Below are 112,961 nucleotides of genomic sequence, written 5' to 3' on the forward strand. Positions count from 1 at the left end.
CCGCCACGCCCGATTCCATAACCGCATCGCAACCTCCTTCGCTTCGGGTGTTGCGACGACCGGTTGAATCCGCCCTGTTCGAGCCGATCAGCCCGAATAGTACATGTCGAACTCGACCGGATGCGGGGTCATCTCGAAGCGGGCGACTTCGGTCATCTTCAGGTCGATGTAGCTGTCGATGAAGTCGTCGTCGAACACGCCGCCGGCCTTGAGGAAGGCGCGGTCCTTGTCGAGGTTTTCAAGCGCCTCGCGCAAGCTGCCGCATACGGTCGGGATCTGCTTCAGCTCTTCCTTGGGCAGGTCGTAAAGGTCCTTGTCCATCGCCGGACCCGGATCGATCTTGTTCTTGATGCCGTCGAGGCCGGCCATCAGCATCGCGGCGAAGCCGAGATAGGGATTGGCGAGCGGATCGGGGAAGCGCACCTCGACACGCTTGGCTTTCGGCGAAGCGGTGTAGGGGATGCGGCAGGAGGCCGAGCGGTTGCGCGCGGAGTAGGCGAGCAGCACCGGGGCTTCATAGCCGGGGACCAGACGCTTGTAGGAGTTGGTCGACGGGTTGGTGAAGGCGTTGATCGCCTTGGCGTGCTTGATGATGCCGCCGATATAGTTGAGGCAGGTCTCGGAGAGGTCGGCATATTTGTTGCCGGCGAACACCGGCTTGCCGTCCTTCCAGATCGACTGATGCACGTGCATGCCCGAGCCGTTGTCGCCAAAGACCGGCTTCGGCATGAAGGTGGCGGTCTTGCCATAGATGTGGGCGACCTGGTGGATGCAGTATTTGTAGATCTGCAGATGGTCGGCCATCAGCGTCAGCGTGTCGAACTTCATGCCGAGCTCGTGCTGCGCGGAAGCGACCTCGTGGTGATGCTTCTCGACCTTGACGCCCATCTTGGCCATGGCGCCCAGCATCTCCGATCGCATGTCCTGGACGGAGTCCTGCGGCGGGACCGGGAAGTAGCCGCCCTTGGTGCGAATGCGATGTCCGAGGTTGCCGCCCTCATATTCGGTGTCGGTGTTGGTCGGGAGCTCCGAGGAGTCGAGCCGGAAGCCGGTGTTGTAGGGGCCGGAGGAGAAGCGCACGTCGTCGAACACGAAGAACTCGGCTTCGGGACCGACGAAGACGGTGTCGCCCACGCCCATCGACTTCACCATGGCTTCGGCCTTCTTGGCGATGCCGCGGGGGTCGCGGTTGTAGGGCTCGCCGGTGGTCGGCTCGAGCACGTCGCAGGTGATAACCATGGTGGTCTCGGCGAAGAACGGATCGATCGTCGCGGTCACCGGATCCGGCATCAGGCACATGTCGGACTCGTTGATCGCCTTCCAGCCGGCGATCGAGGAGCCGTCGAACATCGTCCCTTCGGCGAAGATGTCGTCATCGATCATGCTGACGTCGAACGTCACATGCTGCCACTTGCCGCGCGGATCGGTGAAGCGCAGGTCGACGTATTTGACGTCGTTGTCCTTGATCGATTTCAGGACGTCTTTGGCGGTCTTCATGCATACCCCTTTTGGCTCTGCGGGTCGGTTTCCAGATGAGCAAAATTATTCTCGCTTTCGGCGAGTTTTGCGCGACCGCATAAACGAAATCAGGCCGCCGAAGCAGCCTTATTTCCTGTCAGAGTGTCGCAAAATGCGGGATAGCACCCGGCTCAGATAGCGTCCAGCCCGGATTCGCCGGTCCGGATGCGGATCGCCTCTTCGATATTGGAGACGAAAATCTTGCCGTCGCCGATGCGCCCGGTCTGGGCGGCGCGGCGGATCGCGTCGATGGCGCGCTCGACCAGGTCGTCGCCGATCACGATCTCGATCTTCACCTTGGGCAGGAAGTCGACGATGTATTCTGCGCCGCGGTAGAGCTCGGCATGACCCTTCTGGCGGCCAAACCCCTTGGCTTCGGTCACCGTGATGCCCTGAAGGCCGACTTCCTGAAGCGCTTCCTTCACCTCGTCGAGCTTGAATGGCTTGATGATGGCTTCGATTTTCTTCACTGCGCGCCTCCCGGCCTTTCGAACAAATAGCAACGTCTTCGTCAGGATGCGCTTTTCTCAACGCAAGAGATTCGCTGTGCCGTGATCCCTGACCAGCCCGGCAACGACGGCCGGCCACACCCAGATAATGCCAGTGAGCACGACGAACCGAAGCGACTTCCTCGAAAGCAGGGTCTATGCCAAGTTGCAAATCCCCTGATTGTTGAAGCGTTATCAGCCTTTTAACGAGCATCTCGGATGGGTGGAGCCGACCGGCGCAAAATACCGCAGACTACGAAATAGGCAAACGGTCATTGTGTGTGCAGTCATCTGTTCCTTGTATCGGATCGGCACGGAAGATGCCTGTTGAAGAGGCGTTTGTACCAGAGAAGTGGCATGGAAGTTCTGACCAACGCTGAAATGCAGCGGGCCGACCAGCTCTCGATCGCGGCCGGCACGCCCGGGTTCAAGCTGATGCTGAGCGCCGGCCAGGCGGTCGCGGAAGCTGCGAACGCGCTGGTGGAGCAGGGGCCAATCCTGATCGTGGCCGGTCCCGGCAACAATGGCGGCGACGGCTTTGTCGCAGCCGCCGAACTCGCAGCCCAGGGGCGCGAGGTCTCGGTAATCCTGATGTGCGAGCGCGACCAGCTGCAGGGCGACGCGGCGTCTGCCGCGCGCGGCTGGAAGCATCCGGTGCTGCCGTTCACGCCGCAGGCGATCGGCAAGCCCGCGCTGATCATAGATGCGCTGTTCGGCGCCGGCTTGAGCCGTCCCCTCGACGGCGAGGCGCGTGCGATCATCGAGGCGATCAACTCCAACGGCGCGCCGGTGCTCGCGGTCGACCTGCCGAGCGGTATCAACGGCACCAGCGCGGCCGTGCTCGGCCTGGCGGTGAATGCCAGCGAGACCGTCACGTTCTTCCGCAAGAAGCCGGCGCATCTCCTGCTGCCGGGCCGGGTGCATTGCGGCCGCGTCCGCGTTGCCGATATCGGCATCGAGAGCCAGGTGCTCGACGAGATCGGGCCGCGGATCTTCGAGAATGATCTGGATTTCTGGGGCGCAGCCTTTCCGGTGCCGCGCATCGACGGCCACAAATACGCGCGAGGCCATGTGCTGGCGGTCTCGGGCGATGCTGCAGCAACCGGTGCGGCGCGGCTCGCTGCGCGGGGGTCCTTACGCGCCGGCGCGGGCCTGGTGACGCTGGCGAGCCCACGCGATGCGCTCGCGATCAATGCGGCCGCGCTGACCGCGGTGATGGTCCGCCCGGTCGATACCGCGGTCGAGTTCGGCGAACTGCTCGGCGACAAGCGTTACAACACCTGCATGATCGGACCCGGTGCCGGCATCGGCGACCGCACCTGCGATTTCGTCCACACGGCGCTTAACGCGCAGCGGCATCTCGTGCTCGATGCGGACGCGCTGACGAGCTTTGCCGCGAACCCCGAGCGCTTGTTCGAATCGATCAAGTCGTCGCACGACAATGCGGTGGTGCTGACGCCGCACGAGGGCGAGTTTCCACGGCTGTTCTCCGACCTCAGCAACAAACATCCGGGACGCTCGAAGCTCGAGCGCGTGCGCGCCGCCGCCGAACGCTCCGGGGCAGTGGTGCTGCTGAAGGGCCCCGACACCACGATCGCCGCGCCCGACGGCCGTGCCACCATCGCTGCCAACGCGCCGCCATGGCTGGCCACGGGCGGCGCCGGCGACGTGCTCGCCGGGATCATCGCCGGGCTGCTGGCGCAAGGCGTTCCGGCGTTCGAAGCCGCCAGCATCGGCGTCTGGATGCATGGCGAGGCGGCGAACGAAGCCGGCCCCGGCCTGATCGCGGAAGACCTGACCGAGACGCTGCCCGCCGTGCACCGGCGGATTTATGGTGCGCTGGGGGTGGAGTACTAGCCAGTGCTCAGGCAGCTCGGGCTCACTGATATGCGCGCGGCCGCGCAGGTCCATCGGGTCGCCTTCGACCAGGCGATGCCGTGGCTGGTCGGATTGCACACGCCGGACGAGGACAGCTGGTTCTACCGCGAGCGCGTCTTTCCGGCCTGCCGCGTGTGGGGACGCTTCGACCACGATGTGCTGAGCGGGATCATCGCTTTCCGCGAAGGCTGGATCGAGCAGCTTTACGTGCTTCCCATGGCCCAGGGCCGCGGCATGGGGAGTGAACTGCTCGATGTCGCGAAACAAGCCTGCGATCGGCTGGAGCTTTGGACCTTCCAGCGCAACGCGCGGGCGCGACGCTTCTACGAAGCCCACGGCTTCGCGCTGGTCGAGCAGACCGACGGGACGCGGAATGAGGAAAAGGAGCCTGACGCGCGCTATCTTTGGACACGCGCGGGCTGATGCTCACTCCACCGCGTACCAGCGCACCAGCCGCGGGGCGGCCCAGTCTGTCACCACGGATTCGATCAGCCATCGGCCGGGCGCGGTGGCCGCGAATGCAATGCGCTCGGTCTGGCCGGGCTCGATGGCGAGCGTGTCGAGCCAGTAGGGCTTCCAGCCGTCGTCGAGACGGTCGAGCAGGCGGAAATGGTGGCCGTGCAGGTGGAAGACGTTGGTGACCGGCCCCGGATTCTTGAGGGCCAGCACGACGGTGCGACCGGCCTTGGCGCGGAAGGCGGGGCTCGACGAGGTGGAGAAATTTGCAGGCCGGGTCCAGCCGCCATCGGGTGCGCCGAGCGCGACATCGAATCGCAGGGCGCCGCTTAGATCGAGCTTCTCGGGAAGTTCGTTCGAAGGCAGGGGCTGCGGCTCGAGCAGCGGAGCGCGCCGCTCTGACCAGCCGGTAACCGCGAGAGCGCCGATCTGGTGCGCCTCCTTGCCGTCATGCAGCAGGAATGGAGCCGATTTGGTCGTATCGACAAAGGCGTCGGCGCGCGCGCCGGGAGCCAGCATCAGGGCGCCATTGCGCGCCGGGAAGGGCTCGGCCGGCTGTCCGTCCATGGCCATCACGCGGACGTCGTGGTTTTCCAATTTTATCGCCAGGACAGTGCGTTGCGAGCCATTGATGAAGCGCAGCCGCAGCCGCTGATTGCCCAGCGCCGAGAGTTCGAATGAAGTCTGCCCGTTGATTGTATAGAGCGGGGTCGTGTCCTTCGGGTCGCGGCCCGGGGCAAGCGCGGTCCCGTCCGGCCGCAGCCGCCATTCCTCGATCAGCAGGACCTCGTCGCGATCGACCACGACGGGATTTGTCTCGGAGGCGATGATCGGAAGCGGGCGTGCGGGCTGCTTGAGGCCATCCTCGAAGAGGCGGAAGTCGGCCAGCAGGGTCCCCGCGCTAGGGATTGAAATGATTGATGTTTCGGTCGCGTCGGGCGGGGTTGGCGCACGTCCCCGCAGCGGGTCGCCCGCGGCGGCGCCATCGAGGCCGTACCAGACTGGCGCAAGCGGCACAGGCAAGTCGTTCCGAAAGACCACTTCGCAGCGGTCGCCCCGCTTGAGATGGACATTCCCGATATGGCTTACGGCGGCCAGCTCCCAGGTCGGCGTCGCCGCCTGACCCGGCCGCAGCGCCAGGGTCGCGGGGCGGGCCTGGAGGGCGAGCTGGGCGGTCGCGGGCGCCGTTGCGCCACCGCCAAGCAGCCCTGTCGCCGCAGCTCCCAGGCCAGCCAAAACCTCGCGTCGGGTGGGGGCAAAAATCTGCGCGCTCATGCTGCCGATGCGGACCACGGCGCGCTGGATAAGTCCAGCGGCCATGCCTACTTCAAGCTGGCGTCCACACGGGCATTTTTTTGCTGCGAACAGGCGGGCACATGCTATAAGCCCGCCGCCCGCGGCATCGCGGCCGGTCTTGATGCAAATTTACGCGGGCGTGGCGGAACTGGTAGACGCGCTGGATTTAGGTTCCAGTGACGAAAGTTGTGGGGGTTCGAGTCCCTCCGCCCGCACCAAGCGCTTTCAGCGTTTGCACGGATTACTGACGGGCCTGCTTCTGGCGGATGTTTTTCCGTCTGGGGCCGGGTCCGATGAACCCGCCGGCGCAGGGGCATTTGGCTTCGCGCGCCGGATCGATTGATGACAGCGTCCCGACGCATGCGTGCCGGGACCGAACGAGAAGAAGATTGGACGCCATGCAGGTCACAGAAACGCTCTCGGAAGGATTGAAGCACGAGTTCAAGATCAGCGTTCCCGCGTCTGATCTCGACGCCAAGGCTGGCGCGAAGCTCGTCGACCTCAAGGACAAGGTCCGCATCAACGGCTTCCGTCCCGGCAAGGTGCCGGTGACCCACCTCAAGAAGGTCTATGGCCGCTCGGTGATGGCCGAGACCATCGACCAGACCATCCGCGACACCAATACCCAGCTGTTCTCCGAGCGCGGCTTCCGCCTCGCGACCGAGCCGAAGATCACCATGCCGACCGAGCAGGCCGAGGTCGATGAGCTGCTCTTGGGCAAGTCCGACCTGACCTACACGGTCGCGATCGAGGTGGTGCCGTCGATTGCGCTCGCCGACTTCAAGGCCTTCAAGGTCGAGAAGCCGGTTGCCGACGTCTCCGACACCGATGTCGACGAGGCGATCAAGCGTATCGCCGATTCGAACCGCGGCTACGCGGCGAAGGCCGAGGGCGCGAAGGCCGAATCCGGCGACCGCGTCACCATCAACTTCAAGGGCTCCATCAACGGCGAAGTCTTCGAGGGCGGTACCGGCGAAGGCATCCAGGTCGTGATCGGCTCCAACACCTTCATTCCGGGCTTCGAGGAGCAGCTCACTGGTATTGGCGCCAACGAGACCCGCACGCTGAAGCTGGCGTTCCCCAAGAACTACACGAACGAGAAGCTCGCCGGGCAGCCGGCCGAGTTCGAGACCACCGCGACGCTGATCGAGGCGCCGCAGGACGTCGCGATCGACGACGAGTTTGCCAAGACGCTCGGTCTGGAATCGCTGGACAAGCTCAAGGAAGCCGCACGCGAGCGGCTGGCCGCCGAGTTCGCGGGTGCGACGCGCCAGCGCATCAAGCGCGCGCTGCTCGACCAGCTCGACGAGGCGCATCGCTTCGAGGCGCCGCCCTCGCTCGTCGACGAGGAGTTCAATCTGATGTGGAACTCGGTCAAGGCCGAGATGGACTCAGCCGGCAAGAGCTTCGCCGACGAGGACACCACCGAAGATGCCGCCAAGGAAGAGTACCGCAAGATCGCCGATCGCCGCGTGCGCCTCGGCCTCGTGCTTTCCGAGATCGGCGAGAAGAACAAGATCACCGTGACCGACGACGAGGTCGGCCGCGCCGTGATCGAGCGGGCGCGTTCGATGCCGGGCCGCGAGAAGGAAGTCTGGGATTATTACCGCAACAACGCCCAGGCGTTGGCCCAGCTTCGTGCACCGATCTACGAGGACAAGGTGGTCGACTTCATCCTCGAGCTCGCCGACGTGAGCGAGAAGAAGGTCTCGCGCGAGGAGCTCTACAAGGACGACGAAGCGGAAAAGACCGCCGCCTGAAGGCGTTGAGAAAGCTTTCCGTTAAGGATGATCAGCCAAGGGATCCAGCTAGCCAGGTGGCCGGCTGGGCCTCTTGGCGCGAATCAGTTTCAATCGCCGCTTGGATTAAGCCTTAATTCGTTCGGCACTTGTCTGGCGCGAATTGGGTTATATCTGTCGCTCCACCCTCTACCCAAGTTCCTGCATCACGGGACGTCCATCGGCCTTCCGGCAAATCCAGCCAGGAGACTGGCAGCCGAGACTGCGATGGTCGCGCCCGAAAAACCTAGGTGACTCATGCGCGATCCGGTTGAAACTTACATGAACCTCGTGCCCATGGTGGTCGAGCAGACCAACCGTGGCGAGCGCGCCTACGACATTTTCTCGCGCCTGCTGAAGGAGCGCATCATCTTCCTGACCGGGCCGGTCGAGGACGGCATGTCAACGCTGGTGGTCGCGCAGCTGTTGTTCCTGGAGGCGGAAAATCCGAAGAAGGAAATCTCGATGTACATCAACTCGCCGGGCGGCGTGGTGACGTCGGGGCTCGCCATCTACGATACGATGCAATTCATCCGCCCGCCGGTGTCCACGCTGTGCACGGGGCAGGCGGCCTCGATGGGTTCGTTGCTGCTCGCCGCCGGCGAGAAGGACATGCGCTTCTCGCTGCCGAACGCGCGCATCATGGTGCATCAGCCCTCCGGCGGCTTCCAGGGCCAGGCCACCGACATCATGCTTCACGCGCAGGAAATCCTGAACCTGAAGAAGCGGCTGAACGAGATCTACGTGAAGCACACCGGGCAGACCTACAAGGCGATCGAGGACGCGCTGGAACGCGACAAGTTCCTCACCGCGGCCGACGCCAAGGAGTTCGGCCTGGTCGACAAGGTCATCGACAAGCGCGCGGAAGAACCGGCGGGCGCGAAGAGCCCGTAGCACGACGGGACGCAACATCGATCCCGGGGAACACACGGTGAATTCCTGGGGATCGGGAGTTCGACGTTGACGTTAACGGCGCACTTCACACGGGGCGCAAAACGCGATTTTGCGCCCTGCGGCAGGCAGAAAGTTCCGCTTTCGTGCTTGTTTTTCGTGGTAATCCAGCAACGCCGGGGTGATTTCGATCACTTCGACCGTGCCAAGACCTGAAATCACGGTATTGTCACGGGTAGCCGGCGGCTCCCCGATTAGCGAATTCTTGATAGTCGGGTGACAGCATGGTTGGCTACGATTGATCGGCTATGATCGCGGAGAATCGAGCGACCGTGATTCGCACGGGATGTAACGCGTAGGGTCTTTTTTGGTACGGAATTTGCTCTATTTGAATAACTGTGCCGGCTGTCGTGCCGGAATAGGGCGATCGAGCGGACGGGATCGAACCGCGGACGGAGACATGAATGAGTAAAGTCGGCACGAGCGACTCCAAGAACACGCTGTATTGCTCGTTCTGCGGCAAGAGCCAGCACGAAGTCCGTAAACTGATCGCGGGTCCCACGGTCTTCATTTGCGACGAGTGCGTCGAGCTCTGCATGGACATCATCCGCGAGGAAAACAAATCCTCGCTGGTCAAGTCGCGCGACGGGATTCCGACGCCGAAGGAAATCTGCAAGGTGCTGGACGATTACGTGATCGGTCAGAGCCATGCGAAGAAGGTCCTGTCGGTCGCGGTGCACAATCACTACAAGCGCCTCAACCATCAGACCAAGCACAACGACGTCGAGCTCGCGAAGTCGAACATCCTGCTGATCGGTCCGACCGGCTCGGGCAAGACGCTGCTCGCGCAGACGCTCGCCCGCATCCTGGACGTTCCGTTCACGATGGCGGATGCGACGACGCTGACCGAAGCCGGCTATGTCGGCGAGGACGTCGAGAACATCATCCTGAAGCTGCTCCAGGCCGCCGACTACAACGTCGAGCGCGCCCAGCGCGGCATCGTCTATATCGACGAAATCGACAAGATCAGCCGCAAGTCCGACAACCCCTCGATCACCCGCGACGTGTCGGGCGAGGGCGTGCAGCAGGCGCTGTTGAAGATCATGGAAGGCACGGTGGCCTCGGTCCCGCCGCAGGGCGGCCGCAAGCATCCGCAGCAGGAATTCCTGCAGGTGGATACCACCAACATCCTGTTCATCTGCGGCGGTGCTTTCTCGGGCCTGGAAAAGATCATCTCGGCACGCGGCCGTTCGACCTCGATCGGTTTCGCTGCGCAGGTGCTCGCACCGGAAGATCGCCGCACCGGCGAAATCTTCCGTCATGTCGAGCCCGAGGATCTCCTGAAGTACGGCCTGATCCCCGAGTTCGTCGGCCGTCTGCCGGTCGTGGCGACGCTGGAGGATCTCGACGAGGCTTCGCTGAAGAAGATCCTGGTCGAGCCGAAGAATGCGCTGGTGAAACAGTACCAGCGTCTGTTCGAGATGGAGAACATCGAGCTGACCTTCGCCGACGAGGCGCTTGGCGCGGTCGCCCGCAGGGCGATCGAGCGCAAGACCGGTGCGCGTGGCTTGCGCTCGATCCTCGAAGCGATCCTGCTCGAGACCATGTTCGACCTGCCGGGCTTGGAAGGCGTGGAAGAAGTCGTGATCTCCCGCGAAGTCGTGGAAGGCACGGCGCGTCCGCTCTACATCTACGCCGATCGGTCCGATCGCGCCGTCGAGAACGCCAGCGCCTGAGCGGCGCTGGAACGCTCCAATCGTCCTGCGAATTAAGGCTGCGGAATGTATCTCCGCAGCCGGTGTTGCGTCGCTTATCCGCGTGCGTAAGCGCCTGATGGCGCGCGTCTTTCAATGACTTGACACCCCCCGGGTCGATAGCCACCTAATGTCGGCGGCGAGCGAGAATTCCCTTCAAGATTCGCCTCAGTTCCGATCCGGCAGGCCCGGTCCGCCCACGAATGGTAGACCGGTTTTGCGGATCAATACGGCACCTTGTGGCGGTTGCGCATGAGCAAGCGGACTGCGTGCGAGGGGGCAAAGCAAAAGGAAAAGGCCATGACCAATCCCAAACCCCGGCCAACCATCGTCCATGGCGAAACGCACGCTTATCCCGTGTTGCCGCTGCGCGACATCGTCGTCTTCCCGCATATGATCGTTCCGCTTTTCGTCGGCCGCGAGAAGTCGATCCGCGCGCTCGAAGAGGTGATGAGGAACGATGCGCTGATCATGCTCGCGACGCAGAAGAACGCGTCGGACGATGATCCAGCGCCCGATGCGATTTACGAGACCGGGACGCTTGCCAGCGTGCTCCAGCTCTTGAAGCTTCCCGACGGCACCGTGAAGGTGCTGGTCGAAGGGCTCGAGCGTGCGCGCGTGGAGAAGTACACCGATCGCGCCGAGTATTACGAGGCAACTGCAATTGCGCTCGCCGACACCGATGCGAAGTCGGTCGAGGCGGAAGCGCTGTCGCGCTCGGTCGTGTCGGACTTCGAGAGCTACGTGAAGCTCAACAAGAAGATCTCGGCCGAGGTCGTCGGCGTCGTGCAGGCGATCACCGATTTCGCCAAGCTCGCCGACACCGTTGCGTCCCACCTCGCCGTCAAGATCGCGGATCGCCAGGGCATCCTGGAGACGCTGTCGGTCACGCAGCGCCTGGAGAAGGTGCTGGGCCTGATGGAGAGCGAGATTTCGGTGCTCCAGGTCGAGAAGCGCATCCGCTCCCGCGTCAAGCGGCAGATGGAGAAGACCCAGCGCGAGTACTATCTCAACGAGCAGATGAAGGCGATCCAGAAGGAGCTCGGCGACGACGACGGTCGCGACGAGCTCGCCGATCTCGAAGAGAAGATCTCCAAGACCAAGCTCTCCAAGGAAGCGCGCGAGAAGGCGCAGCATGAATTGAAGAAGCTGCGCCAGATGTCGCCGATGTCCGCGGAAGCGACCGTCGTGCGCAATTATCTGGATTGGCTGCTGTCGATCCCGTGGAACAAAAAGTCCAAGGTGAAGAAGGATCTGGAAGCCGCGCAGGCGGTCCTGGATGCCGATCATTACGGGCTCGAGAAGGTCAAGGACCGCATCGTCGAGTATCTCGCGGTGCAGTCGCGCGCCAACAAGCTGACCGGGCCGATCCTCTGCCTGGTCGGACCTCCCGGCGTCGGCAAGACCTCGCTCGGCAAGTCGATCGCGAAGGCGACCGGACGAGAGTTCGTGCGCGTCTCGCTCGGTGGCGTGCGCGACGAGGCCGAGATCCGCGGTCACCGCCGCACCTATATCGGCTCGATGCCCGGCAAGATCATCCAGTCGATGCGGAAGGCCAAGTCGTCGAATCCGCTGTTCCTGCTGGACGAGATCGACAAGATGGGCGCCGATTTCCGCGGCGATCCGTCTTCGGCGCTGCTTGAGGTCCTCGACCCCGAGCAGAACGCGACCTTCAATGACCACTATCTCGAGGTCGACTACGATCTGTCCAACGTGATGTTCATCACCACCGCGAATACGCTCAACATTCCCGGCCCGCTGATGGACCGCATGGAGATCATCCGGATCGCGGGTTATACCGAGAATGAGAAGGTCGAGATCGCGCGCAAGCACCTGATCCCGAACGCGGTATCCAAGCATGGCCTGGATTCCAAGGAGTTCTCGATCGACGACGAGGCGCTGCTGCTTCTGATCCGCCGCTACACCCGCGAGGCGGGCGTGCGTAATTTGGAGCGTGAGCTTTCGACACTCGCCCGCAAGGCGGTGAAGGAGCTGATGATCTCCAAGAAGAAGTCGGTCAAGGTCACCGAGAAGACTCTGGAAGAGCTCCTGGGCGTGCCGAAGTATCGTTACGGCGAGATCGAGAGCGAGCCGCAGGTCGGCATCGTCACCGGCCTTGCCTGGACCGATGTCGGCGGTGAGTTGCTGACCATCGAAGGCGTCATGATGCCTGGCAAGGGCAAGATGACGGTCACGGGCAATCTGCGCGACGTGATGAAGGAATCGATCTCGGCGGCGGCGTCCTATGTCCGCTCGCGCGCGATCGTCTACGGCATCGAGCCGCCGCTGTTCGACCGCCGCGACATCCACGTGCACGTGCCGGAAGGCGCGACGCCGAAGGACGGTCCGTCCGCGGGCGTGGCGATGGCCACCGCAATCATCTCGGTCATGACCGGGATTCCGGTCCGCCATGATGTCGCGATGACCGGCGAGATCACGCTGCGCGGCCGCGTGCTGCCGATCGGCGGCCTCAAGGAGAAGCTGCTCGCCGCTGCCCGCGGCGGCATCAAGACGGTGCTGATCCCCGAAGACAACGCCAAGGATCTCACGGAGATTTCCGATGCGATCAAGGGCGGCATGGAGATCATCCCGGTCTCGCGCCTCGACGACGTCGTCGCCAAGGCGCTGGTGAAGAAGCCGGTGCCGATCGTCTGGGAAGAGGACACCAAGGTCACCGTGAAGCCGGACGGCGACGAAGCCGCCGGCGGCCTGACCGCTCACTGAGATCGCAGCTCGCAAAAGATGATAAAACGGCGCCTTCGGGCGCCGTTTTTGTTTTGGGCAGTTCTTTCTGGAGAACAGTTCTTTCTGGAGAACAGGGTCATGCAGATCGACGGGCAATGCCATTGCGGGCAGATCAGCTTCGAAGCCGAGATCGACCCCGAGGCGGTTTCGGTGTGCCATTGCACGGATTGCCAGACCCTGACGGGCTCGCCGTTCCGTGTGACCGCCGTCTGTTCCGGCGCCGACGTCAAACTGACCCGCGGTACGCCCACGATCTACGGCAAGCGCGGCGACAATGGCCGGATGCGCTTCCAGCACTTCTGCAGCCATTGCGGTTCTCCGCTGTTCACCAGCGGCGAGGGCGACCAAGCCGACGATTGGGGCATCCGCTGGGGTAGTGTCCGCCAGCGCGACGCCTTGCGGCCAAGCCGCCAGATCTGGTGCCAGTCGGCAGTGGTATGGATTGATGCGGTGCCGGGGCTGCCGAGGAAGCCGGGGGATTGATCCGGGGCCCCTGCAGGGAAGACCGCAGTATCCCGGATGTGCTCAACCTGGAAATTAGGACAGTGTGTTGGAACCTTTGTTCCTCTGGGAACTTGGACAGGTCCGGACCATCTCACTGCCTCCCGTCCGGACTGGAGTGCCGGCCCCAGCGTTCCAGCCCCCGCTGGGGCCGCTTCCACGCCCTTAGCCGATTTGAATTAGGTCAGTGCATCCGACGGTAATTGTCCGGATTCCCTCCATCATCGCAGTACCGCTATCGTGGCCTTCGCCGGGGCTGGCATTTCATCCCGAACAAGATTTCAACCGGCAAGGGGTCGCTGAAACGCGGCCCCTTCTGATTCCGACATGGTGGAGGACGGCTAAACTTCTCGCGCGAATCCGGCGGGACGGATCATCGAAAGCTGCGCCCGCTCTTGATGGACGCGGCCGCCCGTCCCGTCCACGTGCGGCTGCGGCCCCGAAGGTGATTTTGGGGGCTGGCGTGGCAGCATCATGCGCGAGGAATGGTGGGCGGTGCAGGGATCGAACCTGCGACATCTTCGGTGTAAACGAAGCGCTCTACCGCTGAGCTAACCGCCCCGACGGCGCCTCTTTAGCGCTCCGGCGGGGGGAGGGGCAAGGGGGCGATCGGTAGCGCAGACCGCGCCTGATTTTGACCGCTTGAGCGGCTTTCGACATGGTATCACCGCCCGTGAAAGCGAAAGAGGGTTTGATGCAACAGCCAAGCGGACACGAACTCAACGCCGATCAGATCGCCTATTGGAACGGGCCGAGCGGACAGCGCTGGGCCGACCGCCACAAGGTGCAGGAGACGTTGCTCGGACCGATCGCGGACGTCCTGATCGATCGCGCCAGGCCGAAGCCGGGCGAGCGCGTGATCGACGTCGGCTGTGGCTCCGGCGCGACCACGGTCGCGTTCGCGAAGGCTGTCGCGCCTGATGGCTTCGCGCTCGGACTCGATGTCTCCGATCCGATGCTGTCGCAGGCGCGTGCGTTTGCGCCAAAGGGCCTGCCGCTCGATTTCATGCTGGCGGACGCGACAGTGCATCCGTTCGAGCCGGCGAGCTTCGATCTGCTGGCCTCCCGCTTCGGCGTCATGTTCTTCGCCGATCCGATCGCGTCCTTCACGAATCTCCGTCGCGCGCTGAAGTCGACGGGACGGCTTGCCTTTGTCTGCTGGCGCGAGCCGAAGGAAAATCCCTGGATGATGACGCCGCTGATGGCGGTCTACAAACACGTCCCGAAAATGCCGCCGATCGGGCCGGAAGAGCCGGGCCCGTTCGCCTTCGCATCCGAAGAGCGGGTAATGCGCATCCTGAAAGGTGTCGGCTTCGTCGACGTCGCGATGGAGCCGCACAATCTCCCGATGGATATCGCAATCGGCGGCGGGCTCGATGCCGCCGTCGATGGCGCGCTCCAGATCGGCCCGGCCAGCCGCGCGCTGCAAGGCCATCCGCCCGAAACCTACGAGGCCGCCAAGGCATCCATCCGCGAGACGCTCGCGCCGTTCCTCAAAGGGGACTCGGTAGCGTTACCGGGCGCGATCTGGATCGTGACGGCGAGGGTGGCGTAGGCGCGATTGCGGTAGTCGGTGCCTCACACTCAGTGTCGTCCCGGCGAAGGCCGGGACCCATAACCACAAGGAGCAGTTGTCGCACGAAGTTGGCAACTCCGAGTCTTCGCTAAACCACTCCCTGTGGTTATGGGTCCCGGATCTACGCGCGCTTTGTGCGCGCTTGTCCGGGACGACAGCAGAGATTGAGGCTACGGGTGCAAACGAGCCCTCACACCACATCATCCGGCGCGAGCGCGCAGCCATTGTCGGGGTGGGTCTCCACCTGAAGCGTGGTGTGGCCGATGCGGAAGGAGGTCTTCAGCAGCCGCGCCGTCTCGATCAGAAACGCGTCCCCTGTGGTGCCGTCGGGCATCACGAGGTGACAGGTCAGCGCCGTCTCGGTGGTCGAGATCGGCCAGACGTGGAGGTCGTGGATCCCCGAGACGCCGGGGCGCTCGAGCAGAAACGCCTTGATGGCGGCAAGGTCGGTGCCGCGCGGTGCTGCCGCCATCGACATGTCGATGGAGCCGCGGAGCAGGCTGGTCGTGCTCCAGAGGATGGCAGCGCAGATGACGAGGCTGGTGACCGGATCGAGCCAGAGCCAGCCGGTCCAGATGATCAGCGCCGCCGAAACCACCACGCCAAGCGAGACCGCGGCATCGGCCGCCATGTGCAGATAGGCGCCTTCGATGTTGATGTCGTCCTTGCGTCCGCGCGCGAACAGCATGGCGGTGAAGCCGTTGACGAGGATGCCGATGCCGGCGACCACCATCACGGTGACGCCCGCGATCGGCTCCGGCTCGCGCAAGCGCAGGATCGCCTCCCAGCCGATCGCCCCGGTCGCGACCAACAGGAACACGGCGTTCGCCAGCGCCGCCAGGATGGTCGAGGCGCGCAGGCCATAAGTGAAGCGGCCGCTCGGTGCGCGCCGCGCCGCGATCGAGGCGCCCCAGGCCACGATCAGGCCGAGCACGTCGCCGAGATTGTGGCCGGCATCCGCAAGCAGCGCGGTGGAGTTGCCGATATAGCCGTAGACAGCCTCGGCCGCGACCAGCGCTGTGTTGAGCGCAATGCCGATCGCGAACGCTCCGCCGAAACTGGCCGGCGCATGGACATGCGCGTGGCCGGAATCATGACCATGGTCGTGGTGGTGACCATGATCATGCGCGTAGCCGGCATGGTCATGATGACCGTGATGGTCGTGGCTGCCCAATTCGAGCGCTCCCCGGAAGCTGCCAAATCAGGCGCCATTGTAGGCGTTTCGCGCGCCCCGTCACGCGGTGCGATTGCTACGTCTCTGGACCGGTTGCCGCAGCAGCAGCGCCTCGCTTGCGACCGCTGTCATTGTCGCACGATGACGTCCCGTGCGCGGCGAATGTCTGGATCGTCATCTGCGCGCACCGATTCCGGAGCCGCGCAGCTATCGCCGCGCTCGACCGTAATGGCGGCGCGGCAGCCCGCTTCCCTGGCGCGCTCCAGCCATTTGATGGCCTCGTCGATCCATTGGTCGTGGTTCTCGGGATCGGCGAGGGCCTTTTCCCGGAATGCATCCGCCTGTTGCAAGCAGGCCGTTCTGCGATCCACGCGGCTCTCCCGATCTGGAGGATCCGCCCCGATCGCATCTTGGATGATCCCGTCGTCCGCGTCGTTAACATGGGACAAGCCAGGAAACTCCCCCAAGGAACAGGCCAAAGAAATCGTGATGGCGACGCAACGCACGGAAAGGCCCCAGCTCCGGGGCTGACCGGCTGGGGCCTTTTGTGCTCACAATCTTCATCCTTGGGACTTGAGCAGATAATTCGCATCCCGCAGGTTCGTTCCCGCGCGGATGCAGAAATTGGAACGTTCGTCACTCCTCCTGATTAGCCGACCAGGAGTTTCGAGGAGGACGGACTATGGACGGACTGATCTATCTCATCGGCTTGATCGTCGTGATCATGGCGATCTTGTCGTTCTTCGGCCTGCGCTGAGAGAACCGCGATGACAATGGAAACGCTTGTGCGGGAAGATGTCATGGAAGGCGGCATGGCAGCCGCCGGGGAGGGCCGGAGCATTCAGTGGAGCTCTATCTTCGCCGGTGCTCTCGCGGCCGGCGCGATGTCCTTCATTCTGATCGGCTTTGGCGTCGCTATCGGCCTCGGTGTCAGTTCGGCCTCGCCGACCTGGCGCGATGCTTCGGCGGCGCTGGCGCTGTTGTCGGGGCTGTATCTGATCCTTCAGGCGATCATCAGCTTCGGGTTCGGCGGTTATATCGCTGGCCGTACGATGCGACCGGAGCCCGCGCTCGCAACCATCGAGGAGGACGGCGAGCGGCGGGACGGGGTTCATGGGCTGATGTCATGGGCGCTCGCCGTGCTGATCGGCGCGGCGCTGCTGGCGATCCTGGGCGCGTCCGCGATCGACCGTTCACCGGCGCGCAGCTCGACCAGCAACGCGACGTCCCCCGAGCCGCTGTTGAGCTATGAGCTCGACAAGCTGTTCCGCGCGCCGCGGCGGCCGCCCAACACCGACATGCGGGAGGCCCGCGCCGAGGCCGGACGCATCCTGATGACATCGTCCAGCCATAGCGGCCTCGGCAGTGATGACCGAACCTATCTGGTGCAGCAAGTTGCCACGCTGACCGGATTGGCGGCGCCCGATGCAGAGCGGCGGGTCGACACGGTGATTGCGGAGTCCAAGGCGGCAATCGACCGCGCGCGCCGCAATTCGATCATCGTCGCTTTCTCGGTCGCGGTGGCGACCCTGATCGGGGCCGTGGTGGCGTGGGCCGCGGCCGTCGCCGGCGGGCGGCATCGCGACGGCGAGCCGTTGCCGAACTGGATGGCGAGTTCAAATCGCTTCCATCGCAATCCTCGCGTGATGCCGGTGCCGTAACGCCCACGAAATGGCCGGGAGCAAGCCCGGCCATTGCCTCGGTGACACGCGCTACGCCTTCTCCTCCCAGATCATCGCCAGGTGCACGATGGTCTGGACCGCCTTCTCCATGTCCTGCCGGCTGACCCATTCGAGGCGCGAGTGGAAGGCGTGTTCGCCGGCAAAGATGTTGGGGCAGGGCAGACCCATGAAGGACAGGCGCGAGCCGTCGGTGCCGCCGCGGATCGCGGTACGCATCGGGCGGAGACCCGCGCGGCGGATCGCCTCAATGGCATATTCGAGGATGTGCGGGTGACGGTCGATCACCTGCTTCATGTTGCGGTACTGCTCCCTGACCTCGAACTTGTAGCTCGAGCGCGGGTAGTCCTTCATCACGTCCTTGACGATGTCCTCGAGCAGGATCTCCTTCTCCTTCAGCCCTTCCTCGGTGAAGTCGCGGACGATGAAGGAGAGTGTCGCCTGCTCCAGCGCGCCCTCGATGCCGACCGGATGCAGGAAGCCCTGCTTGCCTGAGGTCGTCTCCGGCGAGCAGCCTTCCTTGGGCAGGCGCTCAACGATGGCGGCGGCAATCTTGATCGCGTGCTCCATCTTGCCCTTGGCGTAGCCGGGATGGGCACTGACGCCGTTGATGGTGATGGTGGCGCCATCGGCCGAGAACGTCTCGTCCTCGACGCTGCCCGCGCTCTCGCCGTCCATGGTGTAGCCGAAGTCGGCGCCGAGCTTCTTGATGTCGACATTGTCGACGCCGCGGCCGATCTCTTCGTCGGGCGTGAACAGCATCTTGATGGTGCCGTGCTTGACGTCTGGATTGTTGATGAAGAAATGCGCGGCATCCATGATCTCGGCGACACCGGCCTTGTTGTCGGCGCCCAGCAGCGTGGTGCCGTCCGAGGTGATGATGTCGTTGCCGATCTGGTTCTTCAGCGCGGGATGCTCGGCAAAGCGGATCAACTGGCTGGTGTCGCCCGGCAGTGCGATGTCGCCGCCGCGATAGTTCTGCACGACCTGCGGCTTGACGTCCTTGCCGGTGACGTCGGGCGAGGTGTCCATATGCGAGCAGAAGCAGATCACCGGCACCTTCTTCGTGGTGTTGGCCGGGATCGTTCCGTAGACGTAGCCGTAGTCGTCGAGATGGGCATCCGCGATACCGATGGCCTTGAGCTCGGCCACGAGCACGCGGCCGAGATCCTTCTGCTTCTCGGTCGAGGGCGAGGCCGGCGATTCCGGATCGGACTGGGTGTCGATGGTGACGTAGCGCAGGAAGCGCTCGGTCACCGTATGCGTGAAGGCGAGGGAGGACATTTCTGGTCAAACCGCCGAGGTCAGGGGGAGCAAGCGGTATACCAGAAAAGAGGGCCAGGTTGCGGCCGCAACGACGCCTGATCCGGCTTAAAGAACGCAGCGCTCAGATCGCTTCCTTGAGTTCCTTCACCGGGCGGAACGCGACCTTCTTGCTGGCCTTGATGTGAATCGGCTCGCCGGTGGCCGGATTGCGGCCGGTGCGGGCGGCGCGCCTGCGGACCTGGAGGATGCCGAGCCCCACGATGCGGACGCGGTCGCCCTTCTTGAGATGCTTGGTGATCAGGTCGATCGTCTCGGTCAGGACGGCCTCGGCGCGCTTCTTCGAGAGGTCCTGGCTCTCCGCAATGTCGGCCGCCAGATGCTTGAGCGTGATGGTGGCTGGAGCGGCTGCCTTCTTCGCCATGCTGTCTGGCTCCTCCATGGTCGCAGGGAGCGCGCAAGGCTCCGAATCCGCAAGTCCGGCAGGCCTAGACGATTCGGGCTGGGACTGACTACGCCAGCCCTCCGGCGACGCCGATCGGAGCAGCCGAATCCGGCCGTTCTTGCCGGAGACAGGGAGCGGAAACACCGCGATCTGGCGAGACGCCGCCGATCAGGCTGAGGATATTCCGGTAAGATCTTGGGGTTGCTGCCAAAAATGGCGCGAGAGACGGGGCTCGAACCCGCGACCTCCGGCGTGACAGGCCGGCGCTCTAACCAACTGAGCTACTCCCGCGTGGCTCGCTGAAAGCGCGCGGAACGAGGGGGGACTTAAAGGGGGGACATGGTGAAGTCAAGGACGTTGCGCTTTGCTGGCGCGGCCCGGCTAAGTATGGCTCCGGAAAACGAAAAGGCCGCCCGAGGGCGGCCATCGGTCTTCCCGGAATGGGGCCTTGTCAGCGAACCGCCGAAGTGCCCGCGCTGGTGATCACCACCGGCTTGCCGGCCTTGATCACATGGGTGGACTGGGCGGTCTGGCTGTAATCGGCGTTGGTGCGGGCTGCGATGCCGAAGGCGGCTACTGCGATGCCGGCCACCAGCGCCACAACCACGATCTTCATATGGGTACCACGATCAGCAGAGTGAATTGAGTGGTTCATCTGAGCCTCCCGACGGGCTTTGCCGCCGTCTGTTGGCTCTTTTCTAGAGATCATCTGTTTCGGGATGGTTTCGCGGGTTCCGCAAAATGGTTTCATCTGGCCGTTTGGTTGGTTTCGCCCCGGGGCGGCTGAAAGGCCTTGAGCGATCTTACCTGGCGCGTAATCGCGCAGGTGCCCCCGCCTTGTCATGATCGCTTCCATCGGCCGCGAACGATGGCCCGATCCGGCAAGGGAGAAGCCCCATGAATCGTCCAACCGTCCTCGAAGCCACGTTGTTTGGAGGCGCGCTTGCGGCGTCATCGGCCGCGAACGCCCCGGTGGCAGCGGTCCAGCAGGCTCCGCGGTCGCCCTATGTGACTGCCAGGGATGGCACCAGGCTGTTCGTGCAGGATTGGGGCAGCGGGCGCCCGGTGCTGCTGCTGTCCGCCTGGACCTTCGACGCCAGCACCTGGGGCAACCATATCGCCGCGCTCAATGCCAAAGGCTTCCGTTGCGTTGCGCCCGACAGGCGCGGGCACGGGCGGTCCGAGATGCCGTCCACCGGCTACGACCTCGACACCCTGACCGACGACCTGGCCGCATTGATCGAGGCGCGCGACCTGCGAGACGTGACGCTGGTCGGCTTCTCGATGGGGTCGGTCGAGGCGGTGAACTATCTGGCGCGATACGGATCGGACCGGATCGCAAGGCTCGTGCTGGTCGCGCCGACGACGCCGTTCCTGGTCAAGACCGACGACAACCCGGATGCAATTCCGAGGGCCATGATCGAGGCCGAGCAAGCGACCATCGCGCGCGACTTCGCGAAATGGATTGCGGCGAACGAAGCACCGTTCTTCACCGCGGAGACGCCCGAGATCACACGGACCTGGATCCGCCAGATGATGCTGAGCGTGCCGCTGCCGGTCGCACTGGCGTGCCGCCAGCCCATCTCGTTTTCCGATCTGCGCATGGCGGCCGCCGGGATTGATCGTCCGACGCTGATCCTTCATGGCGACAAAGATGCCAGCGCGCCGCTGCCGCTCACGGGTGCCAAGACCGCCAAACTGATCAAGGGCAGCAAGCTGATCGTTTACGAAGGCGGGCCGCATCCGTTGCCGCTGACGCATGGCGAGCGCCTGCTTGCGGACATGCTCGCCTTCATGAGCGACTGACTTATTGTTTGAGCATGATCTCTTCGGAAAACCGCAGCACACTTTTCCGGATCATGCTCAGCTCGCCCGTGTGATGTCAGCCCGGATGGTTCGCGCCGCCCACACGAAGAGAATGGCGCCGAGCGTCGTCGTGATCGCCGCCGAGAGCAGCGAATAGCGCACGGCGTCGGCGCCAAAACTGCCTTTCAGGGCGTCGTTGACCACGCCGACCGCGAGCGGGCCGACGCCCTGGCCGAAGCAGGTCGCGGTCAGCGCGATCAGCGCGGAGGCCAGCGCCCGCATGCTGGGCTTTGCCACCGTCTGCGCGATCGCGAAGATCGGCCCGAGGTGGAAGCCGACCAGGAACGAGGTCAGCGCCAGCATGGCGACCATCATGGCGAAATCCTGCGTCAGCATGCACACGGCAAACACCGGACCGGCGAGGCCTGATGTGATCGCCGGCGCCCACAGCTTCCAGCGGTCGTCGCGACGGCTGATCCTGGCCACCACGAAGCCGCCGAGCAGGGTGCCGGCCATGCCGGCGAGCCCCTTGAACGTGCCGGCATAGGTGCCGATCTCGGCGCTCGACAGATGGTGCACGCGGGCGAGGAACGGCGGGATCCAGGCTGAGGTCGCGTAATTGGTATACGTCGTCAGGCAGAAGCCGATCAGCACGATGACAAAACTCTGCTGCGAGGCGAGGAAGCGCAGCGTCGGTCCGAGCGGTTCGGGCACGAAATTCTCCCGCATGGCGCCGCGCTTCGGCTCGGAGACCGTCAGCCACAGGATCAGCGCGAGCAGGATGCCGGGCACGCCCGCGACATAGAACGCCATCCGCCAGCCATAGTGCTGGTTGACGTAACCGCCGACGAAATAGCCGAGGAAAACGCCGAGATAAGTGCCGACGGCGTAGATGCCGAGCGCGCGCGGGCGCTCGTTCTTGGCGAAGAGATCGGCGACGATGGATTGCGAGGCGGGGGAGCCGGCGGATTCGCCGATGCCGACGCCGATCCTGGCGAACGCCAGCGCGGTCACGCTCGACGCCATGCCGCATAGCGCCGTCATCGCGCTCCAGAACGCGAACGCCATTGCCACGATGTTGCGCCGATTGAATCGGTCGGCCACGCGCGCGATGGGGATGCCGAGCAGGGAGTAGAACAGCGCGAAGCCGAAGCCTGCGAGCAGGCCCATCATGGTGTCGCTGAGCGCAAACTCCTTCTTGATCGGCTCGATCAGGACATTGAAGATCGTGCGGTCGAGGAAGTTCAGGGCATAGATGATGGTGAGCAGGCCGAGCACGTAGTAGCGCCGCGCCGACGGCTCTGCCGCGGCGGCCGTTTGCACCGGCATTTGTGACGCCACATCGACCATTGCTTCCCCCAACGTGTCCTGTTGTTGTCACTGGTCCAGCCCTTGTGGGGCTTGTCAGCCTTCGCGGATGTAGTTCCCCGCTTCGAACGCGACCGGCGGCGCGCCGGCATCGAACGACACGCCGACGGGGTGGCGGCCGTCGGCGATTGCCTCCAGTTGCTCGCCCAGCATCCGCCGGATCATCAGGATGCCGCGATCGCTCTGGCCAAAATGCTCCTCGGAATGGAGCGTCTGCGCGCCCTGGCCGACCTGGGCCTCGTAGTCGCCGGGGAATTGCTGGTGCTCGGCCTCAGTCATGTCCCACCAGAACTTTCCGTTGAACTTCGAGCGCATGCGGCCGATGTCACCGGAAGTCTTGACGCGGCCGGCGACGTAGATGCGGAACGACGTATCGTCGATCGGCAGCGTCCAGCCGATCGACTCGACCCGGGCGAACTGCGCCACGCGCGGGTTCGGCACGACGCGCAAGGTGGGCAGCGCGGCTTCAGTGACGCGGTAAAACACCTTGCCGTCGTCCTGCTTGCGGATCGAGCGGACGGCGATCCCGCGCGGTGTTTTGTCGAATATCACCTCGGGCATCGAAGCCATCATGTTGGTGAATTGCGGGCCCGAAAACGAGCCGTGCAGGACAGGCACGTGATAGGGATCGACCACGTTTTCGAAATGCTGGAGCCAGTTGCAGGGGATGATCGCAGGGCCGCCGCCGCCGATCGATGAATCATCGGCGTCGACGAACTCGCCGTCGTCCATGGTCTCCAGGCATTCGTAGCGCGGCAGCACCGGGCGTTTCTCGGCCGGGCCCATATAGGCGAAAATCAGGCCGTAGCGCTCTTCGATCGGATACCAGGGCTGGCGCACCTTGTCCTTGAACGGGCCGCCATCGGGCTCGCACGGCTGCTCCAGGCAGTGACCCTCGGTGTCGAACTTCCAGCCGTGATAGCAGCAGCGGATGCCGTCCTCTTCGACCTTGCCGTAATAAAGCGTGGTGCCGCGGTGGCAGCAGCGCGCGTGCAACAGGCCGGCGCGGCCGCGCTTGTCGCGGAACAGGATCAGATCCTCGCCGAGCGCGCGCACCTTTTTCGGCGTGTCGGTGGCGTCGCTCACAAGCCCGACTGGATGCCAGTAGCGGCGGAGCAGCTCGCCCATCGGCGTGCCGCGCACCACCGCAGTGAGCTCGGTGCGCGTATGCGCCGGCTTCATCGCATAGGCGGTGCCGAGATCGAGATCCCGCTGGGTGACGCTCATGCTGATCCTCCCGCCGCAGGCCTTGGATGGCCCGGGTCGCTTATTCATCTGTTGACCCAGTGAAATATAGATCGTTGATAATGTCAACGATGTCGGTATAGCTCTTCATTTGGACGACCGGACGGGCTGCGGCGCGCGGGCTTGGCAGGCCACGGCATTCTTGGCAGAGGTGGGCCATGAGCGAGACACAGAGCAGGGATGGGCGCACGTCGCCCGAGGCCGACGACAGCGGGTCGCCCGCGCCGATCACCCTGATGCTGTCGTCGCGGCTGATGGTGCTTGCCAATCTGCTCAAGCGCGGCGCCATCCTGCGCTACAAACGTCTCGCCGGATTGTCCTCGGTCGAGTTCGGTCTGGTCGCTTCGCTCGGCCGCCGACCGCCGATGAGCGTGGCGCGGCTCGCCGAAGCCGTCGGCCAGGACAAGGGACAGATCAGCCGCGCGCTGGCTGGGCTGGTCTCGCGCAAGCTGATTGCGAAGTCAGAGAACCCAAGGGACTGCCGCGAGGTGCTGGTGTCGCTGACACAGGCCGGGCTCGCCGCGCATGATGCGATCGTCGAAGGTGCGCAGGAGCGCAATCGGTTGCTGCTGGAACAACTGAGCGATGACGAGTTGGATAGATTGCTTGCGCAGATCGAGCGTCTCACCGCGACGGCAGAGGCGATGCTCGAAGCGGAGAAAGCTCCGCGCTGATCTGTTGGCAATCTGCGGAAAGGTGGATCGAGCTTCCGATCGACAGCGGTTTATATTCGGGCAGGCTTCGACGGAAGCGAGCCAGCACTGACGCATTCGCCACACGAGCCCCGGTGCCGTCCTGATGCATGGCTGGTCCGATCCATCGCGCCTGTGGATAGATGTCTGTGCTGCACCTGTCCTGCCGGCGGCTGCGTGACGGTGGGCGCGCCTGTCATCATTGTAATCTGGACTTTGCTGCGTCGCGGCCTAGATAAAGTGAGCTTCTCAAAACGTGGATATTGCGGCCAAGCGCGCCTGGACTGATCGGGGTCGCCCTTGCTGGGGCGATCGATCTGCTCCATACCAGCCGCGGGGCGATTCCGGGATTTCTACCGTTCTGGGGGCGGCAAGGGCCTGAAAATAGCGTGTCTTGCGCCCATTGGTGCACTGCGCTAAGGCTCAGAACAATTCCAAACTGGACGAATCCGTGGCTGTCCCGAGGTCGCGGGAAAAAGGGCTCGCCAATGAGCGGCATTCTGCAGAACTATCTTCCTCTCGTGGTCTTTATAGGGGTGGCAGGGCTCATCGGCCTCGTGCTGCTGATCGCGCCCTTCGTCGTCGCCTTCCAGCAGCCGGACCCGGAAAAACTGTCGGCGTATGAGTGCGGTTTCAACGCCTTCGACGACGCCCGCATGAAGTTCGACGTTCGCTTCTACCTGGTCGCTATTCTCTTCATCATCTTCGACCTCGAAGTGGCGTTCCTGTTTCCGTGGGCGGTGGCGTTCGGCAAGCTTGGTGCGACCGGGTTCTGGTCCATGGTGGTGTTCCTCGCCGTGCTGACGGTCGGGTTCGCCTATGAATGGAAGAAAGGGGCACTCGAATGGGATTGAACCCAGCGCCGTCCGCCGGTCCGGTTCTCGCGCCGGCTCCCAAAGGCATCCTCGATCCGTCGACCGGCAAGCCGGTCGGGGCCAATGACCCGTTCTTCCTCGAGGTCAACTCCGAGCTGTCCGACAAGGGCTTCTTCGTGGCCGCGACCGACGACCTCATCACCTGGGCGCGCACCGGTTCCCTGATGTGGATGACCTTCGGCCTGGCCTGCTGCGCGGTCGAGATGATGCAGATGTCGATGCCGCGCTACGACGTCGAGCGCTTCGGCTTCGCGCCGCGCGCCTCGCCGCGCCAGTCCGACGTGATGATCGTCGCGGGCACGCTGACCAACAAGATGGCGCCGGCGCTGCGCAAGGTCTACGACCAGATGCCGGAGCCGCGCTACGTCATCTCGATGGGCTCCTGCGCCAATGGCGGCGGCTACTACCACTATTCCTACTCGGTCGTGCGCGGCTGCGACCGCATCGTTCCGATCGACATCTATGTGCCGGGCTGCCCGCCCACCGCGGAAGCGCTGCTCTACGGCGTGCTGCTGCTTCAGAAGAAGATCCGGCGCACCGGCACCATCGAACGCTAAGGTTTTACGTCATGGACGATGGCAAGCTCGACGCCTTGGGGCAAACGATCGTGAGCGCGCTTCCGGGCGCCGCCACCGGTCACAGCGTGGCCTTCAACCAGCTCACGGTCGATGTCGAGGCCAGCAAGATCGTCGAGGTGGTCAAGTACCTGCGCGACGATGCGAATTGCCGCTTCATCAGCTTCACCGACATCACGGCGGTGGATTATCCGGACCGCGAGAAGCGTTTCGACGTGATCTATCATTTTCTGTCGCCGACGCTGAACACGCGGATCCGGCTCAGGGCCCAGGCCGACGAGACCACGCAGGTGCCGTCGCTGATCGAGGTGTTTCCCGGCGCCGACTGGTTCGAGCGCGAGGCCTATGACCTCTACGGCGTGATCTTCGTCGGTCATCCCGACATGCGCCGCATCCTCACCGATTACGGCTTCGAGGGTCATCCGCTGCGCAAGGACTTTCCGCTCACCGGCTTCGTCGAGGTCCGCTACGACGACCAGGAGAAGCGCGTCGTGTACGAGCCGGTCCGGCTCAACCAGGAATTCCGCAAGTTCGATTTCCTCTCGCCATGGGAAGGCGCTGACTATCCGCTCCCCGGTGACGAGAAGGCGGGGCCGAAGGTCTGACCATGAACGAGCAACCCGAAAACCTTCGCAACTTCACCATCAATTTTGGTCCGCAGCATCCGGCGGCGCACGGCGTGCTGCGCCTGGTGCTGGAGCTCGACGGCGAAGTGGTCGCGCGCGTCGATCCCCATATCGGCCTGCTTCATCGTGGCACCGAGAAGCTGATCGAGGCGAAAACGTACCTGCAGGCGGTGCCGTATTTCGATCGGCTGGACTACGTTGCGCCCCTAACCCAGGAGCACGCGTTCTGTCTCGCGATCGAGAAGCTGCTCGGCATCGAAGTGCCGCGCCGGGGACAGCTGATCCGCGTGCTCTACCATGAGATCAGCCGCATTCTCTCGCACCTCCTCAACGTCACCACGCAGGCGATGGACGTCGGCGCGCTGACCCCGCCGCTGTGGGGTTTCGAGGAACGCGAGAAGCTGATGGTGTTCTACGAGCGCGCCTCCGGCAGCCGCATGCATGCGAATTATTACCGGCCCGGCGGCGTGCATCAGGATCTGCCGCCGAAGCTGATCGACGACATCGAGGCCTGGTGCGATCCGTTCCTGAAGGTGGTCGACGATCTCGACCGGCTGCTCACGAACAACCGCATCTTCAAGCAGCGCAATGTCGATATCGGCGTGGTGCCGCTGAGCGAAGCCTGGGCGTGGGGTTTTTCGGGCGTGATGGTGCGCGGCTCCGGCGCCGCCTGGGACCTGCGCAAGGCGCAGCCCTACGATTGCTACGCCGAAATGGACTTCGATATTCCCATCGGCAAGAACGGCGACTGCTACGATCGGTACCTGATCCGCATGGAAGAGATGCGTCAGTCCGTCCGCATCATGAAGCAGTGCATCCAGAAGCTGAAATCGGCCGACGGGCAGGGCCCGGTGCTGGTCCAGGACAACAAGATATCGCCACCCCGGCGCGGCGAGATGAAGCGCTCGATGGAAGCGTTGATCCATCACTTCAAGCTCTACACCGAAGGCTTCCACGTCCCGGCCGGCGAAGTCTATGCCGCGGTCGAAGCGCCCAAGGGCGAGTTCGGCGTCTATCTCGTCTCCGACGGCACCAACAAACCCTACAAATGCAAGATCCGCTCGCCCGGCTTTGCCCATCTCCAGGCGATGGACCACATCTGCAAGGGCCATCTGCTCGCCGACGTCTCCGCGATCCTGGGTTCGCTCGACATCGTATTCGGAGAGGTCGATCGGTGATGGCGCAGGCGCCGATCCAGTTTGACCGTGCCTCGGGGGCCCTCGAAGGGGCCAACCTGTGGGAGCGGACGGCTGCCTTGGCGCTGGTGACGGGATCGAAGATCTCGTCGCACTTCTCGCATATGGGCTACATCGCCTGCGCCAATCTGCTGCGCAAGACGCTTCCCGAGCGCAACATCGCGATCAAGCTCAATCCCGACGCCGTGTTCGAATTCCCCTACGGCGACGGTTATTGGAGCAAGCTGCTCAACCGCGCCTATCATTACGAAGACGAGCTGGAGCTGCTGTTCGCAGACTCCATCGACGTCGATTACACGCTGCTCGATTGCGGCGCCAATTACGGCTACTGGTCGGTGCTGATCTCGAGCAAGCCGTTCGGCTCGCACAAGGCGATCGCGATCGAGCCGTCGGGGCAGAACTACCCGAAGCTTGCCAACAATGCGCGCGTCAACGGCAACCGCTTCGAGGCCCTGAAATGCGCGATCGGCGCGGCCCGCGGCACCGCGCGGCTGTCCGGCACCAAGCACGAGGCCTTCAGCATCGCCGGCAATCCGTCTGATGGCGGCGAGGACGTGACGGTCATCGCGCTCGATAATCTCATCGACGACGGCAAGGTCGCCGCCAACGGCAAATATCTGATCAAGCTCGACGTCGAGGGCGTCGAGATCGAGGCGATCAAGGGCGGCGCCCGGCTGCTTCAGGCCGACAGCGTCATCATGTGCGAGGAGCATGGCAGCGACCGCTCGCACGCGGTGTCGCGCTACATCCTCGAGCAGACCCCGCTGAAGCTGATCGTGCTCGATCCGCTCACCAACCGGCTCGAGACCGTGAGCGATCTGTCGATCCTCGACCGCATCAAGGTTTCGACCCACGTCGGCTACAACGTCTTCGGCACCGCAAGCGCATTCTGGCAGGACAGGATCAATGCCCTGAATGCGAAAACCGCGCGCCGTATGCAGTGAGAGAATAAGCGATGTCCGTCCGCCGATTAGCACCGAAGGAAGTCCAGCCCGCGAGCTTTGCGTTCACGGACGAGAACCTTGCGTTCGCGAAACAGCAGATCGCGAAATATCCGGCGGGGCGCCAGGCCTCCGCGGTCATCGCGATCCTCTGGCGCGCGCAGGAGCAGCACGAGGGCTGGGTGTCCGAAGCCGCGATCCGCGTCGTCGCCGACATGCTCGACATGCCCTATATCCGCGTGCTCGAGGTCGCGACCTTCTACACGATGTTCCAGCTCGCACCCGTCGGCAAGAAGGCCCATGTGCAGGTCTGCGGCACCACGCCGTGCCGGCTGCGCGGCGCCGAGGATTTGATCCATGTCTGCGAGAGCCGGATCCATCACGATCCCTTCCATCTCTCCAAGGACGGCAATTTCAGCTGGGAAGAGGTGGAGTGCCTTGGCGCCTGCGTGAACGCGCCGATGGTGCTGATCGGCAAGGACACCTATGAGGACCTGACCAAGGAAACCTTTGGCAAGGTGCTCGACGGCTTTGCCTCCGGCAATCCGCCCAAGCCCGGTCCGCAGAACGGCCGCCAGTTCTCGGCGCCGATCAACGGGCCGACGACGCTGAAGGAGGTTTCCTGATGCGTGATCTCGCGACGCCGGCAAGGGGAGGGAACGAGGCCGTGAACAAATGGGGCTTCGTCGCCATGCACGCCGCGGGGGCGGCTGCTTTCATGTTTCTGATTCAGCGCTTCATGATGAGCGCGTCGCAGGAAACCAGTCTGCTCTGGGCGCTGACCTTCGCCGTCTGCGCCGCCGGGCTTGCCTACAAGCAAGCCAACCGTTGATGGGAAAGCACTGATATGCTCGAGGACAAGGACCGCATCTTCAAGAACCTCTACGGCCTCCACGATTGGGGCCTCGAGGGTGCGCGGCGCCGCGGCGCCTGGGATGGCACCAAGGGTATCATCGAGAAGGGTCGCGACTGGATCATCAACGAGATGAAGGCGTCGGGCCTGCGCGGCCGCGGCGGCGCCGGATTCCCGACCGGCCTGAAATGGTCGTTCATGCCGAAGGAATCGACCGACGGCCGCCCGAGCTATCTCGTGGTCAACGCCGACGAGTCCGAGCCCGGGACCTGCAAGGATCGCGAGATCATGCGGCACGATCCGCATCTGCTGATCGAGGGCTGCCTGATCGCGAGCTGCGCGATGAACGCGCATGCCTGCTACATCTATGTCCGCGGCGAGTTCATCCGCGAGCGCGAACATCTCCAGGCCGCGATCGACCAGGCCTATGAGGCCAAGCTGGTCGGCAAGGACAACGTCAACGGCTGGCCGTTCGACATCTATGTCGCGCACGGCGCCGGCGCCTATATCTGCGGCGAGGAGACCGCGCTGCTCGAAAGCCTCGAAGGCAAGAAGGGCCAGCCGCGGCTGAAGCCGCCGTTCCCGGCCAATGTCGGCCTGTACGGCTGCCCGACCACCGTCAACAACGTCGAGTCGATCGCGGTCGCGCCGGACATCCTGCGCCGTGGCGCGGCCTGGTTCGCCGGCATCGGCCGTCCCAACAATGTCGGTACCAAGCTGTTCTGCATCTCCGGCCATGTCGAGCGCCCCTGCAACGTCGAAGAAGCCATGGGCATCCCGTTCCGTGAGCTGATCGAGAAGCATTGCGGCGGCGTCCGCGGCGGCTGGGATAATCTGAAGGCCGTGATCCCCGGCGGCTCCTCGGTGCGCATGGTGCCGGCCGAGCAGATCATCGACACCCCGATGGATTTTGACAGCCTGAGCAAGCTGCGCTCGGGTCTCGGCACCGCGGCCGTGATCGTGATGGACAAGTCGACCGACCTGATCCGCGCCATCGCCCGCATTTCCTATTTCTACAAGCACGAGAGCTGCGGCCAGTGCACGCCGTGCCGCGAGGGCACGGGGTGGATGTGGCGCGTCCTGACCCGCATGGCGGAAGGCCGCGCTCACAAGCGCGAAATCGACATGCTGCTCGAGGTGACAAAGCAGGTCGAAGGCCACACCATCTGCGCGCTGGGCGACGCTGCCGCCTGGCCGATCCAGGGCCTGATCGCGCATTTCCGTCACGAGATCGAAGCGCGCATCGACGAATATTCGCACAAGGCAGACATCGACGATGCCGGCGTCCGCGATCCCGTGAACATGGCCGCGGCGGAGTGATAGCGATGTCGCAGCCGAGCTCCTGGTGGCAGAGATACGGAACGCTGGCGCAGATGGCGCAGGCGAGCGTCGCGCTGCTCGGCTTCGTTGCGATCCTGTTCCAGATCAACGAGATACGCACCGGCAACCGCGCCGCCAGCGCGCGGCAAGCGTTTCTCAGCTACACCGACCTGGCGTTCAAGAATCCGAAGTTTGCGCAGCCGGATTACGAGAAGATCAAGGCGAGCAGCCGCGACGAGCAGGTTCAGTACGAGAGCTTCGTCACCTATTTGCTCTACGCCTGCGAGGAAGCGATCAGCGCGTTCTCGGGAAAGCGCGAGTGGCTGGCGTCCTGCGACTATGACCTGAAGCCGCATCTGCCGTTCCTGTGCGAGATGAGCGCTGCGCAGCCGGCCTACCTGTCCACCTACGGCACCGAGACCCAGCAATGGATCAAGGCCTCGCTGAAGACCGCCAGCATTACACCGCCAGATTGCAAGCTGGGAAAGACTTGAGACCGCAATGACCAAACTCATCATCGACGGCAAAGAGATCGATGTCCCCGCGGAGTACACGCTGCTGCAGGCGTGCGAAGCCGCCGGCGCCGAGATTCCGCGCTTCTGCTACCACGAGCGGCTGTCGATCGCCGGCAATTGCCGGATGTGCCTGGTCGAAGTGAAGGGCGGGCCGAAGCCGGTCGCGAGCTGCGCCTGGGGCGTGCGCGATTGCCGTCCGGGCCCCAAGGGCGAGCCGCCGGAGATCTCCACGCGTTCGCCGATGGTGAAGAAGGCGCGCGAAGGCGTGATGGAATTCCTTCTGATCAACCATCCGCTGGATTGCCCGATTTGCGACCAGGGCGGCGAGTGCGACCTGCAGGACCAGGCGATGGGCTATGGTGTCGACACCAGCCGCTTCGCCGAGAACAAGCGCGCGGTCGAGGACAAATATCTCGGCGCGCTGGTCAAGACCTCGATGAACCGCTGCATCCAGTGCACGCGCTGCGTCCGCTTCTCGGCGGAAGTCGCCGGTGCCCCCGAGATGGGTGCGACCGGCCGCGGCGAGGACATGGAGATCACGACCTATCTCGAACACGCGCTGACCTCGGAATTGCAGGGCAATCTGGTCGACATCTGCCCGGTCGGTGCGCTGACCTCGAAGCCCTATGCCTTCGCGGCGCGGCCCTGGGAGCTCGGCAAGACCCAGTCGATCGACGTCATGGACGGCGTCGGATCCGCGATCCGCGTCGACACCCGCGGCCGCGAGGTGATGCGCGTCCTGCCGCGCATCAACGAGGCAGTGAACGAGGAGTGGATCTCGGACAAGACCCGCCACGTCGTCGACGGCTTGCGCACTCAACGGCTCGACCGGCCCTATATCCGCGAAGCCGGCAAGCTGCGCGCGGCGAGCTGGCCCGAGGCCTTTGCCGCGATCGCCGCCAAGGCGGCACGCACCGACGGCAAGCGGATCGGCGCGATCGCCGGTGATCTCGCCGGCGTCGAAGAGATGTTCGCGCTGAAGGATCTGCTCGCGAAGTTCGGCTCGGCCAATCTAGCGGTGCAGGGCGGCGACGCCTTCGATCCCGCGCTTGGCCGCGGTTCCTACATCTTCAATCCGACGCTTGTGGGCGTCGAGCAGGCGGATGCGCTGCTCATCATTGGCGCCAATCCGCGCAAGGAAGCGGCGGTGTTCAACGCCCGCATCCGCAAGCGCTGGCGCACCGGCGGCTTCAAGGTCGGCGTGATCGGCGCCAAGCCCGATTTGACCTATGACTACGATCATCTCGGCGCGGGCACCGAAACGCTCGGTGAGCTCGCGGCCGGCAAGCACTCCTTCATGGACGTGCTCAAGAACGCCAAGAATCCGATCATCCTGGTCGGCGCGGGCGCGGCCTCGCGTCACGACGGCGCCGCCGTTTTGGCTGCCGCCGCCAAGCTCGCGCTCGATGTCGGCGCGGTGAAGGACGGCTGGAACGGCTTTGGCGTGCTGCACGAGACCGCCTCGCGCGTCGGCGCGCTCGATATCGGCTTTGTCGCGGGGCCCGGCGGGCTGAATGCCGCGCAGATGACGACGTTTGGCACGCTGGATTTGCTGTTCCTGCTCGGCGCCGACGAGATCAAGGCGCCGGACGGCACCTTCGTGGTCTATATCGGCACCCATGGCGATCGCGGCGCCCATCGCGCCGACGTGATCCTGCCGGCGGCGGCCTACACCGAGAAGTCCGCGATCTATGTCAACACCGAGGGCCGCGTGCAGATGACCGGTCGCGCCGCGTTCCCGCCCGGCGAAGCCCGCGAGGACTGGGCGATCATTCGCGCGCTGTCGGAGGCGGTGGGCAAGAAGCTCGGCTATGACTCGCTCGCCGCGCTGCGCCAGGCCATCTTCAAGGCGGTGCCGCATCTGATCCGTCTCGACCAGATCGAGGCCGGCTCCGCCGATCAGATCAAGAAGCTGGCGGGCAAGGGCGGCGCAACGGAGAAGGCGCCGTTCATGCCTCTGATCGAGGACTTCTATTTGACCAACCCAATCGCGCGCGCGTCCGCCGTGATGGCGGAATGCTCGCGGCTTGCCTCCGGGCAGATGCTGACCGCAGCGGAGTGAGGTAATGGAATTCTTCGCAAGCGCATTCTGGACCGGCTTCCTCTGGCCGCTGATCATCATGATCGCGGAGAGCGTGCTGGTGCTCGTCGTCCTCCTGGTCGCGATCGCCTACATCCTGCTCGCCGACCGCAAGATCTGGGCGGCCGTGCAGATCCGCCGCGGCCCGAACGTGGTCGGGCCCTGGGGCCTGTTCCAGTCCTTCGCCGATTTGCTCAAGTTCGTGCTGAAGGAGCCGATCATCCCGTCCGGCGCCAACAAGGGCGTCTTCCTGCTGGCTCCCCTGGTATCCTGCGTGCTCGCTCTGGCCGCCTGGGCAGTGATCCCGACCAATCTCGGCTGGGTGATCTCCGACATCAATGTCGGCATCCTCTTCATCTTCGCGATCTCGTCGCTGTCGATCTACGGCATCATCATGGCCGGCTGGTCGTCGAACTCGAAATACCCGTTCCTGGCGGCGCTGCGCTCGGCGGCGCAGATGGTGTCCTACGAGGTCTCGATCGGCTTCGTCATCATCACGGTGCTGCTCTGCGCCGGCACGCTGAACCTCTCGGCGGTGGTCGAGGCCCAGCATATCCGCGGCCTTGCCAGCCTGATCGGGCTGCCGCAGCTCACGATCCTGAACTGGTACGTCTGGCCGCTGTTTCCGATGTTCGTGGTGTTCTACGTCTCGGCGCTGGCGGAGACCAACCGTCCGCCGTTCGATCTCGTCGAAGCGGAATCCGAGCTCGTCGCCGGCTTCATGGTCGAATACGGCTCGACGCCGTATCTGCTGTTCATGCTCGGCGAGTATGTCGCGATCGTCACGATGTGCGCGATGGCGACCATCCTGTTCCTCGGAGGCTGGCTGCCGCCGGTGGATCTGCCGCCCTTCAACTGGGTGCCGGGAATCATCTGGTTCTCGCTGAAAGTGTTCTTCATGTTCTTCCTGTTCGCGATGGCAAAGGCGATTGTGCCGCGCTACCGCTACGACCAATTGATGCGCCTCGGCTGGAAGGTGTTCCTGCCGCTGTCGCTGGCGATGGTGGTCGTGGTGGCAGGCGTGCTGCAATTCGCCGGCATCGCGCCGAAGTGAGGACCGTCATGGGTATCAACATCAACGCCACTGCACGCTCGCTTCTGCTGTCGGAGTTCGTCTCGGCGTTCTTCCTCGCCATGCGCTATTTCTTCCAGCCGAAGCCGACGCTGAACTATCCCTTCGAGAAGGGGCCGATCTCGCCGCGCTTCCGCGGCGAGCACGCGCTGCGCCGCTATCCGAACGGCGAAGAGCGCTGCATCGCCTGCAAGCTGTGCGAAGCGGTGTGCCCGGCCCAGGCCATCACCATCGAGGCCGGCCCGCGCCGCAACGACGGCACCCGCCGCACGGTGCGCTACGACATCGACATGGTGAAGTGCATCTATTGCGGCCTGTGCCAGGAGGCCTGTCCGGTCGACGCCATCGTCGAAGGTCCGAACTTCGAGTTTGCGACCGAGACCCGCGAGGAACTGTTCTATGACAAGGCCAAGCTGCTCGCCAACGGCGATCGCTGGGAACGCGAGATCGCAAAAGCGATCGAGCTCGACGCGCCGTACCGGTGAGATGAGAGCATGATCCTTACAACCATTTCCTCGTCATTCCGGGGCGCGCGAAGCGCGAACCCGGAATCTCGCGCCACAATCTCTAGATTCCCCAATGCGCAATTGCGCATTGTGGTTCGCGGGCTTTGCCCGCGCCCCCGAATGACGGGGAATGCCCAATGATCCTTCCCGCGCTGTTCTTCTATCTGTTCGCCGCCGTCTGCGTCGCATCGGCGGTGATGGTGATTGTCTCGCGCAATCCCGTTCACTCCGTGCTGTTCCTGATCCTGGCCTTCGTCAACGCCTCCGGCCTGTTCGTGCTGATGGGCGCCGAATTCCTCGCGATGATCCTGATTGTGGTCTATGTCGGCGCGGTCGCGGTGCTGTTCCTGTTCGTGATCATGATGCTCGACGTCGACTTCCTCGAGCTGCGCGAGGGCTTCATCGAGTACCTGCCGGTCGGCCTCGTGATCGGCGGCATCTTCCTGTTCGAGCTGCTGCTCACCGTCGGCTTCTGGGTCATCAACCCCACCGTGAGCAAGACGATCACGGCGGCGATCCCGACCAACGTCTCCAACACCGAGGCGCTCGGGCTCGTGCTCTATACCAAGTACATCCACTACTTCCAGCTTTCGGGCATGGTGCTGCTGGTCGCGATGATCGGCGCCATCGTGCTGACGCTGCGTCATAAGGCGAGCGTGAAGCGGCAGGACATCAACATTCAGAACGCGCGCACGCCGGAGATGGCGATGGCGATGCGCAAGGTGGCACCGGGGCAGGGGCTTTCGGACGCCGATGCGGCGGAGTGGGTGAAATGACGGTCGGGCTCGGGCACTATCTGGCGGTCGGCGCGATCCTGTTCACGCTCGGGATCCTCGGCATCTTCCTGAACCGCAAGAACATCATCGTTATCCTGATGTCGATCGAGCTGATCTTGCTCTCGGTCAACATCAATCTGGTGGCGTTCTCGACCTTCCTCGGCGACATCGTCGGCCAGGTCTTCGCACTGCTGGTGCTGACCGTCGCTGCCGCCGAAGCCGCGATCGGTCTCGCTATCCTGGTGGTCTATTTCCGCAACCGCGGCTCGATCGCGGTTGAGGACGTCAATCTGATGAAGGGCTGAGCTCAGTTATGGTCCAGGCAATTGTCTTTCTGCCTCTGCTGGGCGCCATTCTCGCCGGCCTGATCGCCATTTTCGGCGCGCATGCCCGCAATCCGAGTGGCGACACGGTCGAGCATCACGATGACCACGGTCACGGTGCGCAAGCCCATGCGTCCGATACGATCAACGAGGATGCGTCGGTCGTCCACGAGACCCATCACGAGCCCGGCGATGGGCACGACGACCACCACGTCTCCGAGCCGCCGGCGGCGGGCTCGCGCGGGGCGGAGCTGATCACGACGGCGCTCTTGTTCGTGGCGGCCGCGCTGTCCTGGATGACGCTGGTCGATGTCGGCTTCAATGGCCACGACGCCCGGATCCAGCTTCTGCCCTGGATCTTCTCCGGCGACTTGCAGGTCTATTGGACGCTGCGGGTCGACACGCTGACCGCCGTGATGCTGGTGGTGGTGACGACCGTGTCCTCGCTCGTGCACCTCTATTCCATCGGCTACATGGACGAGGACCCCTACCGGCCGCGCTTCTTCGGCTATCTCTCGCTGTTCACCTTCGCCATGCTGATGCTGGTGACCGCGGATAATCTCGTGCAGCTGTTCTTCGGCTGGGAAGGCGTGGGTCTGGCGAGCTACCTCCTGATCGGCTTCTGGTACCAGAAGCCCTCGGCGAACGCAGCGGCGATCAAGGCCTTCGTGGTCAACCGCGTCGGCGATTTCGGCTTCGCGCTCGGAATTTTCGCGATCTTCTACCTGACCAACTCGACCGATTTCGAGACCATCTTCCACCAGGCGCCCGGCCTCACCGGCAAGACCATCGACTTCCTCGGCTGGCATGCCGATGCGCTGACCCTGACCTGCCTGCTGCTGTTCATGGGCGCGATGGGCAAGTCGGCCCAGTTCCTGCTGCACACCTGGTTGCCGGACGCGATGGAAGGCCCGACCCCGGTGTCGGCGCTGATCCATGCGGCGACCATGGTCACCGCCGGCGTCTTCATGGTGGCGCGGCTGTCGCCGCTGTTCGAGCTCGCGCCGAACGCGCAGGCGGTGGTGATGTTCTTCGGCGCCACCACGGCGTTCTTCGCGGCAACCATCGGTCTGGTCCAGAACGACATCAAGCGCATCGTTGCCTACTCGACCTGTTCGCAGCTCGGCTACATGTTCGTGGCGATGGGGGCAGGGGCCTATTCGGTCGGCATGTTCCATCTGTTCACGCACGCCTTCTTCAAGGCGCTGCTGTTCTTGGGCTCCGGCTCCGTGATCTACGCGATGCATCACGAGCAGGACATCCGCAACATGGGCGGCCTGTGGCGCAAGATCCCGTATACGTTCGGGGTGATGACCGTCGGTACGCTGGCGCTGACCGGTTTCCCGCTGTTCGCCGGCTACTTCTCCAAGGACGCGATCATCGAGTCCGCCTACGCCTCGCATAATCCGTTCTCGATGTACGCCTATCTGCTGACGATCGCGGCCGCCGGCCTGACCTCGTTCTACTCCTGGCGTCTGGTGTTCAAGACCTTCTTTGGCGAACCGCACGACCAGGAGCACTACGAGGCCGCGCACGAAAGCCCGATCTGGATGCTCATTCCGATCGGCGTTCTCGCGATCGGCTCGATCCTGGCCGGCTTCCCGTTCAAGGAGATCTTCACCGGGCCTCACGGCGTGGAAGAGTTCTTCCGTGAGTCCGTGAAAATGAACCCGCATATCCTCGAGGATATGGAGCACATGCCGGCGCTGCTCGGATGGCTGCCCTTCATCATGATGGTGCTGGGCTTCGTGGTGTCCTACACGTTCTACATTCGCAAGCCCTACCTCCCGGTCGAGCTCGCGAACACCCAGCCGATGCTGTACCAGTTCCTGCTCAACAAATGGTACTTCGACGAGCTCTATGACGTCATCTTCGTTCGTCCGGCGAAGTGGATCGGGTACCAGCTCTGGAAGAAGGGCGACGGCTTCATCATCGACGGCTTGGGCCCCGACGGCATCTCGGCCCGCGTGCTGGATGTCACCCGCAACGTCGTGAAGATCCAGACCGGCTATCTCTATCACTACGCTTTCGCCATGCTGATCGGTGCCGCCGGCCTGATCACCTGGTTCATGTTCGGCTTTGGAGGCCAGTAAATGACGACCTGGCCCATCCTATCGGTCACGACCTTCCTGCCGCTGGTTGGCGCGCTGATCGTTTATCTCAGCCGCGGCGATGACGAGGCCGCGCGGCGCAACTCGCGCTGGATCGCGCTGTGGACCACGCTGATCACCTTCGCCGTGTCGGTGCTGCTGGTGCTGCGCTTCGATCCGTCCAACGCCGACTTCCAGTTCGTCGAAAAGGCGAACTGGCTTGCCACCGGCATCACCTACCATATGGGCGTCGACGGCATCTCGCTGCCGCTGGTGATCCTGACCACCGCCATCATGCCGTTCTGCATCATCGCGAGCTGGAAGGCGATCACGAACCGCGTCCGCGAATACATGATGGCGTTCCTGATCCTGGAAACGCTGATGATCGGCACCTTCTCGGCGCTCGATCTCGTGCTGTTCTACCTGTTCTTCGAAGGCGGCCTGATCCCGATGTTCCTGATCATCGGCGTCTGGGGCGGCCCGCGCCGGGTCTACGCGTCGTTCAAGTTCTTCCTCTACACGCTGCTCGGCTCGGTCCTGATGCTGCTCGCCATCATGGCGCTGTACTGGAACGGCGGCACCACCGACATTCCGACCCTGATGCACACCGCCGTGCCGCGGTCGTTGCAGACCTGGGCCTGGCTCGCCTTCTTTGCCTCCTTCGCCGTGAAGATGCCGATGTGGCCGGTGCACACCTGGCTGCCCGACGCGCACGTCGAGGCGCCGACCGCGGGCTCGGTGGTCCTGGCGGCGATCCTACTGAAGATGGGCGGCTACGGCTTCCTGCGCTTCTCGCTGCCGATGTTCCCCCTGGCCTCGCATGACTTCGCGCCGCTGATCTTCACGCTCTCGGCCATCGCCATCATCTACACCTCGCTGGTGGCCTTGATGCAGGAGGACATGAAGAAGCTGATCGCCTATTCCTCCGTGGCGCATATGGGCTTCGTCACCATGGGCATCTTCGCCGGCACCATGCAGGGCGTGGCCGGCGGCGTGTTCCAGATGATCTCGCACGGCATCGTCTCCGGCGCGCTGTTCCTCTGCGTCGGCATCGTTTACGACCGCATGCACACCCGCGAGATCGCGGCCTATGGCGGCCTCGTCAACCGGATGCCGCTCTATGCGCTGACCTTCATGGTCTTCACCATGGCCAATGTCGGTCTGCCCGGCACCTCCGGCTTCGTCGGCGAGTTCATGACGCTGCTTGGCACCTTCAAGGTCTCGATCTCGACCGCGTTCTTCGCCACCTTCGGCGTCATCCTGTCGGCCTGCTATGCGCTGTGGCTCTACCGCAAGGTCGTGTTCGGCGCGCTGGTCAAGCCATCGCTGGCGACCATCAAGGACCTCACCTTCCGCGAGGGCCTGACACTGTTTCCGCTGATCGCGCTGACGATCCTGTTCGGCGTCTATCCGAAGCCGGTGCTCGACATGTCGGCGGCCTCGGTCCAGCAACTCGTCAACAACTACAACACCGCTGTGACGGCCGTGAAGGCCGCCGCACTGCTCCAGTGAGCGGGCAGGTCAGGATAACGCCATGAGCTTTTCGACTGCAGGTTATCAACTGGCGCCGGTGCTGCCCGAGCTCGTGCTCGCGGTCGGCGCCATGGCGCTTCTGATGCTCGGGGCGTATCGCGGGCAGGGCGCCACCAAGATGGTCACGACGCTAGCGGTCCTGCTCCTGATCGTGGTCGGCGTGCTCGAGTACATGGTGCCCGCGGGCAAGCAGGTCACCTTCGGCGGCAGCTTCATCGTGGACGATTTCGCGCGCTTCATGAAGATCCTGGCCCTGATCGGCTCGGCGGTGACGCTGGTGCTCTCGACGGAATTCCTGTCGGATCCGTCGCGCCGCATTTTCGAATATGCAATCCTGGTGCTGCTCTCGACGCTCGGGATGATGGTGCTGATCTCGGCCGGCGATCTGATCTCGCTCTATCTCGGCCTCGAGCTGATGTCGCTCGCGCTTTACGTCGTGGCGGCCTCGAACCGTGACAACGCCAAGTCGACCGAAGCCGGCCTGAAGTATTTCGTGCTGGGCGCGCTGTCCTCGGGCATGCTGCTGTACGGCGCCTCGCTGATCTATGGCTTCACCGGCACGGTCAGCTTCGCCGGCATTGCCGGTGTCGCAACCGTCTCGAATGTCGGCCTGGTGTTCGGCCTGGTCTTCCTGCTGGCCGGCCTCTGTTTCAAGGTTTCGGCCGTGCCGTTCCACATGTGGACGCCTGATGTCTACGAGGGCGCGCCGACGCCGGTGACCGCGTTCTTCGCCTCCGCGCCGAAGGTCGCCGCGCTCGCGGTCTTCACCCGCGTCACGCTGACCGCATTCCCGGGCATCGTCTCGCAGTGGCAGCAGATCCTGGTGTTCGTGGCGATCGCCTCGATGGTGCTCGGCTCGTTCGCAGCGATCGGCCAGAGCAACATCAAGCGCCTGATGGCCTATTCCTCGATCGGCCACATGGGCTTTGCCCTGGTCGGTCTCGCCGCCGGCACGGTGGAAGGCGCGCAGGGCGTGCTGATGTACATCGTGATCTATGTCGCGATGACGCTCGGCTCGTTCTCGATCATCCTTGCGATGCGGCGCAACGGCCAGGCCGTGGAGCAGATCAGCGACTTCGCGGGTCTGTCGCGCACCAACCCGCTGCTGGCCTTCATGTTCGCGATGCTGCTGTTCTCGCTCGCCGGCATTCCGCCGCTCGCCGGCTTCTTCGCCAAATGGTACGTGTTCGTCGCGGCCATCAAGGCCAACCTGTTCACGCTGGCTGTGGTGGGCGTGCTCTCCAGCGTCGTCGGCGCCTACTACTATCTCGCCATCGTCAAAACGATGTATTTCGACGAGCCGGCCGGTCAGGTCGATCCGGTGCGCGTCGAGGTGAAAACGGTGCTGGCGGTCGCGGGCCTGTTCAACATCCTGTTCGCGGTGTTTGCGGGCCCGGTGGTGAGCGTGGCCTCCGCCGCCGCCAAGTCGTTGTTCTAGGATGGGCTTCGCGCTCGGTCCTCGCGCTCTGTCGGCGGGCTACAAGCTCGCAGCCTTGGAGCGGACCGGCTCGACCAACACCGACGCGATCGAGAGAGCGCGCGCGGGCGAACGCGGGCCGGTCTGGTTCGTCACGTCTGAGCAGACCGCCGGCCGCGGCCGGCGCCAGCGTGCCTGGATCGCGCCGCGGGGCAATCTGGCGGCCACCGTCCTCGAATTCGTCAACGTCGCACCAGCGGTTGCCGCCACGATCGGTTTCGCCGCGGGACTGGCGCAAGAGGCCGCGCTGGAAAAGGTCAGCCTCGAGGCTGTGCTGCGGCTCGGTCCTGACCGGCCCCGATACGCCCTGAAATGGCCGAATGACGTCCTCGCGAACGGCAGGAAGCTGGTCGGCATCGGGCTCGAGGCCGAAGCGATCGGCGACCGCCTTGCCGTCGTCGTGGGGATCGGTACCAACGTCGTGGCTGCGCCCGAGGGCACGCCGACGCCGGCGGTATCGCTCGCGGCGCTCGGCGTGCAGATCAGCGCGGAGGAGCTGTTCTCCGCGCTGTCGGACGCCTGGGTGGAATTCCGCGGCATCTGGGACAATGGTCGCGGCTTCGCGGAGATCCGCCGGCTGTGGCTCGAGCGCGCCGCCGGGCTCGGCGAGCGGGTTGCGATCAACACGGGAGCGACGACGCTGGAAGGCATTTTCGACACGATCGACGACACCGGTTGCCTGATCGTCCGCACCGCTGACGGCCGACGCCTGCCGGTGGCGGCCGGCGAGGTGTTCTTCGGCTCGGCCGCCTCCGTGGGAGCTGCGTGATGGCGAAGTCTGACGAACTGGTCTTTGCGCCGCTTGGCGGTGTCGGCGAGATCGGCATGAACCTGTCGATCTACGGCCTCGGCAACCGCCAGCAGCGCGCCTGGCTCGCGATCGACCTCGGCGTCTCCTTCGGCGACGAGGAACATCTGCCGGGGATCGACCTGATCATGCCCGACATCAGCTTCCTGGAGAAGGAGCGCAAGAACCTGATGGGCCTGATGCTGACCCACGCCCATGAGGACCATTTCGGCGCCATCATCGACCTCTGGCCGAAGCTGAAATGCCCGATCTATGCGACGCAGTTCAGCGCCGCGCTGTTCGAGGCCAAATGCGCCGCCGAGCGCAACGCGCCGAAGATCCCGGTGACGGTGGTGCCGTCGGGCGGGCGCATCGATGTCGGTCCGTTCAACGTCGAGTTCATCCCGGTCGCACATTCGATTCCGGAATCGCATGCGCTGGCGATCCACACCGAGATCGGCACGGTGTTGCACACCGGCGACTGGAAGATCGATCCGACGCCGATCATCGGCCGGCCGACCGACGAAAAGCGGCTGCGCGAACTCGGCGACGAGGGCGTGATCGCCCTGATCGGCGATTCCACCAATGCCGTGCGCGACGGCCGCTCGCCGTCCGAAGCCGAGGTCGCCAAGACGATCGCCACCTTGGTCAAGGCCGCCAAGGGCCGTGTCGCCGTGACGACCTTCGCCTCCAACGTGGCGCGCATCAAGGCGGTCGCGGACGCCGCCAGGGCCGCCGACCGCGAAGTCGTCGTGGTCGGACGGGCGATGGAGCGCGTGTCGCAGGTCGCGCGCGAGACCGGTTATCTCGACGGCGTCCAGAGCTTCCGTTCGACCGACGTCTACGGCCATCTGCCTCAGGACAAGGTGCTCGCGCTCTGCACCGGCAGCCAGGGCGAGGCCCGCGCGGCGCTGGCGCGCATCGCCAATGACGACCATCCCGAGATCACGCTCAACCGCGGCGACTGCGTGATCTTCTCCTCGCGCACCATCCCGGGCAACGAGAAGGCGGTCGGCTCGATCATCAACAATCTGATCCTGCAGGGGGTCGAGGTCATCACCGACCGCGACCATCTGGTCCACGTCTCCGGCCATCCGCGCCGCGACGAGTTGCGCGACATGATCGGCTGGGTCAGGCCGCAGCTCCTGATCCCCGTCCATGGCGAGGCGCTGCATCTGCACGAGCATGCCAAGCTCGCGCGGGCGGCCGGCGTGCCGCGCGTGCTGGTGGTCCGCAACGGCGACCTGATCAAGCTCGGCCCCGGCGATCCCGGCATTATCGGCGAACTGCCGTCCGGCCGTCTCTACAAGGACGGCTCGATCCTGGAGGATTCCAAGTCGCGCGCGGTGATCGAGCGGCGCCGGATGGCGTTTTCCGGCTGCGCCTTCGTCGCTGTCGCCATGACCGCGCAGGGCGAGCTCGCCGACGATCCCGAGGTCGATCTGGTCGGAATCCCCGAGAAGAACAGGGCTGGCGAACCCTTCGACGACCTGGTTTTCGATGCGGTGATGTCCACGATCGAGGGTCTGCCAAACGCCCGCCGGCGCGATCCGGATGCGCTGGCGGAGTCGGTCCGGCGCGCGGTGCGGGCCGTCATCAACGAGCATTGGGGCAAAAAGCCCCCCTGTCTGGTCCATGTCCTGACAGTCTAATTTGGGCATGATCTTTTCGGAAAACCGCTTCACACTTTTCCGGATCATGAACTAACGGGAGAGAAACATGCTGGGCCGCCTCAACCATGTCGCGATCGCGACCAAGGACGCCGTCAAGGCGGCCAGGATCTACGGCGCCGCGTTCGGCGCGCAGATCTCGGAGGCGGTCGCACTGCCCGAGCACGGCGTCACCACCGTCTTCGCAACGCTGCCCAACACCAAGATCGAGTTCATCGAGCCGCTCGGCGAGGCCTCGCCGATCGCGAAGTTCCTCGAGCGCAATGCCGACGGCGGCATCCACCACATCTGCTACGAAGTCGTCGACATCATCGCCTCGCGCGACACGCTGGTGAAGGAGGGCGCCCGGGTGCTCGGCGACGGCGTGCCGAAGATCGGCGCCCACGGCAAGCCGGTGCTGTTCCTGCATCCGAAGGATTTTTCGGGCGCGCTGGTCGAAATCGAGCAGGCGTAGGGCCGAACCATGGCCTATCAAATCTCGACCGGTCTCGCGATCTACTTCGTCATCTGGTGGATCGCGCTGTTCCTGACGCTGCCGTTCGGCGTGCGCAGCCTGCACGAGGACGGCGGCGGCGCGCCCGGCACCGATCCCGGCGCCCCGATCCTGACCGGCATGCGGCAGAAGCTGATCTGGACCACGATCATTTCGGCGGTCATCTTCGCGCTCGGCATGGCGGCCTATCAGGCCGGATATCTCCAGATCGAACGCTTGTCGAAATTGATGGGCATGCCGTTCTAGCGGCGTGATCCGACGAGAGACGAGGATTGTTGACCAAGCTCGCGATGACGCCGGAGATGCTTCGCATACCGAATCGAAGTGGGGGGATGCAAATGACCTTTCAGAAAATTGTCGTCGCGCTGCTGGTGCTGATCGTGGCCGGGCTTGGCGGCATCGGCTATTTTGAGTGGCGGATGGCGGCGCAGGTGCGGACGCTGAAGGCGTTCGTCGAGGGCTATGTCTTCAGCGACGCGGTGATGGCCTGCGAGCGGGCGCAGAGCTCGACGCCGTTCAAATGGAACGGCGGCAAGAGCACCTCGGTCATCGGGCTGAACTCGGTCAAGACCGACAAATACACGGTCAGCGCCAGCTACACGCTGGTGGCGGACAACGTCTATTGCGATTACGATCCGATCAAAAGAAAGGCCGAGATCGGCTCGAGCTTCCTGGAGCGGGAGTAGCGATCCGGCCGTACCAAGCATGGGATGGGATCGTCATGACCGAGGGGCGAGGGGACTACCGGATTCTACAAGAGGCCGCCTTGCGGGATTATCTCGCGGGCGTTCCGGAACTGGCGGCGTTGCTCGGCGGTGAGCCGGCGTCCTGGTCGATCACCGAGGTCGGCGACGGCAATCTCAATCTCGTCTTCATCGTGAAGGGCGCAAGCGGCGGCGCTGCCGTCAAGCAGGCGCTGCCTTACGTCCGTCTGGTCGGCGAAAGCTGGCCGCTGCCGCTGTCGCGGGCGCATTACGAGTATCTGGCGCTGTCGCGGCAGGCCCAGCTCGCGCCCTGCCTGGTGCCGGCGCTGCTGCATCACAACGAGCCGCTGGCGCTGACGGTGATGGAGCTGCTCGAACCCCACATCATCATGCGCAGGGGCCTGGTCGCGGGCGCGCACTATCCGCGCTTCGTCGAAGACATCACGACCTTCATGGCGCGGGCGCTGTTCTTCACCTCCGATCTGGCGCTCTCAGCCGCCGAGAAGAAGCAGGCGATCGCGGCCTTCGCCGGCAACCATGCGCTGTGCAAGATCACCGAGGATCTGATCTTCACCGATCCCTACCGCGTCGCCGAGCAGAACCGCTGGACCGCACCGTATCTCGATGCACTCGCTGCCGACTTGCGCGACGACATGGAGCTGCACGTCGCGATCTCCCGGCTGAAGCTGAAGTTTATGGCAAGCCCGGAGGCGCTGCTCCATGGCGATCTCCACACCGGCTCGATCATGGTGACGGAGGACGAGACGCGCGTGATCGATCCCGAATTCGCGTTCTATGGCCCGATGGGCTTCGACGTCGGCGCAGTGCTGGCCAATCTCCTGATGGCCTATTTCGCCTCCGCCGGCCACGAGCGCTCGCCGGGCGAACGGGCCGCGTTCGAAACGTGGTTGCTCGAGACGGTCGAGAAAGTCTGGAGCGAGTTCGCCCGCAAGTTCCTCGATCTCTGGCGTGACGGCGCCGTGGGCGACGCCTATCCGCTCTCGCTCTTTGCCGGCGAGAAGGGCGCTCTGCGGCTGGAAGCCGAGCGGCAGGCCTATGTGCAGCGGCTCTTTGCCGACACCGTCGGCTTCGCCGCCGCAAAAATCATCCGCCGCATCTTCGGCCTCGCCCACAATATCGATTTCGAGCTGATCGAGGACCCGAAGCAGCGCGCTGTCAGCGAAGCCCGCGCGGTGCGGCTGGCACGCGCGATGATGGTGGAGACGGCGGCGTTTCGGACGATCGCCGAGATCACCGCCGCCGCGCGAAAGCTGCGGGACTGGCAGCCGGAATTATCAAACTGAGGTCGTCGCGAGAGCACTCCGTCATTGCGAGCGCAGCGAAGCAATCCAGACTGCCTTTGCGGAACGATTCTGGATTGCTTCGCTGCGCTCGCAATGACGCGGTGAGGGCACGTCAATACAGCCGCAGCGGAAGCAGGGCGCCATCCGGGCCGACCAAGAGACCCCAGGTCTCGTTGGCCGCGACCTCGACCTCCCGATTCTGTGCCGCGCTTCCAGCCACCTCGAGCGTAACCTTGTATTTGCCCGGCGACAGATCGAGCTTCTGTCTATCAGACAGTTCGCCTGCCGCATCGTCGGAGTTTGCCAGTTTCTCTCCGGCGTGCGCCGCCAATCGGATGGTTTGTTCGTTGACGGTGATGACGGCCTCTTCATCGGTCTTGTGCCGAGCATCAGCTTCACTTGCCCGGGCTTCGACAGCAGGCCGGCCGTTGCGACCGCCCGCTTGCGCTGCGACAGCTCGCTGATCGTCTTGTCGTCCCGACGGGAGAGCCGAAGCAGGGCGGGTCCATGGGCCGTTCATAGTTGTCCACGATCGTATCGACAGCGCAAGACGTTCGTCCGCCCGTAGATCGTTGTTTCCTCTCCCGATTCTCTGACCTCAAAAGATCGAGGAGCCCCGCCAAAGCGGGCACCTCGAACATGGTCTGCAAGGAACCGCGCCATCAAGACGAAAGAGAAGCTTGCGTTCGACGTGCGCTGAATGGTCAACTCGCGAACTGGAATACGCCTGCATTGCCGGAGGGACCATGATGTTCAGGATGATGGCGATCGTCGCGGCTTTGGGATTGGCGCTTGCCGGATCAGTGGAGGCCCAGACTCCACGCAGGGGCGGGACCATCCGGATGACGGCGCCTTATGGGTCGAGTTTCACCAGCCTGGACATCCACACCACCCAGCGCGCCCAGGACGAGATCTTCGCCAAGGGTCTGCACCGGTCGCTCTACATCTGGGATTCCGCGGAAGGAAAGCCGGTTCCGGAATTGGCCAAGGAGGTCGTCGTCTCCGGCGGCGGCCTCGTCTACACCTTCAAGCTGCGCGACGACGCCTATTTCCACAATGGCCGCAAGATGACGGCCGACGATATCATCTGGTCCTACAACCGCATCATGGACGGCAGCAAGGCCTATCCCGGCGCGCGTTATGTCCGCGTCATCGAGGGCGCGGCCGACGTGGAGAAGGGCAAAGCCAAGGAAATCTCCGGGTTGAAGAAGATCGACGACTTCACCCTCGAAATGAAGCTGACCGAGAAGGTCGATCCTGGCTTCTACCTCTTCACCGCGCTGACCTCGATCTATCCCGCCGACGAGGCGGTCAAGGACGGCTTCATCCAGCATCCGATCGGGCTTGGACCGTTCAAGTTCGTCGAGCACGTGCCGGGATCGCGCATCGTCCTGGAGCGGTGGGACCGGTTCTACAAGCCCGGCAAGCCCTATGCCGACAAGATGATCGTGTCGGTCATGGGTGAGGCCGCGGCACGCGATGTCGCCTTCCGCAACAAGGAGATCGACACCTCGGTGCTGGGACCTGCGCAATATGTCGCCTATCAGGCCGACCCCAACCTCAAGGGTACCATCGTCGAGGTCGCCGAGGTCTTCACCCGATACATGGGGATGAATCCCGCGTTCAAGCCGTTCGCCGACAAGCGCGTCCGGCAGGCGATCAACTATGCGATCGATACCGATTTGATCATCAACAAACTCGTCAAGGGCAAGGCCTATCGCGCCACCAGCTGGCTGCCGCTGACCTCTCCGCTCTACGACAAGACCATGAAGCCTTACCCGTTCGATCCCGCCAAGGCCAAGCAGCTGCTCGCTGAGGCCGGCTATCCCAAAGGCTTCGAATTCGAATGGACCACCAGCCAGAATGAAAGCTGGGGCCTGCCGATCGTCACGGCGGTCATCCCGATGCTGGACCGGGTTGGCATCAAGGCCAAGGTCAAGCAGGTCGAGGCCGCGGTGCTGTCCGAGGTGGTTCGCACCGGCGACTACCAGGCCTTTATCTATTCCCAGCAGACCGGCCCGGATCCCCAGGCGGCGCTGAAATGCTTCCACTCTTCCACGCCGCCATCGGCCTGCAACTACATGAATTTCAAGAACGCCGAGTTCGACAAGTTGATCGACGAGGCCGGGCAGAGCGACGATTCCGCCAAGCGCGGCCAGCTGCTGCAAAAAGCCAACGCGCTGCTCTACGACGAGGCGCCGGTCTGGTTCTTCAACTACAACAAGGCGGTGATGGCCGTGCAGCCGTGGCTCCACGGTGTTCAGCTGAACGCGACCGAGCTGACCCACCAGAATGTCGAAGACCTCTGGGTCGACGAGACCTCGCCCGCGAAGTGACAGGCGCCCGCGCGCTCCCTCCATCGCGACGTCAGATGGAGGGAGGGAAGAAAAATACCGATGCTCTCCTTCCTGATCCGTCGTCTTCTGCAAACCATTCCGACCGTGCTCGCCGTCGTGCTGCTGGTGTTTGCACTGTTCAGCGTCGTGCCCGGCAGTATCGTCTCGACCATGAGCGACGACAGCGATCCACAGGTCGAGGCGCGCATGAAGAAACAGCTCGGGCTCGACGAACCCGTCTACATCCGCTTCGGCTCCTATATCGCCAAGCTTGCCACCGGTGATTTCGGCACCTCGTTCCGGACGCGCGAGCCGGTCACGAGCATGATCGCCAAACGGGCCTGGCCGACCCTGCAGTTGATCTTCGCATCGATGGCGTTTGCAGTTCTGATCGGCGTGCCGCTCGGCTTCGTCGCGGCATTGCGGCCGGGCGGTTTCGTCGACAGCGCGGCGATGGTCCTGGCGGTGTCGGGCCTGTCACTGGCGAAGTTCTGGCTTGGGCTGCTCCTGATGTACCTGTTCGCGCTGAAACTCGGCTGGCTGCCCAGCTTCGGCTATGGCGATGGCAGCCTCAAATATCTGATCCTGCCCGCCGTGACCCTCGGGGTGTCGCCGATGGCGCTGCTGGCCCGGACGACACGCGCGGCCGTCCTCGAGATCATGACCGCGGATTTCGTCCGCACCGCGCGCTCGAAGGGCATGAGCGAGACCCGGGTGGTCAAGTGGCACGTGATGCGCAACGCGCTCGTCCTCATTCTCACCACCATGGGCCTGCAATTCGGCGCGTTGATGGGGCAGGCGGTCGTCGTCGAGAAATTGTTCTCGTGGCCGGGGATCGGCTCGCTGCTGGTCGACAGCGTTCTGCAGCGCGACATTCCCGCCGTGCAGGGCTCCATTCTCGTGGTGGTGCTGTCCTTTCTCGCGCTCAACCTGCTGATCGACCTGCTCTACGGCGTGATCGATCCCAGGATCAGATACGCATGAAGCTTCGCGCCAATCTCGTCATCGGCGGGGCCTTGTTCGCGCTTGCGATCGTCGTCGGCCTGCTTGCGCCCTGGCTGGCGCACACGGATCCCGTGCTGGACGCCAATTTGATGAACGCGGAGGAGGCCCCGAGCTGGACCTGGTGGTTCGGGACCGACGGGCAGGGCCGCGATATCTATTCCCGCGTCGTCTATGGCGCGCGGATTTCGCTCACGGTCGGCATCGTCTCGCAGCTCATCAACAGCGTCATCGGCGTGGCGCTGGGCCTGAGCGCCGGCTATTTTGGCGGCTGGTGGGACGATGTCGTCAACGGCCTGACCAATCTCATGCTCGCGATTCCCTCGCTGATCTTCGCGTTGGCCATCATGGCGGTGCTCGGGCCCGGCCTGACCAGCCTGCTGATCGCACTCGGCTTGACCAACTGGTCCTTCACCTGCCGGATCGCACGGGCCTCGGCGCTGTCGCTGCGGAGCCAGGGCTATGTGCAGGCCGCAACCGTGCTCGGCTACGGCGATGTCCGCATCATGCTCACGCAGCTGCTGCCGAACATGCTGGGGCCGATCATCGTCATCGGCACTCTCGGCATGGGCAGCGCGGTGTTGTCCGAAGCCGCCTTGTCGTTCCTCGGCCTCGGCGTCCGGCCGCCTTACCCAAGCTGGGGCAGCATGCTGTCGGAGGCCCGCGACCAGATCACGACGGCGCCGTGGCTCTCGGTTTTTCCGGGCCTTGCCATCTTCCTGACGGTGCTCGGCCTCAATCTGCTCGGCGACGGCCTGCGTGACATTCTCGATCCACAATCGCGGAGCCGGCGCACATGACGGGCCCGCCGCTGATCGAAGTCGAGAACTTGCGCATCGATCTCGACGACGGATCGAGGCGCGTTGCCGCGGCCGAGGGCATTTCATTCCGGATCGATCGCGGCGAGACCTTCGGCCTGGTCGGCGAATCCGGCTGCGGCAAGAGCATCACCGCGCTCGCCTTGATCGGCCTCTTGCGGCAGCCACTCTCGATCGGCGGCGGTGTCATCCGGTTTGACGGCCGGGAGATCCAGCACCTTTCGGCGGCCAAGCAGCGCGAGCTGCGCGGCAATCGCATCGCCATGATCTTCCAGGAGCCGATGACGGCGCTCAACCCGGTGTCGCCGGTGGGACGGCAGATCGCCGAGATGTTCGTGCTGCACAAGGGCAAGAGCTGGCGCGAGGCCAACCAGATGGCCGTCGAGGCACTGGCGAATGTCCGCGTGCCCGCGCCCGAGCGGCGAGTGAAGGACTACCCACACCAGCTGTCGGGCGGCATGCGCCAGCGCGTGATGATCGCCATCGCGCTCGCCTGCGGTCCGGATCTGCTGATTGCCGACGAGCCGACCACCGCGCTCGATGTCACCGTGCAGGCGGAAATCATCGAGCTGATGCGGAATTTGTGCGCCGAGCGAGGGACGGCCATTTTGATGATCAGCCACGATCTCGGCCTGGTCGCCAATGTCTGCCGCCGCATTGCCGTGATGTATGCCGGCCGCATCGTCGAGCAGCGCGGCTCGGCCGACATCTTCCGGGCGCCCGCGCATCCCTATACGCAAGGCCTGGTGGACTCGCTGCCGCGGTTGGGCAGCCGCGCTGCGCTCGGCCGCAGCCGGCTCAGGGAGATCGCGGGCGTGGTCCCGGCGATCACGAATTTTCCGGAAGGCTGCAGGTTCAATCCCCGTTGCGCGCAGGCGACCGATATCTGCCGGACGGTCGCGCCGGAGACGGATTCGCTGAGCGCCGGCGGTCTGGTGAGGTGTCACCACCATGCATGAGGGCAGGGCAATCGCCTATGGATTTCACGAGGACCTGGCGGGCTTGCTCCGCCTCTCCCGCTTGCGGGAGAGGCCGACGCGCCCCGGGCGATGCGAAGCATCGTCCCGCGCGCGGCGGGTGAGGGCTCTCACCCCACAGGGATGTTCTCCGCAATTCTCGACAATCCCGACGCGGAGACACCCCCACCCCAGCCCTCCCCCGCAAGCGGGAGAGGGAGCCCCGTGCCGATGCCGCCGCATCGTGCACACCATATGCGATTGCCCTGATGCATAGAGGCAAGCCGGACGACGATCTCATTCTCAGCGTCGAGGATCTCGCGGTTCATTTTCCGCTGGGTGGCGGCTTGCTGGGGCGCGGCCGCCGGCTGCTCCGTGCCGTCGACGGCGTCGATCTCACCCTGAAGCGGGGCGAATGCCTCGGGCTCGTCGGCGAGTCCGGCTCCGGCAAATCGACCGTCGCATTGTCGATCCTTGGCCTCCTGACGCCGACGCGCGGTCGCATCGTGCTGGACGGACAGGTCGTGACGAACCGGCCATCCGGCGATCGGAAGGCGCTGGCTCGCATCGTACAGATCGTGTTTCAGGATCCCTACGCCTCGCTCAATCCGCGCCAGACCGTTCGCCGCACGCTGGAAGATCCCCTGCGCGTGCATGGCGTCACGGCCAAGAGCGAGATCGAGGACCGCGTCGCGAAGATGCTGCGGCATGTGGGCCTGCGGCCTGAGCAGGCCGACCGCTACCCGCACGAATTCTCGGGCGGACAGCGCCAGCGCATCGGCATTGCGCGTGCGCTGATCCTCAATCCCAAGATCGTCATCTGCGACGAACCGGTCTCGGCGCTCGATGTCTCGATCCGCGCCCAGATCATCAATCTGCTGCTGGAACTGAAGGAAACGCTCGGTCTCTCCTACATCATGATCAGCCACGACCTCGGCGTCGTCGAGCACATGAGCGACCGGGTCGCCGTGATGTATCTCGGCCGCATCGTCGAGAATGGCCACTGGCGCGAGATCTTCGAGCGGCCGGCACACCCCTATACGCAGGCCCTGATCGCAGCGATCCCCGATCCGCTGCGCCATGCGCCGTTAGGGACGACCGGTGGCGATCTCCCCAACCCGCTCAATCCGCCCAATGGGTGCGCGTTCAGCCCGAGGTGCCGGTGTGCCGAGGCGGTGTGCCGGAGCGAGCCGGGGCCGATGCTGGAGACGCGAGCGGACGGGCACGCGGTGCGATGCTGGCGAGCGGATGAGATTGCGGGGCAGGCGGCGTTGGTGTCGACCGAGGGCGAACATTTTTAGGAAGGAGTGCGGCGACCGAAGCGGAAAAGTTGGTGAGCCATCCGCTGCGAGGCCAGAAGCGGCAGTTGAGCTGCCCTCAAACACGAGCGACTGAAGGCTATAGAAGGCATAGAAAGCGTCTCACGAATGTCAGCGCCGTCTGCGCCACCTCCCGCCAGCCGCTGCTTATGGGCAGCGAGCGGTCGCGTCGCGGAAGTTGGACGAACTCGGTAACAGGGTGCTTATTGCGCTTCTGCCGTTCGTAGGCGGCGCGGGTGACCGATGGCAGCACGGTGTGGTCGCGCTCGCCGAAGATCGTCAGCAGCGGTCCACGCCCGGCGGCCTCGACGTCGACGGGAGCCTCGGTCCAGACGGGCAGCTCCAGCACCCCGCGAAACGGAGCCGGTTCGATCGCCACCGTCGCAGCCGAAAGCCCGCGCCCGGCCAGGGTCTGCGCGATCAGCCCGCCAAACGAATGGCCGATCAGCGCCGGACGGCGGTCCAGCGCGCCGGCGATGCGGGCGAAATGCGCCGCGACCTCGCCGATGGTTTCCGGTGCCGCGGCGCCGCCCAGCTCCGCCGGCCATCCGGGCGCCAACGGAGCATAGCCGGCGGCCTCGAACATTTCGGCCCATCGGTCCCACGAGCTGGGCTTCGACCACAGGCCATGGATGAAGATGACCGGCGGCTTCTGCGATGCGTTGGTCCGCTCGATCATCGCAGCGTCGACGGTCTCCATGATCAGTGGCCTTCGACCGCGAACAGGATCTCCGAAAAGCCGGTCACTGTTGCCGCGCGGTTCCAGTCCCGCTGCAGTTCGCAGATCAGCTGCACCCAGCTGGTGGGCTGGGCACCGGCTTGGACCAGGCGCAGCAGGCCGGCGTCGTGCGCCTCGTGGGAGGTGCCACCCACCGCGTCGACCACCGGATAGACTTCGAAACCCTCCTGCAGCGCGTCCAGTGCCGGGTGCACAAGACACACCTCGGTCCAGAGCGCCGTCATGATCAGCTTCTTGCGGCCGGTGTTGCGGACTGCGGCGACGAAGTCGGCGTCCTCCCAGGCATTGATCGAGGTCCGGTCTATCGGCACGACATCCGGAAAAACCTCGGAGATCTGGTGGATGGTGGGCTGGTTGCGACCGGTGGCGACGTTCACGGTCGCGATCACCGTCGGCAGGGCGAATAGCTTAGCGGTCCTAGCCACCGCGGTGATGTTGGCGACGAGGGTCCGCTTGGGCATCGATTGGATCGAGCTGACCTGAACCGGTTGGTAGTCGATGATCACCAAAGCCGCATTATGCGGGGTCAAAAGCTGGTCGGTCTTGGGATCGCGGATGGTGGGGAAGGACGTCATCGGAGTTTCCTTTTTGGATTTGGAGTTCTCTGGAGCAGGTCAGTGGGATGCGGGCGTGGGCACGAAAGCCGTGTCGCTGGGGCCGATCCCGGTCAGACGGACGACCGCACCCTCGGCCCGTGTGAAGGCGAAGTGCGCAACGCCGCCGGGCTCGGTGTAGAGGCCGCCTGCCGTCAATGGCTTGACGGCCGCGTCGGAAGCCTTGCTGCCGTAACCGAAGTACCAGGTGCCGGAGATCACCGTGGCGAAGCGATCGTCGCGGTGGGTGTGCGGTGCGATCGCGGTGTTCGGCGGCACGTGAATTTCGAGCACGTACGGGCCGGCCTTGGCGGGGTCGCCGGAGAGCAGCACGGTACGGATGGCAGCAACTCCGGAGGTGCCGGCGCCCGCGCCGGACTGCGGCATCGCCTGCGTCTGCTCCAGCGTCAGAGCCGTCTGCCCCAGATGCCCGTTCTCCGCGGCGACGGGCCGTTCGTTGAGGAAGGCCTCGATCGCGGCCGACGTAGCCGCGGGTTGCTCCTCCATCAGCCAGTGACCGGAGCCTGCGATGACCCACTCCTGCACGTCGACCGCGCCGGCTTGCATCACCGCCGCCATTGCTGGGCCGAAGGATGCGGCGCCCCCGACCGCGAGAACCGGCATGAGCAGCTTGCCGTGCGCCGAGAGCCAGGCGCGGTTGTCGATCGCGTCCTGATCGAAGGCGGCGAACTGGCGGAAGCCGGCATGCATTCGCCCCGGCGCGGCGTAAAGCTGCGCGTAATGGGCTCGGGACGCCTCCGGGAAATTGGCCGGATTGGCCGAGAAGTCGTTCCAGAACCGGTCGAGATAGATCCGCTCGCGGCCGGCCACCAGGCGCTCCATATCCGGCCCGCCGAACCGGAAGTGCCACAGCAACGGGTTCTTCAGGATTTCTTCCCACGGCCCGACGCCCGGCACCGGCGCATCCATCAGCACCAGCTTCGTCACCCGCCCCGCGTGCCGTGAGGCGAGAGCGAACGCGACCATGTTGCCGATGTCGTGCGCCACGATGTCACTGCGCGGCGCGTGCAGCGCGTCCATCACGCCGACGATGTCGTCCGCCTGATTGACCTTCTCGAAACCGGCCTCGGCGCGGGCGGAAAGGCCCATGCCCCGCAGATCGGGCACGATCACCGTGTGATTGCGCGCTAGGTTCGCCGCGAGCGGCGCCCACATGTCTCCGGTCTCGCCATAGCCATGCAGCAGCACGACCGTCGGTCCAGACCCGCCGACCCGGACGTGGAGGGTCGTGCCATTGGTCGCGACCTCTTCGGTGTGGAAGGTATTCGGGAAATCCGTGGGCCCGTCGGCCGCTGACGCGGCGGCGGTGCCGGCCAGGATGGCGAGCGCGGCTCCGGTGAGGGCAAACCGGCGAAGCTGGTCGGGGACGTTCATGGGTGATCTCCTGTGTTGGCCTTTTTCGTAGACGCAAAGCTAGACGAGGAAGATCGTTGGGATTAGCTACTACCCAGGCCAAGCATTTTTGACTGGAGCGCAAAGGTGGCAGCAGATACCGCGGACCGTGCCCGAGAACTGGAAGTGTTCTGCGCGGTCATCGACGGCGGCAGCTTCTCGGCTGCGGGCCGCACGTTTGGACTGACGCCGTCGGCCGTGAGCCGCACTCTGGACCGGGTCGAGCAGCGGCTCGGCGTACGCTTGCTGTTGCGGACGACGCGCGCGTTGACGCCGACCGCGGAAGGCCGCGCCTATCTCAGCGCGGCCCGCCGCATTCTCGCCGATCTCGACGAAGCCGAGCAGGCGATCTCCGACCAGGGTTCGCCGCGCGGCCGCATCCGGGTCAGCGCTGCGGTCTCCCACGGGCGTCTTTGCATCGTGCCTTTGCTTGGCGAGTTCGTGCGCCGCTATCCGAACATCGTGGTCGATATCAATCTTGGCGACGGGATTGTTGACGTCGCTGCGGGGCAGGCGGATGTGGCGGTTCGCGGCGGTCCGCTGACTGACAGCGCGCTGACGGCGCGGCGCCTCAGCGAGAACGGCCGAACCGTCGTCGCCTCGCCGGACTACCTGGCGCGCTGGGGCGTGCCCGAAACGCCGGAAGACCTCTACAACCACAATTGCCTGAATTTCAGTTTTCGCCGGGCCGAGCCGGTTTGGCCGTTCCGCCGGGACGGAGTCGACTTCGCCCTGAAGGTGCGAGGCGCCATTGAGGCGAACAGTGGCGAGACACTGGGCCAGCTGGCGCTCGACGGCGTCGGCATCGCCCGTGTCGGCAATTTCAGTCTCGGGGACGCGATTGCGGAGGGGCGCCTGGTCCCGCTTCTCGAACCGTTCAATCCTGGTGACAAGGAGATCTTCCACGCCGTCTTCGTCGGCGGGCCGAACATGCCTGCTCGCGTCCGAGTATTCGTGGACTATCTTGTGGAGTGCATGGGCGGCAGTCGTGTTGAGGGAAAATCTGGTTGGCACGCGAGGCGTGGAACGGAATCGGTTTCGACCTGACGCGACGGAGGCGGTCGACGGTTTCGGCTCTCCAGAACCTATGATGTCTGGTGCTATCGATATCCGCCAACGACATGTGAAATGGCGTCGCGGCGACGCTATCGATTGTCGGTCGAGCCTATCGTCTGACGCCGACCAAACGAGGGCGGGAATTTGCGAGCGCCTTCCCGACGGGCAGGGCACGCAGCCATTCGCGGACGCTGACGATCTCGGGACAATCCGCGGTACCCTCAGGCGCAATCAGCCAGTCACCCAGACCTGATCCCTCATCGACCCGGTCGCAGCGATAGCCCGGATGGTGGCCAAGACTGCGGGCGATCAGCAGATCGACCTTGCCCTCGACCAATTCGTGCAGGCCAGCCGGCTGCAGCACCCGCAAACCTATCTCCGGGTGCGCGCTGCGAAACTCCGCCAGATCGAGGCGCCGGAGGTCGAAGCTGCCATGGACGCCCAATTGCAGCAGCACCGCACCTGCCGGCCTCAATTGCGAGGTCGCCTCCGCAATGTGGCGAAAGCCTTCGGAGACCCCGGGCAGATAGGCCTGACCGGCGACGGTGAGGATGAGCTGCTGATGCAGCCGCTCGAACAGCTGCACGCCGAGGCGCGCCTCCAGCGCCTTCACCTGCTGCCCCACGGCGGCGGGAGTCACGTGCAGTTCGTGTGCGGCGAGCTTGAAGCTGAGATGCCGGGCGGCGGCTTCGAACGCGCGGAGCGCGTTGAGTGGGGGAAGCGCGTAGGTCATCGGGCTCCATTTTGACACTGATGAGCTGTGGCCTTGCAATAGATTTTCTTGCGCTGAACCGCAGCAATGATGCTTTGCGGAGCGGTGATGGCGCCGGATACGGTCGAGCACAATCCGGAGAAACCCTATGCCGCCAGCGCATATCGTCAGCCACAACCCCGCAACGGTCCATCCTCCCGCCGGCGGCTACTGCATGGGGCTTGAAGTGACCCAGCATAGACGCCTGTTGTTCATCAGCGGTCAGGTGCCGAAGAGACTCGACGGCACCGTTCCCGACGGTTTTGAGGCGCAATGCGAGCAGGCCTGGCGCAACGTGATCGAGGTGCTCGCCGCCGCCGGCCTTGGCGTCGCGCATCTGGTCAAAGTCAACACGTTCCTGACCGACCGCGATCAACTTGTGATCAACCGCTCCATTCGTCGCGCGATGCTGGGCGAACACCAACCCGCGCTGACGGTCGTGATCGTCGAGACTATCGACAGCAAATGGCTGCTGGAGATCGAGGCGATCGCCGCCGAATGAAACCGGATTCGCAGGCCGTGCAATCAGCCAATCATATCAGGTGTCCAACGGCCGAGAACATCCACCCGTTTTACGAAGCGCATCGCGGTGCGATGGAGGCTGCCATGCGCGATCGACTCGACCTTGCCGAGGCGATGTTGCGCGAGCGCGCGCATCTCGCCGGCATCGACGGAATCAAGCGAGAGGTGATGGACGAGTTCGAGATCGTGCTCACCCAAATGCCCTATGTCGGTGGCGCGGCAAGTCGCATGAGCGATTTCTTCATGCGTCTGATGGGCTTTGTGGCGATCAGCCGCGTATTGCGACGACACGGCGTGCCACTGCCTGTGATGGGCGAGATCGAGCGGGAAACCTACAAGGCGCAATTGCTCACCGGTTCAGAAGCGGAACGCCTCGCCTCGGGGCGTCAATTCATGTCACCAGAAAACCAGGCGCTGCTGCGCGAGCAGGCGGCAAAGAGCCGTCAGGACGAGTTTCAGCAGGACTTCGTCTACGACTTCGTCGAGCCGCGCCCGGGTGACAGCTTTGAATTCGGTATCAACTACAAAGCTTGCGGCTTCTGCAAATTCGCGGCTCGCCATGGAGATAAGGAAATCCTGCCGAACATTTGCGGGCTCGATTTCGACGCCTACGCAACGCGAGGCATCCGCCTGGAGAGGACACAAACGTTGGCGGGCGGCGCAAGCCACTGCGACTTCCGATTCTCGCGGCTCCCGTCGGGCGAGAAGGCCGCGAGTTAAGCGTGCCCTCATGCTCCGCGAACGAGGTGGTTCCGGATTACACCCTATTGCCACATCGTCATTGCGAGCGCAGCGAAGCAATCCAGACTACCTCCGCGGAAAGACCCTGGATTGCTTCGCTGCGCTCGCAATGACGGAGCTTGCGGCACGGTCCTGAGCCTATGAAGCTGTCTTCGCGACGCGGTGGTGGGATCGATGCAGACCTCGGGGCGTTGCACCCCGGTCAAGCCGCGATTGAACCGGACATCGGAAATTCGACCATGGCTTCACCGGCCGCGACGTGTTCGCCGTTTTGATTGCGGACCAGCACGTCGATCAGCACCCAACGTGATTTCTGTGTCGACTGCTTGGACTTCAGGATGCCCAGGGGCTGAATGGTGTCCCCGGGCTTGACCGGCTTGAGCCAGCGCGTCTCCAGGCGACGCTGAATGGCGCCGGCAGGATAGGCCCAGTCGGTCAGCATCCGGGTGATCAGCCCGAAATTGTTCATGCCGTGCATGATGATTCCGCCGAAATTGGTCTTGCCGAAACTGTTCTTCATGTAATCGTCGTCGAGATGCAGCGGGTTGTAGTCGAGCGACCCGTCGCAGAACAGGCGGATGGATTCGCGTGAGACGTCGAACGTTGGACCGTCGATCGTGTCGCCGACGCTGAGGTTTTCGAAGCTGGTGCTCATACCGTGTTCCGTTGTCTGTCGTCGCGATCACGCGGGGCGGATGGTCTGGCCGCGGCCGGAACAGATGACCTCGCCGTGCTGGTTGAAGAACACGTTGTCGTGGACGACGAAGAGCCGCTCGCGCTTGATGAATTTGTCCAGTGCGCGAGCCTGCAGCGTGATAGTGTCTCCGGGCCGTGCAGGCTTGTTGTAGCTCCAGGATTGGCCGGCATTGATGGTCCCCGGCGTTCGCATCCAGTCGTCGATGGGGGTGCAGGCGAACATCAGCAGGATGTGGATCGACGGCGGTGCGATCAGCCCGCCATACGGCGTTGTCCTCGCGTAGGCCTCGTCGAAATAGAGCGGGTGATCTTCGCCGACGGAGCGGCAATAGAGCTGGATCGCTTCCAGCGTCAGCTTGTAGGGGATCGTCTTGCGCGGCTCACCCGGGACGATCTCGTCCCAGACCTTGCGCAGATTGGCGTCCTTCCAGAAATCGGTCTCGAATGATGACATCGTGCTCCTGTTTTGCCCGACGAGTCAAATTCCGCCAAGAAGCAGGTTCAAGGTGAGCTCACGCCAAATTCCCCAATGATTTGTACTGTGCATGGGGTTGTTTTCGCGTTTTTTATTTCGAGGGTCGTCTACTCCGCCGCCTTTTCCCGCAGCCGCTGCGCGTAGACGTTGATGACCAGCGCTGCCAGCAGGATCAGGCCGCGGATCAGGATCTTCAGGAAACTGTCGATGTTGACGTGGTCGAGGCCGTTATTGAGAACACCGAGGACGAAGAGCCCGACGATGGTGTTGCCGATGCCGCCGCGGCCGCCGAACAGGCTGGTGCCGCCGACCACGACGGCGGCAATGGAATCCAGCAGATAGGTGTCGAACTCGTTCTGCTGCGCGCTGCCGAAATGGGCGACGCCCAGCATGCCGCCGATGCCGGAGCACACCGCCGAGATCACCATCACGGCGCCGAGGATAAGCTTGACGTTGAGGCCGGAATATTCGGCCGCCTCGCGATTGCCTCCGACCATGTAGACGTAGCGGCCAAAGCGCGTGTAGGTCAGCACCAGATGGCCGCCGAGCAGCATGATCGCGGCGACGATGACGATCCAGGGGATGCCGCCGGTCGCGCCGGAGCCGAGCGTGGTGATCAGATCAGGCACCTTGTAGGCGATCTGTCCGCGCACCAGCAGCGCCGAGATGCCGGCCGCGATCTGCATCATGGCGAGCGTCATGATGAAGGAGGGGATGCCGATCACGGTCAGCCCCAGCGCGTTGACGAGGCCAAGGGCCGCACAGAGCAGGATCGCGAGCAGGATCGCGGCTGCGCCGGGCAGGGGAATGTTGGGAATGTTGACGTAGGATTCCTGCAGCGTGAAATAGGCGACCGCGATTCCGGTGACGTTGGCGATACTGGCGATCGAGAGGTCGATCTCGGCGCAGAGGATCACGAAAGTGAGGCCGACCGCGATGATGCCGGTCACCGACACCTGCGTCAGGATGTTGCCGAGATTGTCGAGCGTCGCAAAGGAAGGGCTGGCAAGGGCGAAGAAGGCCGACAGGAAGATCAGCGTCAGGAACGGCGCGATGTTGCGCATCTGCGAGCGCAGGAACGGCGCAAGGCCCCGCGCTCGCCGGGCCGCCGCTGGAACCGTCTCACTGCTTGCCATTGGCTTCTCCGTCACGCCGCCTCCAGCAGGCGGTCCTTGCTCACAGTTTCGTTGGCAAATTCCCGCACCAATGCGCCTCGTTTGAGCACGAGGATGCGGTCGGCCAGCGACAGCACCGTTTCCGGCTCGGTCGACAGCACGATGATCGCGAGCCCCTTGGCGCGGAGGTCGCGGACGATGTTGATGACGTCGTTCTTGGCGCCGACATCCATGCCGCGCGTGGGTTCACATAGCACGAGCAGCTTCGGCGGATAGGTCAGCCACTTTGCCAGCGCGACCTTCTGCTGGTTGCCGCCGGAGAGCATGCCGAGATCGAGGCCGACCACCGGCGGCCTGATCTGCAACTGCTCGACCTGTCGCCTGGCGATGTCGCGCTCCTGCGCCGGTTTGAGCAGCAGCGTGGAGATACGATCCAGAATGCTGATCGAGATGTTCTTGTAGACCGGCTCCTGGTGGAACAGCATGGCGCGCCGGCTCTCCGGCACCAGCGCCACGCCGGCCCGCCGCGCGGCCGCCGTGCTGGCAAAGGTTTTGGCCTTGCCGTCGACGGCCAGCGTTCCGCCGTCCGGCTTCAGCTTGCCGAACAGGATTCGCGACAATTCCTGCTGGCCGCATCCCATGAAGCCGTAGATGCCGAGCACTTCGCCGGCGCGCGCCTCGAAAGAGACATCCTGCAGGCTACGAGCCAGCGAGAGCTGGTCGACCTTCAGGACCACCGAGCTGCCGCTCGGGCGCGGCAGCATCAGATCGTCGCTGTAGCTGTGCTCGAGCGCTTCGCCGGCGCGGCCGATCATGGCCTCGATCAGCGCGCCCTTGCTGGTCGCGGCGGCCGCGGTCTCCGCGACTTTCCGGCCATTGCGGAACACCGTCACCGTATCGGACACGCGCAAGATGTCCTCGATGAAATGGGAGATGAAGATGATGCCGGTGCCTTGTTCGCGCAGGCGCCGCAGCGTCGCGAACAGCCGCTCGACTTCGGGCGGAGAGAGGGCGGAGGTCGGCTCGTCCAGGATGACGATGCGGGCGCCGGAGAACAGCACGCGGGCGATCTCGATCAGCTGCTGGAGCCCGATCGGGAGGTCGCCGAGCCGGCTCATCGGATCGACGTCGATGCCGAAGCGGGCGAGCTGCTCGCCGGCCTCGCGCGCCATGCGCCGCCATTGCACCAGGCCGAGCCGGTTGGTCGGCTGATTGCCCAGGAATACGTTCTCCGCGACCGTGAGATCGGGCGCGACCGAGAGCTCCTGATGCACCATGGCGATGCCGGCCGCGTGCGCATCGCGGGCCGAGCGGAAATGCGTCTCCTGGCCGTCGATCAGGAAGCGGCCGGAGAATTCAGCATGCACACCGGCGATGATCTTCATCAGCGTGCTTTTGCCGGCGCCGTTCTCGCCGACGAGACCGTGGATCTCGCCGGGTGAGAGCGCAAAATCGACGCCACGAAGCGCTTCGACGCCGCCGAAGCTCTTCGTGATGCCTTTCAGTTCCAGAATGGGCGAACGACCCGTTGTCATGAAGGATCAGATCAGGAAGTGATCTTCCATCCATTGCATGCCGGGGGCGTTCGCCTTGGTCACGACCGGGCCGTCGGTGACGACGTTCTTGGGGATGCCCTGTCCGCTCTTCTCGCCGCCGACCACCGCGGCGACGCCCGCGATGATCGCGCCGCCATGAATGCGGCAGGACGGATTGCGCACCGTTGCGAACATCCGGCCTTCGCTCACCGCCTGGATGGCCGGCGGCATGGCATCGACGCCGCCGATCAGGATGTTGGTGCGGTTGTGCGCCTTCATGATGTTGGCGGCGGCGAGCGCCATGTCGTCATTGTGGAAGAACGCCGCGTCGATCTGCGGATATTTGGTGAGATAGGTTTCCCAGAGCCGCGCGGTCTTCGACACGTCCCAATCGGCCGGCTGGGTGTCGAGTACCTCGATGTTGGGGAACTGCTTGATCACCGAGTTGAACCCTTTGGCGCGGCCCTGCGCGCCGGTGTGGCCGAGCGCGCCCTGCGTCATGATGATCTTGCCCTTGCCGCCCATGGCGGTGCACAGCGCCTGCGTCACCGACGCGCCCATGAACTCGTTGTCGGGGGCGAGGAAGGAGTGGACGTTAATTTGATCGAGCGGAGCAATCAGCGTGTCCATGTCGATCACGGGCGTGCCTGCGTCGATCATCTTCTGCACCGGCTGGGTCAGGGTGCCGATGCCGAACGCCTGGATCGCGACGAAGTCCCATTTCTGCGAGGCCATGTTGTCGATCGCGGCGCGCTGCTTGACCGCATCGAGCTGGCCGTCGAACCATGTGACTTCGACATTGAACAGCTTGCCCCAGAATTCCGCGGCCTGCTTGCCCTGCGCGCACCAGGTGGCCTGGAGGCCGGCATTGGAGAAGGCCGCCTTCAGCGGCTTCTCGGACCGTCCGACTTCGGCAGCAAGGGCGGGGTTTGTGCCCATGCTGCCGAGGATGGCAGTTGCGGCGCCGGCGGTCGCTGCCGCCTGTAGAAGATCGCGCCTCGTCGTCGAAAAATCTTTCGTGCCGGACATCGCTCGCTCCCATATATCTTGTCGTCGGCGCGTCATTGATTGCGCGACCGATGTCCGAAAGTGTCTCACAATCGCTGGGTTCGCGCCACCCAATCTGCAACACGCGAAGAGCAAGCCGGGCCGCGTTGGTGCAGCGCAAAGCGTTACGCTGCGACGCCGGCAAAGGCGTCGAGATCGGCGAGCAGTTGGTCCCATGCAAGCGCAATCTCCGGCGACCATTCATGGCCGAGGAGATCTCGCAGCGTATCCCTGATGACGGCGAAGAAGGCGATGAACAGCTCGCGCGGCGTGCCATAGGCATCATGCGAGGCGACTTCGCAGGCGATCAAGCGGAAATGCCCGCGGCGCTCGCCCGCGAAGTCGAGGATCGCCTCGATCGTCAGCGCGAGCATCGATCCCTTCACGAGCTCACTGCCTTGCGTGCGGAACATCGCCTGCGTTTCGGGATGCTCGCAGAACAGCCGTCGGTAAACCAGCGGGGTGAGATCCGCGCAGCGCATCGCTGCCAGTTCGAAGCTCCGTTCAATCGGGTTGGAAGGGAGGTCCATCGGGCGCATCAGCCCCGCAGACAAAAAAAGAGCGGGGCCCTAGCCCCGCTCAAAAATTGTGTCGACCCTATTATCCCCGATTCTAAGATTTGATCTTGATTGGCGGGGCGACGCTGCGTTTTGCGCGCCAGGGGCTCCTCCCGAGACTTGGACCACCAGACTTCGACCTCACGGCCAGTCTGAGCAAGAGGGATGCTAGATCAACTTTTCTCACTTGTCATCATTTTCGGCAACGATTGTTCAAAATTCGAGCAATTGACGAAATGATCGGGCTGATCACCCGATAAGCAATTGAAAAACATGCGAAAATTTCGGCTTTATGGGGTGCTGCCGCTGCCTCTCCGGCCGCCGGCCGGGCAGTTGGAACACGGTTCGCGAGAAACTTGCGCCAGCCCAAGGAGACAGGCGAAGCGATCTCGACTCGGAACGGGTGTGGTGTTTAGTTAAGAGGCGAACGAATGGTTCGGCGGATGCGTGCAGGCCTGCAAAAATTCCTACCGGTTGTCCTGCTCGCTCTGGTGATGCAGGTGCTGGCGCCGATTGCCGCCTGCTGGGCGGCGGGTCAGGCTGTTGCCGATCCGCTTGCGACTGGCCTCATCTGCCACAGCGTCAGCGAGCAGGGCGGTCTGAACGACCCGACCGGAACGCCGACCGCACATGGCGCTGCGTGTGCGCTGTGTTGCCTGGCGCAGGCCAATGCGTCGCTCGATTCGCCGCCGCAGGCTGTGCTCCCCATTCCCTTCCGCCACGCCAAGCGTGTGGTGTGGCATGCGGCGGACGTATCCGTGGACGCCGCCCGCAAGGGCTCCAGCGCCCAGGCGCGCGGGCCTCCGCAGTTTTCCTGACGACCCTCGGTGTCGCCGCGGTCCGTCCGCTGGCGATTGATGTTGTCAATTGGCCGGCGATCTCTGCCGGTGTCAGGAATGCACCATGTTTCCCGGTCATGCCCGCCGCGGCGTGAGCGTCGTCGCCGTCCAGGTGGCGCTGCTGGTCTCGTCGAGCGGAGTTTTTGCACAGACTGCCGAAAGCGCGCTGCCAGCGGTGACCGTCGATGCACCAGCGACGGTGAAACCGAAGCCGCGCAAGCCCGTGGCTCAGTCGGCTGGAGTCAGGAGATCATCGGCAAAGCCGGTTACGGCGCAGCCTGCCCCGGTCGCCGCAACCAATGACCAGGGCGCTGGCAGCCCCGGAGCCGCGCTGGATCAACCGGCGGCTGTGGCGCGCTATCAATTGCCCCAGCGATCCTTCAGCGTCACGGCGAAGCAAATCGACGAGACCATCAACCTCAAGGACCCCGAAGACGCGGTCAAATACATGCCGAGCCTTTTCGTGCGAAAGCGCAACGACGGCGACAACCAGGCGGTGCTGGCGACGCGAAGCTGGGGACTGAATTCGAGCGCACGTACGCTGATCTACTACGACGACCTGCTGATCTCGGCCCTGATCGGCAACAACAACTCCGGCGCCTCTCCGAAATGGAACCTGATCTCGCCCGAGGCAATCGGACGGATCGATTTCCTCAACGGTCCGTTTGCCGCGGCCTATCCCGGCAATTCGATCGGTGGCGTCCTGCTGATCACGTCCAAGATGCCGGACAAGCCGTTTGCCGTGGCCAAGGAAACGGTCTCCGTGATGCCGTGGAATCAAACCGGTACCAAGGACACCTACGTCACCAGCCAGACCAGCGCCGCCGCCGGTAATCGGGACGGCAAGTTGTCGTGGCTCGTGAGCGCAAACTATCTCGACAGCTACCAGCAACCGCTGACCTACACGACTTTCGGCAGCATCCCCGCAGGCGCCACCGGCGCTTTCGCGGCAAGGAACAAGGTCGGGCAGGAAGCCGATGTCGTGGGTACCGGCATTCTCGCGCATTCGCAGCAGACGTCCGGAAATCTGCGGCTTGCCTACGATCTGTCGCCACTCGTGCAGGCAACCTACTCGTTGGGCATCTGGAATAATCACCAGGTTTCCGACCCGCAGACCTACTTGCGTTCGACAGTGACGGGGGCACCGACCTTTGCCGGTATCAGCACGTTTGCGAACGGGAAGTACATCTGGGACGAGACCCACTTGAGCAACGCAGTCGCCCTCAAGAGCGACAGCAAAGGTATGTTCGATTTCGATCTCTCTGCGTCCAGCTACAATTATCTTGAGGATACTCAGCTCAATCCGTTCACGGTAACCAGCGGTGTCGGGTTCTCGCAGAACGGCAAGATCACGCGCATGGACGGAACCAACTGGCAGAATGCAGACGCCAAAGGCATCTGGCGTCCGTTCGGGTATGACGGCCCTCACGAGATTAGTTTTGGCCTGCATGGTGATCGCTACCGCCTGGAGAATCCCACTTATGCCTCGACGGTCTGGTACCAGACCTCTTCCACCGGCACCGGGCAGCTCTATGCAAGCGGCGAGGGGGAGACACGGGCCGGCGCACTGTGGCTTCAGGACGCTTGGAAGATCCAACCGAACCTGAAGCTCACCTTGGGAGGGCGGCTGGAGAGCTGGAAAGCGTTCGATGGCTTTAACGTCGTGACCGCGACCACGGCGGCGGGCGCGATTGCCTCCACCTTCGCGACGAACCAGCCGGGACTTGCATCGGCGAACTTCTCGCCCAAGGCTTCGTTGTCGTACGATCCGAATAAGGATTGGAACGTCACCGCCAATTTTGGCGAGGCTTACCGCTATCCGACAGTTCTGGAACTCTACCAAAACGTGACGGTCGGCAGCACCATCACGGTTGCCAATCCTTTCCTGAAGCCTGAGCAGGATTTTACGGGTGAGCTCAACATCGAGCGTCACTGGAGCGACGGCCGGGTGCGCCTGACGCTGTTCAGGGAGCGGACCAACAATGCGATCATCTCACAAACCAACGCGATCAACGCAACGCAGACGGCCACGACGTTCAGCAATGTCGACGCGGTCAGGATGCAAGGTGCGGAGTTGTCCGCCGAGAAGGATAACGTCTTTATCCAGGGCCTTCAGCTTTTCGGGAGTCTGACCTATGTCGACTCGCGCATCCTCGCCGATGCAAGCTGGGCTGGCAAGGATCCCTTGACGGGTGTTCCGACAACGGCAGCCGGCAAGCGTGTGCCCAATGTGCCCGATTGGCGCGCCAAGTTCGGCGTGACCTATCGACCTAACGAGAGCTGGGCTTATACGGTCGCGGCGCGCTACAGCGGCAAGCAATATTCGACGTTGGACAACACCGACAGCGTTTCGCACGTCTACGGCGCCTTCGATAATTTTTTCGTTGTCGATATGAAAATCCACTACAACGCGACGAAGAATTTTGCGTTCGATTTCGGCATCGATAATCTCTTCAACGCGCAGTACTTCCTGTTCCATCCGTTCCCGGGACGAACTTTCGTTCTCGCCGGCAAGTACACGTTCTGACGGGTAGGACAATCTCAACGGCGACAAGAAAGGCAAACGACATGAACAACCTCTCACGCATCCTCGCTCTTGCAACGCTCTCGACCATCGTGATCGCCGCGCCGATCCGGGCCGAGGAGGTCAAGGCCGGCGATCTCGTGATCTCGCAAGCCTGGAGCCGGGCAACCCCGAGCGGAGCAAAGGTCGCCGGCGGCTATCTCACGATAGAGAACAAGGGGACGGCGCCGGATAAGCTCCTCAGCGTCTCGGCCGAGATCGCGGGCAAGGCAGATATCCACGAGATGACGACGGAGAACGGCGTGATGAAGATGCGCCCGCTGGACAAGGGCCTCGTGATCGAACCGGGCAAGACCGTGAAGTTTGCACCGGGCGGCTATCATTTGATGCTCCAGGAGCTCAAAGCGCCGCTCAAGCAGGGCGACAAGGTGCCGGTCACGTTGGAGTTCGAGAGGGCGGGCAAGGTCGCGGTATCACTCGACGTCCAGGGCGTCGGCGCGCAGGCGCCCGGCGGAGGCGGAAGCATGATGATGAAGAAAATGCCCGATCATTCGGGAATGAAAATGTGACGAGCGTGATCCAGCTCTCCGGGAGACCAAACATGTCGAAGACATCCTGGCTGGTCCTGATGGCTGCGCTCGCCGCATCGCCCGCGGCGGCGCACGTCTATCTGGAAGGCAAGCAGGCTACGGTCGGCGCGTCCTATAAGGCCGTCTTCGCCGTGCCGCATGGCTGTTCGGGCTCGCCCACGATCAAGATTCGTGTGCAGATCCCCGAGGGCGTTATCGCAGTGAAGCCGATGCCGAAGGCTGGCTGGAGCGTCGATGTGGTCGAGGGCCAATATGCCGGCGATTATGATTATCACGGCAAGAAGCTGTCCTCGGGAGCAAAGGAAGTGGTTTGGTCCGACGGCAAGCTGCCGGACCAGAACTATGACGAGTTCGTCATGAGCAGCTTTCTCACTGACGGTTTGAAGCCGAACACCACGCTGTACTTTCCTGTGGTGCAGGAATGCGAGAAAGGAATCAGCCGCTGGATCGAAATCCCTGCGGAAGGAGCAGGGCACTCACATGAAGAGAAGTCCCCGGCGCCAGGCGTGAAATTGCTGCCAAAGCCCTAATGCGCCTGATCGCTGCGCTCACGACACTGCTGGTCCTTGTCGGTTGTTCGACCGGCGCGTTCGCGCATGCGGCGCTGATCGCAGTCGAGCCGGCTAGCGGCAGCATCCTAGCGAGTGCGCCGAAGGCGGTGGAGCTGCGTTTCAACGAGGCGGTGACGCCCGGCGCAATCCAGTTGATCGACGGGACGGGCAGGGCACGTGACGACGTGCGGGCGACCATTTCGGGCGAGAGCATCTCTGTCGCGATGCCGCCGGACCTGCCGCAGGGCACGGCGGTCGTGAGCTACCGCGTGATCTCGCAGGACGGTCATCCCGTCGCCGGGTCCGTGCTTTTCTCGGTTGGCGCTCCGACCGCGACGAAGCCGCCGGCCAATGCGCAGGGCCGGCTGAACGCACTGATCTGGCTGGCGCGAGTCGGTCTCTATCTCGGGCTTTTTGTCGGCGTTGGCGGCGTGTTCTTTGCCCGCTGGTTTGCGGGCTCGACGACGGGCATGACCGTGCCGCGCGTCGCGCTCCTTGTTGGTCTCGCGAGCGCTGTTGCCTCTGTTGGCCTACTTGGCCTCGATCTCCTCGGTCTGCCGCCGGCAGCGGTTGTGACGGCGCGCCCGTGGATGATCGCATTTGCGACCAGCGCCGGTCCCGCGTTGCTGGTTGCCATCGCCGCGATGCTGCTCGCGCTGATGGCGCTGCGCAGCGCGTGGTACGCCCGTGCTGTTGCCGTCGTCGCGTTCGTCGGCGTTGGCCTGTCGCTCGCCATGACCGGGCACGCTGCAACGGCGCCCCCCGAAATGCTGACGCGCCCTGCGATGTTCCTCCACGGCCTCGGCGTCGCCTTCTGGATTGGCGCACTCGCGCCGCTGACAGCACTGGTATCAAAGCCAACCGCCGCAACCTTGCCAGTCCTGGACCGCTTCTCGCGCATCGCAATGCCGGTTGTGGCAGCGCTGGCGCTGACCGGCCTGTTGCTCGCGATCATTCAGCTCGAAAAGCTGTCGGCGCTGGTGGAGACCAATTATGGCCTCATCCTCGCGATCAAGCTGGCGCTGGTCTTCTTCCTTGTGGCACTCGCCGCGCTCAATCGATTCCGGCTGACGCCGGCGCTGGCGTGCGATCGGAAGGCTGCGTCAGCGCTCAGACGTTCAATCCTGTTCGAATGCGGGGCCGCGGTCGGCATCTTCGCCGTCGTTGCCGGCTGGCGCTTCACACCGCCGCCGCGGACGATCGTTCCCGAGACGCCGCTGGCGATCCACATCCACACCGACAAGGCGATGTTCCAGGTGCTGGTGTCGCCGGGCAAGCCGGGTGTGGACGATTTCGTGCTCCAGCTCATGACCGGCGAGGCGACGCCGCTTCAGGCCAAGGAGGCGACGCTGACCTTGAGCCTGCCCGAGCGCGGTATCGAGCCGATGGAGCGCGACGCCAAGCTCGGACCCGATGGCTACTGGCACGTGCGCAACGTGGAGTTGCCCTTCGCGGGCCGTTGGCATCTGCGTATCGATGCGCTGGTGACCGATTTCGAGAAGATCACGCTCGAGGACGAGCTCGAGGTCACGCCGCTCTGAGGTCGCGCGGTTCAAGCTGAACCTGAACTCGACAGAAAAATGACAAGGAATTCCGCTGCGTTAGCGGCTTTTCCTCATTCGTGGTCTTGTATTTTGGCTCCCAATCCGGTTTCACTGCAAGCCGTCGCTGATTCTTCGAGTGTTGCCATGCGGTTGTCGCGGTTCTTCCTGCCCATCCTGAAGGAAAATCCGAAAGAGGCGGAAATCGTCTCGCATCGCCTGATGCTGCGCGCTGGCATGATCCGTCAGGAGGCAGCCGGCATCTATGCCTGGCTGCCGCTCGGCTTTCGCGTGCTGAAGAAGATCGAGCAGATCGTGCGCGAGGAGCAGGACCGCTCCGGCGCGCTGGAACTCCTGATGCCGACGCTCCAGCTCGCCGACCTCTGGCGCGAGAGCGGCCGCTACGACGCCTATGGCCCGGAGATGCTGCGCATAGCCGATCGCCACAAGCGCGAGCTGCTGTATGGACCGACCAACGAGGAAATGATCACCGAGATCTTCCGTGCCTATGTGAAGTCCTACAAGAACCTGCCGCTCAATCTCTATCATATCCAATGGAAATTCCGCGACGAGCAGCGTCCGCGCTTCGGCGTGATGCGCGGCCGGGAATTCCTGATGAAGGACGCTTATTCGTTCGATCTCAACGAGACGGCGGCACGTGTCGCCTACAACAAGATGTTCGTGGCCTATTTGCGCACGTTCGCGCGGATGGGGCTGAAGGCGATTCCGATGCGGGCCGAGACCGGGCCGATTGGCGGCGATCTCAGCCACGAGTTCATCGTGCTCGCCGAGACCGGCGAATCCGGCGTTTTCATCAATCGCGATGTGCTGGATTTGCCGGTGCCGGGCGAGGACGTGGATTATGAAGGCGATCTGACCCCGATCATCAAGCAGTGGACGTCGGTCTATGCCGCCACAGAGGACGTTCACGATGCCGCGCGCTTCGAACAGGAAGTCCCCGAGGACAAGCGGCTGAACACCCGCGGCATCGAGGTCGGCCAGATCTTCTATTTCGGCACCAAATATTCCGAGCCGATGAAGGCGATGGTGGCCGGCCCCGATGGCGTCGACGTGCCGATCCATGGCGGCTCCTACGGTGTCGGCGTCTCCCGCCTGCTCGGCGCCATCATCGAGGCCTGCCATGACGATTCCGGCATCAAATGGCCGGAGGCCGTGGCGCCGTTCCGAGCCGTGGTGCTCAACCTCAAGCAGGGTGACGCGGCGGTCGATGCGGCCTGCGAAAAACTCTATGCCGAGCTCTCAGCCAAGGGCGTCGACGTGCTCTATGACGACACCGACCAGCGCGCCGGCGCCAAATTCGCCGCCGCCGATCTGATCGGGATCCCCTGGCAGATCATGATCGGGCCGAAGGGCCTCGCCGACGGCAAGGTCGAAATCAAGCGCCGCAGTGACGGCGCCCGCGAAACGATGTCGCCGGCGGACGCAGTCGCTCGCCTGGTCGGCTGAATAGTGTTCATCGCGCGATAATGGGCCGGCAATCCGGCCACAATTGACCCCGAATCATGGGATTATCAAGCGATGGATGAGACCATGACCGAGACTGCCCACACCGCGCCTTTCGCCCCCTTCGAGTGGATGCTGTCGGCGCGCTATCTGCGCGCGCGGCGCAAGGAGGGATTCATCTCGGTCATCGCCGGGTTCTCGTTCCTTGGCATCATGCTGGGCGTGGCGACCCTGATCATCGTCATGGCCGTGATGAACGGCTTCCGCAAAGAGCTGCTCGATAAGATATTGGGCCTTAACGGGCACATCCTGGTGCAGCCGCTGGAATCGCCGCTGACCGACTGGAAGGACGTGGCCGAGCGCATCAGCCAGGTTCAGGGCGTCCGGCTCGCAGCCCCGGTGGTCGATGGTCAGGCGCTGGCGTCCTCGCCCTGGAACGCCTCGGGCGTCCTGGTGCGCGGCATCCGTTCCGACGACCTCAACAATCTCACCTCGATCGCCAAGAACATCAAGCAGGGTTCGCTCGAGGGATTTGACGACGGGCAGGGCGTCGCGATCGGCCGGCGCCTCGCCGATCAATTGTCGCTGCATGCCGGCGACAGCGTGACGCTGGTGGCGCCGAAGGGCGCGGTCACCCCGATGGGCACGACGCCGCGCATAAAACCCTACAAGATCGTCGCGGTGTTCGAGATCGGCATGTCCGAATATGATCTCGGCTTCGTGTTCATGCCGCTGGCGGAAGCGCAGGCCTATTTCAACCGCAGCAGCGACGTGACCTCGATCGAGGTGTTCACCACCAATCCTGATCGCATCGACGCATACCGCAAGGCGGTATCGGAGGCTGCCGGGCGTCCGGTTTTCCTGGTCGACTGGCGGCAGCGCAACTCGACCTTCTTCAATGCGCTCCAGGTCGAACGCAATGTGATGTTCCTGATCCTGACCATGATCGTGCTGGTCGCCGCGCTCAACATCGTGTCCGGCCTGATCATGCTGGTGAAGGACAAGGGCAGCGACATCGCGATCCTCCGCACGATGGGGGCCTCCCAGGGTTCGATCATGCGGATATTCCTGATCACGGGCGCCTCGATCGGCGTGGTCGGCACGCTGGTCGGGTTCGTTGTCGGGCTGGTGATCTGCCTCAACATCGAATCCATCCGCCAATTCCTGTCCTGGCTGACCAGCACGGAGCTGTTCTCGCCGGAGCTGTACTTCCTTTCGAAGCTGCCTGCCGAGATCGACGTCGGCGAGACCACGGCCGTCGTCGTCATGGCGCTGACGCTGTCGTTCCTTGCGACACTGTACCCGTCGTGGCGCGCCGCGCGCCTCGATCCCGTCGAAGCGCTGCGGTACGAGTGAGGGGCTGATGGAGCGGGAGCAGGGGGCGGAAGATGTACCGGTCATTTATCTCCACGAGATAAAGCGGCAGTACTTGCAGGGCGAGGCGGCGCTGACGATCCTCGACGGCGCCAAGCTTGCGCTGTGGGCGGGCCAGTCGGTCGCGCTGGTGGCGCCATCGGGCTCCGGCAAGTCGACGCTGCTGCATATCGCGGGCCTGCTCGAAGCGCCCGATTCCGGCGAGGTCTACGTCAATGGCGCGCCGACCTCGCAATTGCCCGACATCGAGCGAACCCAGCTTCGCCGCACCGATATCGGCTTCGTCTACCAGTCGCATCGACTATTGCCGGAATTCTCGGCACTCGAAAACGTCATGATGCCGCAAATGATCCGCGGCCTGAAGAAGTCCGAGAGCGTCAAGCGCGCCAAGGAGATCCTCGGCTATCTCGGGCTCGGCGACCGCATCACGCATCGCCCGGCCGAGCTGTCGGGCGGCGAGCAGCAGCGGGTGGCGATCGCACGCGCGGTGGCCAATGCGCCGCGGGTGCTGTTCGCGGACGAGCCGACCGGCAATCTCGATCCGCACACCGCCGACCACGTGTTCCAGGCCCTGATGCAGCTGGTCAAGGCGACCCAGGTCTCGATGCTGATCGCGACCCACAACATGGAACTGGCCGGCCGCATGGACCGGCGCGTCTCGCTGGCGAACGGCCAGGTGGTCGAGCTCGAGTAAAAAAGTCGAAAACAACCCCATGCACAGTAGCCGGCCGTTGCCGGCGACGATCGGGGTGGCGCCTGCCAGCCATTTGACGCGCCTGGCAAAAGTGCGGCGACGGCGCACCGCCGCCGCGTCAGGCGGGTCGTGGCCGGATCACCGTCATGTTGAACGGGCCCGACTTGGCGGCCGCATAGGCCACGGCCTCGTTGGCATGGTCGAGGTCGAAGGCCGTCGTCTCGTAGTCATCAAGGCGCAAGAGCCCTGCGCGGACCAGTGCGATCAGCCGGACGGCCGCGTCGGGCGGGTACATCCAGACGCCGTGAATGGTAATGCATTCACGCATGATCCAGTTATAGGGCAGCTCCAGGCCCGGGCCTCCCAGCATGTTGACGCCGCCCATCAGCACCACACGCCCGTAGGGCCGCACCGTCATGATCGCGGCGCGCACCACCGTCGTCGAGACCGAAGGCGGCATGATGTCGAATACGCAATCGATCGGGCCCGGCGCGGCGCGCGTCATGCGCTCGCGGTCGTCGGCCTCGTTGCCCGAGAGCTTCACCGGCCTCACGCGGTCACCGAAACGACGCACGAGCTCGGCGAGCACGCTCTCATTACGGCCCGGCGCCACGACGCAAGCAGCCCCCATCGCCAGCGCCACCGCCACGGCGGCGCTACCGAAATTGCCGGTGGCGCCGCTCACCAGCACCGTCTCGCCGGGCCGGAGGTTGGCGGCCAGGAATCCGCCATAGGGCACGAGCATGTTGCCCAGCGCGCACCACTGTGTCGCTTCCGCCGCGTTGATGTGGCCCAGCCGTTTCACGTTCTCGGTCGGCACCCTCATCTGCTCGGCAAAGGAGCCGTCGCGAAAATACTTCTGCAGCCGCATGCCGCCTTCGCCGCGCGCGCTCGCGCCCTGCAGTGTGATGTCGGGCGCTATCGCATCGTCGCGGGAACGCACCGTCGGATCGCAAATCACCCAGTCGCCGACGGCAAGTTTGGTCGCGTCCGGTCCGATCGTGCGCACGCGCCCGACGCAGCCGGCGCCGGGGATCACCGGCAGGTCGAGCAGATATTTGCGCTCGCCGCTCAAAACCTCGTTCGTATAGGACAGCACGCGAGTTGAAACGACATCAACGACAACCTCGCCGGTGCCGATGACAGGCTCCGGGACGTTCTCTATGACCAGCGGGGATCCAAACGATTTGAGCACGGCAGCTTTCATGACATTCACCTCGGAGGCTTCTGGTGCACGGCATATGCCGGCATCTTGCGCTCCCAGGAAGCCCTGGTATTATCCTAGTATTGTTCAGACCCTCTCTGGCGAGGTGAGCTCTTGTCCGATCCGCGCCGCGTCGAATTCGGCGACTTCCTGCGCTCGCGCCGCGAAAAGCTGTCGCCGAAGACCGTAGGCCTTCCCGCAGGCCAAAGGCGGCGCACCATGGGCCTGCGCCGCGAGGAAGTCGCGCAGCTCGCCGGGATCGGGGTCGACTGGTACATCCGGCTTGAGCAGGGCCGCACCGTCAGCCCGTCGGTCACGACCGTCGATGCGCTGGCGCGCGCGTTGCGCCTCAGCAAGGCCGAGCATACCCATCTCAAGGCGCTTGCGCGTGACGGCGACCGGCGTCCGTTCGTGCGCGAGATCGTGCCGCCGCCGATCCTGAGGCTGATCGAGAGCCTGACCCAGCCGGCCTACATCACCGGGCGGCGCTGGGACGTGCTGGCCTGGAACGCCGCCGCAGAAGAGGTCTTCGCATTCGGGCGATTGCCGGAGGAGGACCGCAACACGCTGCTGCTGATGATGACCAACAAGCAGACGCGAAGGGCTTACGGTGCCGGCTGGGCCGAGGTCGCCAAGCGCATGGTCGCGATGTTTCGCGCCACCTACGACGTCTGGGCGGGCGATCCTGCTTTCGTGGACTTGATAGCGCGGCTGCGGCAGGGCAGCCCGGAATTCGTCAAATGGTGGGGCGCGCACGAGGTCCACAGCACCCTGTCGGGCCGCAAGACCATGTCCCATCCCACCAAGGGCGTGCTGCATTTCGAGCACACCAGCTTCCAGGCCAATGATGATCCGGCGCTGAAGCTCGTGATCTATGCGCCGGTGAAGGGAGAGGGGAGCGCCGCGCACGTTGTTGGATCCTCGATCAAACAGCGCTCCGAAAGATCAGATTGAGGCAGACTCCTGCGATAGATTGGTTGGCTGCGACGCTCTAGATGCGCTCGAAGGTGTCGACATTGGTTGTCACGGCGCGCCACCAGTTCAAGGGCTTGAGCTTTGCGGGATCGCCTTCTCGGGCGGCGCTCAGCGCTTGATCGGCGACCACGAACCAGACGGTCTCCATTTTCCCGTGACGCAGCAGTCCCGTGTACGAAACCACTCGGTCGCCCGCGGCAGACGAGCCCACGGCGACAAAGCCAATACAATAGCCCTTGTGAAACCCGATGATCGGAACTGTTTGCCCGTAAAAGCCGCTGTCTTCGAGCGCGGTTTCGAAATTGCCGTCGATGCGGCCCTCTGCATCGCCGGTGATGCGCAAGATCGAACCGAATTGATTTTGCCAATTGCCGACCCACGTCATGATGGTCTCCCAAGGTCACTTGTTCGGCTGAACACCCAGGCGGCGCAATCGGTGCAGATCCTTTGATGCGTGCTCGATCAAGTCCTGAGCGGCTTCACGTTCCTGCCCAATGATGAATCCTGCCGCGAATGCCTGGGCGCGCCGATTTGCGGGAGGCGCCGCCAGCGCTGCCTCGATCGCCAACTCGCGATGCGCCATGAAATCGTTCAACGATCCCAAGGCGGACTGAATCCGTTTCAGCCGGGCGGAAAAGCCGGCGAGCTCGTTTCGGTCGCTATCCCGGTAGAGGCTTTCGAAGAAGTCGACGGCATACCGGATCTTCTTGATCCTGATCCGCAATTTGTGGCGCTGTCGCGGATCGAGATCGCTCAGCTGCTTGCCTTGCTTTCGCGCCTTCTTGACCCGCCGGTCGAGCACTTCGGCGGCGTAGGCAGCGATCGTTCGATCGTCAGCGGTGCGGGGGCGTTCGGTTTCTATCCACTCGGCCGCATCGATCAAAAGTCGGCGGTAGCGGCCCGAATCGACCGCGTCGCGGGCGTGCCGGAAGGCAGCCATGCGCTGCTCCGAGAACGTCTTGCGGATCGCGCGAGACCCACGTTTCGGGACGTCCTGCTCGGTGATCGGCTGAATACTTTCCTTGAGAAAAACGTCGATCTCCCGCGCCGGCGCAAGCTCGTCCGTGAGCCATTTGAGTTCAGCTTTGATCCGGCCGGTGCTCGCTCGCGGCAGGATGTCGTCGAAGAGGGAGATGGCCGCCCGCAAGCGGCGCAGGCCGACGCGCATCTGATGGACGCCCTCGGAATCCATGTTGCGCACCGGATCGGCATTGGTGGTGATGTGCCGAAGTGTCGAACGGGCGATGACACGGAATGCATCTTGCGGAGAAAGCTCGGGCTTCAGCCGGATCGGTTCGGCGTGCTGCGCGCCTTCGCCCTCCCGCGCCAGGAGCCGGTAACCTCGCTCGGATTTCGAGCGCAGGTCGAGCTCCGCGTTCGTCTTGCGTTCGATGTCGCGCGCCAAGCGAAACAGATCTGCGACTTGCCCGGACTTCAGCTCAAGTTCAATCTCGGCGATAGGTCGCGAGCGGCGGCCGGCCCCGATCCGGCCGCGGTCGACCGCGAGCTCGATCTGGCTCCTCCGGACCCGCCGTACCTCGGCCGTCCGATGCACGTCGGTCTGGAAGACCGGTTTGAGCTTATGCGAGAGTTTCTTGGTGGCCACGCCCTCGAGCGCTGTATCGCTCGCTTGCTTGAGGTCAGGCTTTGGGCCGCTGACCTCGTGCTCCCATTCGCCACGCGTCAGGCTCCCCGACGAGCCGTTCGCTTTCACGGTTTGGACGTAGCGGCCTTCGACCTTGCGGACCCGAAGCGAGAGGCCATTTCGTTTGAGCTTGTGCTTGCTCGTATCATAGTAACTTGACACGAGCGCCTGCTCCGATAAATCGCGCCCTCTGCTGCCGCTGCGCAAGATGGAGGCCAGCTTTCGTGGCGCAACCTGGAATTTGAGTTCCGTTTCTGCGTTCATGGCGCGCGCTTTCCGTCACTCGATCTCAAAGTGGCGCGACGGAAAGAAGTTCCGCGTTAGGCCACCGGATCCTTGTGATGATGCGAACGGGCCCGGTCGTCCGGTGCCAGCGGCGGCGCCGCGCGCGAGGGTGGGGTCTCCACCGCCGCGGCGTCGCGTCCCGTGGACTCCTTGAGCGGAGCGGCTCTGACGTCCCGGGAGGCGATCAGCCAGATCAGGAAGCCCGCAAGCGCCAGCGCGGCGCCGACTGGACCGGTCGAGGTCCAGCCCAGCCCCTGGCGAATGGCAATGCCGCCGAGATAAGGGCCGAGTGCATTGGCGGTGTTGAAGGCCGAATGGTTGAGTGCGGCAGCGAGCGCCTGCGCGTCCCCTGCGACGTCCATGAGCCGTGTCTGGAGGATGGCTCCGAGCGACACGCCGGCGCCGATCGCGAAGACATCTGCCGCGAGCAGCCACGGATTGCCGGCGACAAGCGGGAACACCAGCAGCGCGCCGGCCGAGAACAGCAGGATGACGCCCGCCGTCGGCATCAGCGCGCGGTCGGCGAAGCGCGGCACGAACAGGTTGCCGAGTGTGGCTCCGATCCCGAACACCGCGAAAAAAAGCGGGATGACCGCGGGGCTGACCCTGGTGACCTCCATCAGTGTCGTCGCAAGATAAGTGTAGACGGCGAACATGCCGCCGAAACCGATGGCACTGATCGCCAGCGTGATCCAGACGCGGCCGCTCTTTAACGCGCCGAGCTCTCGCAGCGGATCCGACCCGCCGGCCCGGTCGCGCGGCGCGAACAGGGCGCACAGCAGCACGGTGAGCAAGGCCAGCAACGACACCAGGCCGAAGCTTGCGCGCCAGCCCATTGTCTGACCAATCAGGTTGGCGAGCGGCACGCCAATGATGGTGGCGCAGGTCAGGCCCAGCATCACCTGGCCGACCGCCCGAGAACGGCGATGTTGAGGAACGAGCGAGGCTGCGACCAGCGCGGCGATACCGAAATAGGCGCCATGCGGCAATCCCGAGAGGAAGCGGGCCACGATCATCCAGCCATAGCTCGGCGCAAGCGCGGTGAACGCATTGCCGAGCGCAAACACGATCATCAGAACCAGCAACTGCGTGCGCCGGGCTAACTGTGCACCAAGCACGGCGATCAGCGGCGCGCCCAGCACCACGCCGAGCGCATAGGCGCTGATCACGTGCCCGGCGGTGGGTTCGTCGATCTTGAGGTCGGCCGCAAAAAACGGCAGCAAGCTCATCGATGCGAATTCGGTGGTTCCGATCGCAAAGCCGCCCATCGCGAGCGAGAAGAGGATGATACCGAGGTGAGGGGACACCGAGGCCGTAGTCGCGGAGGGCGATGTCGTCATGTGTCCTGCATTGGTGGCGTCAACGGGAACCAGCCCAGCGAACGTTGCCACCCTGCATTATTTGTCTACGGTACTTAGACCGGGATCAGCTCGCGTCAACAACAGAAGCTCGGCGAAGGCAGATTGCATATCTGCGTCCCGATTGCGTGTGGCCAGCGCTCGAGCAGCGCGCCGCCGTGTCACACAATGCAGGGCGCCGCGACAGGTTTGTCGGCCTACGGTGTGGCCGAAGGAGTTGCGCTGACGCTCGGCGACAGCGTTGCCGGCCCAGGAGCTGTCGGCCTCGGACTCGCCGGCCAAGGACTCTTCGCGCTGATCGTGGTCGATGCGCAAGATGCCGCGAGCTGCGGCCATACTGGCGCCAGGCTCGTCACCTCGATCTCGAATGTTGTCGTGTTGGGCTTTCCGTCCGGCATCGGCGTGGTTTCACGGACCTGGAGGGTGCGCGAAGCCAGCATCGCCTTGACCATGTCGGAGCCGAGGGCGCCGCTCCAGACCTCGTACTTGCCGACGCGCAGCGGAAATCCTCCGGATTCCTGCTTGGTGTCGGCACTTGCGGCCATCAGGATCGTGCTTTTGCCGACAGCGGTCTCGTCGATCTCGGCCGCGAATCGCAGCGGCACGCGATCCTTGTTTTCGCAGGACAGGCGCCACTCCATCATCCGGAACGAGGCGCCGTTCTCCTTCTTCAGCATCGCGAACTTGCTGATGGAGGGCCGCGCTCCCTTCTCCAGCGTCCACATCGTCTCGGCCAGTGTTCGCGTATCGATGCCGAAGCGATGGAGCTCGCCTCGCGTCAGCGTATGCGGGCTCTCGAACTTCACTGTCCGGATCAAATCATCAAGCTCGTGGCTGATGCCCATCGCCGCCACGAACGCAGTGCGCGCGCGGTTTGACGTCTCGATTTGACGCTGCCTGGCATCCGCGACCAATTTCGCCGGCGGATGCCCGTGGATGACGAGCATCAGCCTGGAGTTATGGACCGCCATCGCCGCGTCCGGCGCCACCTCGCGAGATGTCGCCCCGAGAAACAGGTAACCGCAGGCCGAGTTGCACATCGCATTGCGGGTGGTGAGTTCAGCCTCGACCTCGCCGCCTGCGTTCTTGATCTTGAGGCATGCGGCGTCCAGCTGCGTGCCCGCGGCGCAGGCCGTCGCAATCGTGCGGCCGACGCGCGCGACCGCCTTGCGACTGCGCAGCAACCGCCCGATGACATAGGACTGCTCCACGTTGCCGCCCGGCGAATGCAGGTAGATCGGACGCTGCATGTCCTTGACGCCGGCGAGGAAGCGTCGAATGCGCGGGCCTGCGTCCTGGTCGACCTCGCCCTCGATGGCAATCCAGCGGTCGCAGCCCGGCCCGCATGCGTCAGGGGCCCCCTTCGCAAGGTAGATCGTCAGCCTGGACTCAAATCCGGCCTTCTCGGCCGGGAGTCCTTCTGCATGCAATGCACCGGGGATGGACAGCGAGGCCACGAGAAGAAAAATGCGGGCAAGCATGCAGTGACGGGACCACGCGCGGTGAAGGATACATGCTGACGTTATACGGTGATCGGCGTGACCACAACTTCCGGTGGCGTATTGGGCTCCGTCATTCGGCGACGCCCCACCGTCCATCACCGCGTGAAGCGGGCAGGGCGGTTGATTCTCGCGCGCATGTGGCAAGCGTTGCGCATGTTATCGCGCGATCGCAAATGTGGCGAACGCGAGCGAAACTGTGGCGACAATGGGGAGAGAAAATATTATGCGCACCGCCAATTTCAAATCACAGGATTGTGCGCGCGACGTTGTTACGCGCGCTCGCGCTGAACGTGGTCCAGTGAACATTGGAACTGCGGAAAACTCTTGTTTCAAAGGGTTTCCGCGCACGCGTCGCTAAACCTTCGTTAATGAAGCGCGGCCCTTTGGGGCGAAGTGTTGCGTCGAGGTTACAGCAATTCCGTCGATCGCTGATATGACGACGCCACGGCCCGGGGGCCTAACGACGAAACTGGAACGGGATTAAAATGAACAAGAATTTGTTGCTTGCCGCTGTCAGCCTTGTCGCGCTCAGCGCGGCTGCGCCGGCGGTGGCTGCTGATCTCGCGGCACGGCCTTACACCAAGGCGCCTGCGATGGTCGCCACGCTCTATGACTGGAGCGGCTTCTACATCGGCGTCAACGGCGGCGGCGGTTCGGCGCATTCGACCTGGGATCTGGTCGGTGGCGGCCGCGAGGGTTCGCATGATGCGACCGGCGGCACCGTCGGTGGTCAGATCGGCTACCGCTGGCAGTCCGGCCAGTGGGTGTTCGGCGTGGAAGGCCAGGGCAACTGGGCCGACTTCTCCGGCGACAACGTCAGCGCGCTGTTCGCGACCCGCAACCGCTCGAAGATCGATTCGTTCGGTCTGATCACCGGTCAGATCGGCTACGCCTGGAACAACGTCCTGCTCTACGTCAAGGGCGGTGCGGCTGTGACCGGCGGCAAGTACGAGGTGTTCAGCACGGCCACCGGCGCGCTGCTGGCCTCGAACGACCAGACCCGCTGGGGCGGCACCGTCGGCGCCGGCATCGAGTATGGTTTTGCCCCGAATTGGTCGGTTGGCATCGAGTACAACCACATCTTCCTGCAGGACAAGGACGTCACCTTCGCGCTGGTGCCGTCGACCGACCGCATCCGTCAGGACGTCGACATGGGCCTCGTTCGCCTGAACTACAAGTTCGGCGGCCCGGTCCTTGCGAAGTACTGAGACCAGTCGCTCCGTTTGAGCGATCGTCGAAGCCCCGGCCTGATGGCCGGGGCTTTTCTATGTCTGAATTCATCGAGTTAACCATCCCATTTCGAGATGGCTGAGAGATGCTTGACTCCAGAGAACAAAATGAGAACAATGTTCTTCATACGTTCTCAATATGGAGTGAGCCATGTTCAGGATTTTCGTGGAAGAAGCCGCCGCACTGACCTCGATCGCGCTGTTCGTCGGGATGATCGCGATCTGGGCCCAGGTGCTGCCGCAACTCTGACTCGTGCTCGGCGCAAAACACTTGCCTGGGAACTCGCGGATGCGAGCTTTGGGGAAAACCGGGACGACGCGGCCGATCGGCCGCTCCGGCGTGGACTCCGGCGTGGCGAGCCCTCACCATTGCGAGGCGAGTCGGCCGGGCGAGTGCATGATGCCTTGAGGAGCCGGTAACCGCTCCATCTCATCTGCAAGAGGCCGTCACGCGACCATGCCGAGCGCCGGATTTGTCCACCTTCACGTTCACTCGGCCTATTCGCTGCTCAAGGGCTCGATCAAGATCGCCAAGCTCGCCGAGCTTGCCAAGAAAGATCACCAGCCGGCCCTGGCGCTGACCGACACCGACAACATGTTCGGAGCGCTGGAGTTCTCCGACAAGATGGCGGGCTCCGGCATCCAGCCGATCGTCGGCTGCGAACTCGCGATCGATTTCGGCGATCAGGATCCGAATGCCCGCAACGCGCTGCTGCCGTCGCGCATCGTGCTGCTGGCGGCGCAAGAGCGCGGCTATCGCAGCCTGATGCGGCTGAATTCGCGGGCGTTCCTGGAGACGCCCGACACCCACGCCTGCCACATCAAATTCGACTGGCTCGAGGGCGAGACCGAGGGCCTGATCGCGCTGACGGGCGGTCCGGACGGGCCGATTTCGCTGGCGCTGGGCGCCGGCCATCCCGAGCTTGCCGCCGCGCGCTGCGAGCGTCTCGCCAGCCTGTTCGGCGATCGCCTCTATATGGAGTTGCAGCGTCATGGCCTGGACAAGGAACGGCGGGTCGAGAGCGGCCTGATCGACATCGCGTTCGCAAAAGGCCTGCCGCTGGTTGCGACCAACGAGCCGTATTTCGCCGCGACGGACGACTACGAAGCGCATGACGCGCTGCTTTGCATCGCCGGCGGCCGGCTAATCGCGGAGACCGAACGCGAGCAGCTCACGCCCGATCACCGCTTCAAGACGCGGGCCGAGATGGCGGTGCTGTTTGCCGATGTTCCGGAGGCGCTGGCCTCCACCGTCGAGATCGCCGAACGCTGCTCGTTCCGGCCGATGACGCGCAAGCCGATCCTGCCGTTCTTCACCGTCGGCGCCGCGTCGAGCTCGGATGCGGCCGCGGTCGAGGCGGCGGAATTGAAGCGGCAGGCGGAGGAGGGGCTCGCCAATCGGCTGCGCGTGCACGGCCTGTCGCAGGGCACCACCGAGGAGGACTACAGCCAGCGGCTGGCGTTCGAGCTCGACGTCATCATGCGCATGAAGTACGCGGGCTACTTCCTGATCGTGTCCGATTTCATCAAATGGGCCAAGGGCCAGGGCATACCGGTCGGACCGGGCCGCGGTTCAGGCGCGGGCTCGCTGGTGGCCTGGGCGCTGACCATCACCGATCTCGACCCGATCAAGTTCGGGCTGCTGTTCGAGCGCTTCCTCAATCCGGAACGCGTCTCGATGCCGGACTTCGACATCGACTTCTGCCAGGACCGCCGCGGCGAGGTGATCCAGTACGTCCAGCAGCGCTATGGCCGCGACCAGGTGGCGCAGATCATCACCTTCGGGACGCTGCAGGCGCGCGGCGTGCTGCGCGACGTCGGCCGCGTGCTGCAAATGCCTTATGGCCAGGTCGACAAGCTCACAAAACTGGTGCCGCAGAATCCGGCCGCGCCGGTGACGCTGGCGGCCGCGATCGAGAGCGAGCCGAAGCTGCAGGCGTTTCGCGACGAGGACCCGGTGGTGGCGCGCGCCTTCGACATCGCGCAGCGCCTCGAAGGCCTGACCCGCCATGCCTCGACCCACGCGGCCGGTATCGTCATCGGCGATCGCCCCCTTAGCGAACTGGTGCCGCTCTACCGCGATCCCAAATCCGACATGCCGGTGACCCAGTTCAACATGAAATGGGTCGAGCCGGCCGGCCTCGTCAAATTCGACTTCCTCGGCCTGAAGACGCTGACCGTGCTCGACGTCGCGATCAAGCTGCTCAAGCCGCGCGACATCCACGTCGATCTCGCCACGTTGCCGATCGACGATGCCGAGAGTTATCAGATGCTGGCGCGCGGCGACGTGGTCGGCGTGTTCCAGGTTGAAAGCCAGGGCATGCGGCGCGCGCTGATCGACATGCGCCCCGACCGTTTCGAGGACATCATCGCGCTGGTGGCGCTGTATCGCCCGGGTCCGATGGCGAACATCCCGACCTATTGCATGCGCAAGCACGGCGACGAGGAGCCGGAATATCTGCATCCCGTGCTGGAGCCGATCCTGAAGGAGACCTTCGGCGTCATCATCTACCAGGAACAGGTGATGCAGATCGCGCAGGTGATGTCGGGCTATTCGCTCGGCGACGCCGACCTGCTGCGCCGCGCCATGGGCAAGAAGATCCGCTCCGAGATGGAGAAGCAGCGCGAGATCTTCGTCGCGGGCGCGGTGAAGAACGGCGTGCCGAAGGGGCAGGCCGACACGATTTTCGAGCTGTTGGCGAAGTTCGCCGACTACGGCTTCAACAAGAGCCACGCAGCGGCCTATGCGCTGGTGTCCTACCACACCGCCTACATGAAGGCGCATTACCCGGTGGAGTTCATCGCGGCGTCGATGACGCTCGATCTCAACAACACCGACAAGCTCTCCGAATTCCGCTCGGAGGCGCAGCGCCTCGGGATCAAGGTCGAGCCGCCGAACATCAACCGTTCCGGCGCGACCTTCGAGGTCGGCGACAAGACCATCTATTACGCGCTCGCCGCGCTGAAGGGCGTCGGCATTGCCGCGGTCGAGCAGATCATCGCGGAGCGGACCAGGAACGGCCTGTTCACCTCGCTGGCCGACTTCGCCGCACGCGTCAATCCGCGATCGGTCAACAAGCGCATCATCGAAAGCCTCGCGGCCGCCGGGGCCTTCGACACGCTCGAGCCGAACCGCGCCCGCGTCTTCGCCGGTGCGGACTCGATCCTGGCCGCCTGCCAGCGCGCGCACCAGGCCGAGACCATCGGCCAGAACGACATGTTCGGCATGTCGGCGGACGCGCCGACCATCATGCTGCCGCAGGTCGAGCCCTGGCTGCCGGCCGAGAGGCTGCGCCGCGAATATGATGCGATCGGCTTCTTCCTGTCGGGCCATCCGCTCGACGATTACGCGACGGTGCTGAAGCGGCTGCGGGTGCAGAGCTGGGCGGAGTTTTCACGCGCGGTGAAAACCGGCGCCACCGCCGGCAAGGTCGCGGCCACCGTGGTGTCGCGCATGGAGCGACGCACCAAGACCGGCAACAAGATGGGCATCATGGGGCTGTCTGATCCCACGGGCCACTTCGAGGCGGTGCTGTTCTCGGAAGGGCTCGCCCAATATCGCGACGTGCTGGAGCCTGGCGCAGCCGTGCTGCTCCAACTCGGCGCCGAGCTCCAGGGCGAGGACGTTCGCGCCCGCGTGCTGCACGCCGAACCGCTGGATGAGGCCGCCGCCAAGACGCAGAAGGGCCTGCGCATCTTCCTGCGCGATACCAAGCCGCTGGACTCGATCGCCAAGCGTTTGGCCGGCCCCGAGATGGCCGGCGCGAATGGCGCCGCACCGAGGGTCGGCAGTCCCGGCCTCGCCCCGCGCTCCAACGGCGACGGCGAGGTCTCGCTGGTGATCATGCTCGACCTCGAGACCGAGGTGGAAATGAAGCTGCCAGGCCGCTTCAAGGTCTCGCCGCAGATCGCCGGCGCCATCAAGGCGGTCGCGGGCGTGGTGGACGTGCAGCAGCTGTAGCGACACGCACGACGGTGCGGCCGATTGCATGTTTTGCGCCGGATCCGTGCCGCTCCTGTTGCAACCAGGCGGTGTTTTTGGCTAGCATGCCCTCGGGAATGAATTGGGGGCGTGATGTTACTGCGTGGGCTGGTGCTGCTTACGGCGGCCGTTTTGCTGTGTGCTTGTGAGACCGCGAGAAGTGGGCTCGACTATTCCGAGACGGTGCGAAAGATAGGTCCGCCGAAAGCCGAGCAGACGCGCGTCGTGGTGTTTCGCGAGAAAGGTTATGGCGGCATCGGCGATTCGGACTGGGTGTTCTCTCTCGACGGCGCCCCGATCAAGGGACTGAAGACCGGGACGTATGTCTATGTCGATCGCCCGGCGGGCCAGCACCAGTTCGTGGCAGAAGAGGCGGCCCTCGGAACCACGCGCGTGGACTTCTCGGCTCAATCCGGCCAGACCGTGTTCTTCGTGACGCGCATGAGCGAGCGCAAGAGCGCCATGATCGCAAATGCAAGCACGGGCTTGCTGGGCTGGGGTCTCACGCTCGCGATGACCTCCGGTTACAAGAATCAGGGACCGCTCGATTTCCTGCCGCTGGAGGAACAGGCGGCAAGGACGACGATCGCGGAGCTTAAGCTGGCGGAATAGGTCTGGCGCCGGCGCCAGATGGCTGGCGCGCGGCGCGGTCGAGCTTGTGGTTTCGTCGCATCGGGTATGATCGTTCCAATGCGGCGCGCCTGCGAGGACGCGTTCGTTACGCCGGGAGGGATCGCGATGTGTGACAGGTGCTCTGAATCTGCGCAGAACAGAATCGCGCCATCGCGGCGATCCGCGATGCTGCTTGCCGCCTCCGCCCTGAGCCTCGCCTTCGCCGGTCGAGTGCTCGCCAAGGAAACCAGGGCGCCGCCCAAACCGCAGAACGTGCTGTCGCCGGACGCCGCGTTGAAGCGGCTGATGGCGGGCAATGCGCGCTATGTCGACGGCGTGTCGCGGCGCCACGATTTCAAGCATGAGCGTGAGGTGCTTGTCGGCGGGCAGAATCCGTTCGCGGCGGTGCTAAGCTGCGCGGACTCGCGCATCGCGCCGGAATACGCCTTCGACACCGGCCGCGGCGATCTCTTCGTCTGCCGCGTCGCCGGTAATTTTGCCGGCGTCGAGACCATTGCCAGCATGGAATATACGGTGGCCGTGCTGGGCTCACCGCTGATCCTCGTGCTCGGCCACGACAATTGCGGCGCGGTCGATGCGACGCTGAAAGCGCTCAAGGACAACAAGCCGCCGCCGGGACACATTCCCTCGCTGGTCGATGCGATCGCGCCCGCGGCCAAGACTGCGATGCAGCAGGGCGGGGATGTGCTCGAAAACGCGATTAGGCAGAACGTAATCGACAACGTCGCGAATCTGAAATCGGCCGCGCCGATCCTCAACGCGGCCGTGGATCAGGGCAAGCTGAAAATAGTGGGCGGCATCTATCGGCTCACGACGGGAACGGTAGACCTGATCGCACAGGGCTGAAACTAAAAGGCTGACCCTGACGTACAAAAAGCCGAAGCTGACGTGACACGCTGCGGCTGGCCGGGTGCCATGCCGCCGCCTTAATCCCAGCCTTTCGTTCAAGTGCCGTTCATCCGGCCGTGCGCCTCATGCGTGGCGATGACTCAACAAGCAATAGCGGGCAAGCAAGCCATGCGTGGGACACACAAGGTCTTCATCTGCTTCCTTCTGCCGATTCTGCTGCTTGCTGCGGGCACGCCCGATGCGGCACGCGCGCAGCAGCAGGAAAAGCGCATCGCGCTCGTGGTCGGCAACGGTGCCTATGCCAAGTCGCCGCTGGCAACCACCGCGAACGACGCCGGCCTGATCGCGCAGACGCTGCAAGCAGCGGGCTTCGACGTGGTTGGCGCGCGCGATCTCGACGGCGACACGCTGCGCAAGAGCTTTCGCGATTTCATCCAGAAGGCGCAGGCCTCCGGTCCCGGCACCGTCGCGATGATCTATCTGGCCGGTTACGGCGTGCAGCTTGCCGGCGAGAACTATTTCATCCCGGTCGATTCCAACATCACGCGCGACACCGACATTCCGACCGAAGGCTTGCGCATCAGCGACTATCTCCGCCAGCTCGCTTCGATTCCGCTCAAGGCTGACATCGTTGTGCTCGATGCGGCGCGCGCGCAGCCCTTCATCGAGGGCGGCCAGCCGATCGCGAGCGGACTGGCATTGGTCGAACCGGATCCGAACATGCTGATCGCCTTCAACGCCGCGCCCGGCACGGTCGCGCCCGAGGAGCCTGGACCTTACGGCGCCTACGCGCAGTCGCTGGCCGAAATGATCCGCACCGGCGGCCTGTCGCTTACCGAGGTGTTCGACCGCGTTCGCCTTCGCGTCAATGACGCCTCCAAAGGCGCGCAGGTGCCCTGGGACGACCAGAAGATCAGCGCGCAATTCTCGTTCTTCGAGCGCGGGCCCGATGCGCCGCCGCCGCAGTCCACGCCGGATCAGGTCGCTGCGACCCGCAACAAGCCGATCCGCGATCTCGGCGTCCAGGATGCCTATGCGGCCGCGCTCGAGCGCGACACGCTGCCGGCCTATGAGGAGTTTCTCGCGGCCTATCCCGGCGACCCGCTCTCCAAGCGCGTGATGGCGATCGTGGCGGCGCGACGCGAAGCCATCACGTGGCGGCGGACCTATCGGACCGACACGCCGGAGGCCTATTGGTCGTATCTGCGCCGCTATTCGCGTGGGCCGCATGCGGGCGATGCACGCCGCCGCCTGGCGATCCTGACGGCACCGGTCGAGCCGCCGCCGAGCTTTGCGATGATCGACTATGACGTGCCGCCACCGCCGCCGGACGAGATCGTCTATGTCGATCGTCCGGTGCTGCTGTTCGGCGATCCCTTGTTCGGCTTCGCACCGCCACCGCCGCCGCCGGTCTACTATCTGCCGCCGCCGCCGCCGGACTTCGTCGTGCTGGCGCCGCCGCTCGCCGTCGTCGGCCTGTTCGTGCTGCCGCAGCCGGTATTCGTGCCGATCCCGGTGTTCGTCAGGCCGCCCGTCTATGTCGCGCCGCCGCCGAACAACATCATCTACCAGAACATCCACAACACCACGGTCATCAACACGGTGATCAACCGGCCACCGCCGACCGGGGCAGGCGGGCTTGCGGCAGGGAGCCTTGCACCTGCCGTCGCCGGCCGCGCGACACCCGCCGGACCGGCCGTGCCGCAGGCGGTTGCCCAACGCGCCGCCCTGATCCAGCAGGGCAAGGCGCCGATGCCGCCAAGCGCGGCCATCCATGCGACCGCGCGGCCGGGCACGCCTCCGGTAACGCCTGCGAATGTCGCTCCGACGGCCCCGCCGCAGACCCGGCTGCCCGAGGCCAACACGCTGCCGGTCCCGGGCGGCCACGGCGGCCCGCCGGCGCCGGTCGGGGCAGGGCCCAACGCTCGGCCCGCGCCAGCGACCGCGACTGCGCCGAACACGACGTTGCCGACCCATACGGGGGCACCGGCCGCTGCCGCGCCGGCCACCGCTACGCCTGCCGCGGGCACCGCGGCGACCGCACCCGGCCAGCCGCCGAAGGTCCCGGTGGCGCAGACCCCGGCCGCGGCCGGCCCTGCCGAACGGGCCAACGAACGCGCCAATGAACGGGCGAAGGCCGCAACACACCAGCCGGCCGGCTCGCCATCTCCGGGAGTCCCGGTTGGGAAGCCTTCGGCCAGCGCCGCAAAGCCGGTGACGTCGCCGGCATCGGCTGCGCACGAGCGGATCAAGCCGCAGAATCAGCCCGTGCAGGCGGCAAGGCCTCCGGCGGCACCCCCGCGGCCTCAGGCCGTGGCGAGGCCCACGCCTCCGCCGCCGCGTGCGGTTGCGCCGCCGCCCCGGCCTCCTGTCGCCGCCGCGCGACCCGCGCCGCCGGCAGCTCGGGCGGCCCCGCCACCACCGCCGCCGCCACGGGTGGCCGCAGCCCCGCCGCGTCCGGCCGCTCCGCCACCGCGCCCCGCTGCGCCGAAGAAATGCCCACCCAACCAGCCCAGGTGCTAGGCTTGGTGTCTGGCCAACCGCCAAGTGGGCGGGCGGTATTCGGGAACGGGCCTTTCGCGGGCGACAAACGCCCTTGAAAGGCCCTTATTTCCTTGCTTCTGGCCGAAATCGCGGTATACAGCGCGCCATCTCACACGGAAGCATGGCTCACAAGGCCGTCCGGTGGCAGCCGGGGCGACAACGCTCCGTTTTGCTCACACGCTTCCGGAGGAACCAACCGGAGAATTAGAACGATGGCACTACCCGATTTCACTATGCGTCAGCTGCTCGAGGCTGGCGTGCACTTTGGTCACCAGTCCCACCGCTGGAATCCGAAAATGGCGCCGTTCATTTTCGGCGCCCGCAACAACATCCACATCGTCGACCTCGCGCAGACCGTGCCGTTGCTGCATCACGCATTGCAGGCGGTCAGCGACACCGTCGCCAAGGGCGGCCGCATCCTGTTCGTCGGCACCAAGCGCCAGGCGCAGGACGGCGTTGCCGATGCGGCCAAGCGTTGCGCGCAGTACTTCGTCAATTCGCGCTGGCTCGGCGGCACGCTGACCAACTGGAAGACGATCTCCGGCTCGATCAAGCGCCTGCGTCACCTCGACGAAGTGCTGGCCGGCGGCGATGCCAGCTCCTACACCAAGAAGGAGCGTCTGACGCTTCAGCGCGAGCGCGACAAGCTCGACCGCTCGCTCGGCGGCATCAAGGACATGGGCGGTCTGCCCGACCTGATCTTCGTGATCGACACCAACAAGGAAGACATCGCGATCCAGGAAGCCCAGCGGCTGAACATCCCGGTCGCCGCGATCGTCGACACCAATTCGGACCCCAAGGGCATCACCTATGTGGTGCCGGGCAATGACGACGCTGGCCGCGCGATCGCGCTCTATTGCGACCTGGTCGCGCGCGCAGCAATCGACGGCATCGGACGTGCCCAGGGCGATTCCGGCATCGACGTCGGCGCGTCGGCCCAGCCGGTCGTCGCCGAAGAGCTGCCGCCCACGACTGGCGGCTTCCAGGGCCTCGCCGGCCCGCGCGGCACCGCCGACGACCTCAAGAAGCTCCCGGGCGTCTCGGGCGCGATCGAGAAGAAGTTCAACGACCTCGGCATCTTCCACTTCTGGCAGCTCGCCGAGCTCGATCACGACACCGCGCACAAGATCGGCGAAGAAGTCGGTCTGCCCAGCCGCGCGGATGCCTGGGTGGCCAAGGCCAAGGCGCTGACCGCGGAAGCGGAATAGTCAAAAAAGAGCGATGGGTTGGCCGGATAAGCTCCGGCCACCATTTCAGTTGACGCGAATTCCTGAAATGGACCGCGGCGGGGCAATTGGATGCCACGCCGCGGCAAACCGGCAGGCAAAAAGGATTTTCAACGATGGCAACGATCACAGCAGCGATGGTCAAGGAGCTGCGCGAGTCGACCGGCGCGGGCATGATGGACTGCAAGGCCGCGCTCACCGAGACCAACGGTGATTTGGAAGCGGCGCAGGACTGGCTGCGCAAGAAGGGTCTCTCGAAGGCCGCCAAGAAGTCGGGCCGCGTCGCGGCCGAGGGCCTGATCGGCGCGCTCACCAAGGGTAGCAAGGGCGTCGTGGTCGAGGTCAACTCCGAGACCGACTTCGTCGCGCGCAACGGTCAGTTCCAGGGCCTGGTCAAGATGATCGCCCAGGTCGCATTCGACGTCGGCGCCGATGTCGAGAAGATCAAGGCCGCAAAGGTCGGCGACGTCACGATCGAAGCCGCGATCAATGACGCGATCGCGACCATCGGCGAGAACATGTCGCTGCGTCGCGCTGCTTCGCTCGAAGTGAGCCAGGGGGTGGTGTCGAGCTACGTCCACGGTGCCGTCATCGACGGCGCCGGCAAGATGGGCGTGATCGTGGCGCTCGAATCGCCCGGCAAGAGCGACGAGCTCGCGACGCTGGGCCGCCAGATCGCGATGCATGTCGCTGCCGCCAACCCGCTCGCGCTCGATCCGTCCGGTCTCGATCCGGCGGTCGTGAAACGCGAGAAGGACGTGCTCGCCGACAAATATCGCCAGCAGGGCAAACCGGAGAACGTGATCGAGAAGATCGTCGAGTCCGGCCTGAAGACCTACTACAAGGAAGTTTGCCTGCTCGAGCAGGCCTTCATCCACGACACCGGCAAGTCGGTGGCGCAGGCGGTGAAGGAGGCCGAGGGCAAGGTCGGCGGCCCCGTGAAGATCGCGGGCTTTGTGCGCTATGCTCTCGGTGAGGGAATCGAGAAGCAGGAATCGGACTTCGCGGCCGAGGTCGCGGCGGCCAGCGGCAAGAAGTAAGCGCCGGAACGTTCCTTCCGGCGTGCCGCCGGAAGCGGCGCCCGGACGAGGAAAGTGCTCATGACTGATCCGGTCTATCGTCGCGTCGTGATCAAGTTGTCCGGCGAATACCTCGCGGGGCAGCAGGGCTTTGGCATCGATCAGCCGACCATCGACCGGGTTGCGGACGATCTGATCGCGGCCCGGCATCTCGGCACCGAGGTCGCCGTCGTGATCGGGGGCGGCAATATCTTTCGCGGCGTCGAAGTCTCCTCCCGTGGCGTGTCACGCCCGACCGGCGACACCATGGGCATGCTCGCCACCATGATGAACTGCCTGGCGCTCGAAGCCACAATCGAGCGCAAGGGCACTCCGGCGCGCACGCTGTCGGCCTTCGTCATGCCCGAGATTTCCGAGCTGTTCACCCGCACCGCAGCACACAAATACCTCGCGGAGGGGCGGATCGTGCTGCTCGGCGGTGGAACCGGTAATCCGTTCTTCACCACCGACACGACGGCGGTGCTGCGCGCCGCCGAGATCGGCGCCGAGGCGGTGCTGAAGGCGACCAATGTCGACGGCGTCTACTCGGCCGACCCGAAGAAGGATCCGACTGCCACGCGATTCGACCGGCTGACGCATTCGCAGGCCGTCGAGGGCGGCTATAAGGTGATGGACGCGACCGCCTTCGCGCTTGCCCGCGAGACGTCGCTGCCTATCATCGTGTTTTCGATCGCGGAGCCCGGTTCGATCGGCGCCATTCTGCGCGGCGCCGGCCACGGGACGATCGTCGCCGGCTGACGGCTCACGGCGCCCGGAAAAGAGGGCGAGGGGCGTGCCGCCGGTTTTTTGAAGGAGAAGCGAGATGGTCACGGGAAATTTCGATATCAACGAAGTGAAGCGCCGCATGCAGGGCGCCGTCCAGTCTCTCAAGCACGAACTCGGCGGCTTGCGCACCGGCCGCGCGTCCGCGTCGATGCTGGATCCGGTCCAGGTCGAAGCCTATGGCAGCCACATGCCACTCAACCAGCTTGCCACCGTCAGCGTGCCCGAGCCGCGGTTGATCTCGGTCCAGGTCTGGGACAAGTCGATGGTCAAGGCGGTCGAGAAAGCGATCGTCGATTCCAATCTCGGCCTGTCGCCGGCGACCGAAGGGCAGGTGTTGCGGCTGCGCATTCCGGAGCTCAACGAGGAGCGGCGCAAGGAACTGGTCAAGGTCGCGCACAAATACGCCGAAGCCGCCAAGGTCGCGGCGCGTCATGTCCGCCGCGACGGTCTCGATGTTCTGAAGAAGCTCGAGAAGAACCACGAGATGTCAGAGGACGACCAGGAGCGTCTGGCCGGCGACGTGCAGAAGGCGACCGACAGCACGATCACCGAGATCGACCAGTTGCTGGCTGCCAAGGAAAAAGAAATCCTCACAGTCTAGAGCGCGACCAATCGCGCTTTAGGTTATTGTTCGCGCATGATCTTTTCGGAGAACCGCTTCGCACTTTGCGCTAGTGCGGCGCTTCGGGTCCGGATCACGCTTTAGGGCCGCCTTCATGTCCAACGCCGCCGCGCCCGTCACGGAAGGACCCGACAGGTCCGAGGCGCCCGCGCATGTTGCCATCATCATGGATGGCAACGGACGCTGGGCCGCGGCGCGCGGATTGCCGCGGGCCGAAGGCCATCGCCGCGGCGTAGAGGCGTTGCGCCGCGTGGTTCGCGCCTCGCACGAGCTCGGCATCCGCTATCTCACCATCTTCTCCTTCAGCTCGGAGAACTGGTCGCGGCCGGCGAGCGAGATCGGCGATCTCTTCGGCCTGCTCCGCCGCTTCATCCGCAACGATCTCGCCAGCCTGCATCGCGACGGCGTCAAGGTGCGCATCATCGGCGAACGGGACGGGCTGGAAGGCGACATCTGTGCACTTCTCAACGAGGCCGAGGAACTGACGCGCGACAACACGCGCCTGACGCTGGTCGTCGCCTTCAATTACGGCTCGCGGCAGGAGATTGCGAAGGCGGCGCAAGTGCTCGCGCGCGAGGTTGCGGAAGGCCGGCGCGATCCGGCCTCGATCGATGCCGAGACACTTGGTGCCCATCTCGACGCGCCGGACATTCCCGATCCCGATCTCATCATCCGCACCAGCGGTGAGCAGCGCCTGTCCAATTTCCTGATGTGGCAGGCCGCCTATAGCGAGCTCGTGTTCGTGCCGATCCACTGGCCCGATTTCGACAAGGCGGCGCTCGAAGGTGCGATCGCCGAATTCGCCAGACGCGAGCGCCGTTTCGGCGGCCTCGTCGCGAAAACCGCCTCGTGAGCGAACCCGACGCCGCGCCGGCCGGCTCCGCGCCCGCCTCGAGCAATCTCGTGATGCGAGTCCTCGCAGCGCTGGTGCTGGCGCCGCTCGCGCTTGTGCTCGCTTATGCCGGTGGCTGGCTCTGGGCGCTTCTCGTCACGCTGGCCTCGATCGGATTGTTCGCGGAATGGCTGACGGTGGTGGGCGCGGGCTCGGTGGTTCTGACCGCGTCCGGGACGGCCGTCCTCGCCATCATGGGCTTCTGCGTTGCCTTCGGCGCGCTCAAGACCGCCGTCATCGCCGGCCTCGTTGGCGGCGCGATCGTGACCCTGCTTGCGCGGGGCATGTTGGTCTGGGCCGCCACTGGTTTCGCCTACGCATCGGCCGCGCTGCTGGCCTCGATCCTGGTGCGGCAGGATCCCGTGAACGGCTTCGCCGCGCTGATGTTCGTGCTGCTCGTGGTGTGGGCGACCGATATCGGCGGCTATTTCGCGGGCCGCGGCATTGGCGGACCGAAGCTGTGGCCGCGGGTCAGCCCCAAGAAGACCTGGGCCGGCGCGTTCGGCAGCTTTGCCGCGAGCCTTGGGGTTGCCGGCGGCTTTGCCGCCTGCGGGATAGGGAAGGCTATTCCGCTGCTGCTCGTGAGCGCTGTCCTGACCGTGGTCTCGCAGCTCGGCGATCTCTTTGAATCCGCCGTGAAGCGGCGCTTTGGGGTCAAGGATTCCAGTCACTTAATTCCCGGTCATGGCGGGCTTCTGGACCGTCTGGACGGCTTTGTCGCTGCCGTCCTGGTGGCATGGATTATCGGCTTCCTCCGCCATGGTGTGCATAGCGCCGGAAGCGGTCTTATGGTTTGGTGAGGATATGAGCGCGGTCCCATTGCGTAACAACAAGGCTGCGGCGACGAGCGTCCGCAGTGTCACGGTCCTTGGTGCCACCGGCTCGATCGGCGACAGCACCATGGACCTGATCCGCGCAGCGCCCGAACGCTACCGGGTTGAGGCGCTGACTGCGAACAGCAATGTCGAGGCGCTGGCAAAGCTCGGCAGAGAATTTTCCGCGCGCTTCGTCGCGATCGCCGACGCCTCCAAGCTTGCTGAGCTCAAAGCCGCGCTGGCAGGAACCAGCACGGAATGCGGCGCCGGCGAAAGCGCGGTGATCGAGGCCGGTGCGCGTCCGGCCGATTGGGTCATGGCGGCGGTCAGCGGTGCGGCCGGACTGAAGCCGGCTTTGGCGGCGGTCGATCGCGGCGCCCATGTTGCGCTCGCCAACAAGGAATGCCTCGTTTGCGCCGGCGACTTTTTCATGCAGCGCGCCGCGAAAGCGGGCGCCTGCATCTTGCCGGCGGATTCCGAGCACAATGCGCTGTTTCAGGCGCTCAGCTCAGGCAATCGCGATGAACTCGTCCGTGTCATCATCACCGCCTCGGGCGGTCCGTTCCGGACCTGGAAGAGCGCCGATATCGAGCAGGCCACGCTGGCCCAGGCGCTGAAGCATCCGAACTGGAGCATGGGCCAGAAGATCACGATCGATTCCGCCTCGATGATGAACAAGGGGCTCGAGGTGATCGAGGCGTCCTATCTGTTCGCGCTGTCACCCGACGAGATCGACGTGCTGGTTCATCCGCAATCGATCATCCACGGCATGGTCGAATTCTCCGATCGCTCGGTCGTGGCCCAGCTCGGCTCGCCCGACATGCGCACGCCGATTGCGCATTGTCTCGGCTGGCCCGACCGCATCAAGGGACCGGCGGCCAAGCTCGATCTGGCCAAGATCGGCCAGTTGACCTTCGAGGCGCCGGATTACGAGCGCTTCCCAGGCCTTCGCCTGGCCTTCGATTCGCTCCGGACCGGGAAAGGGGCGACCACCGTCTACAACGCCGCCAACGAGGTCGCGGTCGCCGCGTTCATTGCCGGCAAAATCCGGTTCGGCGCCATCGCGCGGCTGGTCGAAGCGACGCTCGAGGACTGGGTCCGGAGCGGAAACCAGGCGCCCATGACCTCGGCGGATGACGCAATATCCGTTGACCATGTTTCGCGAAATAGGGCCGCCGCCCTATTGCCTCAAATTGCCTTAAAGGCATCCTAGGTAGTTCGGGGCCAGGGCCTTGCGGCGCTGGATGAGGGAATTCGATGATCGACTTTTTCGTCCACAGTTTCAATACGTTGAGCCATGGGCTCCTCGGTTACGCCGTTCCCTTCCTGTTCGTCCTGACCATCGTCGTGTTCTTCCACGAGCTTGGCCATTTTCTGGTCGCGCGCTGGGCTGGGGTTCGGGTGTTAACCTTTTCGCTCGGTTTCGGGCCTGAGCTGGTTGGCTTCAACGACCGCCACGGCACGCGCTGGAAGATCTCGGCGATCCCGCTCGGCGGCTATGTCAAATTCTTCGGCGACGAGAGCGAGGCCTCGACCCCGTCCGCCCAAACGCTCGCGGCCATGACCGCCGAGGAGCGCGCCGGCAGCTTCCATCACAAGAAGGTCGGCCCGCGCGCCGCCATCGTCGCGGCCGGACCGATCGCCAATTTCATCCTCGGCGCGCTGATTTTCGCGGGCATGGCCTTGTACTATGGCAAGCCGAGCACGATCGCGCGTGTCGACGGCATCGTGGCGGACGGCGCCGCGGCTTCTGCCGGCTTCAAGGTCGGGGATGTCGTCGTGCAGATCGACGGCAAGCCGATCGAGAGCTTTGCGGACATGCAGCGAATCGTGGCGACCAACGCGGGTTCCGCGCTCGTCTTCGAGGTGAAGCGAGACGGCGCACTCGTGTCATTGACCGCGACACCGGCGCTGCTGGAGCGCAAGGATCCGTTCGGCAACAGCCACCGCCTCGGCGTGCTGGGTGTGGAGCACAAATCTCAGGCCGGTGAAACGTCGACCTCGCCGGTCGGTGTGGGCGAGGCGCTGAAGATCGGGGTGGACCAGGTCTGGTTCATCATCAGCAGCACGTTCAAGTTCCTGGGCTCGCTGTTCGTCGGAAACGGCAATCCGAACGAGGTCAGCGGCGTCCTCGGAATCGCGAAAATGTCGGGGCAGGCGGCCAGCGCCGGGTTCCAGTTCGTGATCAATCTCTGCGCCGTGTTGTCGGTCTCGATCGGTCTGTTGAACCTGTTCCCGATCCCGCTGCTCGATGGCGGTCACCTTCTGTTCTACACAGCTGAGGTGGTCCGCGGTCGTCCGCTGTCCGAGCGGACCCAGGAGATGGGGTTCCGGATCGGGCTGGGTCTGGTGCTGATGCTGATGGTGTTCGCGACCTACAACGACATCCTTCGGATGGCCTCGTCCTGATAGGGGCTTTTTTGTGACGTTGCTCTTGGGCAACGTCTTGGATTGAAATTGAAATTGGGGCGCGCTCGGCCGTTTGCGGCGTCGGTGAAATTGGCTACAAGCGGCTTGAACTTGGGGATTCTCCAGACCGGCGTTGGGGTTGGGTCTGGAGCGGAATGATGAGGGCGCGTTGCGCATGATGTTTGGACTGCGACTCCGGGGCGGCTTGCTTGCCACCCTGATCATGTTCGGCGCGGCGGTGGTTGCCCCGGTCGGGGCTGTGTTTGTGTCCTCGTCTGCGCTTGCGCAGACCGTGCAGTCGATTTCCGTCGAGGGAAATCGCCGCGTCGAGGTGGAGACGATCCGCTCCTATTTCAAGCCGGGACCCGGGGGCCGCCTTGATCAAGGCGCCATCGACGACGGCCTCAAGGCGCTGATCGAGACAGGCCTGTTCCAGGACGTGAAGATCAACCGCGGCCCGGGCGGCCAGATCATCGTTTCCGTGGTCGAAAACCCGGTGATCGGTCGCGTCGCCTTCGAGGGCAACAAGAAGATCAAGGACGAGCAGCTCACCGCGGAAATCCAGTCCAAGGCCCGCGGCACGTTCTCTCGTGCCATGGTGCAGTCGGACACGCTGCGTATCGCCGAAATTTACCGTCACTCCGGCCGCTATGACGTGCGTGTCACGCCGGAAATCATCGAGCAGCCGAACAACCGCGTCGACCTCGTCTTCACGGTCGAGGAGGGCGTCAAGACGGGCGTCAAGTCGATCGAGTTCGTCGGCAACAACGCGTTCTCGTCCTACCGCCTCCGGGACATCATCAAGACGCATGAATCGAATCTGCTGAGCTTCCTCGGCAGCAACGACGTCTACGATCCCGATCGGGTCGAGGCCGACCGCGACTTGATTCGCCGCTTCTATCTCAAGAACGGCTTCGCCGACGTCCAGGTCGTGGCCGCGCTCACCGAATATGATCCGGACAAGAAGGGCTTCAACGTCACCTTCAAGATCGAGGAAGGCCAGCAATACCGCGTCGGTGCGGTCGATTTCCGCACCAGCATTGCCAATTTCGACCCGACTACGCTGCGCTCCTTTTCGCGCGTCAATGTCGGCTCGCTCTACAACGTCGAATCGGTCGAGAAGTCGGTCGAGGACATGCAGATCGAGGCCTCACGGCGCGGCTTCGCCTTCGCCGTCGTGCGTCCCGGCGGCGACCGCAATTTCGATGCGCACACCGTGTCGGTGGTGTTCAACATCGACGAGGGTCCGCGTACCTACATCGAGCGCATCAACATCCGCGGCAACACCCGCACGCGCGATTACGTGATCCGTCGCGAGTTCGACCTCTCGGAGGGCGACGCCTACAACCGCGCGCTGGTCGACCGGGCCGAGCGACGCCTGAAGAATCTCGACTATTTCAAGAGCGTGAAGATCACGACGGAACCTGGCTCCTCCAGCGACCGCGTGGTGCTGATCGTCGATCTCGAAGAGAAGTCGACCGGCGATTTCTCGGTGTCGGGCGGTTACTCCACGACCGACGGTGCGCTGGCCGAAGTCTCGATCGCCGAGCGCAACCTGCTCGGCCGCGGCCTGTTCGCCAAGGCGTCAGTGACGTACGGACAGTATGCGCGCGGCTATTCGCTGTCGTTCGTCGAGCCGTACCTGCTCGACTACCGCATCGCGCTGGGCCTCGACTTGTATCAGCGCACCCAGCTCTCCAACAGCTACATCTCCTATGGCACCAAGACGCTGGGCTTCTCGCCGCGCCTCGGCTTCTCCTTGCGTGAAGATCTGGCGCTGCAGCTGCGCTACTCGGTCTACCAGCAGCAAATCACGCTGCCGTCCTACCTGGCGAACTGTAACAACATCGTTGGTTCAGGGGCGTTTAACCCGTCGCCTGCATACGCCAACACGCCGCAAGGTGCCGCGGACATCGCCTCCAGCGGCTACAACTTCGCTGCAACCAACGGCCTAGGCTGCTACAGCGACGGTGAAGCCTCGCTGCCGGTGCGCAAGGAGCTCGCGAATGGCAAGACGCTGACCTCGGCGCTCGGCTACTCGCTGACCTACAACACGCTCGACAACAACAAGAACCCGACCGACGGTTTGATCGTCGACTTCAAGCAGGACTTCGCCGGCGTCGGTGGCGACGTCTCCTATCTGAAGACCGCGGCCGATGCGAAGTACTACCAGTCGCTGGTGTCGGACCTGGTCGGCCTCGTCCATCTCCAGGGCGGCGTCCTGACCAAAGTCGGCAGCGACCTGCGCATGCTCGATCACTTCCAAATGGGTCCGAACCTCGTCCGCGGCTTTGCCCCGAACGGCATCGGCCCGCGCGACCTCAATCCCTACGGCACGCAGGACGCGCTCGGCGGCACCAAGTACTGGGGCGCTTCGCTCGAATTGCAGATGCCGTTCTGGTTCCTGCCCAAGGAAGTGGGCCTGAAGGGTGCGGTCTATGCCGACGCCGGCGGTCTCTACGACTACCAAGGCCCGACGACGTGGGCACTCACTGGCGAAACGACTCGCCCGCCGTCCTGTACGCCTTCGACGATCAATCCAGCGACGCCCGGCACCTGTACCGGCCTGGTCTACGATGACAGCAAGGTGGTGCGATCGTCGGTTGGTGTCGGCTTGATCTGGGCCTCGCCGTTCGGTCCGCTGCGCTTCGACTACGCGGTGCCGCTGACCAAGGGCAAGTATGACCGCACGCAGGAGTTCCGGTTCGGCGGCGGCACGACGTTCTAGCTCGATCAGCAGGGCATGACCCGGCCCTTCGGGAGTTTCTCCGGAATTCCTTTGGGGGCGGGTCTCCAAAAAGATCGTTCTCAATCCACGAGATGAGGCATGATGCGGCCTGGCCGCTTCATGCCGAAGCCGGACCGCGACGGGGTGGAATGGCGCAGCCGACCTTCTTCACAAAACCGCCGGCCTCAGCGCTGGCTGACATCGCCGCGCTCGCCAAGGCGCAACTGGTCGATCCTGCCAAAGGCGACCACGTCATCACAGGCGTCGCTTCGCTCGACGAAGCCGGCCCGATGCATCTGGCATTCTTCGACAACCTGAAATACGCCGACGAGCTCAAGGCCACCAAAGCCGGCGCCTGCTTGGTGAGCCCGCGCTTTGAGGCCCAGGTGCCGGCGCATGTGGCTGTGCTGCGGGTGGCGCAGCCGTTCCGCGCCTTTGTCAGGATCGCGCGCGAATGGCACGGCGACGCGCTCAGGCCGCAATCCTGGGTCGGCCATGACGGCATCGCGCCGTCGGCCATCATCGATCCCTCGGCGCGGCTCGAGGACGGCGTGGTCGTCGATCCTCTGGCCGTGATCGGTCCGGGCGTCGAGATCGGCAGCGGCACGGTGATCGGCGTCGGCGCTGTGATCGGCCCGAGTGTTAAGATCGGCCGGGACTGCAATGTCGGCGCCCGCACCGCGATCCAGTGCGCCCTGATCGGCAACAATGTCCTGATCCATCCCGGCTGCTCGATCGGCCAGGACGGCTACGGCTTCATCTTTTTCGGCCCCGAGGGCCATCTGAAAGTGCCGCAGACCGGACGGGTGCTGATCCAGAACGACGTCGAGGTCGGCGCCAACACCACCATCGACCGCGGCAGCTTGCGCGACACGGTGATCGGCGAGGGCACCAAAATCGACAATCAGGTCCAGATCGGCCACAATGTGACGATCGGCCGGCACTGCCTGCTGGCGGCCCAGATCGGGCTCGCGGGCAGCCTGACCCTCGGCGACAACGTGGCGCTGGGAGCGAAGGTTGGCATCAACAACCACGTCAAGATCGGCGACGGGGCTCAGGTGACGGCCATGAGCGGCGTCAAGGACGACATTCCCGCGGGCGGGCGCTGGGGCGGCTTTTTTGCCAAGCCGACCAGGCAGTGGTTCAAAGAGATTTTGGCGGTGGAGCGCCTGGCGCGCGACGGCAAGGCCGATTCGAAGGATGAGGGACGGGAATGACGGAGGAAGCACCGGTCAGGTTCGCGCTTGTGGACATCAACATGATCCTGCAAACGCTCCCGCACCGCTTTCCGATGCTGCTGATCGACCGCGTGATCAACATCCGCGCCGATTACAGCGGTATCGGCATCAAGAACGTGACCTTCAACGAGCCGCCGTTCCAGGGCCATTTCCCCGATCGTCCGGTCTATCCCGGTGTGATGATGATCGAGGCGATGGCGCAGACGGCGGGCGTGATCGGCATCAAGTCGGTCGAGGGCACTGAGAAGCCGCGGGCGGTCTATTTCCTCACCATCGACAAGTGCAAGTTCCGCAAGCCCGTGATGCCCGGCGATACCATCGAGTACCACATGCGCTCGATCGGCCGCCGCAAGGCCATGTGGTGGTTTCACGGCGACGCCAAGGTCAACGGCGTGGTCGTCGCGGAGGCCGATGTCGGGGCCATGCTGACGGACTGAGGACGACTGGCGAACGGCGAGTAGAGAGTGGCGAATAAGCTGCTCTATTCCGCTCTATTCGCCCATTCGCCGTTCGCTTTGAAACGAGCCGAGATCATACGTCACTGGACAGATCGGCCGAAGTCGCGCTAACCACCGGAAAATCGAGCAACTTCAACATAGTCAGATCTTTTTGATGAGTAAGATTGATCCCGCCGCGCGGGTGGAAGACGGCGCATTGATCGGCGAGGGCACCGAGATCGGGCCCTATTGCATCATCGGCCGCAACGCCAGGATCGGGGCGAACTGCAAGCTGATCGGACAGGTTACCGTCATCGGCCACACGTCGATCGGTGATGGCTGCGTGATCTCCCCGTTCGCGGTGCTGGGCGGCGCGCCGCAGGATCTCAGCTACAAGGGCGAGCCGACCACGCTCGAGATCGGTTCCGGCAACATCATCCGCGAAGGCGCGACGATGAACGTCGGCACCGTCAAGGGCGGCGGCAAGACGCGCGTCGGCAACGACGGCTATTTCATGAACAACAGCCATGTCGGCCATGACTGCATGGTCGGCAACAACGCGATCTTCGCGACTTCGGCGACGCTCGGCGGCCATTGCGAGATCGGCGACGCCGTCTATGTCGGCGGGCTATCGGCGGTGCACCAGTTCACCCGCATCGGGTCCTATGTGATGGTCGGCGGCCTCTCGGGCGTGCGCGACGACATCATCCCGTACGGGCTCGCCAACGGCCAATATGCGGTGCTGGAGAGTCTCAACCTGATCGGCATGAAGCGGCGCAAGTTCACCAAGGAACGCCTCGCCACCGTGCGCGCGTTCTATCAGAAGCTTTTCCACGGTCCCGGCATATTCGCCGAGCGGCTGGAGGCGGTACGGCCGCTTGCGAGCGACGATCCGGCCATCGCCGAGATCATCGACTTCATCGGCAAGGGCAAGCGCCCGCTGTGTCTTCCCGCCGTCGAAAAGTGACCCTGGGATGGCCGCGGACATGACATCGGCGGCTTCGGAGATTTCATCGCCGGTCGGCGTGGTCGCAGGCGGCGGCGCCATGCCGTTCGCGGTCGCCTCGTCGCTCGCCGCGCGCGGCATTACTCCGGTGCTGTTTCCGCTGCGCGGCGCGTGCGATCCCGCGCAGCTGGAAAAATTCCGCCATCGCTGGATTTCGGTCGGCCAGCTCGGCCGCGCGATGCGGCTGTTTCGTGAGGAAGGCTGCCGCGACCTGATCTTCATCGGCACGCTGGTGCGGCCTTCGCTGTCAGAGATCCGGTTCGACTTCACGACCTTGCGGCTGCTCGGCAACGTCATCCGCGCCTTCCGCGGCGGCGACGATCATCTGCTGTCCGGCGTCGGTCGCATTCTCGAGCAAGGCGGCTTCCGCATGGTCGGCATCAAGGATGTCGCGCCCGACCTCCTGATGCCCGAAGGCTGCATCACCCGCGCCTGGCCGAACGACAACGGCAAGAGCGATATCGAGCGCGGGCGTGCGGTGCTGACTGCGCTGGGGCCGTTCGACATCGGGCAGGCTGCTGTCGTGATCGACGGCCACGTGGTGGCGGTCGAGGATATCGAGGGCACTGATGCGCTGCTTGCGCGCGTGGCGCGCCTGCGCGAGGAGGGGCGCATCCGCGCCGCCACAGGACGCGGCGTGCTGGTGAAGGCGCCGAAGAGCAGCCAGGACTTGCGCTTCGACCTGCCGACGATTGGGGCACGCACCATCGAGGGCGTTGCAGCCGCCGGCCTCGCCGGGATCGCCGTGATCGCCGGCAACACCATTGCCGCCGAGCCGCAGGCGATGATCGCGCTCGCCGACGCAAAGTACCTGTTCGTCATTGGCCTGCCGGCGTGATGCAGAGCCGCGATCCCAAGCGGAAGATCTTTCTCATCGCGACGGAGGAATCCGGCGATCGGCTCGGTTCGGCGCTGATGAAGGTGCTGCGCCAGCGGCTCGGAGACGGCGTGCGGTTCGAAGGCGTCGGCGGCAGCACCATGGCGCGGGAAGGGCTGGTCTCGCTGTTCCCGATCGATGAACTGTCGATCGTCGGCTTCGCCGCGGTGGTGCAGCAACTGCCGAAGATCCTGCGCCTGATCCGCGAGACCGCGGCTGCGGTGACCGAGGCCGCGCCTGACGCGCTCGTCATCATCGACAGCCCCGATTTCACCCATCGCGTCGCCCGCCGCGTGCGGGCGCGCAATCCGGCGATCCCGGTGGTCGATTACGTCTCGCCGTCGGTCTGGGCGTGGCGGCCGGGCCGGGCGCGCGCCATGCTCGCCTATGTCGATCACGTGCTAGCTCTGTTGCCGTTCGAGCCGGAGGAATATCGCAAGCTGAGGGGCCCGCCTTGCAGCTATGTCGGCCATCCCCTGATCGAGCAATTGCCGTTGCTGCGGCCGAACGCCGAAGAGCAGTTACGCCGCGACGCGGAGCCGCCGGTTCTGCTCGTGCTGCCCGGCAGCCGCCGCAGCGAGATCAGACATCACCTCGAGGTGTTCGGCGCGACGCTCGGCCGATTGCGCGCCGAGGGCCGCGCGTTCGAGCTGTTGCTGCCGACCATGCCGCATCTCGAATCCACCGTCCGAGAGGGCGTCGCCAGTTGGCCGGTCAAGCCGCGGATCGTGGTCGGCGAAACCGAGAAGCGCGCCGCCTTCCGCGTAGCGCGCGCGGCGTTGGCGAAATCCGGGACGGTGACGCTGGAGCTCGCGCTATCAGGCATTCCGATGGTGACGGCCTATCGGGTCGGCGCGATCGAGGCCTTCATCCTGCGCCGCGCCGTCAAGGTCTCGTCTGTGATCCTCGCCAATCTCGTGATCGGCAAGGACGTGATCCCCGAGTTCCTGCAAGAGGACTGTACGCCGGAGAAGCTCGCGCCCGCGCTGTCCGAGGTGCTGACGGATTCGCCGTTGCGCCGGCAGCAAGTCGAAGCGTTTGCCCAGCTCGACGCCATCATGTCGACCGGCAACACATCGCCGAGCGTGCTCGCCGCCGACATCGTGCTCGCGACGATGCGCAAGGTGCTGCGATAGACGATGATCTTGTCGGGTGGGCACGCTGCGTTTTGTCCACCCTGCATATTAGCCGAGACCGCCGTCGACCTGAAAGCATTGACGCGTGATGCGCTGGCTCGCGTCGGAAGCCAAAAACAGCGCCATGTTCGCGATATCGTCGGGCGTTACCGCATCGGGAACGGCTTGGCGCGTGCGCAGCTCGGCGATCGCCTGCTCGTCCGGATACCACAGCCGGCGCTGGCGCTCCGTGATCACCATGCCCGGCGCAATCGCGTTGACGCGGATGCGGTCGGGGCCGACCAGCCGCGCCAGCGAATTGGTGAAGCCGACGATCGCCGCCTTGGCCGCCGCGTACACCGGAAGTGCCGGCGCTCCGCGCATCCAGGCAATCGACGACATGTTGATGATCGAGCCGCCGCCGCGCGCCCGCATCTGCGGCACCACCGTCTGTGCGGCAAAGAAGACGTGCTTGAGGTTGACGCCGATCATCCAGTCGAATTCGGATGGCGTGACGTCCGTAAGCACCTGGCGCTGATCATTGGCGGCGTTGTTGACGAGGACCGCGGCATCGCCAAGCGATCCCTGGATTTGGGCCATGGCGGCGCGCAAGGCGTCGATGTCCAGGAGGTCGCAGGGCACGAACAGCGGCGCGGCGCCGGAGGTGCCGGCCAGCTCCTGAACCAGCGCCTTGCCGGCGTCCGCATCGACGTCGAGGAAAGCGACACGTGCGCCCTGCGCTGCGAATGCGCGCACGAAGGCAGCGCCGATGCCGCTGGCGCCCCCGGTGATCAGCACCACGCGCTCCGCGAGGCCGGCATAGCTCGTCTTGGTCATGCGATCAGTCGCTCCGTCTCGGGGTCGAACAGGCAAATGCGGCGGGTGTCGAGCGCGAAGGGAGCAGGCGCGCCCGGCGTGGGGCGGATATCCGGCGTGATGCGCGCCAGCGCCGGCTCGCCGCCGAGCCGCAGCAGGACAATGGTCTCCGCGCCAGTGGGCTCGACCATCTCGACAGGCGCGGAGACGATAACGGGCGCGCCCACGGCACCGGAGAACACGCGGTCTCCCTCGGCGATGCATTCCGGCCGGATTCCGAGCACGACCTCGCGGCCGACGTAAGGCGCCGCGGCATCGTAGCCTTGCAGACGAAGGCGCACCTCATCCGGCCGTCCCGCACCGATCACGATCATTGGCCCGCCGGCATCGGCCTCGAGCCGGGCCGGCATCGTGTTCATGGGTGGAGAGCCCATGAAGCGGGCGACGAACAGATTGGCGGGATAGCGGTAAACCGTGTCCGGATCGGCGAATTGCTGCACCACGCCCCGGTGCATCACGGCGATGCGCGTTGCCATCGTCATCGCCTCGATCTGGTCGTGGGTGACATAGACGATGGTGGCGCCAATGCGCTGATGCAGCCGCTTGATCTCCATCCGCATCTCGACCCGCAGCTTGGCATCGAGATTGGAGAGTGGCTCGTCGAACAGGAAAAGCAGGGGATCGCGTACCAGCGCCCGGCCCATCGCCACGCGCTGGCGCTGGCCGCCGGACAATTGCGACGGCTTGCGGCCGAGCAGGGGCTCGATCTGGAGCAGCCGGGCCACATTCGCCACGGCCTTCTCCTGCTCCGCCTTGGCGACGCGTCGGCATTCCATGCCGAAGGTGATGTTCTGGCGCACCGTCATCGAGGGATAGAGCGCATAGGACTGGAACACCATGGCGATGTCGCGGTCCTTGGGCGGGACGTCGTTGACGACGCGCCCGCCGATTTCCACCGTCCCTTCGCTCGGACGATCGAGCCCAGCGATGATGTTGAGCAGAGTGGACTTACCGCAGCCGGATGGCCCGACCAGCACGGTGAATTCGCCGCTCTCGATGTCGAGGTCGATGCTCTTCAGAACCTCCAGATTGGCGTAGCGCTTCGACAGGGCGCGAATGCTCAGTGCTGCCATGACGATCCCATCATTTGACGGCCCCGGCGGTGAGGCCGCGTACGAAATACCTGCCGCCGAAGAGATAGATCAGCAAGGTGGGCAGGGCCGCGATGATCACCGCAGCGCTCTGCACGCCATGCTGCGGGATATCCGCCACCGCGGCAGATAGCGCGATGAGAGCGGCCGTGACGGGCTGCTGCTGCCCGGTCGTGAATGTCACGCCATAGAGGAACTCGTTCCAGATGTGGGTGAACTGCCAGATCACGGTGACGATCAGGATGGGAGACGAGAGTGGCAGAATGATGCGCCAGAAAATGCGGAAGAACCCGGCGCCGTCGATGCGCGCGGCCCTGATCAGTTCATGTGGAATGGCGATATAGTAATTTCGGCAGAACAGCACTGTAAAGGAGAGCCCCTGGATCGTGTGGATCAGCACGAGGCCCGACAGGGTGTTGATGAGGCCGATGTCCCGCAGCACGATGGTCCAGGGCAGCAGGCGCATCTGCTGGGGAAGGAACAGGCCGAGGGTGACGATGCCATAGATCCAGTTGTCGCCGCGAAAACGCCAGAGCGAGACGGCGTAACCCGCGACAGCACCGAGCAGGGTCGAGAAGATCGTCGCGGGAATCGTGATGAGCGCGGAGTTCAGCATGTACGGCCGGATGCCGGCGCAGGTCTCGGCGACGCAGAAGCCGCTCCAGGCCAGGGCATAATTGCCCCAGGCCAAATGTTGCGGCCAGCCGATCATCGAGCCCTGCGCAATCTCCTCATTGGTCCGGAGCGAGTTCAGCACGACGACGACCAGCGGCGCGAGATAAGCGGCTGCGAAGAATGTCACGACGAGATAGATGACAATCCGGCTCGGGGCGAAGCTGCGGTCAGGCATGGGTAGCCTGCCGTCGCTGGACGTAACGCCACGCTGCATAGGGCAGCAGCACGGCGAGAAGGATGAGCAACATGAGCACCGCCGCAGCCGCACCCCGGCCGAGCTGGCCGCGCTGGAACATGAGGTCGTAGACAACAAGGGCCGGCAGCTGGGTCGCTATGCCGGGCCCGCCATTGGTGAGCGCGCGGACGAGGTCGAAGGCCGAAATGGCGAACTGCAGCTGGACGACGACGACGGTGATGGTGATCGGCCAGAGCGTCGGCAAGATCACACGCCAATAGGTCCGGATCGGTCCTGCGCCGTCGATCTGCGCGGCCTTGATGATGTCGGCATCGACGGACCGAAGCCCGGCAAGGAAGAGCGCCATCCCGAAGCCCGAGGATTGCCAGATCGCGGCGATGACGATGGTCCAGATCGCCATGTCGCGGTTGACCAGCCAGTCGAAATGGAAGGAGATCCAGCCGAGGTCGTGGGCAAGCTTCTCGATCCCGATACCGGGATTGAGCAGCCAGCTCCACACCGTGCCGGTCACGACGAACGAGACCGCCAGGGGGTACAGGAAGATGGTACGCAGCACGTTCTCGCCACGAATGCGCTGATCGAGCAAGATCGCGAGCACGAGACCGGTGATCAAGCTCAGCAGCACGAAGGCGATGCCGAACAGCAGCAGATTGTCGAAGGCGATTTGCCAGTTGCGCGACGCAAGGACCGAATTGTAGTTGCGCAATCCCACCCAGCCCGTGACCGGCACAAGCGTGGACGGCGTAAACGACATCCAGATCGTCCAGATCGAGAACGAAATGAGGTGCGCCGCGGACAGCAGCAGCGGCACCCAGATCATCAGATATTCGGGCAGCCGGCCGACCACGGCTGGTATTGCCGGGCGGCCGGGCTGCGTCGCTGTGGAGACGATGTCGGTCAACGGGCGCCCTCGACAGCCTCGGCAAGGCGGGTGACCGCCTGATCCGGCGTAATCGTCTTGTTCTTTGCGTATTCGGTGAACACGTCGATCATCGCAGCGGTCAGGCCATTTTCCTGCGCCATGTTGTGCGCGAGGCTCAGGACGGCCTGATTGCTGGCGACAGCCTCCTTGAGTGCGGCTGCGGTTCGCCTTTGACCATCGGACCAGCCTTCACCGGACAGATCGACGTCGGTGCGCACCGGGATCGATCCCGTGATTTGCGAGTACATGGTCTGGATCGCCGGATCCATCACGAGCTGGGCCATCAACGTCTGTCCGGCCTGCAGATCGGGCTCCTTGCGCTGCCAGAAGATGAAGGCGTCGGCATTGAGCAGGAACACCGGCTTGCCATTGTCGCTGGGACCCGGCGCGATGGTAAAGTCGTCCAACTTGAAACCGGCGTTGCGCAACACGCCCTGCGCCCATCCGCCCATGATCAACATGCCCATGTCGCCATCGATGAAGCGCTTCAAATTGGTGGCATAGGGTTGGGCGCCGACATTGGGGTCCATCCAGTTGGTGATCTTGCGCATCTGTGCGAAGGCCGCCTTGATCTCGGGACCCTCCAGGGCCTTCTTGTCGAGATTCATGGCGGCTGCGCGATATGCGGTCGGACTGATGCCGGCGAGCGAGGCCTCGAATTTTTGCCCATCGTCGGCGCGGGTGCCACCGTTGGCGACGGGAAAGGTGACCCCGGCGGCTTTCATCTTCTCGGCAAGATCGTTGAAGTCAGCCCAGGTGACGGGGGGCTTGTCGGCCTTGGCTTTGTCCATCGCGCGCTTGGAGAGAAATAGCATGTTGGTGCTGTAGATTTGCAGCGGCAGGGCAATCCACTTGCCCCCCGGCTTGTGCAATTTTGCAAGGTCCGGCGCGACGACCTTCTCGTAACCGGCGGCCGCAACAAGTGCGTCAAGATCGACGGTTGGCGCAATCTTCGACCAGGCTGCGATCTCGGGGCCCTTGAGTTGCGAACAGGCCGGCGGATCGCCGGCGATAATCTGGGCGCGCAGCTTGTTCATCATCTCGGTGGTGAACCCGGGGACGGGCGAGTGCTGCCACGTCCCGCCCTTCTCCTCGAATTTCTTGCCGAGTGCGGTGATCGCCGCGCCGTCGCTGCCGGCGGACCATTGCGAGATCACGGTCAGGCGCGGCTTGACCGCGCCTTGCGCGCGGGCAAAGGCAGGCAGCGCGAGCGCAGCGGCAGAGCCAGCAAGAAGACGACGCCTCGTTGTGGTGATCGGCATGGCAAGTTCCTCCCGGGTGTGAACTCTTCGGCGCGAGAGCCGCGCAGCATCAGTATCTCAGGCAGCCTCCGTCGACGCGGCGGGCATGCCACCGCATCTCGCCAGGCAGTACGCAGCGAAGGCCAACGCGGCATGCGGATCATTGCCGGTCGAGGGTGGCACGAAAGCGAGCGACACCTGCGCCAATTGCCGTCCGCCGAGCAGAGAGGCGTCGATCCCTTCGATCACGCCCTTGCGATCGTCGTCAGCGAGAAGCGAGGGCCAGCCGCTGATGGCGACGCCGCGGCAGGGTTTCACGTTCAGCGTATTGCCGATCGCCAGGCCAAGCCGGAACAGCCGCTGGCGCAGCTCCTGGCGCACACGCGGTGAGATCGGAATCGTGGTCACCCAGTCGTCGCCGAGCTGGAGCAATTCGGCTTCGCCCACGCCAAGCAGCTCGGCCAGGGCCGGAAGGGACGCATAGGCTTCGACGCAGCCATGATGTCCGCAGCGGCAACGCGGTCCGTCAGGCCCGAACACCATATGGCCGAGCTCGACCGGCTGCAGCGTGTCATCCTCGATCGGATCATCCATCCAGGCGCCGGCAACGCCCTGGCCAACAAAGACGAACAGATGCGGGCTGCTGAATGGATAAGCTTCCGTGCGGCTGCGGTGAAAGGTGGCATGCGCGACCACCGAGTTGGTGAAGTCGACCGGCACGCCGGCAAACATCGCGCCGACCACGTCGCTGACACGATCGATGTCAAAGGGAATGATCGGGTTGCCGAACTCGCTCAACCGGCCGAGGCCCGGAACCGAGACGCCGATGTGTGCGAGCCTGATGCGCCGCCGCCGCGTCCAGTCGCGCAGCAATGTCAGCGCTTCCTGGAACACCCGGCCGACGGACTCGACGGTCAGCTTTGCCGGCAGCGGTACACGCTCGGTGTAACGCAACTCGCCCGACAGGCTGCCGACGCCGACGCTGAGCCACTGAGCGGTCAGCTCGACCGCTGCAAGCGCCACCGAACGATCGAGCGACACCAGAGCCGTTGGCCCGCCGACATACGGGGCAGGGCGCCGCACCTCCTCGATCAGGCCTTCGGCCTTGAGGTCAAACAGGATGCGCGAGAGGCTCGCTTCGGACAGGCGCACGGCCTTGGCCAGCGGCGGCCGAAACGAGCCGCCCGACTGAAGCAGGTGGGTCAAAATGGCAGCGCGCGTCTGCCGCCGACTTCTCGGCTGCTCCGGCATTTCCGTCCCTGTCGTCATTCTTACTTAGTGTAAGGATGCGCGCCAGGCATTGCGGCTGTCAAGCGTCGGCCGACGCGGCGAGCCGACTTGTTGTTGTGCGTGGCAGCAAGGATCTGCACAAACGAAAACGGCGCCATCTTGCGATGGCGCCGTTCCGTTGGACCTTACAGTCCGATGTTACTTCCGGTCCTTGATCGCCACGTAGTCGCGGCGGGTGACGCCGGTGTAGAGCTGGCGCGGACGGCCGATCTTCTGGTGCGGATCTTCGATCATCTCGCTCCACTGGCTGATCCAGCCAACGGTGCGGGCGACCGCGAACAGCACGGTGAACATCGAGACCGGGAAGCCCATCGCCTTCAGCGTGATACCCGAATAGAAATCGACGTTCGGGTAGAGCTTGCGGTCGATGAAGTACTGGTCGCTGAGCGCGATCTTCTCCAGCTCGAGCGCAACCTTGAGCATCGGATCGTCGCCATGGCCGGTCTCCTTGAGCACGGCGTGACACATCTTCTGCATGATCTTGGCGCGGGGATCGTAGTTCTTGTAGACGCGGTGACCGAAGCCCATCAGGCGGACTTCAGAGTTCTTGTCCTTTACCTTGGCGATGAATTCCGGAATCTTGTCGACCGAACCGATCTCGGCGAGCATCGCGAGGGCGGCTTCGTTGGCACCGCCATGCGCCGGGCCCCACAGGCAGGCAATGCCGGCGGCAATGCAAGCGAACGGGTTGGCGCCGGAGGAGCCGGCGATGCGAACCGTCGAGGTGGAAGCATTCTGCTCGTGGTCGGCATGCAGGATGAAGATCTTGTCCAGCGCGTCGGCCAGGACCGGATTGATCTTGTACTCCTCGCACGGCACCGCGAAGCACATGTTGAGGAAGTTCTCGGCGAACTTCAGCGAGTTTTTCGGATAAATGAAGGGCTGGCCGACCGTGTATTTGTAGGCCATCGCCGCCAGCGTCGGGATCTTGGCGATCATCCGCATGGAGGCGATCATGCGCTGCTTCGGATCGTTGATGTCGGTGGAGTCGTGATAGAATGCGGCGAGCGCGCCGACAGCCGCCACCATGATCGCCATCGGATGGGCGTCGCGGCGGAAGCCCTGGAAGAAGCGGGCCATCTGCTCGTGCACCATCGTATGATGGATCACGCGATCGTCGAAGTCCTTCTTCTGCGCGGCGGTCGGCAGGCTGCCGTAGAGCAAGAGGTAGCAGGTCTCGAGGAAGTCGCCGTTTTCGGCGAGCTGCTCGATCGGATAGCCACGGTATTCCAGCACGCCCGCGTCGCCGTCGATATAAGTGATCTTGGACTGGCAGCTCGCCGTCGAGGTGAAGCCGGGATCGTAGGTGAACAGGCCGGACTGGCCGTAGAGCTTGCCGATATCGATGACTTCAGGCCCGACGCTGCCGCCGAGGATCGGGAGATCGTAGTTCTTGTTTCCGACCGTCAGCGTGGCGGTCTTATTGCTTGCTTTTGCGTCCATCAGAGGTCCCCGATGTATGGTGAAACGGGCCGGACCCGGAAGGCCCCGATGAGATCGTGGGCAGGCCGGATATTCCAGAAGCTACGGTCAAGATGGGTATATTATTGCTGTGTGCGCTGCAAGATGGCGCCACGCATGCTCGACTTACGTCGTACCCGGTCCTTGGTGGGCAAAGGCTTGAGCCACCCTGGGCCTAGCCCTTGGCCTGGTCCTTGAGCCGGTGCAAACTTTCCTGGCGTCCAAGCACGTCCAAAACCTCGAAAATCCCCGGCGAGGTCGATCGTCCAGTGAGCGC

The 112,961-nt window shown here is 64.3% G+C and carries 103 protein-coding genes, 3 tRNA genes and 1 pseudogene (1 of these 107 running past the window's edge); 71 read left to right on the top strand and 36 right to left on the bottom strand.

What is annotated here, in order from left to right; genetic code table 11:
* Positions 1 to 87: 87 nt before the first annotated feature.
* Both glnA and AC0L2O_RS09395 read right to left on the bottom strand, forming a co-directional pair.
* Complete coding sequence (gene glnA / locus AC0L2O_RS09390) at positions 88 to 1,497, bottom strand: type I glutamate--ammonia ligase (RefSeq protein WP_473369526.1); 1,410 nt, start codon at positions 1,495 to 1,497, stop codon at positions 88 to 90.
* Between the two features lie 152 nt (positions 1,498 to 1,649).
* Positions 1,650 to 1,988, bottom strand: a complete 339-nt coding sequence (locus AC0L2O_RS09395; RefSeq protein ID WP_007603495.1) for a P-II family nitrogen regulator — start codon at positions 1,986 to 1,988, stop codon at positions 1,650 to 1,652.
* Between the two features lie 375 nt (positions 1,989 to 2,363).
* Here AC0L2O_RS09395 and AC0L2O_RS09400 point away from each other — a divergent pair, with 375 nt between their 5' ends.
* Both AC0L2O_RS09400 and AC0L2O_RS09405 read left to right on the top strand, forming a co-directional pair.
* Positions 2,364 to 3,863 (top strand): NAD(P)H-hydrate dehydratase, encoded by a 1,500-nt coding sequence (locus tag AC0L2O_RS09400; RefSeq protein ID WP_473369527.1) that lies wholly within the window; start codon positions 2,364 to 2,366, stop codon positions 3,861 to 3,863.
* 3 nt (positions 3,864 to 3,866) lie between these two features.
* Positions 3,867 to 4,307, top strand: a complete 441-nt coding sequence (locus AC0L2O_RS09405; protein ID WP_473369528.1) for a GNAT family N-acetyltransferase — start codon at positions 3,867 to 3,869, stop codon at positions 4,305 to 4,307.
* A 3-nt stretch (positions 4,308 to 4,310) separates the two neighbouring features.
* Here AC0L2O_RS09405 and AC0L2O_RS09410 read toward each other — a convergent pair whose 3' ends face one another.
* The gene (locus AC0L2O_RS09410) at positions 4,311 to 5,615 is read right to left on the bottom strand and encodes a multicopper oxidase family protein (RefSeq protein WP_473369714.1); all 1,305 of its coding nucleotides are present in this window, start codon (positions 5,613 to 5,615) and stop codon (positions 4,311 to 4,313) included.
* Between the two features lie 154 nt (positions 5,616 to 5,769).
* On the opposite strand from AC0L2O_RS09410, the gene AC0L2O_RS09415 reads away from it, so the two are divergent.
* From AC0L2O_RS09415 to AC0L2O_RS09440, 6 genes are all read left to right on the top strand, one after another.
* Positions 5,770 to 5,854 (top strand) — tRNA-Leu (locus AC0L2O_RS09415).
* Between the two features lie 180 nt (positions 5,855 to 6,034).
* On the top strand, positions 6,035 to 7,396 hold the full coding sequence (tig, locus tag AC0L2O_RS09420; RefSeq protein WP_473369529.1) for a trigger factor: 1,362 nt from the start codon (positions 6,035 to 6,037) through the stop codon (positions 7,394 to 7,396).
* 276 nt (positions 7,397 to 7,672) lie between these two features.
* Complete coding sequence (locus tag AC0L2O_RS09425) at positions 7,673 to 8,308, top strand: ATP-dependent Clp protease proteolytic subunit (RefSeq protein ID WP_369723359.1); 636 nt, start codon at positions 7,673 to 7,675, stop codon at positions 8,306 to 8,308.
* 461 nt (positions 8,309 to 8,769) lie between these two features.
* Positions 8,770 to 10,041: an ATP-dependent Clp protease ATP-binding subunit ClpX gene (gene clpX, locus AC0L2O_RS09430; RefSeq protein WP_045014137.1), complete on the top strand. Its 1,272-nt coding sequence runs from the start codon at positions 8,770 to 8,772 to the stop codon at positions 10,039 to 10,041.
* 318 nt (positions 10,042 to 10,359) lie between these two features.
* Positions 10,360 to 12,783 carry an endopeptidase La gene (gene lon, locus AC0L2O_RS09435; protein WP_473369530.1) on the top strand — a complete coding sequence of 808 codons (2,424 nt, stop codon included), beginning with the start codon at positions 10,360 to 10,362 and terminating at the stop codon, positions 12,781 to 12,783.
* A gap of 99 nt (positions 12,784 to 12,882) precedes the next feature.
* A complete protein-coding gene (locus AC0L2O_RS09440) occupies positions 12,883 to 13,287 on the top strand; it encodes a GFA family protein (RefSeq protein ID WP_473369531.1) in 405 nt (134 codons plus the stop codon).
* 504 nt (positions 13,288 to 13,791) lie between these two features.
* Here the strand turns inward: AC0L2O_RS09440 and AC0L2O_RS09445 are convergent.
* A tRNA-Val gene (locus tag AC0L2O_RS09445) sits at positions 13,792 to 13,866 on the bottom strand.
* Positions 13,867 to 13,999: 133 nt separating this feature from the next.
* On the opposite strand from AC0L2O_RS09445, the gene AC0L2O_RS09450 reads away from it, so the two are divergent.
* The gene (locus tag AC0L2O_RS09450) at positions 14,000 to 14,860 is read left to right on the top strand and encodes a class I SAM-dependent methyltransferase (protein ID WP_473369532.1); all 861 of its coding nucleotides are present in this window, start codon (positions 14,000 to 14,002) and stop codon (positions 14,858 to 14,860) included.
* A gap of 211 nt (positions 14,861 to 15,071) precedes the next feature.
* Here the strand turns inward: AC0L2O_RS09450 and AC0L2O_RS09455 are convergent, their stop codons facing one another.
* Positions 15,072 to 16,055, bottom strand: a complete 984-nt coding sequence (locus AC0L2O_RS09455) for a cation diffusion facilitator family transporter (protein ID WP_369723363.1) — start codon at positions 16,053 to 16,055, stop codon at positions 15,072 to 15,074.
* A 128-nt stretch (positions 16,056 to 16,183) separates the two neighbouring features.
* Complete coding sequence (locus AC0L2O_RS09460; protein ID WP_473369533.1) at positions 16,184 to 16,426, bottom strand: hypothetical protein; 243 nt, start codon at positions 16,424 to 16,426, stop codon at positions 16,184 to 16,186.
* 396 nt (positions 16,427 to 16,822) lie between these two features.
* On the opposite strand from AC0L2O_RS09460, the gene AC0L2O_RS09465 reads away from it, so the two are divergent.
* Positions 16,823 to 17,716 carry a hypothetical protein gene (locus AC0L2O_RS09465; protein ID WP_473369534.1) on the top strand — a complete coding sequence of 298 codons (894 nt, stop codon included), beginning with the start codon at positions 16,823 to 16,825 and terminating at the stop codon, positions 17,714 to 17,716.
* A 51-nt stretch (positions 17,717 to 17,767) separates the two neighbouring features.
* Here the strand turns inward: AC0L2O_RS09465 and pepT are convergent, their stop codons facing one another.
* The 4 genes from pepT to AC0L2O_RS09485 form a co-directional block, all read right to left on the bottom strand.
* Complete coding sequence (gene pepT / locus AC0L2O_RS09470; RefSeq protein WP_473369535.1) at positions 17,768 to 19,018, bottom strand: peptidase T; 1,251 nt, start codon at positions 19,016 to 19,018, stop codon at positions 17,768 to 17,770.
* A 103-nt stretch (positions 19,019 to 19,121) separates the two neighbouring features.
* Positions 19,122 to 19,439 (bottom strand): HU family DNA-binding protein, encoded by a 318-nt coding sequence (locus AC0L2O_RS09475; RefSeq protein ID WP_369723367.1) that lies wholly within the window; start codon positions 19,437 to 19,439, stop codon positions 19,122 to 19,124.
* A 217-nt stretch (positions 19,440 to 19,656) separates the two neighbouring features.
* Positions 19,657 to 19,733: transfer RNA gene (locus AC0L2O_RS09480), tRNA-Asp, on the bottom strand.
* Between the two features lie 160 nt (positions 19,734 to 19,893).
* Entirely contained in the window at positions 19,894 to 20,097 is a 204-nt protein-coding gene (locus AC0L2O_RS09485; RefSeq protein WP_369726745.1) for a hypothetical protein, read from the bottom strand.
* A 242-nt stretch (positions 20,098 to 20,339) separates the two neighbouring features.
* Between AC0L2O_RS09485 and AC0L2O_RS09490 the strand changes: the two genes are divergently transcribed.
* A complete protein-coding gene (locus tag AC0L2O_RS09490) occupies positions 20,340 to 21,248 on the top strand; it encodes an alpha/beta fold hydrolase (RefSeq protein WP_473369536.1) in 909 nt (302 codons plus the stop codon).
* Between the two features lie 57 nt (positions 21,249 to 21,305).
* On the opposite strand, the gene AC0L2O_RS09495 is transcribed toward AC0L2O_RS09490, so the two are convergent.
* Both AC0L2O_RS09495 and AC0L2O_RS09500 read right to left on the bottom strand, forming a co-directional pair.
* Positions 21,306 to 22,598: a spinster family MFS transporter gene (locus AC0L2O_RS09495; RefSeq protein WP_473369537.1), complete on the bottom strand. Its 1,293-nt coding sequence runs from the start codon at positions 22,596 to 22,598 to the stop codon at positions 21,306 to 21,308.
* 54 nt (positions 22,599 to 22,652) lie between these two features.
* A complete protein-coding gene (locus AC0L2O_RS09500) occupies positions 22,653 to 23,843 on the bottom strand; it encodes a Rieske 2Fe-2S domain-containing protein (RefSeq protein ID WP_473369538.1) in 1,191 nt (396 codons plus the stop codon).
* A gap of 176 nt (positions 23,844 to 24,019) precedes the next feature.
* Here AC0L2O_RS09500 and AC0L2O_RS09505 point away from each other — a divergent pair, with 176 nt between their 5' ends.
* The 24 genes from AC0L2O_RS09505 (at position 24,020) to mtnK (ending at position 46,269) form a co-directional block, all read left to right on the top strand.
* The gene (locus AC0L2O_RS09505) at positions 24,020 to 24,535 is read left to right on the top strand and encodes a MarR family winged helix-turn-helix transcriptional regulator (protein ID WP_473369539.1); all 516 of its coding nucleotides are present in this window, start codon (positions 24,020 to 24,022) and stop codon (positions 24,533 to 24,535) included.
* A gap of 506 nt (positions 24,536 to 25,041) precedes the next feature.
* A complete protein-coding gene (locus tag AC0L2O_RS09510) occupies positions 25,042 to 25,407 on the top strand; it encodes an NADH-quinone oxidoreductase subunit A (RefSeq protein ID WP_018320139.1) in 366 nt (121 codons plus the stop codon).
* Positions 25,404 to 25,985 carry a NuoB/complex I 20 kDa subunit family protein gene (locus tag AC0L2O_RS09515; protein ID WP_369726746.1) on the top strand — a complete coding sequence of 194 codons (582 nt, stop codon included), beginning with the start codon at positions 25,404 to 25,406 and terminating at the stop codon, positions 25,983 to 25,985. The genes AC0L2O_RS09510 and AC0L2O_RS09515 overlap by 4 nt, the downstream gene beginning before the upstream one ends.
* Before the next feature lie 11 nt (positions 25,986 to 25,996).
* A complete protein-coding gene (locus AC0L2O_RS09520) occupies positions 25,997 to 26,608 on the top strand; it encodes an NADH-quinone oxidoreductase subunit C (RefSeq protein WP_369723372.1) in 612 nt (203 codons plus the stop codon).
* A gap of 2 nt (positions 26,609 to 26,610) precedes the next feature.
* On the top strand, positions 26,611 to 27,807 hold the full coding sequence (locus AC0L2O_RS09525) for an NADH-quinone oxidoreductase subunit D (RefSeq protein ID WP_369723373.1): 1,197 nt from the start codon (positions 26,611 to 26,613) through the stop codon (positions 27,805 to 27,807).
* Entirely contained in the window at positions 27,807 to 28,769 is a 963-nt protein-coding gene (locus AC0L2O_RS09530) for an FkbM family methyltransferase (protein ID WP_473369540.1), read from the top strand. Before AC0L2O_RS09525 ends, AC0L2O_RS09530 begins: the two co-directional genes overlap by 1 nt.
* An 11-nt stretch (positions 28,770 to 28,780) precedes the next feature.
* A complete protein-coding gene (gene nuoE / locus AC0L2O_RS09535; RefSeq protein ID WP_369723375.1) occupies positions 28,781 to 29,392 on the top strand; it encodes an NADH-quinone oxidoreductase subunit NuoE in 612 nt (203 codons plus the stop codon).
* Positions 29,392 to 29,598: a hypothetical protein gene (locus AC0L2O_RS09540; protein WP_369723376.1), complete on the top strand. Its 207-nt coding sequence runs from the start codon at positions 29,392 to 29,394 to the stop codon at positions 29,596 to 29,598. Before nuoE ends, AC0L2O_RS09540 begins: the two co-directional genes overlap by 1 nt.
* A gap of 15 nt (positions 29,599 to 29,613) precedes the next feature.
* Positions 29,614 to 30,939, top strand: a complete 1,326-nt coding sequence (gene nuoF, locus AC0L2O_RS09545) for an NADH-quinone oxidoreductase subunit NuoF (RefSeq protein ID WP_369723377.1) — start codon at positions 29,614 to 29,616, stop codon at positions 30,937 to 30,939.
* Positions 30,940 to 30,944: 5 nt separating this feature from the next.
* Positions 30,945 to 31,433, top strand: coding sequence for a hypothetical protein (locus AC0L2O_RS09550; protein WP_473369541.1), 489 nt, complete (start codon positions 30,945 to 30,947; stop codon positions 31,431 to 31,433).
* 7 nt (positions 31,434 to 31,440) lie between these two features.
* Positions 31,441 to 33,516 carry an NADH-quinone oxidoreductase subunit NuoG gene (gene nuoG, locus AC0L2O_RS09555; protein ID WP_473369542.1) on the top strand — a complete coding sequence of 692 codons (2,076 nt, stop codon included), beginning with the start codon at positions 31,441 to 31,443 and terminating at the stop codon, positions 33,514 to 33,516.
* 4 nt (positions 33,517 to 33,520) lie between these two features.
* Positions 33,521 to 34,588 (top strand): NADH-quinone oxidoreductase subunit NuoH, encoded by a 1,068-nt coding sequence (gene nuoH / locus AC0L2O_RS09560; protein ID WP_369723380.1) that lies wholly within the window; start codon positions 33,521 to 33,523, stop codon positions 34,586 to 34,588.
* Between the two features lie 14 nt (positions 34,589 to 34,602).
* Positions 34,603 to 35,091, top strand: a complete 489-nt coding sequence (gene nuoI / locus AC0L2O_RS09565; protein ID WP_026232873.1) for an NADH-quinone oxidoreductase subunit NuoI — start codon at positions 34,603 to 34,605, stop codon at positions 35,089 to 35,091.
* A 158-nt stretch (positions 35,092 to 35,249) separates the two neighbouring features.
* Entirely contained in the window at positions 35,250 to 35,888 is a 639-nt protein-coding gene (locus tag AC0L2O_RS09570; RefSeq protein WP_473369543.1) for an NADH-quinone oxidoreductase subunit J, read from the top strand.
* Positions 35,885 to 36,193, top strand: a complete 309-nt coding sequence (nuoK, locus tag AC0L2O_RS09575; RefSeq protein WP_092028826.1) for an NADH-quinone oxidoreductase subunit NuoK — start codon at positions 35,885 to 35,887, stop codon at positions 36,191 to 36,193. Before AC0L2O_RS09570 ends, nuoK begins: the two co-directional genes overlap by 4 nt.
* Before the next feature lie 8 nt (positions 36,194 to 36,201).
* Positions 36,202 to 38,304, top strand: coding sequence for an NADH-quinone oxidoreductase subunit L (gene nuoL / locus AC0L2O_RS09580; protein ID WP_473369544.1), 2,103 nt, complete (start codon positions 36,202 to 36,204; stop codon positions 38,302 to 38,304).
* On the top strand, positions 38,305 to 39,813 hold the full coding sequence (locus AC0L2O_RS09585; protein ID WP_473369545.1) for an NADH-quinone oxidoreductase subunit M: 1,509 nt from the start codon (positions 38,305 to 38,307) through the stop codon (positions 39,811 to 39,813).
* Positions 39,814 to 39,835: 22 nt separating this feature from the next.
* Entirely contained in the window at positions 39,836 to 41,272 is a 1,437-nt protein-coding gene (nuoN, locus tag AC0L2O_RS09590) for an NADH-quinone oxidoreductase subunit NuoN (protein ID WP_473369546.1), read from the top strand.
* Between the two features lies 1 nt (position 41,273).
* On the top strand, positions 41,274 to 42,080 hold the full coding sequence (locus AC0L2O_RS09595; RefSeq protein ID WP_473369547.1) for a biotin--[acetyl-CoA-carboxylase] ligase: 807 nt from the start codon (positions 41,274 to 41,276) through the stop codon (positions 42,078 to 42,080).
* Positions 42,080 to 43,750: a ribonuclease J gene (locus AC0L2O_RS09600; RefSeq protein WP_473369548.1), complete on the top strand. Its 1,671-nt coding sequence runs from the start codon at positions 42,080 to 42,082 to the stop codon at positions 43,748 to 43,750. The genes AC0L2O_RS09595 and AC0L2O_RS09600 overlap by 1 nt, the downstream gene beginning before the upstream one ends.
* 67 nt (positions 43,751 to 43,817) lie before the next feature.
* Entirely contained in the window at positions 43,818 to 44,222 is a 405-nt protein-coding gene (gene mce / locus AC0L2O_RS09605) for a methylmalonyl-CoA epimerase (protein WP_473369549.1), read from the top strand.
* Positions 44,223 to 44,231: 9 nt separating this feature from the next.
* Entirely contained in the window at positions 44,232 to 44,507 is a 276-nt protein-coding gene (locus AC0L2O_RS09610) for a DUF1467 family protein (RefSeq protein ID WP_369723387.1), read from the top strand.
* Positions 44,508 to 44,599: 92 nt separating this feature from the next.
* Positions 44,600 to 44,947 (top strand): hypothetical protein, encoded by a 348-nt coding sequence (locus AC0L2O_RS09615; RefSeq protein ID WP_473369550.1) that lies wholly within the window; start codon positions 44,600 to 44,602, stop codon positions 44,945 to 44,947.
* A gap of 35 nt (positions 44,948 to 44,982) precedes the next feature.
* Positions 44,983 to 46,269: an S-methyl-5-thioribose kinase gene (gene mtnK, locus AC0L2O_RS09620; RefSeq protein ID WP_473369551.1), complete on the top strand. Its 1,287-nt coding sequence runs from the start codon at positions 44,983 to 44,985 to the stop codon at positions 46,267 to 46,269.
* A 112-nt stretch (positions 46,270 to 46,381) separates the two neighbouring features.
* Here the strand turns inward: mtnK and AC0L2O_RS09625 are convergent, their stop codons facing one another.
* A complete protein-coding gene (locus AC0L2O_RS09625; protein ID WP_473369552.1) occupies positions 46,382 to 46,789 on the bottom strand; it encodes a hypothetical protein in 408 nt (135 codons plus the stop codon).
* 226 nt (positions 46,790 to 47,015) lie between these two features.
* On the opposite strand from AC0L2O_RS09625, the gene AC0L2O_RS09630 reads away from it, so the two are divergent.
* The 5 genes from AC0L2O_RS09630 (at position 47,016) to AC0L2O_RS09650 (ending at position 52,682) form a co-directional block, all read left to right on the top strand.
* Entirely contained in the window at positions 47,016 to 48,605 is a 1,590-nt protein-coding gene (locus AC0L2O_RS09630) for an ABC transporter substrate-binding protein (RefSeq protein WP_473369553.1), read from the top strand.
* Positions 48,606 to 48,665: 60 nt separating this feature from the next.
* The gene (locus AC0L2O_RS09635) at positions 48,666 to 49,589 is read left to right on the top strand and encodes an ABC transporter permease (protein ID WP_473369554.1); all 924 of its coding nucleotides are present in this window, start codon (positions 48,666 to 48,668) and stop codon (positions 49,587 to 49,589) included.
* Positions 49,586 to 50,407 (top strand): ABC transporter permease, encoded by an 822-nt coding sequence (locus AC0L2O_RS09640; protein ID WP_369723392.1) that lies wholly within the window; start codon positions 49,586 to 49,588, stop codon positions 50,405 to 50,407. Before AC0L2O_RS09635 ends, AC0L2O_RS09640 begins: the two co-directional genes overlap by 4 nt.
* Positions 50,404 to 51,384, top strand: a complete 981-nt coding sequence (locus AC0L2O_RS09645; RefSeq protein WP_473369555.1) for an ABC transporter ATP-binding protein — start codon at positions 50,404 to 50,406, stop codon at positions 51,382 to 51,384. The genes AC0L2O_RS09640 and AC0L2O_RS09645 overlap by 4 nt, the downstream gene beginning before the upstream one ends.
* Before the next feature lie 266 nt (positions 51,385 to 51,650).
* The gene (locus tag AC0L2O_RS09650; RefSeq protein ID WP_473369556.1) at positions 51,651 to 52,682 is read left to right on the top strand and encodes an ABC transporter ATP-binding protein; all 1,032 of its coding nucleotides are present in this window, start codon (positions 51,651 to 51,653) and stop codon (positions 52,680 to 52,682) included.
* A gap of 97 nt (positions 52,683 to 52,779) precedes the next feature.
* Here AC0L2O_RS09650 and AC0L2O_RS09655 read toward each other — a convergent pair whose 3' ends face one another.
* The 3 genes and pseudogenes from AC0L2O_RS09655 to AC0L2O_RS09665 all read right to left on the bottom strand — a co-directional run.
* On the bottom strand, positions 52,780 to 53,400 hold the full coding sequence (locus AC0L2O_RS09655; RefSeq protein WP_473369557.1) for an alpha/beta hydrolase: 621 nt from the start codon (positions 53,398 to 53,400) through the stop codon (positions 52,780 to 52,782).
* 2 nt (positions 53,401 to 53,402) lie between these two features.
* Positions 53,403 to 54,014, bottom strand: coding sequence for a hydrolase (locus AC0L2O_RS09660; RefSeq protein WP_473369558.1), 612 nt, complete (start codon positions 54,012 to 54,014; stop codon positions 53,403 to 53,405).
* Between the two features lie 474 nt (positions 54,015 to 54,488).
* Positions 54,489 to 55,427: pseudogene (locus tag AC0L2O_RS09665) on the bottom strand (alpha/beta fold hydrolase); the annotation flags it as partial.
* 105 nt (positions 55,428 to 55,532) lie between these two features.
* On the opposite strand from AC0L2O_RS09665, the gene AC0L2O_RS09670 reads away from it, so the two are divergent.
* Positions 55,533 to 56,492, top strand: coding sequence for a LysR family transcriptional regulator (locus tag AC0L2O_RS09670; protein ID WP_473369559.1), 960 nt, complete (start codon positions 55,533 to 55,535; stop codon positions 56,490 to 56,492).
* A gap of 118 nt (positions 56,493 to 56,610) precedes the next feature.
* Here the strand turns inward: AC0L2O_RS09670 and AC0L2O_RS09675 are convergent, their stop codons facing one another.
* Entirely contained in the window at positions 56,611 to 57,234 is a 624-nt protein-coding gene (locus AC0L2O_RS09675; RefSeq protein WP_473369560.1) for a LysR family transcriptional regulator, read from the bottom strand.
* Positions 57,235 to 57,361: 127 nt separating this feature from the next.
* Between AC0L2O_RS09675 and AC0L2O_RS09680 the strand changes: the two genes are divergently transcribed.
* Positions 57,362 to 57,754 carry a RidA family protein gene (locus tag AC0L2O_RS09680; RefSeq protein WP_473369561.1) on the top strand — a complete coding sequence of 131 codons (393 nt, stop codon included), beginning with the start codon at positions 57,362 to 57,364 and terminating at the stop codon, positions 57,752 to 57,754.
* Complete coding sequence (locus AC0L2O_RS09685; RefSeq protein ID WP_473369562.1) at positions 57,751 to 58,494, top strand: L-2-amino-thiazoline-4-carboxylic acid hydrolase; 744 nt, start codon at positions 57,751 to 57,753, stop codon at positions 58,492 to 58,494. Before AC0L2O_RS09680 ends, AC0L2O_RS09685 begins: the two co-directional genes overlap by 4 nt.
* 223 nt (positions 58,495 to 58,717) lie before the next feature.
* Here the strand turns inward: AC0L2O_RS09685 and AC0L2O_RS09690 are convergent, their stop codons facing one another.
* From AC0L2O_RS09690 to AC0L2O_RS09715, 6 genes are all read right to left on the bottom strand, one after another.
* A complete protein-coding gene (locus AC0L2O_RS09690) occupies positions 58,718 to 59,170 on the bottom strand; it encodes a MaoC family dehydratase (RefSeq protein ID WP_473369563.1) in 453 nt (150 codons plus the stop codon).
* Positions 59,171 to 59,197: 27 nt separating this feature from the next.
* Positions 59,198 to 59,665, bottom strand: a complete 468-nt coding sequence (locus AC0L2O_RS09695; protein ID WP_473369564.1) for a MaoC family dehydratase — start codon at positions 59,663 to 59,665, stop codon at positions 59,198 to 59,200.
* A 128-nt stretch (positions 59,666 to 59,793) separates the two neighbouring features.
* Positions 59,794 to 60,822 carry an ABC transporter permease gene (locus AC0L2O_RS09700; protein WP_473369565.1) on the bottom strand — a complete coding sequence of 343 codons (1,029 nt, stop codon included), beginning with the start codon at positions 60,820 to 60,822 and terminating at the stop codon, positions 59,794 to 59,796.
* Positions 60,823 to 60,833: 11 nt separating this feature from the next.
* The gene (locus AC0L2O_RS09705) at positions 60,834 to 62,336 is read right to left on the bottom strand and encodes a sugar ABC transporter ATP-binding protein (RefSeq protein ID WP_473369566.1); all 1,503 of its coding nucleotides are present in this window, start codon (positions 62,334 to 62,336) and stop codon (positions 60,834 to 60,836) included.
* A gap of 6 nt (positions 62,337 to 62,342) precedes the next feature.
* Positions 62,343 to 63,365 (bottom strand): sugar ABC transporter substrate-binding protein, encoded by a 1,023-nt coding sequence (locus AC0L2O_RS09710; RefSeq protein WP_473369567.1) that lies wholly within the window; start codon positions 63,363 to 63,365, stop codon positions 62,343 to 62,345.
* Positions 63,366 to 63,508: 143 nt separating this feature from the next.
* Positions 63,509 to 63,913 carry a globin gene (locus AC0L2O_RS09715; protein ID WP_473369568.1) on the bottom strand — a complete coding sequence of 135 codons (405 nt, stop codon included), beginning with the start codon at positions 63,911 to 63,913 and terminating at the stop codon, positions 63,509 to 63,511.
* Positions 63,914 to 64,371: 458 nt separating this feature from the next.
* On the opposite strand from AC0L2O_RS09715, the gene AC0L2O_RS09720 reads away from it, so the two are divergent.
* From AC0L2O_RS09720 to AC0L2O_RS09755, 8 genes are all read left to right on the top strand, one after another.
* Positions 64,372 to 64,758, top strand: coding sequence for a DUF2946 domain-containing protein (locus tag AC0L2O_RS09720; protein WP_473369569.1), 387 nt, complete (start codon positions 64,372 to 64,374; stop codon positions 64,756 to 64,758).
* Between the two features lie 85 nt (positions 64,759 to 64,843).
* Positions 64,844 to 67,306, top strand: a complete 2,463-nt coding sequence (locus AC0L2O_RS09725) for a TonB-dependent receptor (RefSeq protein WP_473369570.1) — start codon at positions 64,844 to 64,846, stop codon at positions 67,304 to 67,306.
* Between the two features lie 41 nt (positions 67,307 to 67,347).
* Complete coding sequence (locus AC0L2O_RS09730) at positions 67,348 to 67,872, top strand: copper chaperone PCu(A)C (protein ID WP_473369571.1); 525 nt, start codon at positions 67,348 to 67,350, stop codon at positions 67,870 to 67,872.
* Positions 67,873 to 67,904: 32 nt separating this feature from the next.
* A complete protein-coding gene (locus tag AC0L2O_RS09735) occupies positions 67,905 to 68,423 on the top strand; it encodes a YcnI family copper-binding membrane protein (RefSeq protein WP_369723406.1) in 519 nt (172 codons plus the stop codon).
* Positions 68,423 to 69,985 (top strand): copper resistance CopC/CopD family protein, encoded by a 1,563-nt coding sequence (locus AC0L2O_RS09740; protein ID WP_473369572.1) that lies wholly within the window; start codon positions 68,423 to 68,425, stop codon positions 69,983 to 69,985. Before AC0L2O_RS09735 ends, AC0L2O_RS09740 begins: the two co-directional genes overlap by 1 nt.
* Positions 69,986 to 70,132: 147 nt before the next feature.
* Positions 70,133 to 71,452: a proline--tRNA ligase gene (gene proS, locus AC0L2O_RS09745; protein ID WP_473369573.1), complete on the top strand. Its 1,320-nt coding sequence runs from the start codon at positions 70,133 to 70,135 to the stop codon at positions 71,450 to 71,452.
* 72 nt (positions 71,453 to 71,524) lie between these two features.
* On the top strand, positions 71,525 to 72,805 hold the full coding sequence (locus AC0L2O_RS09750) for a lipoprotein-releasing ABC transporter permease subunit (protein WP_473369574.1): 1,281 nt from the start codon (positions 71,525 to 71,527) through the stop codon (positions 72,803 to 72,805).
* Positions 72,806 to 72,812: 7 nt separating this feature from the next.
* Positions 72,813 to 73,517 (top strand): ABC transporter ATP-binding protein, encoded by a 705-nt coding sequence (locus AC0L2O_RS09755; RefSeq protein WP_473369575.1) that lies wholly within the window; start codon positions 72,813 to 72,815, stop codon positions 73,515 to 73,517.
* Between the two features lie 118 nt (positions 73,518 to 73,635).
* On the opposite strand, the gene AC0L2O_RS09760 is transcribed toward AC0L2O_RS09755, so the two are convergent.
* Positions 73,636 to 74,724 (bottom strand): zinc-binding dehydrogenase, encoded by a 1,089-nt coding sequence (locus tag AC0L2O_RS09760; protein ID WP_473369576.1) that lies wholly within the window; start codon positions 74,722 to 74,724, stop codon positions 73,636 to 73,638.
* 111 nt (positions 74,725 to 74,835) lie between these two features.
* On the opposite strand from AC0L2O_RS09760, the gene AC0L2O_RS09765 reads away from it, so the two are divergent.
* Complete coding sequence (locus AC0L2O_RS09765) at positions 74,836 to 75,675, top strand: helix-turn-helix transcriptional regulator (protein WP_473369577.1); 840 nt, start codon at positions 74,836 to 74,838, stop codon at positions 75,673 to 75,675.
* 37 nt (positions 75,676 to 75,712) lie between these two features.
* Here AC0L2O_RS09765 and AC0L2O_RS09770 read toward each other — a convergent pair whose 3' ends face one another.
* The 4 genes from AC0L2O_RS09770 to AC0L2O_RS09785 all read right to left on the bottom strand — a co-directional run bounded on the left by AC0L2O_RS09770 (position 75,713) and on the right by AC0L2O_RS09785 (position 80,465).
* The gene (locus tag AC0L2O_RS09770; protein ID WP_473369578.1) at positions 75,713 to 76,081 is read right to left on the bottom strand and encodes an avidin/streptavidin family protein; all 369 of its coding nucleotides are present in this window, start codon (positions 76,079 to 76,081) and stop codon (positions 75,713 to 75,715) included.
* A 15-nt stretch (positions 76,082 to 76,096) separates the two neighbouring features.
* Positions 76,097 to 77,605, bottom strand: coding sequence for a CYTH and CHAD domain-containing protein (locus tag AC0L2O_RS09775; RefSeq protein WP_473369579.1), 1,509 nt, complete (start codon positions 77,603 to 77,605; stop codon positions 76,097 to 76,099).
* Positions 77,606 to 77,661: 56 nt separating this feature from the next.
* Positions 77,662 to 78,966: an MFS transporter gene (locus tag AC0L2O_RS09780; RefSeq protein WP_473369580.1), complete on the bottom strand. Its 1,305-nt coding sequence runs from the start codon at positions 78,964 to 78,966 to the stop codon at positions 77,662 to 77,664.
* Between the two features lie 215 nt (positions 78,967 to 79,181).
* On the bottom strand, positions 79,182 to 80,465 hold the full coding sequence (locus AC0L2O_RS09785) for a hypothetical protein (protein ID WP_473369581.1): 1,284 nt from the start codon (positions 80,463 to 80,465) through the stop codon (positions 79,182 to 79,184).
* Between the two features lie 506 nt (positions 80,466 to 80,971).
* On the opposite strand from AC0L2O_RS09785, the gene AC0L2O_RS09790 reads away from it, so the two are divergent.
* From AC0L2O_RS09790 to lpxB, 19 genes are all read left to right on the top strand, one after another.
* Positions 80,972 to 81,694, top strand: a complete 723-nt coding sequence (locus AC0L2O_RS09790) for an outer membrane protein (protein WP_369723416.1) — start codon at positions 80,972 to 80,974, stop codon at positions 81,692 to 81,694.
* Between the two features lie 478 nt (positions 81,695 to 82,172).
* Positions 82,173 to 85,676 carry a DNA polymerase III subunit alpha gene (gene dnaE, locus AC0L2O_RS09795; protein ID WP_473369582.1) on the top strand — a complete coding sequence of 1,168 codons (3,504 nt, stop codon included), beginning with the start codon at positions 82,173 to 82,175 and terminating at the stop codon, positions 85,674 to 85,676.
* A 114-nt stretch (positions 85,677 to 85,790) separates the two neighbouring features.
* The gene (locus tag AC0L2O_RS09800; protein WP_473369715.1) at positions 85,791 to 86,309 is read left to right on the top strand and encodes a hypothetical protein; all 519 of its coding nucleotides are present in this window, start codon (positions 85,791 to 85,793) and stop codon (positions 86,307 to 86,309) included.
* A 126-nt stretch (positions 86,310 to 86,435) separates the two neighbouring features.
* A complete protein-coding gene (locus AC0L2O_RS09805) occupies positions 86,436 to 87,176 on the top strand; it encodes a carbonic anhydrase (protein WP_473369583.1) in 741 nt (246 codons plus the stop codon).
* Between the two features lie 171 nt (positions 87,177 to 87,347).
* Positions 87,348 to 89,702 carry a caspase family protein gene (locus AC0L2O_RS09810; protein ID WP_473369584.1) on the top strand — a complete coding sequence of 785 codons (2,355 nt, stop codon included), beginning with the start codon at positions 87,348 to 87,350 and terminating at the stop codon, positions 89,700 to 89,702.
* A gap of 233 nt (positions 89,703 to 89,935) precedes the next feature.
* Complete coding sequence (locus AC0L2O_RS09815) at positions 89,936 to 90,931, top strand: 30S ribosomal protein S2 (protein ID WP_369723419.1); 996 nt, start codon at positions 89,936 to 89,938, stop codon at positions 90,929 to 90,931.
* A gap of 134 nt (positions 90,932 to 91,065) precedes the next feature.
* Positions 91,066 to 91,989, top strand: a complete 924-nt coding sequence (gene tsf, locus AC0L2O_RS09820; RefSeq protein ID WP_409188573.1) for a translation elongation factor Ts — start codon at positions 91,066 to 91,068, stop codon at positions 91,987 to 91,989.
* 60 nt (positions 91,990 to 92,049) lie between these two features.
* Positions 92,050 to 92,766 carry a UMP kinase gene (pyrH, locus tag AC0L2O_RS09825; protein WP_409188574.1) on the top strand — a complete coding sequence of 239 codons (717 nt, stop codon included), beginning with the start codon at positions 92,050 to 92,052 and terminating at the stop codon, positions 92,764 to 92,766.
* A 64-nt stretch (positions 92,767 to 92,830) separates the two neighbouring features.
* Positions 92,831 to 93,394, top strand: coding sequence for a ribosome recycling factor (gene frr / locus AC0L2O_RS09830; protein WP_369723421.1), 564 nt, complete (start codon positions 92,831 to 92,833; stop codon positions 93,392 to 93,394).
* A 115-nt stretch (positions 93,395 to 93,509) separates the two neighbouring features.
* Positions 93,510 to 94,268: an isoprenyl transferase gene (locus AC0L2O_RS09835; protein ID WP_369723422.1), complete on the top strand. Its 759-nt coding sequence runs from the start codon at positions 93,510 to 93,512 to the stop codon at positions 94,266 to 94,268.
* Positions 94,265 to 95,107: a phosphatidate cytidylyltransferase gene (locus AC0L2O_RS09840; RefSeq protein ID WP_473369585.1), complete on the top strand. Its 843-nt coding sequence runs from the start codon at positions 94,265 to 94,267 to the stop codon at positions 95,105 to 95,107. The genes AC0L2O_RS09835 and AC0L2O_RS09840 overlap by 4 nt, the downstream gene beginning before the upstream one ends.
* Positions 95,108 to 95,111: 4 nt before the next feature.
* A complete protein-coding gene (dxr, locus tag AC0L2O_RS09845; RefSeq protein WP_473369586.1) occupies positions 95,112 to 96,335 on the top strand; it encodes a 1-deoxy-D-xylulose-5-phosphate reductoisomerase in 1,224 nt (407 codons plus the stop codon).
* Positions 96,336 to 96,379: 44 nt separating this feature from the next.
* On the top strand, positions 96,380 to 97,531 hold the full coding sequence (rseP, locus tag AC0L2O_RS09850; RefSeq protein ID WP_473369587.1) for an RIP metalloprotease RseP: 1,152 nt from the start codon (positions 96,380 to 96,382) through the stop codon (positions 97,529 to 97,531).
* Between the two features lie 175 nt (positions 97,532 to 97,706).
* Positions 97,707 to 100,259, top strand: a complete 2,553-nt coding sequence (gene bamA, locus AC0L2O_RS09855; protein WP_473369588.1) for an outer membrane protein assembly factor BamA — start codon at positions 97,707 to 97,709, stop codon at positions 100,257 to 100,259.
* 149 nt (positions 100,260 to 100,408) lie between these two features.
* Positions 100,409 to 101,476 (top strand): UDP-3-O-(3-hydroxymyristoyl)glucosamine N-acyltransferase, encoded by a 1,068-nt coding sequence (gene lpxD / locus AC0L2O_RS09860; RefSeq protein ID WP_473369589.1) that lies wholly within the window; start codon positions 100,409 to 100,411, stop codon positions 101,474 to 101,476.
* Positions 101,473 to 101,934 carry a 3-hydroxyacyl-ACP dehydratase FabZ gene (gene fabZ / locus AC0L2O_RS09865; RefSeq protein ID WP_409188580.1) on the top strand — a complete coding sequence of 154 codons (462 nt, stop codon included), beginning with the start codon at positions 101,473 to 101,475 and terminating at the stop codon, positions 101,932 to 101,934. Before lpxD ends, fabZ begins: the two co-directional genes overlap by 4 nt.
* A gap of 175 nt (positions 101,935 to 102,109) precedes the next feature.
* Entirely contained in the window at positions 102,110 to 102,901 is a 792-nt protein-coding gene (gene lpxA / locus AC0L2O_RS09870; RefSeq protein ID WP_369723425.1) for an acyl-ACP--UDP-N-acetylglucosamine O-acyltransferase, read from the top strand.
* A gap of 19 nt (positions 102,902 to 102,920) precedes the next feature.
* On the top strand, positions 102,921 to 103,778 hold the full coding sequence (locus AC0L2O_RS09875; protein WP_473369590.1) for an LpxI family protein: 858 nt from the start codon (positions 102,921 to 102,923) through the stop codon (positions 103,776 to 103,778).
* Positions 103,775 to 104,953 carry a lipid-A-disaccharide synthase gene (gene lpxB, locus AC0L2O_RS09880; RefSeq protein WP_473369591.1) on the top strand — a complete coding sequence of 393 codons (1,179 nt, stop codon included), beginning with the start codon at positions 103,775 to 103,777 and terminating at the stop codon, positions 104,951 to 104,953. The genes AC0L2O_RS09875 and lpxB overlap by 4 nt, the downstream gene beginning before the upstream one ends.
* A gap of 48 nt (positions 104,954 to 105,001) precedes the next feature.
* Here the strand turns inward: lpxB and AC0L2O_RS09885 are convergent, their stop codons facing one another.
* From AC0L2O_RS09885 to gltX, 8 genes are all read right to left on the bottom strand, one after another.
* Positions 105,002 to 105,769: an SDR family NAD(P)-dependent oxidoreductase gene (locus tag AC0L2O_RS09885; protein WP_473369592.1), complete on the bottom strand. Its 768-nt coding sequence runs from the start codon at positions 105,767 to 105,769 to the stop codon at positions 105,002 to 105,004.
* Positions 105,766 to 106,881 carry an ABC transporter ATP-binding protein gene (locus AC0L2O_RS09890; protein WP_473369593.1) on the bottom strand — a complete coding sequence of 372 codons (1,116 nt, stop codon included), beginning with the start codon at positions 106,879 to 106,881 and terminating at the stop codon, positions 105,766 to 105,768. Before AC0L2O_RS09890 ends, AC0L2O_RS09885 begins: the two co-directional genes overlap by 4 nt.
* 10 nt (positions 106,882 to 106,891) lie before the next feature.
* A complete protein-coding gene (locus AC0L2O_RS09895; RefSeq protein WP_473369594.1) occupies positions 106,892 to 107,749 on the bottom strand; it encodes a carbohydrate ABC transporter permease in 858 nt (285 codons plus the stop codon).
* Positions 107,742 to 108,590 (bottom strand): carbohydrate ABC transporter permease, encoded by an 849-nt coding sequence (locus AC0L2O_RS09900; RefSeq protein ID WP_473369716.1) that lies wholly within the window; start codon positions 108,588 to 108,590, stop codon positions 107,742 to 107,744. Before AC0L2O_RS09900 ends, AC0L2O_RS09895 begins: the two co-directional genes overlap by 8 nt.
* A gap of 77 nt (positions 108,591 to 108,667) precedes the next feature.
* Positions 108,668 to 109,954 carry an ABC transporter substrate-binding protein gene (locus AC0L2O_RS09905; protein WP_369723431.1) on the bottom strand — a complete coding sequence of 429 codons (1,287 nt, stop codon included), beginning with the start codon at positions 109,952 to 109,954 and terminating at the stop codon, positions 108,668 to 108,670.
* Between the two features lie 57 nt (positions 109,955 to 110,011).
* Positions 110,012 to 111,184, bottom strand: coding sequence for an ROK family transcriptional regulator (locus AC0L2O_RS09910; protein WP_473369717.1), 1,173 nt, complete (start codon positions 111,182 to 111,184; stop codon positions 110,012 to 110,014).
* Between the two features lie 177 nt (positions 111,185 to 111,361).
* Entirely contained in the window at positions 111,362 to 112,666 is a 1,305-nt protein-coding gene (gene gltA, locus AC0L2O_RS09915) for a citrate synthase (protein WP_473369595.1), read from the bottom strand.
* Positions 112,667 to 112,859: 193 nt separating this feature from the next.
* Positions 112,860 to 112,961, bottom strand: the end of a protein-coding gene (gene gltX / locus AC0L2O_RS09920) for a glutamate--tRNA ligase (RefSeq protein ID WP_473369596.1). The gene runs 1,326 nt beyond the window's last position; the window shows 102 of its 1,428 coding nt (coding positions 1,327–1,428); its start codon lies beyond the right edge, outside the window; its stop codon occupies positions 112,860 to 112,862.

The organism is Bradyrhizobium sp. Kon10 (assembly GCF_055807395.1).

What these genes read in the sequence shown, in the direction of transcription:
- pyrH (WP_409188574.1), top strand. Translation starts at nt 92,050, where the DNA reads ATGACTGATCCGGTCTATCGTCGCGTCGTGATCAAGTTGTCCGGCGAA.
- AC0L2O_RS09550 (WP_473369541.1), top strand. Translation starts at nt 30,945, where the DNA reads ATGTCGCAGCCGAGCTCCTGGTGGCAGAGATACGGAACGCTGGCGCAG.
- AC0L2O_RS09650 (WP_473369556.1), top strand. Translation starts at nt 51,651, where the DNA reads ATGCATAGAGGCAAGCCGGACGACGATCTCATTCTCAGCGTCGAGGAT.
- AC0L2O_RS09440 (WP_473369531.1), top strand. Translation starts at nt 12,883, where the DNA reads ATGCAGATCGACGGGCAATGCCATTGCGGGCAGATCAGCTTCGAAGCC.
- AC0L2O_RS09720 (WP_473369569.1), top strand. Translation starts at nt 64,372, where the DNA reads ATGGTTCGGCGGATGCGTGCAGGCCTGCAAAAATTCCTACCGGTTGTC.
- AC0L2O_RS09910 (WP_473369717.1), bottom strand. Translation starts at nt 111,184, where the DNA reads ATGCCGGAGCAGCCGAGAAGTCGGCGGCAGACGCGCGCTGCCATTTTG.
- fabZ (WP_409188580.1), top strand. Translation starts at nt 101,473, where the DNA reads ATGACGGAGGAAGCACCGGTCAGGTTCGCGCTTGTGGACATCAACATG.
- AC0L2O_RS09685 (WP_473369562.1), top strand. Translation starts at nt 57,751, where the DNA reads ATGAAACCGGATTCGCAGGCCGTGCAATCAGCCAATCATATCAGGTGT.
- mce (WP_473369549.1), top strand. Translation starts at nt 43,818, where the DNA reads ATGCTGGGCCGCCTCAACCATGTCGCGATCGCGACCAAGGACGCCGTC.
- AC0L2O_RS09645 (WP_473369555.1), top strand. Translation starts at nt 50,404, where the DNA reads ATGACGGGCCCGCCGCTGATCGAAGTCGAGAACTTGCGCATCGATCTC.
- nuoG (WP_473369542.1), top strand. Translation starts at nt 31,441, where the DNA reads ATGACCAAACTCATCATCGACGGCAAAGAGATCGATGTCCCCGCGGAG.
- AC0L2O_RS09485 (WP_369726745.1), bottom strand. Translation starts at nt 20,097, where the DNA reads ATGAACCACTCAATTCACTCTGCTGATCGTGGTACCCATATGAAGATC.
- AC0L2O_RS09690 (WP_473369563.1), bottom strand. Translation starts at nt 59,170, where the DNA reads ATGAGCACCAGCTTCGAAAACCTCAGCGTCGGCGACACGATCGACGGT.
- AC0L2O_RS09695 (WP_473369564.1), bottom strand. Translation starts at nt 59,665, where the DNA reads ATGTCATCATTCGAGACCGATTTCTGGAAGGACGCCAATCTGCGCAAG.
- AC0L2O_RS09905 (WP_369723431.1), bottom strand. Translation starts at nt 109,954, where the DNA reads ATGCCGATCACCACAACGAGGCGTCGTCTTCTTGCTGGCTCTGCCGCT.
- AC0L2O_RS09490 (WP_473369536.1), top strand. Translation starts at nt 20,340, where the DNA reads ATGAATCGTCCAACCGTCCTCGAAGCCACGTTGTTTGGAGGCGCGCTT.
- AC0L2O_RS09615 (WP_473369550.1), top strand. Translation starts at nt 44,600, where the DNA reads ATGACCTTTCAGAAAATTGTCGTCGCGCTGCTGGTGCTGATCGTGGCC.
- AC0L2O_RS09610 (WP_369723387.1), top strand. Translation starts at nt 44,232, where the DNA reads ATGGCCTATCAAATCTCGACCGGTCTCGCGATCTACTTCGTCATCTGG.
- AC0L2O_RS09725 (WP_473369570.1), top strand. Translation starts at nt 64,844, where the DNA reads ATGTTTCCCGGTCATGCCCGCCGCGGCGTGAGCGTCGTCGCCGTCCAG.
- AC0L2O_RS09505 (WP_473369539.1), top strand. Translation starts at nt 24,020, where the DNA reads ATGAGCGAGACACAGAGCAGGGATGGGCGCACGTCGCCCGAGGCCGAC.
- AC0L2O_RS09805 (WP_473369583.1), top strand. Translation starts at nt 86,436, where the DNA reads ATGTGTGACAGGTGCTCTGAATCTGCGCAGAACAGAATCGCGCCATCG.
- AC0L2O_RS09500 (WP_473369538.1), bottom strand. Translation starts at nt 23,843, where the DNA reads ATGAGCGTCACCCAGCGGGATCTCGATCTCGGCACCGCCTATGCGATG.
- AC0L2O_RS09750 (WP_473369574.1), top strand. Translation starts at nt 71,525, where the DNA reads ATGGATGAGACCATGACCGAGACTGCCCACACCGCGCCTTTCGCCCCC.
- AC0L2O_RS09760 (WP_473369576.1), bottom strand. Translation starts at nt 74,724, where the DNA reads ATGAAAGCTGCCGTGCTCAAATCGTTTGGATCCCCGCTGGTCATAGAG.
- rseP (WP_473369587.1), top strand. Translation starts at nt 96,380, where the DNA reads ATGATCGACTTTTTCGTCCACAGTTTCAATACGTTGAGCCATGGGCTC.
- nuoL (WP_473369544.1), top strand. Translation starts at nt 36,202, where the DNA reads ATGGTCCAGGCAATTGTCTTTCTGCCTCTGCTGGGCGCCATTCTCGCC.
- AC0L2O_RS09450 (WP_473369532.1), top strand. Translation starts at nt 14,000, where the DNA reads ATGCAACAGCCAAGCGGACACGAACTCAACGCCGATCAGATCGCCTAT.
- nuoN (WP_473369546.1), top strand. Translation starts at nt 39,836, where the DNA reads ATGAGCTTTTCGACTGCAGGTTATCAACTGGCGCCGGTGCTGCCCGAG.
- AC0L2O_RS09710 (WP_473369567.1), bottom strand. Translation starts at nt 63,365, where the DNA reads ATGTCCGGCACGAAAGATTTTTCGACGACGAGGCGCGATCTTCTACAG.
- pepT (WP_473369535.1), bottom strand. Translation starts at nt 19,018, where the DNA reads ATGTCCTCCCTCGCCTTCACGCATACGGTGACCGAGCGCTTCCTGCGC.
- AC0L2O_RS09755 (WP_473369575.1), top strand. Translation starts at nt 72,813, where the DNA reads ATGGAGCGGGAGCAGGGGGCGGAAGATGTACCGGTCATTTATCTCCAC.
- clpX (WP_045014137.1), top strand. Translation starts at nt 8,770, where the DNA reads ATGAGTAAAGTCGGCACGAGCGACTCCAAGAACACGCTGTATTGCTCG.
- frr (WP_369723421.1), top strand. Translation starts at nt 92,831, where the DNA reads ATGGTCACGGGAAATTTCGATATCAACGAAGTGAAGCGCCGCATGCAG.
- AC0L2O_RS09585 (WP_473369545.1), top strand. Translation starts at nt 38,305, where the DNA reads ATGACGACCTGGCCCATCCTATCGGTCACGACCTTCCTGCCGCTGGTT.
- AC0L2O_RS09790 (WP_369723416.1), top strand. Translation starts at nt 80,972, where the DNA reads ATGAACAAGAATTTGTTGCTTGCCGCTGTCAGCCTTGTCGCGCTCAGC.
- bamA (WP_473369588.1), top strand. Translation starts at nt 97,707, where the DNA reads ATGATGTTTGGACTGCGACTCCGGGGCGGCTTGCTTGCCACCCTGATC.
- tsf (WP_409188573.1), top strand. Translation starts at nt 91,066, where the DNA reads ATGGCAACGATCACAGCAGCGATGGTCAAGGAGCTGCGCGAGTCGACC.
- AC0L2O_RS09400 (WP_473369527.1), top strand. Translation starts at nt 2,364, where the DNA reads ATGGAAGTTCTGACCAACGCTGAAATGCAGCGGGCCGACCAGCTCTCG.
- AC0L2O_RS09520 (WP_369723372.1), top strand. Translation starts at nt 25,997, where the DNA reads ATGGACGATGGCAAGCTCGACGCCTTGGGGCAAACGATCGTGAGCGCG.
- AC0L2O_RS09425 (WP_369723359.1), top strand. Translation starts at nt 7,673, where the DNA reads ATGCGCGATCCGGTTGAAACTTACATGAACCTCGTGCCCATGGTGGTC.
- AC0L2O_RS09785 (WP_473369581.1), bottom strand. Translation starts at nt 80,465, where the DNA reads ATGCTTGCCCGCATTTTTCTTCTCGTGGCCTCGCTGTCCATCCCCGGT.
- gltA (WP_473369595.1), bottom strand. Translation starts at nt 112,666, where the DNA reads ATGGACGCAAAAGCAAGCAATAAGACCGCCACGCTGACGGTCGGAAAC.
- AC0L2O_RS09885 (WP_473369592.1), bottom strand. Translation starts at nt 105,769, where the DNA reads ATGACCAAGACGAGCTATGCCGGCCTCGCGGAGCGCGTGGTGCTGATC.
- AC0L2O_RS09810 (WP_473369584.1), top strand. Translation starts at nt 87,348, where the DNA reads ATGCGTGGGACACACAAGGTCTTCATCTGCTTCCTTCTGCCGATTCTG.
- AC0L2O_RS09640 (WP_369723392.1), top strand. Translation starts at nt 49,586, where the DNA reads ATGAAGCTTCGCGCCAATCTCGTCATCGGCGGGGCCTTGTTCGCGCTT.
- AC0L2O_RS09495 (WP_473369537.1), bottom strand. Translation starts at nt 22,598, where the DNA reads ATGGTCGATGTGGCGTCACAAATGCCGGTGCAAACGGCCGCCGCGGCA.
- AC0L2O_RS09530 (WP_473369540.1), top strand. Translation starts at nt 27,807, where the DNA reads ATGGCGCAGGCGCCGATCCAGTTTGACCGTGCCTCGGGGGCCCTCGAA.
- AC0L2O_RS09595 (WP_473369547.1), top strand. Translation starts at nt 41,274, where the DNA reads ATGGGCTTCGCGCTCGGTCCTCGCGCTCTGTCGGCGGGCTACAAGCTC.
- nuoH (WP_369723380.1), top strand. Translation starts at nt 33,521, where the DNA reads ATGGAATTCTTCGCAAGCGCATTCTGGACCGGCTTCCTCTGGCCGCTG.
- nuoF (WP_369723377.1), top strand. Translation starts at nt 29,614, where the DNA reads ATGCTCGAGGACAAGGACCGCATCTTCAAGAACCTCTACGGCCTCCAC.
- glnA (WP_473369526.1), bottom strand. Translation starts at nt 1,497, where the DNA reads ATGAAGACCGCCAAAGACGTCCTGAAATCGATCAAGGACAACGACGTC.
- AC0L2O_RS09540 (WP_369723376.1), top strand. Translation starts at nt 29,392, where the DNA reads ATGCGTGATCTCGCGACGCCGGCAAGGGGAGGGAACGAGGCCGTGAAC.
- AC0L2O_RS09600 (WP_473369548.1), top strand. Translation starts at nt 42,080, where the DNA reads ATGGCGAAGTCTGACGAACTGGTCTTTGCGCCGCTTGGCGGTGTCGGC.
- AC0L2O_RS09525 (WP_369723373.1), top strand. Translation starts at nt 26,611, where the DNA reads ATGAACGAGCAACCCGAAAACCTTCGCAACTTCACCATCAATTTTGGT.
- AC0L2O_RS09475 (WP_369723367.1), bottom strand. Translation starts at nt 19,439, where the DNA reads ATGGAGGAGCCAGACAGCATGGCGAAGAAGGCAGCCGCTCCAGCCACC.
- nuoK (WP_092028826.1), top strand. Translation starts at nt 35,885, where the DNA reads ATGACGGTCGGGCTCGGGCACTATCTGGCGGTCGGCGCGATCCTGTTC.
- AC0L2O_RS09895 (WP_473369594.1), bottom strand. Translation starts at nt 107,749, where the DNA reads ATGCCTGACCGCAGCTTCGCCCCGAGCCGGATTGTCATCTATCTCGTC.
- lpxD (WP_473369589.1), top strand. Translation starts at nt 100,409, where the DNA reads ATGGCGCAGCCGACCTTCTTCACAAAACCGCCGGCCTCAGCGCTGGCT.
- AC0L2O_RS09740 (WP_473369572.1), top strand. Translation starts at nt 68,423, where the DNA reads ATGCGCCTGATCGCTGCGCTCACGACACTGCTGGTCCTTGTCGGTTGT.
- AC0L2O_RS09715 (WP_473369568.1), bottom strand. Translation starts at nt 63,913, where the DNA reads ATGGACCTCCCTTCCAACCCGATTGAACGGAGCTTCGAACTGGCAGCG.
- AC0L2O_RS09890 (WP_473369593.1), bottom strand. Translation starts at nt 106,881, where the DNA reads ATGGCAGCACTGAGCATTCGCGCCCTGTCGAAGCGCTACGCCAATCTG.
- AC0L2O_RS09700 (WP_473369565.1), bottom strand. Translation starts at nt 60,822, where the DNA reads ATGGCAAGCAGTGAGACGGTTCCAGCGGCGGCCCGGCGAGCGCGGGGC.
- lpxA (WP_369723425.1), top strand. Translation starts at nt 102,110, where the DNA reads ATGAGTAAGATTGATCCCGCCGCGCGGGTGGAAGACGGCGCATTGATC.
- lon (WP_473369530.1), top strand. Translation starts at nt 10,360, where the DNA reads ATGACCAATCCCAAACCCCGGCCAACCATCGTCCATGGCGAAACGCAC.
- AC0L2O_RS09410 (WP_473369714.1), bottom strand. Translation starts at nt 5,615, where the DNA reads ATGAGCGCGCAGATTTTTGCCCCCACCCGACGCGAGGTTTTGGCTGGC.
- nuoE (WP_369723375.1), top strand. Translation starts at nt 28,781, where the DNA reads ATGTCCGTCCGCCGATTAGCACCGAAGGAAGTCCAGCCCGCGAGCTTT.
- AC0L2O_RS09835 (WP_369723422.1), top strand. Translation starts at nt 93,510, where the DNA reads ATGTCCAACGCCGCCGCGCCCGTCACGGAAGGACCCGACAGGTCCGAG.
- AC0L2O_RS09900 (WP_473369716.1), bottom strand. Translation starts at nt 108,590, where the DNA reads ATGATCTGGGTGCCGCTGCTGCTGTCCGCGGCGCACCTCATTTCGTTC.
- AC0L2O_RS09675 (WP_473369560.1), bottom strand. Translation starts at nt 57,234, where the DNA reads ATGACCTACGCGCTTCCCCCACTCAACGCGCTCCGCGCGTTCGAAGCC.
- AC0L2O_RS09815 (WP_369723419.1), top strand. Translation starts at nt 89,936, where the DNA reads ATGGCACTACCCGATTTCACTATGCGTCAGCTGCTCGAGGCTGGCGTG.
- AC0L2O_RS09680 (WP_473369561.1), top strand. Translation starts at nt 57,362, where the DNA reads ATGCCGCCAGCGCATATCGTCAGCCACAACCCCGCAACGGTCCATCCT.
- mtnK (WP_473369551.1), top strand. Translation starts at nt 44,983, where the DNA reads ATGACCGAGGGGCGAGGGGACTACCGGATTCTACAAGAGGCCGCCTTG.
- AC0L2O_RS09635 (WP_473369554.1), top strand. Translation starts at nt 48,666, where the DNA reads ATGCTCTCCTTCCTGATCCGTCGTCTTCTGCAAACCATTCCGACCGTG.
- AC0L2O_RS09630 (WP_473369553.1), top strand. Translation starts at nt 47,016, where the DNA reads ATGATGTTCAGGATGATGGCGATCGTCGCGGCTTTGGGATTGGCGCTT.
- AC0L2O_RS09875 (WP_473369590.1), top strand. Translation starts at nt 102,921, where the DNA reads ATGACATCGGCGGCTTCGGAGATTTCATCGCCGGTCGGCGTGGTCGCA.
- AC0L2O_RS09655 (WP_473369557.1), bottom strand. Translation starts at nt 53,400, where the DNA reads ATGGAGACCGTCGACGCTGCGATGATCGAGCGGACCAACGCATCGCAG.
- AC0L2O_RS09775 (WP_473369579.1), bottom strand. Translation starts at nt 77,605, where the DNA reads ATGAACGCAGAAACGGAACTCAAATTCCAGGTTGCGCCACGAAAGCTG.
- tig (WP_473369529.1), top strand. Translation starts at nt 6,035, where the DNA reads ATGCAGGTCACAGAAACGCTCTCGGAAGGATTGAAGCACGAGTTCAAG.
- dnaE (WP_473369582.1), top strand. Translation starts at nt 82,173, where the DNA reads ATGCCGAGCGCCGGATTTGTCCACCTTCACGTTCACTCGGCCTATTCG.
- AC0L2O_RS09510 (WP_018320139.1), top strand. Translation starts at nt 25,042, where the DNA reads ATGAGCGGCATTCTGCAGAACTATCTTCCTCTCGTGGTCTTTATAGGG.
- AC0L2O_RS09800 (WP_473369715.1), top strand. Translation starts at nt 85,791, where the DNA reads ATGTTACTGCGTGGGCTGGTGCTGCTTACGGCGGCCGTTTTGCTGTGT.
- dxr (WP_473369586.1), top strand. Translation starts at nt 95,112, where the DNA reads ATGAGCGCGGTCCCATTGCGTAACAACAAGGCTGCGGCGACGAGCGTC.
- proS (WP_473369573.1), top strand. Translation starts at nt 70,133, where the DNA reads ATGCGGTTGTCGCGGTTCTTCCTGCCCATCCTGAAGGAAAATCCGAAA.
- AC0L2O_RS09625 (WP_473369552.1), bottom strand. Translation starts at nt 46,789, where the DNA reads ATGAACGGCCCATGGACCCGCCCTGCTTCGGCTCTCCCGTCGGGACGA.
- AC0L2O_RS09660 (WP_473369558.1), bottom strand. Translation starts at nt 54,014, where the DNA reads ATGACGTCCTTCCCCACCATCCGCGATCCCAAGACCGACCAGCTTTTG.
- AC0L2O_RS09770 (WP_473369578.1), bottom strand. Translation starts at nt 76,081, where the DNA reads ATGACGTGGGTCGGCAATTGGCAAAATCAATTCGGTTCGATCTTGCGC.
- AC0L2O_RS09705 (WP_473369566.1), bottom strand. Translation starts at nt 62,336, where the DNA reads ATGACAACGGGTCGTTCGCCCATTCTGGAACTGAAAGGCATCACGAAG.
- AC0L2O_RS09735 (WP_369723406.1), top strand. Translation starts at nt 67,905, where the DNA reads ATGTCGAAGACATCCTGGCTGGTCCTGATGGCTGCGCTCGCCGCATCG.
- AC0L2O_RS09465 (WP_473369534.1), top strand. Translation starts at nt 16,823, where the DNA reads ATGACAATGGAAACGCTTGTGCGGGAAGATGTCATGGAAGGCGGCATG.
- AC0L2O_RS09570 (WP_473369543.1), top strand. Translation starts at nt 35,250, where the DNA reads ATGATCCTTCCCGCGCTGTTCTTCTATCTGTTCGCCGCCGTCTGCGTC.
- AC0L2O_RS09780 (WP_473369580.1), bottom strand. Translation starts at nt 78,966, where the DNA reads ATGACGACATCGCCCTCCGCGACTACGGCCTCGGTGTCCCCTCACCTC.
- AC0L2O_RS09730 (WP_473369571.1), top strand. Translation starts at nt 67,348, where the DNA reads ATGAACAACCTCTCACGCATCCTCGCTCTTGCAACGCTCTCGACCATC.